Source organism: Pseudomonas sp. (assembly GCF_049301935.1).
Lineage (GTDB): Bacteria > Pseudomonadota > Gammaproteobacteria > Pseudomonadales > Pseudomonadaceae > Aquipseudomonas.
In genome coordinates, this window is sequence record NZ_JBAQLP010000142.1 from 1 (window position 1) to 84,466 (window position 84,466).

Below are 84,466 nucleotides of genomic sequence, written 5' to 3' on the forward strand. Positions count from 1 at the left end.
CGGCGGACCACCCCATCTCGCTCACGTCATCGATGAAGTCGCCGGCGGTGCGTTTGTGCTGGTTGTAGTAGTCCGACTGCTTCTTCAGCTTGGCCAGGACGCGGGAGGGATCCTCATCGGTCCAGTCGCTGAGCAGCACGACGTAGTCGCGGTCGTAGCTGAACGGCTCGGGCTCTTTCGCGTCGATCACCAGGGCGCCGTAGACCCCGACCTGCTCTTGCAGGCCAGAGTGGCTGTGGTACCAGTAGGTACCGTTCTGGTTGACCTTAAATCTGTACTCGTACATGCCGTCGGGGGCGATGCCGTGGAAGCTCAGGCCGGGCACGCCATCCATGTTGGCCGGCAGGATCATGCCGTGCCAATGGATGGAGGTATCCTCTCTGAGGCGATTGCGCACCCGCAGGGTAACCGTATCGCCTTCCCGCCAACGCAAAATCGGTCCGGGCAGCGAGCCGTTGATGGTCATGGCGGTACGCGCTGAGCCGGTAATGTTTACCGGGGTCTCACCGATAAACAGATCGAAATCGGTGCCACTCAGCACATTAGGTTGGCCAGGGCTGGTTACGGCCCAGACCGGCGTGCGCCACAGCCCCAACCCGCCCAGGATACCGGTGGCGGCCAGGCCTTTGACGAAGGTTCGCCTAGTGGTTTTGCTGTGCATGCCGTTGTGTCCAGTCAAATAAGCCGGAACTATCAGGACCGGCGTTGATGATATTGGCGACTTCAGTTTCAGTGGGCGCTGCCCTCTGCGGACAGCGCACCAGTCACTGCTGCCGCGAGCAGTATGAAACTGCCACATCTCCCCCCTCAGGGTGATTACATTTCTGTCAGCTTGGCTCAGCAGTTGGCGTGCTTGAGCTGCTTGCTCTGCTCGCCGGTGACCGGGGCCTCGCCTTTTTGTTGCTGAGCGAGCTGATTGGCTTCCATGGATGTCTGCCGGGCCTGCTCCATGCGAGCAAATGTACGCTCGGCGCCGCCTTCGGCCATGGCAAGGCTGGAAACACTGAGAGCGGCTACTACGAACAGCGCCTTGATCGATTTCATTTTGGATTCCTCGTGGGTTCGGGTAAGCCTCTGGATAACCGAGGCCGAGCATCAGGCTCGATGTCACCTTAGCCAGAGCGCCCTGTCAGAAGCCTGAACCGCACATTACAGTTCTGTCAGGTAGGCATTTCTTTCTTGTCGAGCCTCCCGCCTGCTCGGTAGTGTCTAACCAGTGTCCTTCCTCTGCCTTGCAAGCTTTGTGGAAAGGCATACCCGACCTGATCCGACACCACCAAGAGAGATAACCACCATGTCGACAAAATCCAACGCCGCCACCGGCGCCGCACTGGCCCTGGTTGCCGCCAGCCTCTTCACCACCCTGCCGGCACAGGCGGCGCAAGATGCCAAGGCGGCAGAAGTACAGTGCTTCGGCGTCAACGCCTGCAAGGGACAGAACGACTGCATGACCGCCAAGAACTCCTGCAAAGGCCAAGGCGAGTGCAAAGGCCAGGGCTTCAAGCTGATGACCCAGGCCAAATGTGATGAAGCCGGTGGCAAGACCAGCGAGTGATACCGCCCCGGGGAGTGCCTGCCACTCCCCTTACTGGAGCCGTGAATGAGCATGCGCAATACGCTGGGGTTTGGTCTTGGCCTACGCAGCGAGTATTACCAGCAGATCCTGGAGCAGCGACCCGCGGTCGACTGGTTCGAGATCATTTCCGAGAACTACATGGTAGAGGGCGGCAAGGCCCTCTACTTTCTCGACGCGATCAAAGAGCACTACCCCCTGGTGATGCATGGAGTTTCCCTGTCGATCGGCGGCTCTCACACCCTGGACATCGACTACTTGCGGCAGCTCAGGAAGCTGGCGGATCGGATCCAGCCCCATTGGATTTCCGATCACCTGTGCTGGAGCCGTGGCAATGCCCATCAGCTGCATGACCTGCTGCCCCTGCCGTTCACCGAGGAAAGCCTGCAGCATGTCGCCGCCAGGGTGCGCACGGTGCAGGACATCCTGGAGCGCCCCCTGGTGCTGGAAAACGTCTCCGCCTACCTGCAGTGGAAAACCTCCTGCATGAGCGAGTCACAGTTCCTTGCAGAGCTGTGCCAGCTGACCGGCTGCGAGCTGCTGCTCGATGTAAACAACGTCTATGTCAGCTCGCGCAATCAGGGATTCGATCCCTGGCAATTCATCATGGAGCTGCCGCATGAGCGGATCCGCCAGATTCACCTGGCCGGACACAGCGACTACGGACAGTACCTCATCGACACCCATGACGCGCCCATCGCTGATACGGTCTGGGCACTCTACGGCAAGACACTGGGCCAGCTCGGCGCGACCGCAACCCTAATCGAGCGGGACGACCACTTCCCGTCCCTCGACGAGCTTTTGGCCGAACTGAAGCAGGCGCGCGCGCTTGCCGATGACGCGCTGAACAGGGCTGAATCATGCAGCTGAACGCACTGCAGGATGCCCTGCAAGCCTACCTTGCAGGCGAATCCGATAGCCCTCCGGCCGAGCTGTTGGCGCAGCTTCAAGGCAGTACCGCGCTAGGCGCAGCCGACGGCCTGAGGATCTACCACAACGCCTACCGCGCGCGCCTGCTGGCGGTATTGCGCGAGGACTTCCCGGCGCTGCAGCAATGGCTGGGAGCGGAGTCGTTCGAGCAACTTGCGTTGGCCTATCTGGCCACCTGGCCGCCGCAGCACTACAGCCTTCGCTGGCTGGGCGAGAAGCTTCCCGAGTTCATCGCCGGCTACGTCGCGGAACCGCAGCTATCGCCACTGCGCGAGCTCGCCACGCTGGAATGGGCCTTTACCCTGGCATTCGATGCCGAGGACGCCGACGCGCTCTCGGCAGAAGGCATGAACCGCTTCTCGGCCGAAGACTGGGTCGCCCTTACGGCAACGCTGGTACCCTCTGCCAACTGGCTGGAGCTGCGCTACAACACGCTGGCGCTGTGGAAAGCAGCCAAGGACGGGGAGCCGCTCCCGGAGATCACCCGCCTGGCTATCGATTGCAGCTGCCTGATCTGGCGTCATGATCTGCTATCTAGGTACCGCAGTCTGGAACCTGATGAAGCGATGGCGCTGAGGCTGTTCGCAGGCGGTGAGCCCTTTGCCGGACTCTGTGAGTCGCTGCTCGCACGCCATGCCGAACAGGCACCAATGCAGGCTGCAATCTGGTTGCGACAGTGGGTGAGTGATGGGCTGTTGGTTCGATTTAAAGCCGAGGCATGAGGGCCACTGCAAAGCAGTGGCCCACTCCATTAAGCCAATTATGGGTACCGACAGCGCCCTAGGCGCCAATCGCAGCCCCAAAGCCGAGCTTCTGCACCAGATCGCGAATGACTGCCGCGCTTTCACCGGTGTCGACCGAAACTATACCACTGGCTCGGTCAATTTCGACTCGTGCATGCTGATCCAGGGACTGGATAGCTCTCGTGATCTTGCCCACACAGCTGCCACAGCCCATTCCCGTCACCTTCAAAACGACCATAGATCACCTCATCTCAGGAACGGCACCCGTTGCCGTACCCTCAGCATCAACCTTGCCACCTTGGCAAGGTCAAGCACCTGTGAACGAAGCATGAAAATCAGCGCCGGACAGGTCAGTGAAACGAACCCCATAAGGTTTCCAGCCAATAACAGGTGTGGCTAATCTATCCGTGTCTGCCGGAGGCGCAGCGCATTGAAGACTACCGACGCAGAGCTAACGCTCATCGCCAGGGCGGCAATCAACGGTGACAGCAAGTGCCCCGTCAGCGGGTACAGCAGCCCAGCCGCCAAAGGGATTCCCATCGCGTTGTAGAGGAACGCAAACGCCAGGTTCTGCCGCATGTTCTTCACCGTGGCCACCGACAGGGTGCGTGCTCGCAGGATGCCCATCAGGTCGCCCTTGACGAGGGTCACCTGAGCGCTGTTCATGGCCACGTCGGTGCCCGTCCCCATGGCAATACCCACGTCTGACCGGGCCAGGGCCGGCGCATCGTTGATCCCGTCACCGGCCATGGCAACACGTCGACCATAGCCCTGCAGATCGGCGACCAGCTTCTCCTTGTCCTGCGGTTTGACCTCCCCATGTACTTCTTCGATCCCCAGCTGCCTGGCGACGGCTTTTGCCGTCGTCAGGCCATCGCCGGTGGCCATGATGACTTTCACATCCTCGCTTTGCAGTCTGGAAACCGCCTGTTGGGAGGTTGGCTTGATTGGATCGGAAACGGCTAGAAGACCTGCCAGGCTGCTATCAATTGCCAGATAGATAATGCTGATGCCCTCTAGGCGCAGCTGCTCGGCACGATTGTGCAACGGGGTAATGTCGACGCCAGCATCAGCCATCAAGGCCGTGTTGCCTAGCTGCAATTGATGACCATCGACCAGCCCTCTCACACCAATACCAGAGCCAGACTCGAAGGTTTCCGGCTTCGCCAAGGCGAGCCCTACGCTGCGGGCATGATCGACGATGGCGTGAGCCAGCGGGTGCTCGCTGCCCTGGTCGAGGCTAGCGGCCAGGCGCAGCACCTCGCGGGGGTCATAGGCACCGGTGCCTTCCGCACTATGGAATACCGGGCGTCCTTCGGTCAGCGTTCCGGTTTTGTCGACAATGAGCGTGTCGATCTTGCAGAGGTTCTCGATAGCGCTGGCATCACGGAACAGCACACCGCTGCTGGCCGCCTTGCCCGTCGCGACCATGACCGACATCGGCGTCGCCAGCCCCAGGGCGCAGGGGCAGGCGATGATCAACACCGCCACGGCATTGATCAGGCCGAATACCCAGCCTGACTCCGGCCCGAATAGCCCCCAGCCGAAGAAGGTCAGGATCGCGATCAGGATCACCCCAATCACGAAATATCCCGCCACGGCATCGGCCATGCGCTGCATGGGCGCCTTGGAGCGCTGGGCTTTGGCCACCATCTGCACGATCTGCGACAGCATGGTTTCGGCGCCGACCTTCTGCGCCTCCATCACCAGGCTGCCATGGGTATTCAGGGTGGCGCCTATAAGGGAGTCGCCTGCCCGCTTGGTCACGGGTAGCGGCTCGCCGGTGAGCATCGACTCGTCGACCGCGCTCTCGCCCTCCAGCACCGTGCCATCCACAGGGACTTTCTCACCCGGACGTACACGCAGGTGGTCGCCCTGATGGACGTGGGTGAGAGGAATATCCTCCTCCTGGCCGTCGGGCAGGATGCGCCGCGCTGTCTTCGGGGCCAGCCCCAGCAGCGATTTGATAGCAGCAGAAGTCTGCGAGCGAGCCTTGAGTTCGAGCATCTGCCCCAAAAGCGTGAGCGAGATAATCACCGCAGCAGCCTCGAAATAGACGCCGATGCGGCCATCCTGGACGAAGGCTGCCGGAAACCATTGCGGTACCAAGGTAGCGAACACACTGTAGAGATAGGCAGCTGCCGTTCCCAAACCAATCAGGGTCCACATGTTGGGGCTACGGTGACGAATGGAGTCGATGCCGCGGGTAAAGAATACCCAGCCGCCCCATAGCGTCACCGGCGTCGCCAGAACCAGCTCAACCCAGTTCTGGGTCGTACCATGGAACAACTGCAAGGAGTGGCCAGCCATCGCCAGTACCGTGACGATGACGGTCAACGGCAGGGTCCACCAGAATCGCCGCGAGAAGTCTTTCAGCTCCGGATTTTCTTCCTCTTCCAGCTCTGGGATGACAGGTTCCAACGTCATCCCGCAGATCGGACAATTCCCTGGAGTCGGCTGGCGGATCTGCGGGTGCATCGGACAGGTGTATTCGGCGCCCTGACTCGCTGGAGCCGCTGGCTGCGGAGCAGCGGCAGGCTGGTTATGCCCTGCATGCGCCTGGTGGCTCATGTATTGATGGGGACTGGCCTGGAATTTCTCCAGGCACTTGTCACTGCAGAAACGATAGTTCTGCCCCTCAAAACTCAACCGATAAGGGCTGTCGGGCTTGACCTCCATCCCACATACCGGATCGTGATGACTGTCCGAGTGCCCGTGCGAGTGATTGGCATGATCCTGATCGTGCTGGCTGGAGGGGCTGTGCATACGGGCTATGTCCTATTGTCGTCCTTGGAAGCGGCAGAGCTGCCGGAATGGGAGTGGCCACCGTGATTGTGGCCAAACAGATGCATCAGCGGGCACAACAGCAGGATCAGGTATGGCAAGGCCTGCGAAAGATAGCCGTAATGCTCTCGCGCCACGTAGAAGACGCCGATGACAGCCAACATGATCAGCACGATACCGAACCGGCTCCTCCAGAAGGGTGGTTCAGTGGTACCAGGGTGATGAGAGTGGTCCATGACAATAGCCTCGATTCGACGGTATTGGGATCAGCATAGGTGGCTCAAGCCAGGCAGAGTTGACGCTCATCAATAGAGTCCGGCGCACGGTCACATTGACTGAGATAAAGCGCGACACCGACACGGCGCCGCCAGGCCAAAGGAGCAATCACGAAAGGCCTGAAAGTGGGGATAGTGCCTTGGCCACGAAATACCGCACACGCTAATACCTCAGCGGTTTCCATGGGAGCAGTCTCCTTCAGAAGGCAGTGGCGGGCAGCGCCAGTTCGGGGCGGAGCACGCAAGCCAGTATCCATGCCTGCACCCTAGACAAGTGAGCCTGTCGGCGACCTGAAGCCAGGATTACATTTTCGTAAGCTTCTGGTTGGTCACCCTGTTTGCCTGCACACTCGGGTCATGTCACATCAGGATCCGCGCGCATGAAACTACTGGTAGCCGAAGACGAGCCCAAAACTGGGGCCTACCTGCAGCAAGGGCTTACCGAGGCTGGGTTCACCGTCGACCGGGTCATGACCGGCACAGATGCACTCCAGCACGCATTGAGCGAGGCTTATGACCTGCTGATCCTGGACGTGATGATGCCGGGCCTGGACGGCTGGCAAGTACTGCGCATGGTGCGAGCAGCAGGCAAGGATGTTCCGGTGTTATTCCTGACCGCACGTGACGGTGTGGAGGATCGCGTCAAAGGCCTGGAGCTTGGCGCGGACGACTACCTGATCAAGCCCTTTGCTTTCTCGGAGCTACTGGCCCGGGTCAGAACGCTGCTGCGCAGAGGCAATGGCTCGCCCACCCCGACCACCATGAAAATCGCCGACCTGGAAGTCGACCTGATGAGGCGCCGCGCTATCCGTGGCGGGAAGCGCATCGATCTGACCGCGAAGGAGTTCTCATTGTTGGAGCTGCTGCTGCGGCGGCGTGGCGAGATCTTGCCCAAGTCGATGATTGCCTCTCAGGTATGGGACATGAACTTCGACAGCGACACCAATGTCATCGAGGTTGCCGTACGCCGGCTGCGCGCCAAGATTGACGACGACTTCGAGCTCAAGCTGATCCATACCGCTCGCGGCATGGGCTACATGATGGATGCGCCGGAGTGAGGATCACCCATCTTTCGCTGACCGCGCGCATGAGCCTGATGTTCATGTCCGTGGTGATTGCAGTCCTGGCCGCAGCGGGACTGGGTTTCAACATGCTCAGCCAACACCACTTCAAGATGCTCGATCAGCAGACGCTGGGCGAGAAACTCGAATCAACCCGGTACATCCTCAGCAATGCCGGCAATGGAGCAAGCCTTGCCGCCGAGTTGCCGCAACTGCGGGCCTTACTGGGAGCCCATCAGGATCTGACGGCAACCATTCTCGCCAGCGATGGTGCCGTGCTTTTTTCCGCTCCCGCGGCAGTCGAGATTCCCGACAGGTTCAGACGAGCCGCAAATGCCAGAATGTGGAACTGGCAAGACGGCGAGCACAAATACCAAGGTGTGACCGCCGAGATCCCGGTTCACGGGCAACCCCAACCACTCACCGCGATACTCGCTCTCGACGTCACCAGTCACGCACACTTTCTCGACACGCTGCAACGCTGGTTCTGGATTGGCCTGACGCTCAGCGCCCTGGTCAGTGCCGCGCTGGGCTGGGCAGTCGCGCGAAGCGGCCTCAGCCCGCTGCGCCAAGTCACGCAGGTCGCCACCTCGATCTCCGCCCGATCGCTACAGGAGCGCATCCCCCTGGGACAGGTGCCACAGGAGCTTCAGCAACTGGTTCTGTCCTTCAACGCGATGCTGGACCGGCTGGAAGACTCCTTCGTCCGGCTCTCCAATTTCTCGGCTGACATTGCCCACGAGCTACGAACCCCTCTCAGTAACCTGATGACTCACACCGAGGTCGTGCTGAGTCAGAAGCGAAATAATGAGGCCTACGAGGAAAACCTGTACGCCAATCTGGATGACTTGAAGCGCATGTCCCGAATGATCGACGACATGCTGTTTCTGGCCAAGGCCGATAACGGCCTGATCGTCCCGGAACAGAGCGACATCGAGCTGGCGGACGTTGCCGCCAAGCTGACCGAGTACTACCGCCTGCTGGCCGAAGAGCGTGACATCCGACTTTCTGTAACGGGTACAGGCCGAGTGCGTGGTGATCGGCTGATGCTTGATCGTGCGATCTCCAACCTGCTGTCCAATGCCCTGCGCTATACGCCTGAGGGGAAGACGATTTCGCTGCGGATCCGCCAGACAGCGGACACAACCAGTCTAAGCATCGAAAACCCAGGCGGCACAATCGCTCCAGAGCACTTGGAGAAGCTCTTCGACCGCTTTTACCGGGTCGATCCCGCCCGGCGCGAGGGAGGCCCGAGCAATGCAGGCCTCGGCCTTGCCATCACCCGCTCCATCATCGAGGCCCACAAAGGCCGCATCTGGTGCACTTCGGTAGAGGGCCTCACAGGCTTTCACATCGAACTTCCTCGGCTCTCTCCCTCCTAGCGGATGGCTGTGCAGCCAAGCGCACATGACCCCTAATGAAGTTAGCTCTGCACCGGTGTGTTGTGGCTTACGCCTATGTCTGGGCAGGAATGGCGTTTTCCGTAAGCACTCGCCGCACCGAAGACGACTGTCTCTATGGGGCCAAGCTGGCAGTCGCCGATTTCTTTTTCAGCCGCCTATTGCCACAAACTTAGGACTGGAAGCCTGCATTCGAGCGAGTAGCTCATCCCTCTATGGACTTTCCGCTGAACAGTTCTGACGATTAAGCGTGAGCGCGGTCTCGATACTGGAGACCGCGCTTTTTCAACCGTGGCACTGCAGAGGCGATCATAGGACTGAAAATCCTATAGTCCGCAGTTCCAACACACTCAGAGGTCCTTCACCTTCTTCAACGCATGCAACCCATGCAGCGCTTCATCCCAAAGGTAACCACCCAGCTTCGAGATACTCGTAAACCACTCACTGCGTGCGCCATCAATCAGCAGAATAACTCGACGATTACTGACGAAATCGCCATCAAAACTCATGGAGTAGTCGTCAATCTGAAGCCTGCCTCCTGGCTCGATCACCGAAGAAGCGGCAATACCATCGGCAAAGGCATTGCCAGCGGTTTGGTATTCATCAATACCTTCGTCCGTGCTGGCGTATGCATACAACTGCCTACGCAAGTAAGTGACAGACTGAGCGGTGCGATTCAGCAACCAAACCGGCTGCTTATCCGAGCACCGTGAAAAGAACGGAATAGCCAAGTAAAGCCCTTCAGGCGCTTCCTGCTCATAGGCATGTAAATTCGCCTGGGCGATAAGGTCCGCCACCTGCGAGCGGCGCCTGGCAAGCACATCAAAAACATCGTCATCCATTCTGGGGCGGCACCCGCTAAAAGACTCCAGGGCGGTGCAGGCCGACGTCAGCCGCGCATACCGAGCCAGCTCTTCTGCATGCTGCTGCGCCACTTGCGGATGGCATTGCTGCGCAAGGCGCGAGGCCAGGCCCATAACCTCATCGTGAATGGGTCTACGAAACACTTGATACTCCTTGATACCCAGCGCTCAAATCAGGCAACGTCTGAATAGGCATAAGCTAGATCTATGCAGAACGATACTGGTAGTCCCCAGCCTTTGTTACTGATTCTGGCTCAAGCGGTCGACACAATATCTATCAGACCAGCACTGCAGAAACGATCATAGGATCAAAAGTCCTATGGTCATTTCAGGTAAAAAAACGCCGGTCAATCGACCGGCCTCTTTACTATCTCGCTGCAGCGGCGCTGGCTATCCAGTCGTCGACTTCGTGCTTAAGCCAGCGGCTGGCTCGACCGATCTTCAACTGTTTCGGGAAGTCACCCTCTCGGATACGGCAGTAGATGGTCTTGCGGCTCAGGCCAACCTTGCGACTGACGGCATTGAAATCTAGGAGAACCATCTCAGACATAGGCCACCTCCAAAATCGAGGTACCAGTAGGAAGATGTAGGTGCAGCTGTGGTGATGCTTTCCTCATGTTGATCTACTCAGACGGATCGTGCCTTCGAGGCATTAGCTCTACTTTTCCATTTCCGCAGCGCATCAAGTAGACAACGACGCTGCGGCAAACAATGGGGCTCCGCACAACCCCAACGCCTGTATATTTTCACAGCGCCTTGGATTGATCAATAAAATACTTGACTTTACAGAAACTTATCCAATCTCGAACAAATCCAGCTGCTCAGCCTGATGCTCATCCTCATCAGAACCGTCGAGCAGACGACTCAGCGCCGCATCAAAAGCCTCCATGGTCGGGCGCATCTGAGGCAGTTTAGCTTCAGGGTTATTGCGATAGTGCGTAACGACAACACCCGTTTGCCCGTGTGACTGCAACGCGTCACTCTCGAAATCCTTGATGCCGTTACGCTGCATGAACTGCGTGCATGTGCGGCGAATATCACGTGGGCTAAATTTTGGGATGGGCTGGCCGTTCATTTTGGCGTGGTCAGTCGCAAACCACTCGCTCACCGCATGAGACAAACTGGACGCGTGAATCGGCTTTTGTCCACCAACACTCCAGGGGTATAAGGCCCCTGGAGACTGCAGGGCACGAACCTGTTCAAGTATCTGCAAGGCCCTGCGGCTTAAGGGAACGAAGTGAGCACGTTTTTTACTGCCACGTCCTTTGCTGTCGATGATCTTCAAGTACTTCTTTTGAAGGTTGTAGCTGGTCCAGGGCTCACGGATAAACTGGAGGGGACGCTGCCCTGCAGTAGCAAAAGCAAAGTGAAAGACGCGCGCCATAATCGCACCGACCGAATCGACCTTGGTGATGGTGTACCAAAATTGCTTAAGTTCCTTATCAGTCAGAGCGCGCTCGCCAGGTTTTGACGTGTTCGGGACAGTCACTGGATCCGCAGGATTCATCTGAAGTCCGTAGCTTTTAGTACTGCTTCGGTCGATATGATGCTCAGCTTTCAGACCGAAATTGAAAGCAGCCACGAGAAACGAACGAACCTTGCCCGCCTGACGCCTAGCGCCCCTGTCCCATATTGGTTTCAGCAGAAGATTCACATGCTCCGGCCTGACATCCTTGGCCTTCATATTCATGATGTTGAGCCGTTCCTCTCGGCCTTCCTCGCTCACGGCTACAACTTTCTCGCCTTCCAGATCCTTAGACAGCACACGCTCAAACTCCTTGATCTGCGCAGCTGAAACACCATCACGGCGACGGTCTTCGATGTAATCCCGGAACAATTCAGACAAAGTGCCTTTTGAAGCCTCTATTGCAGCAAGTCGCTGCTGCTCATGCAGCTGGCGCTGGCGCTCGGCCTGCCGGGTCTCTTCCTCGGCGGCGCACTTGGCCAGATAGGCTTTGATATCGCCGTGCTCTGCGGCAATCCTTGAGTAACCAGCTGCTTGCTCGCGCAGTTCAGCTAGAGAGAGCCCCGGGCTCTTCGGCGTCTTTTTATAGACCCCGAGCTTGATCAGCTGATCCAGCCCATTGTCTCGACGCCTGTAATAGGCTTCGACTGCGCCAGATGCTCGACACTTGAAAAGCAATGCGCCACTGCTTCTACCTGGCAGGGGATCAGTAGCTGTCTCCCCTGGCTTCAAGGCTTTAAGAGCGATATCCGTGAGATGCTTTCTCGCCGCTGTCTTGCTTGTGGTCCCCGCCATACGCCGCATCCTTGGTCACCACTTTGGTCACCGTTTCGAAGGTCATGCACGGCCATGACCAGAACCAAGGGGAAACACCTAACCCCTTGAATTTAGGATAACGCGCTAAATCGGCTTTTTTCGGGAGACGCTGGGAAACGACCAGAAACGTGCTTTTTACTCTCTCATAATCCTTTGGTCCACGGTTCGAGTCCGTGTGGGCCCACCAACTCCAAAGCCGCGCACTGCGCGGCTTTGGAGTTTCTAGCCGTCAGCCATTCTGCCTTTCCACAAACGCAGTAAACCCCTGCAGTGGCAATGGCTTGCTAAACAGATAGCCCTGAAACTGCATACAGCCGTTGTTCAGCAGAAACTCCTGCTGCGTCTGGGTTTCCACGCCTTCGGCAATCACGTTCATGCCCATGCTTTGTGCCAGGGCGATAACGGTGCGCACAATGGTTTGGCTGCTGCTGTCGGTGAGCAGGTCGCAGACAAAAGATCGGTCGATTTTCAGGGTGTTGAGGGGCAGGCGTTTGAGGTGGCTGAGGGAGGAGAAGCCGGTGCCGAAGTCGTCCAGGGAGAAGCGCACGCCGCGCTCGACCAGGGCATTCATCTTGCGCAGCAGATCGTCGATGTCTTGCACGATCAGGGTTTCGGTCAGTTCCAGGTCGAGGCGGCGGGCGTCGATGGCGTGTTCGTCGATCAACCGCAGCATGTCCGCCACAAAGCTGCTCTGGCGAAACTGCTTCTGGCTGATATTCACCGCTAGGCCGATGTCGGCATAGAGCGGGTCGTCCTTCCAGCAGCGCAGCTGGCGAATGGCTTGCTCCAGCACCCACTGGCCGATGGGGATGATCATGCCGGTGTTTTCTGCGTGGTCAATAAACTCGCCGGGGGCCATAAGCCCACGCTGCGGGTGTTGCCAACGGATCAGCACTTCGGCGCCGATTACCTTGCCGGCGCGGTTGAGTTGGGGCTGGTAGTGCAGCACAAACTGCTGCTCACGGAGCGCCACATCCAGGTCGCGGTCGAGCAGCGAGCGCTCGGCGGTATCGCTTTGCAGAATATGCAGCAGGGCAAACAGCATCAGCATGGCGGCAATGGCCTGCAGCCAGGAGCCGGTGACTCGCACTTCATCCGGCAGGTGGTAGGCGCTGGTCGGGCTCCAGGGGGATGAAGCCAGCACGGTAAACAAAACCAGGCAGAGCACTGCAACGCCGTAGCGCAGCCAGAGTTGCTCATCACGAAAAGCCATCAGCGCGGCGACGGCAATCGGCAGTAGGTACAGGTGAGTCGCGCGCGGCGCGGCGGCTGTGTGCGGGTCCATCAATAAGGTAGTGCCGATAATCACCAGGATGATCACGCCGAACAGCAGTAGATTGGCCAGGCGCACGCGGTTGCGCAGGGTCAGGCTAAACACGCCAAGGCCGCAGAGGATCATCAGCAGGTCCATCAGGACGATGCCCCACTCGCCGCGCTGGGTGAAAAAGACGCCCCAGAAACTGCCAACCAGCAGCAATACCAGGCTGGCCAGCATGCGCATGCGCCGCTCGCGGCGTTGACCGATGAGGACCAGATCGGGTGAATGCCAGAGCCTGATCACTTGCTTGAGAAAAGCCGACAGTACGGTCATTGAAAGTCCCTGTATGACCTGTTGCTTCGCCAAGGAGGTCGCCCGAAAGCAGGCCAACCCAGCGGTTGATCGGTAAGCCAGGTTGAGTGTAGTCGGCGCAGCAAGGGCCTTCTGCACGATTGTCGGTGACGCAGGCAATGCTTAATCGGCGCGGTGCTCGGCCTCGGCACTGTGCCGCCCGACCAGGCGGTTGCGGCCCAGCTCTTTGCCGCGATACAGGCGCCGATCGGCGCAGCGGTAAAGCTGCTCGGCGGTGCCGCCATCGACGGGCCATTCAGCCAGGCCGAAGGTGGCGGATAGGGCAATGTTTTCATCACCGTAACGCAGCGGCTGGCTGCACAGCTGCGTGCGCAGGCTTTCCACCAGCGGTTCGGCGCCTTGGCCATCGGTATTGCGCAACAGCAGGCCGAACTCTTCGCCGCCCAGGCGGCCCAGGGTGTCGGTGGCGCGCAGCCGCTGGCTAAGGCTGTTGCAGATATGCCGCAAGGCCTGGTCGCCGGCATCGTGGCCGTACTGGTCATTCACCGCCTTAAAATGGTCGACATCCAATACCACCAGCACCAATTTGGCGTGGCTGCGTTGCGCCTCACGAATGCTCTGCTCCAGGCTTTGCTGAAAGCTGCCACGGCTGGCAACGCCGGTCAGCGCATCGGTACGCGCCATATGCCGCAACTGCTGGTAGGCCGCGGCGCGGCGGGCTTCATAGAGGTGGACGAAGACTAGAATTATTACCCCGCAGAACACTGCATTGCCCAGATCAATCAGGCTTTTGGCATCGCGCTGGATCGGGTAGGTGTACAAGTACAACAGGCAGGCACCGATGACGAAGGGCAGCGACAGCAGGCTGCCGCGCTTGCGCCCAAGCAACAGGTAGGACAATACGGGAATGCTGTAGATCCAGACGAAGGCGGTTTTCGAGGCATTGGGGATGACGATGATGTACAGCAGAAAACTGAAGGTCGGCAGCAGGTAGAGGTAGATCCAGGGCAGCAGGTGGCGCACCCTGACGATGCGCCAGGCGCCCCACAGCAAGACTCCAGCTGCCACCAGCTCGAAGCTGGCAAGCGGGTAGTTGCCAGCCATAAATTGCAGCACGCAGAACACCCCGAGGGTCAGCCCGGTGGTGGCAAAGATCATGCGGATCAACGAACGCCGGCCGACATCCTGCAAGTCGTCAACGGCGGCGCTGTTATCACTGCCCGGTTTGGTTCGCGGTCGAAAAAACATGGCCCGGTGCTGCATGGATGGCGATTTGATAGCTCACTGTGCCTCAACTGCTAGGCCTTTGACCAGACTGCGAAAGGTGCTCCAGGTGCGCCTGCGCTCACGCTGTTGGCCGCAGCGGCAGCAGCTGCTGGGCAAACGGCCGCGCGCACGGTTTCATCGGGGTAGATATCGGTATCGCCGCTGATCGCCGGGTCGACCAGGGCGCTGGCCGCGCGATTGGCGTTGGCGAAGAACACTGTGTTGGTCAGCTCGGCGATGGCCTCGGGGCGCAGCATGTAGTCCGATAAAGGTGTGGGCGGCCTTGGGGTGCGGCACGTCGGCGGGAAGCGCCAGGGTGTCGAACCACAACAGGCTGCCTTCACGCGGGATGCGCTACTGCAGCTCGAACGGCTGTTTGGCCTCCAGGGAGCTTTCAGCGGCCATACAGGCGGCGCCGTTGTAGGTCAGCGCCAGGCAGACTTCGCCCTTGGCCAGGTCGTTGATATGCCGGCCGAGCTGGAGCGCCGCCTGCTGCAGGGCCAGCTGCACCTGGCCATCGGCTATTTTTCCGGCAACCAGGCGGCGCTGGATTATCAGCCGCTGTTTCGCGAGCGCCAGGTGCTGTTTTGCGCGGCGCGGCATGGGCTGTTCAGGCGCCCGCAGATCAGCCTGGAAGACCTGCAACAGGCCGACCGGGTGCAGCATCCCTACCGCTTTGTGCAGGCGCGCGAGCCGTTTCAAAGCGCGCCCAGCTCGGCGCAGACCGAACAGCTGGACGGCGCGCTGGCGTTTATCCTCTCCGGCCGGCATATCGGCTACCTGCCCGAACATATCGCCGCGCCCTGGCTGGCCTGCGGCCGCTTGCGCGCATTGCAGGCCGATGAGCTGGGTTTTGCCGTGCAGTTTCACCTGGCCAGCCATCGCGGCCAGTACCCCAGTGATGCGCAGCGGGCGTTTAACGAGGATGTGCTGCGGGCCTTTGCGACGGCTGATCGATAGCACGACAGGCGACCTACGTGTCGCCTGTCGCCGGAAGCGCGTAGCGCCGCGGTGGCTCAGGTGGGCGCTGCCAGTGCGCGGCCAGTTGGTCAATGGCGGCGATGGTGTGGATGATGTCCGCGTGGATGGTGGCGCCGCGCAGTTCTGCCTCAAGCGCATCAGGCTCAGCTTCAAGCTGTAGATGCGGATCAAACAGCCCGGCGGTGACGGGTTGCAACAGGTTCATGGCTCTCTCCTTGCCGCTGAAAAACGGCATGACGGGGTCAGGAGGCAGTGCAATGAAGGGGCGAACGCCCTAAAGGTGGTTGTTATTGGCCGCTTCAGCATTGCCCGATTTGATGACCAGGGCATGACAGTGCGACGCGGTTTTACAGTCTACCGCCTGCGGCGCAGGGTCAAGCCGCACCGCCGGACGGTCAGCCGCGAGCAGTGAGCAAGGGCGGCATCGGGCAGTCGAGGATATCCGCCACCGCGCGCATCAGCTCGGCCTCGGCGGGTTTGATCTGGCCGTCATGCTCGATGCAGCGCGCCATGGCTTTGAGCAGCTGCGGCTTTTGCAGCGGCCAGAGCAGGCTCAGGCGCCGCAATGCAGGTTCCAGCGCCGCTAAGCCACTGGCGCTGGCCGGCAGCAACTGTTCGAGCGGGAATGGCAGCTCGCTGCCGGCATGTTTGAACGCGAGCTGCGCGGCAGGCTCATCCATGCCGCCGGCGCGGGCCAGCAGCGACAGCACCACGCGGGCTTCGTCGGCCAGCTCCTGCAGTTGGTAGCGGCTGGTCTGCGCGCGTACGCCTTCGACATTGCGCTCGACAATGCGCAGCAGCGTCCATTCCAGCAGCGCGACCCGGCCATCGGCGCGAATCAGCAGGGCCAGGTTGGCTTTGAGCGTGGCGAACTGATCGGTCGCCAATTGTTTGAGGGCCGGCATGGCCAGGTCCAGCAGCGGCAAACGCATCCCCGGCGCCAGCAAGCGCAGTGGTTCGCGCAACTGCTCGAGCTGGGCGGCAACCTCGGCGGCAATGCGCGGCTGCAGCAGCTGTAATTGCTGCGCCGCTTGCGCCTCGGCAGGGTCGAGCAACAGGCCGTAGAGCAACGCCTGGGCGCCACTGCAGCTGTGCGCCGCCTCGCTCAAGGCAAGATCCAGCTGCGCCAGGGTGCTACGTGCGGCCAGCAGATGCGCTGCCTGTGGATCGCCAATGGCGCCAATCGCCGCACTCGCCGAGGCCGCGCTCAAGCCCGGAGCAAAGGCGCTCAGATCATGCAGATTGACGGCCGACTCACTGGCCACTGCCGCTGGCGATGCGGAGCTAAGCTGCGCCACATGCGGGTAACGACCATCCCAGCCGGGCGTGATGCGGCGGATGCGCTGATCCAGGGGCGGATGGGTGGCCAGCATGCCGTCCAGCGCCTGACGCACGCCGGCGGCGAAATACATATGGCTGAACTCGGCGGCATGCCCGGCCTGCAGCTGCGAGCCAGACAGATTGCCGCCAATCTTCTTCAACGCCCCGGCGATGCTCTCCGGGTTGCGGGTGTACTGCACCGCCGAAGCGTCGGCAAGAAACTCGCGCTGACGGCTGACGGCGGCCTTGATCAGGTTGCCGAAAAAAGTCCCGGCATAGCCCAGCAGCCACAGCGTGACGCCAATGGCGAGCACGATCGCCACCGAGTTGTTACGGCTGGAACGGCCACTGCGCCCGCTGCTGCGCAGCAGAAAACCGCCAATCAGACCCAGCAGCAGAATGCCGTGCAGCACTGACACCAGACGCGTATTGAGGCGCATATCGCCATGGAAGATATGGCTGAACTCATGGGCAATCACACCCTGCAATTCATCGCGACTGAGCTGACAGATCGCCCCACGGGTAATCCCGATTACTGCATCCTGCGGCGTCAGGCCGGCGGCAAAGGCATTGATCCCGGCATCATCGAACACATACACCGGCGGCACCGAGGTGCCCGAGGCCAGGGCCATTTCCTCCACCACATTGAGCAGCCGGCGCTCTTCGAGGTTCTGTGGCGACAGGTTGATCAAGCGCCCGCCCAACCGCTCGGCGATCGCCTGGCCGCCACGGCTCAGCTGCAGCTGCTTGTACAGACTGCCCAGCAGCACCACGCCGATTACCGCCAGTGCCACGCTGCCCACCAGTGGCCAACTGGGCAGCAGACTGCCTGGGCCATCCAGCAGGCCCAGGGAACTCTGCTCGTTGCCGAATAACTGCCAGATCGCCCCCAGCGCCAGGCTGGCCAGGGTGATCAGGCTAAGCACCGCCAGCACCATCAGAATCAGCAGGCGCCCGCTGTTACGCCGGGCGCGCTCCTGTTGCTCGAAGAAATTCATCGTGCCGAGCCCTTAACTTAGAACGACACCTGCGGCGCTGCCTGAATCGCCACGCTGTCGGCGAACTCCAGCAGGCTGGCGTCCTGGGCGTGGCCGAAGCTGGCGGCCAGCAATACCGGCGGGAACGCCTGTTTGTAGGTGTTGTAGGCCATCACCGCATCGTTGAAGGCCTGACGGGCGAAGGCCACCTTGTTCTCGGTGCTGCTCAACTCTTCACTGAGCTGCTGCATATTCGCCGAGGCCTTGAGGTCCGGGTAGGCCTCCAGCGTCACGTTCAGGCGCCCCAGGGCGCTGTTCAGCAGCCCTTCCGCGCCGCCCAGCTGCGCCATGCTCTGCGCATTGCCCGGCTGCGCCGCAGCGGCCTTGAGCCCGGTCACCGCGTTATTGCGCGCGGCAATCACCGCCTCCAGGGTTTCCCGTTCATGGGCCATATAGCCCTTGGCAGTTTCCACCAGATTAGGGATCAGGTCATAGCGACGCTTGAGCTGCACCTCGATCTGCGCAAAGGCGTTCTGGAAGCGGTTACGCAGGGCCACCAGCTGGTTGTAGATGCCAATCACGTAAAAGATCAGCGCGGCGACAACCGCCAGGAAAATCAGCGTGGAGATGGACATGGGGCAATCCTTATCGCATGCGGGAGAAAAACAGATGGTAGCGGAAAAGCGCTGCAGCGAATGCTCACCGGCGCACCCTGGCGGCATGCCCAGGTAACGCCAATCCCAAAGCCAACTTACACAGCGTCATACCGCCCGGCTATGGCGCAGAAAAACCTTGGCAAAATAGACCGACCGGTCTATATATTTAATCCATGAAAAAGACCACGACCCGCGACAAACTGATCCACGCCATGGCCGATGCCCTGCAACGCAAGGGACTGCATGGCGTTGGCCTGAATGAACTACTGGAAATTGCCGGCGCGCCCAAGGGCAGCCTTTACCACCACTTCCCGGGCGGTAAAAGCGAGCTGGCGGTGGCGGCTATCGAGCATATCAGCCGGCATATCGACGGCCTGTTCAGCCAGCTTTTTGCTCAGCAGCCGGACCCGCTCAAGGCGCTACACCACTGGTTGCAAGGCGCCCTGCAGCAGCTGGAGACCAGCCAGTTCGAGCGCGGTTGCCCGCTGGCCACCATCGCCCTGGAAAGCGGTCCGGAAGATCTAGAAATTCGCGCCGCTCTGCAGCGCAGTTTCACCGCCGTGCGCCAGGCCCTGAGCGCGCAACTGCATGCCTACGGCTACCCCAGCGAACAGGCGGATAACCTCGCCGCGCTGTTTGTCGCGTTGTATGAAGGCGGGCTGCTGCAAGCCCGCGTGGCCGGCAGCAGCGAGCCCCTCAAGCGCGCCGCCACTGCCCTGTTCAACCTGACCCGCGAACAGTTTCCCGGAGGAGTCCGCCCATGAACACACCAGCCATCCTTAGCGAAACCCTGCAACTGCCGGCCCTCGACGGTTATCCGCTCACCGCCACGCTGTACCACGCCCCGCAGCCGCTGGCGCAACTGGTCATCGCCGGGGCCACCGGCGTGCCCCAGGGTTTCTACCGCCGCTTTGCCGAGTATGCGGCGCAGCGCGGCTACAGCACCCTGACCCTGGATTATCGTGGCATCGGCCACTCCAAGCCGGCCAGCCTGCGCGGCTTTGCCATGGATTACCTGGACTGGGCGCACCTCGACCTGGCCGCTGCGGTCGATCAGCACCGTCACCCGCAGCGGCCGCTGTATATGGTCGGCCATTCCTTTGGCGGGCATGCCTTCGGCCTGCTGCCGAACCATGATCAGGTTCAGGGTTTCTACACCTTCGGCACCGGAGCCGGCTGGCACGGCTGGATGCCCAAAGCCGAGCAGCTACGCGTGCTGACCATGTGGCGACTGATCGGCCCACTGCTGACCCGCTACAAGGGCTACCTGGCCTGGAGCAAACTGGGCATGGGCGAGGATTTGCCGCTGGGCGTGTACCAGCAGTGGAAACGCTGGTGCAGCTACCCGCGCTATTTCTTCGAAGACCCGCAGATGCCGGATCTGGCCGAGCGCTTCGCCCAGGTCAGCACACCGATCATTGCCGCCAACGCCCTGGACGACCTGTGGGCCCCGCCCGCCTCACGCGACGCCTTTATGGCCGCCTACAGCGCCGCGCCCTATCAGGCACGGACCATCGACTCCGCCACCAGCATCGGCGCCATCGGCCATATGGGCTACTTCCGCCCGGCTGCGCAGACGCTGTGGGATGAAACGCTGAACTGGTTTGCCGAGCTGCAGGCACAGCGCCAAGTCGTCTGATCAGCGGACAGCCGTAGGTCAAGCCGAGCGGTAAGCGAGGTATGTCGCTTGGCGAGCGCGACGGCCCGAAGGGTGGCTGCCATGGATGGCAAGCCATAAAAAAGAAAACCCCGCATTGCGGGGTCTTTGCAGACTGTTTGCTGACATCCTTGATCTGCTTGCCATCCTGGCAGCTGTCCCACGTATCCTTGTTGCTAAAGTGCGCTTCCTGCGCGACGTCCACAGGCAGCAGATTAGCCATCGGCCGGTACCCGGCATAGTGGCGATCTGCAGCACGCCATGTAAGCCAAAACCTACACGGGGTGTTTTCCAGTAGAACCGAGCAAAAGCTCGGCTTTATTTTGTGACGCAGGTCTTGTTAGACTCGAGCTTGTCTTACAAAAACAACAGACCCCGTCAACGGCGGTCATTGGGGCCACATATGCGCTCATTGCTTCTTGCCATCGGCTGCCTGGCAGCCAGCATCAGCCTACCCGCCCTGGCCAAAGGGCAAGGTCAACTTGCCGATCCCAAAGCCGCCGTGCAACTGTTCTGGAGCCAACTCTACGGCCAGGGCGGTAGCACGCTGTATTGCGGCAAAGCCTTCAGTGAGGAAAGCGGCCAGCTTAAGGCCAGTGCCATCTACAGCAGCAAACAGCTGAAAAGCGCCCTGCGCTGCGTCACCAACCGTCAGTGCGGGATCATGAACCCGGAATACGGGTACATCGCATCCGATCTGCACAACCTCTACCCGGCCATGACCCGCGTCGAACTGGCGCGCCGCAACGCGCAATTTGGCGAGCTGGACGACAGTGTGCCGAGCAAGTTCGCCGATATCGACTGCGATATGAAAACCAGCTTTAAGTTGGTGGAGCCGCGCGACGCGGCCAAGGGCAACATCGCGCGGGCGATCTTCTATATGCATGTCGAATACGACCTGCCCATCGTCGGCCAGGTGCAGATGTACAAGAAGTGGCACCAGATGGACCCGCCGGATGCCGAAGAAAAGGCCCGCAACGACAAGATTGCCAGCCTGCAAGGCACGCGCAACCGCTTTATCGATAATCCCGAGCTGGTCGATCAGTTGATCGCCAACTAAGTCGCGCTTAGCGGCGGCGGTTAAGGGTCGAGCGCAGCTTGTAGCGGTCGCCTGGGTGGATCAGCCGGGCGTAGCTGATCAGGTGCTCATCCGACCAGGTACGGCGGATCACGCTCAGGCATGGCGCGGCCGGGTCGATCTCCAGCCAGGCGGCCACCTGCGCCTCCACCCGCACCGCCTCGACCACATGCTCGACATCACTGATCGGGCAGCTGGCCACCAGCACCTCGTTGGGCGTCTGCTTGGAAAAGTCGCTGTGCAGGTAATGCGGCACCCAGCGCGGATTGACGAAGCGATCTTCCAGCTGGATCGGCACGCCATCCTCGCGGTGCACCAGAATGCTGTGGAACACCTCGCCGCCCAGGCGCAGCCCCAGGCGCAGGGCCACCTCGTCGTCCGCCGCCAGCGCTTCGCAACGAATGATGTCATTGCTGTAGGCATGCCCACGGCCACGCACCTCGGTGGCGATATTCAGCACTTCATGCAGGGAAGATTCGGCCTTGCGGTCGCTGACAAAGGTGCCCAGACCGGCCTGGCGGCTCAGGTAGCCCTGCTGCACCAGGTTGTTGATCGCCTTGTTGGCGGTCATCCGGCTCACGGCGAAATCCCGCGCCAGCTGCTCTTCCGGCGGAATCTGATGATTGACCGGATAGGCGCCGCTGTGGATGCGCTCCAGGAGGAATGCTTCGATCGCCTTGTAGCGCGGGGTTGTACTGCTCACAGCGGCTCCTTGGAATTACCCGGTGCGCCGATGATAGCGAGCCCCCATGGGCGGCGCCATGTGCGCAACCCATAGGCAGGCGTGCGCTGCCATCAGAGCAGCATGGCGGCAATCCAGCCGGCGGCGAGCAGCGGCAGGTTGAAGTGCAGGAAGGTCGGCACCACGGTGTCCCAGATATGGTCGTGCTGGCCATCGGCATTCAGCCCGGCGGTTGGCCCGAGGGTCGAGTCCGAAGCCGGCGAGCCGGCATCACCGAGGGCCGCGGCGGTGCCCACCAGGGCGATAATGGCCAGTGGCGAGAAACCGAAGCTGATGCCCAGTGGCACATAGATGGCGGCGATAATCGGCACGGTGGAGAAGGACGAGCCGATGCCCATGGTGATCAGCAAGCCCACCAGCAACATGATCAGCGCCGCCAGGCCACGGTTGTCACCAATCAGCTCCACCGAGCCACTCACCAGAGCCGGCAGTTCGCCGGTGGCCTTCATCACCGCGGCAAAACCAGCGGCGGCGATCATGATAAAGCCGACCAGGGCCATCAAACGCATGCCCTGGGTGAACACATCGTCTTGCTCGGCCCAACGGATCACCCCGCTGACCGAGATCACGGCGAAGCCGACCAGGCCGCCGAACACCATGGAACCGCTCCACAACTGCACGCCCAAGGCCAGCAGCAGGGCCAGGGCGATCAGGCCGAGCTGACGCCCACTGAGCGGCGTGCTGCTGGCCGTGAGGTGTTCGCCGGCCACCGGCAGCTCCTCATAGACCCGCTTGCGCCGGTAACTGAAGGCCGCGATAACCAGCCCCAGCACCATACCCAACGCCGGAATCAGCATCGCCTGAGGCGCCATGTCGCGGCTGACCATCAGCCCCTGGGCGTTGCCGGACTGGTTGATATTGCCGATCAGGATGTCGTTGAGAAAGATGGTGCCGAAGCCGATCGGCAGCGACATATAGGTCACGGTGATGGCGAAGGTAATGGCGCACGCGGTCAGACGACGATCCAGCTGCAGGCGGTTCATCACATGCAGCAACGGCGGCACCAGAATCGGGATAAAGGCGATATGCACCGGAATGATGGTCTCGGCGGCAAAGCCGGCGAGGATCAGGCTGGCCAGCATGCCCCATTTGACCAGGGCCAGTTCGCCGCCTTGATGCTGGCTGCGCCCCAGGTGCTCGACCACCCGCGCCGACAGCCGTTGGGCGATACCGGTGCGCGACAGCGCCACGGCGAAGGCGCCCAGGGTGGCATAGGCCAGCGCGACCCCGGCCCCACCACCCAGGCCCTGGTTAAAGGCCTCGATAATCTCGCCAATCGGCATGCCCGCCGTCAGCCCACCCACCACGGCCGCCACTACCAGGGCGAAGACCACAGACACCCGCAGCATCGACAAGGTGACCATGACCAATACCGCCAATACGATTGAATTCATTGCGACTCCTCTTGTTATTGTTTTTTTGCGTCAAAAAGGCCCCATGACCCGCGTCAAAACGCGGGCCAGAGGGGTGTTGCAGGGGACGATCAGCCCAGCGAGGGCAGCAGCCCGGCCGGCAGCAGTGGGTTCAGCACACGGCTGGCCAGCAGCTGATTGGCCGCGGCGATATCCGGGGCGAAGAAGCGGTCTTCCACGTAGTACGCCACCTGCTCGCGCAGGGCCTGACGGGCCTGTTCCAGCAGCGGCGAGCTTTTCAGCCCTTCGCGGAAATCCAGGCCCTGGCAGGCCCCCAGCCATTCGATGGCCAGCACGCCACGGGTGTTGGCGGCCATTTCCCACAGGCGCTTACCGGCGGCCGGAGCCATGGACACGTGGTCTTCCTGGTTGGCCGAAGTCGGCAGGCTGTCGACGCTGTGCGGATGGGCCAGAGCCTTGTTCTCGCTGGCCAGGGCGGCGGCGGTGACCTGGGCGATCATAAAGCCGGAGTTGACCCCGCCATTGGCCACCAGAAATGGCGGCAGCTGGGACATATGCTTGTCCATCATCAGCGAGGTACGCCGCTCGCTCAGCGCGCCGATTTCGGCGAGGGCCAGGGCGATATTGTCGGCGGCCATGGCCACCGGTTCGGCGTGGAAGTTGCCACCGGAAATCACGTCGCCTTCGGCGGCGAACACCAGCGGGTTATCCGACACCGCGTTGGCTTCCACCGCCAACACTTCGGCGGCTTGGCGCAGCTGAGTCAGGCAGGCGCCCATGACCTGGGGCTGGCAGCGCAACGAATAGGGGTCCTGCACCTTGTCGCAAGCCTGGTGGGAGCGCCCCACTTCGCTGCTGGCACCGAGTAGGTGGCGATAGATCGCCGCGGCATCGATCTGCCCACGCTGGCCACGGGCCGCGTGGATGCGCGGATCGAACGGCGCGCGTGAGCCCAGGGCGGCCTCCACGGTCAGGCCGCCGCAGACGGTGGCGGCGGCGAACAGGTCCTCGGCCTCGAACAACCCGCGCAGCGCGTAGGCGGTGGACACCTGGGTGCCGTTAAGCAGCGCCAGGCCTTCCTTGGCGGCCAGGGTCATCGGCTCAAGACCGGCGATAGCCAGCGCCTCGCTGGCCGGCAGCCACTGGCCCTTGTGCCGCGCCTGGCTTTCGCCGAGCAACACCAGGGACATATGCGCCAATGGCGCGAGATCGCCAGAGGCGCCCACAGAGCCCTTGAGCGGAATATGCGGGTAGACCTCGGCATTGATCAGGGCGATCAGCGCCTCGATCACCTGCAGACGGATACCGGAGAAGCCGCGCGCCAGGCTGTTGACCTTGAGCAGCATGATCAGCCGCACCATGGCGTCGTCCAGCGGCTCGCCGATGCCGGCGGCGTGGGACAGCACCAGGGAGCGCTGGAGTTTTTCCAGGTCTTCGGTGGCGATGCGGGTCGAGGCCAGCAGGCCGAAACCGGTGTTGATGCCGTAGGCGGTGCGGCCCTCGGCGATGATGCCGTTGACGCAGGCCACACTGGCCTCGATGCCGGCGTGGGCGCTGTCATCCAGGCGCAGCGTGAGCGGCGCCTGGTAGGCGGCGCGCAGTTGGGCCAGGCTCAGTTGGCCGGGGGTCAGGGTAAACAGGCTCATGCTTGGGCTCCTTGGGTAGCAGCGATCATCGGCAGGTCGAGGCCCTGCTCTTTGGCGCAATCGGTGGCAATTTCATAACCGGCATCGGCGTGACGCATCACCCCGGTGCCCGGATCGTTGCGCAGCACGCGGCCGAGACGGGCGCGGGCTTCCGGGGTGCCATCGGCGACTATCACCACCCCGGAATGCTGCGAGTAGCCCATACCGACGCCGCCACCGTGGTGCAACGACACCCAGGTCGCGCCGCCGGCGGTATTCAGCAGGGCGTTGAGCAGCGGCCAGTCGGAGACGGCATCGGAGCCGTCCATCATGGCTTCGGTTTCACGGTTGGGGCTGGCCACCGAACCGGAGTCGAGGTGGTCGCGGCCGATCACGATCGGTGCCTTCAGCTCGCCGCTGGCGACCATGTCGTTGAACGCCTGGGCCAGACGCGCGCGGTCCTTCAGGCCAACCCAGCAGATGCGTGCCGGCAGGCCCTGGAAGCTGATGCGCTCGCGGGCCATGTCCAGCCAGTTGTGCAGGTGGGCGTCGTCGGGGATCAGTTCCTTGACCTTGGCGTCGGTCTTGTAGATGTCCTCGGGGTCGCCGGACAGCGCCACCCAGCGGAACGGGCCGATACCCTGGCAGAACAGCGGGCGGATATAGGCCGGCACGAAACCGGGGAAGTCGAAGGCGTTGTCGACGCCCTCCTGCAGGGCCATCTGGCGGATATTGTTGCCGTAGTCGAAGGTCGGCACGCCCATCTGCTGGAAGGCCAGCATGGCGCGCACATGCACGGCCATGGACTGCTTAGCGGCCTTGACCACCAGCGCCTCCTCGCTCTTGCCGCGAGCGACGTACTCGTCCCAACTCCAGCCGGCCGGCAGGTAGCCGTGACGCGGGTCGTGGGCGCTGGTCTGGTCGGTGACCATATCCGGGCGCACGCCACGGCGTACCAGTTCCGGGAGGATCTCGGCGGCGTTGCCACAGAGGGCGATGGACACCGCCTGGCCTGCGCTGCAGTACTTGTCGAGGCGCGCCAGGGCGTCGTCCAGATCAGTGGCCTGCTCGTCGACATAGCGGGTCTTCAGGCGGAAATCGATACGCGATTGCTGGCACTCGATATTCAGCGAGCAGGCGCCGGCCAGGGTCGCCGCCAGGGGCTGGGCGCCGCCCATACCACCCAACCCCGCCGTCAATACCCAACGGCCCTTGAGGTCGCCGCCGTAGTGCTGACGACCGGCCTCGACGAAGGTTTCATAGGTGCCCTGGACGATGCCCTGGCTGCCGATATAGATCCAGCTGCCGGCGGTCATCTGGCCGTACATGGCCAGGCCCTTGGCATCCAGCTCGTTGAAGTGCTCCCAGGTGGCCCAGTGCGGCACCAGGTTGGAGTTGGCCAGCAGCACCCGCGGCGCATCCTTGTGGGTCTCGAACACGCCCACCGGCTTGCCGGACTGGATCAGCAGGGTCTGGTTATCGTCCAGGCGGGTCAGCACCTCGACGATCTTGTCATAGCACTCCCAGTTGCGCGCGGCGCGGCCGATGCCGCCGTACACCACCAGCTCCTTGGGGTTCTCGGCCACTTCCGGGTCGAGGTTGTTCATCAGCATGCGCAGCGGCGCTTCGGTCAGCCAGCTCTTGGCGGTCAGCGTGGTGCCACGGGCGGCGCGGATTTCGGTGTCGCGGAAGAGGCTCATTGCGGGCTCCTGTTCTTGTTAGCTGTAAGGTTCGGGCTCAGTGAGCCAGGGTGAGTAGATGAATCAGGCGCGCCGCCAGCTTGGCGGTACGGCTGTCGATGTCGTGTTCGGGGTTGAGTTCGGCCAGGTCGGCCAGGCGCAGCTTGCCGCTGTCGCGCACGCTTTCCAGCAGCGGCTCGAGCAGCGCCAGGGGCACGCCGCGGGCAGCCGGGGCACTGACCCCGGGGGCCTCGCAGGCCGGCAGCACGTCGATATCGATGGTCAGGTAGATCGCATCGCAGCCGGCGATAAAGGCCTGCAGCTCGGCGTCGATGCTGGCCAGGCTGGCTTCGCGAATCTCGCGGTCTTCGCGCACCAGCACATTCAGATCAAAGGCGCGCTGGAATAACGCGCGGGTGTTGCTGGCACGGCTGACGCCGAGGCAGGCATAGGCGAACGGCCAGCCGCGGGCGGCGCACTGCTCGGCGATCTGCGCGAAGGGCGTGCCGGAGGAGCGGGCGTGGGCCGGGTCGCGCAGGTCGAAATGCGCGTCGAAATTGATAATGCCGATACGCGGCGCGGCCTTTTGTGATGAGCCGCCAGCCATATGCGCGGCAATGCCCTGCCAGCTGCCGAAGGCCACCTCATGGCCGCCACCCAACACGATCGGCAGATGCCCGGCATCCAGCAGGGCGCAGACGTTATGCCCAAGGCGCGCCTGGGCGCTTTCCAGATCGCCATCGGCGCACAGCACATCACCGGCATCATAGGCCGGACCCTGACGGTGCCAGGCCAGGTTGGCCAGGGCCTTACGCATCGCCAGCGGACCATTGACCGCACCCACACGGCCCTGGTTACGGCGTACCCCTTCGTCGCTGGCAAAACCGAGCAGGGCTACGCCCGGCTGGCTGTCCGCGCTCAGCGCCTGAATGCGCTGGTGCCAGCGCGGGCTGTCGGCTTCCGGGTCGATGCGGCCCTGCCAGAGCTGCATGGAATGGCGATCAGCGTGCATGGGTGTTGGCCTCTTTGCTGTGACTAATGACGCCGTTGAAGATGCGCTGACGCAGCCGCCCCGGCTGCACCGCATAGGCCAGCTCGGCGGGTTGCTGCACAGCCCACAGGCACAGGTCGGCGGGGGCCCCAACCTCGATCCGCCCCAGGTCAGGGCGGCCGAGGGCGCGGGCGGCATGGGCGGTCATACCGGCCAGGGCTTCGCGCGGGGTCAAACGGAACAGGGTGCAGGCCTGGTTAAGGCACAGGGTCGGAAAGCAGATCGGCGAGGTGCCGGGGTTGCCATCACTGGCCAGCGCCATCGGCACGTTGTACTGACGCAGCAGGGCGATGGGCGGCAACTGGGTTTCGCGCAGGGTATAAAAGGCCCCCGGCAACAGGGTGGCCACGGTGCCGGCGGCGGCCATGGCCTGCACCCCGGCCTCGTCGAGGAACTCGATATGGTCGGCCGAGAGCCCCTGATACCGTGCGGCCAGAGCGCTGGCGCCCTGATTGGACAATTGCTCGGCATGCACCTTGAGCGCCAGACCGTGGCGCTGCGCGGCCTGGAACACCAACTCGCACTGCGCCGGGCTAAAGGCGATGGTTTCGCAGAACACATCCACTGCATCGGCCAGGCCCTCGGCCACGGCCGCCGGGATCATCTCGTTGCACACCAGGGCGATATAGCCGTCGCTGTCGCCGGCATATTCCGGCGGCAGGGCGTGGGCACCGAGCAGCGTGGTGGTGATGCGCAGCGGCAGCATCTGACCAAGGCGGCGCGCCACGCGCAGCATCTTCAGCTCATCGTCGACAGTCAGGCCATAGCCGGATTTGATTTCCAGGGTGGTCACGCCGTCATCCAGCAGCGCCTGCACACGCGGCAGGCTCTGCGCCAGCAACTCGTCCTCGCTGGCGGCGCGGGTGGCGCGCACGGTGCTGAGGATGCCGCCGCCGGCCTTGGCGATCTCGGCGTAGCTGGCACCTTCAAGGCGCTGCTCGAATTCAGCGGCGCGGTTGCCGGCATAGACCAAATGGCTATGGCAATCCACCAGGCCCGGGGTCATCACCCCGCCGCGCCCGGCCTCGATGGCGCCCTCGGCCAACGCCTCGGGAAACGCGCCGGTCGGCCATAGACCCGCCACCTTGCCATCCGCCACCAGCAGATTGATCGGCTCGGCCAGCGTGGTCAGGCCATCGAAGAGGCAGAGCTCGCGCCAGAGCAGGCGCGGGGCGGACGGGGACATGGAACTCTCCTTGAGCGAACTTGTATATACAATAGAAGTTGGCCAGCCAGTCGTCAACCCCGTTCGTCAGCAAAGAATTGCCGCAACACAGCCCCTATGAAAGCGCCACAACCGGGTAAACCCACATAAATCATCGAGATAGATGGCGCATATAGCCCAGCAATGGCCACCTGCAGCAGACCCACGGCAGGCGTCGGCTCGCCTGCGGGCTGTCCAGCAGCCAGCCTTTAATGTATATACATATGCAAACAGCCGATATGAGTACCCGCCGTGAGCATCCGCATTATCGACAGCCATACCGCCCGCCAACTGCCGTGGAAGAACGGCAAGGGGGTCACCCTGGAGCTGGCCATCGCCCCGCCCGGCGCCGGCCTGGACGATTTCGACTGGCGCATCAGCAGTGCGCGGGTGGCGGGCGCAGGCCCCTTCTCCCACTTCCCCGGCATCGACCGCAGCCTGGGCCTGCTTAGCGGCGCGGGCATGCGCCTACATCTGCCCGAGCAACCAAGCTTGCGTCTGGATATACACAACCCAGTGCTGAGCTTTACCGGCGAGCTGGATGTGCAGGCCGAACTACTGGATGGCCCGGTGCAGGACTTCAATCTGATGAGCCGCCGTAGCCACTGGCAACATCGCCTGCAGTATCTGGAACTGCAGGGCCAGCAGTGGCTCGACAGCAGCGCTGTGCTGTTTATCTACTGCTGCAGCAGCGCAGGTCTGACGTGCACCAGGGTCGACAGCGCGCCCATCGGCCTGAACGCCGGCCAAGGCCTGTTACTGGAAGACGAAGTCGGCCCGTGGCGGCTAACTAGCCAGGGCCGCAGCGGCCTTTACCTGGCGCGGCTGGCGCCGGCTACTGCGGGCCAGGAGGTGGTCTGCTAAGCGACAGCTTGATTGAGCGGCAGAGAAATCCCGGCCCGTAAAACGCCAAAGCCCCGGCACATGGCCGGGGCTTTGGCATTACAAGTAAGGCGTAGACACTGTTTCGGGTCTCGCGAGCTAGAGCGAGACAAGGCGAAAACAGCCAAGGAAGCGGAGTTTACTGGCTGTAAATGAGCATTCCGCGGCTGTTTTCAACGCAGTATCGCCGACGCGCAGCAGATCCGAGACAGCGTCTTAGAACTGCGCGGCGTCGAGCAGATACAGCGACTCGCTACCGGCTTTGACCGAAGCCGTCAGCGAGTGGATGCGCGGCAGCAGGCGAGCGAAGAAGAAACGCGCGGTGCCCAGCTTGCTCACGTAGAACTCGTCCTGATCCTGCTTGGCCAGCGCGGTGCGCGCCATCAGCGCCCACATATAGGCGTAGGCGGTGTAGCCGAACACCTGCAGGTACTCGACCGAGGCGGCACCGACTTCGTTGGGGTTGGCCTTGGCGCGTTCCAGCAGGTCGCTGGTCATCAGTTCCAGGTTGGCGATGGCGTCTTTCAGCGGCTCGACAAACTCGCTCAAGCTGCTGTCTGCCGAGTCGGTAAAGGCCTTGATCTCTTCGGCGAAGTGCTTGTAAAAGGCGCCGCCGCTGCCGACCACTTTACGGCCGACCAGATCGAGCGCCTGGATACCGTTGGTGCCTTCGTAGATCTGGGTGATGCGGCAGTCGCGGATCAGCTGCTCCTGGCCCCACTCACGGATAAAGCCGTGGCCGCCGAAGATCTGCTGGCCGTGTACGGTGGTTTCCAGCGCCATATCGGTGAGGAAGGCCTTGGCTACCGGGGTCAACAGGGCCACCAGCTCTTCCGCGCGCTTGCGGGTAGCAGCGTCTTCGCTGTACTTGGCGGTGTCGAGTTGCATGGCCACGTAGCTGGAGAAGGCACGACCGCCCTCGTTCAGCGCTTTCATGGTCAGCAGCATGCGGCGCACGTCCGGATGGACGATGATCGGGTCGGCGGCTTTGTCCTTGGCTACAGGGCCGGTCGGCGCGCGACTCTGGATACGGTCGCGGGCGTATTCCACGGCGTTCTGGTAGCTGCGCTCGCCCAGGGACAGACCCTGGATGCCCACGCCCAGACGCTCGTAGTTCATCATGGTGAACATGGCAGCGAGGCCCTTGTTCGGCGCATCGACTATCCAGCCGGTGGCGCCGTCGAAGTTCATCACGCAGGTAGCCGAGGCCTTGATGCCCATCTTGTGCTCGATGGAGCCGCAGGACAGCGCGTTTTTCTCACCCAGGGAGCCGTCAGCATTGACCATGACCTTCGGCACCAGGAACAGCGAGATGCCTTTCGGGCCCGCCGGGGCGTCCGGCAGCTTGGCCAGTACCAGGTGGATGATGTTCTCGGTCAGGTCATGCTCACCACCGGTGATAAAGATCTTGGTACCGGAAATCTTGTAGCTGCCATCGGCCTGGGGTTCGGCCTTGGTGCGGATAATCCCTAAGTCGGTGCCGGCGTGCGGCTCGGTCAGGCACATGGAGCCCGCCCAGACGCCGGAATACATGTTCGGCAGGTATTTTTCTTTCAGCTCTTCGCTGGCGTGGGCGTTGATCGACAGGCAGGCGCCGGCGGTCAGCATTGGATACAGGCCGAACGACAGGTTGGCCGAGTTGACCATTTCCTCGACCTGGGCCGAGATCGCCTTGGGCATGCCCATGCCGCCGAATACCGGGTCACCACCGACACCGACCCAGCCGCCTTCGGCGTAGGTTTTGTAGGCCTGGGGGAAGCCGGCCGGGGTTTTCACCGCGCCGTCAGCCCAGGAGCAGCCTTCTTCGTCGCCGCTGCGGTTCAGCGGGGCGATCACGCCGCCGGTGACCTTGCCGGCTTCTTCGAGAATCGCGGCGGCGGTGTCTTCATCGACCACTTCAGCCAGGGCCGGTAACTGGGCCCACAGCTTGGAAACTTCAAACACTTCATTGAGCACGAAGCGCATATCGCGCAGGGGAGCTTTGTAGTCGGCCATGGGGCAATTCCTCAAGCGAAGCAACAGGTATACAAACGTGCGGAAAGTCTAACCGAACAACTTTTTAGACACATAGCGTCGCGTAACGACCAACTGGTCACCATTCGTTTGATCGGCCGCGCCCAGTAAAAACCCGCCAAGTGGCGGGCCCTTACGTGCGCGCACCGTCCGTCAGAGAGCGAAGTGTTCAGCCGGCAAACGCATCAAACACTCACTGCCCGCTTCGGCACCGGCCAGGTGGCTGGCGGTGCGCGGCAACAGGCGCTTGAAGTAGAACGCGCAGGTGGCCAGCTTGGCCTGATAGAACGCCGCCTCGCCTGCGCCCGCCGCCAGCTGCTGCTCGGCAACCAGGGCCATACGCAGCCAGAAGTAGGCCAGGATGACGTAGCCGGAGTACATCAGGTAATCCATCGAGGCAGCACCGACTTCGTCCGGATTGTGCATCGCCGCCATGCCGATCTTCTGGGTCAGCGCGCCCCACTGCTGATTCAGCGTCGCCAGTTGCGCCACATAGCCCTTGAGCTGCGGGTGCTCGGCCTCGGCCTCGCAGAACTTGTGGACGATCTTGGTAAAGCCGCGCAGCAGCTTACCCTGGCTGCCGAGCACCTTGCGCCCGAGCAGGTCGAGGGCCTGGATGCCGTTGGTGCCTTCATAGATAGGTGCGATGCGGCAGTCACGCACCAGCTGCTCCATGCCCCACTCGCGGATAAAACCGTGGCCGCCGAACACCTGCATGCCGTGGTTGGTCACCTCCAGGCCGGTCTCGGTCATAAAGGCTTTGCAGATCGGCGTGAGGAAGGCCAACAGGTTCTCCGCCTCCTCACGCTGCTCGGCGCTGTCACCGCGATGGGCCTGATCGATCAGCTGTGCGGTGAAATAGGCCAGCGCGCGGTTGCCTTCGTTGAAGGCCTTCATGGTCAGCAACATACGCCGCACATCGGGATGCACGATGATCGGGTCGGCGGCTTTTTCCGGAGCCTTCGGCCCAGTCAGCGCACGCATCTGCAGGCGCTCAGTGGCGTATTTGATCGCACCCTGGAAGCTGGTTTCACCCAGACACAGGCCCTGCATGCCGGTGCCCAGGCGCGCGTGGTTCATCATGGTGAACATGCAGTTGAGGCCCTTGTTGGCCTCGCCGATCAGGTAACCGGTGGCGCTGTCGAAGTTCATCACGCAGGTGGCCGAGGCCTTGATGCCCATCTTGTGCTCGATCGAGCCGCAGCTGACGCCATTGCGCGCCCCTGCTTCGCCATCAGCGTTGGGCAGGAACTTGGGCACGATAAACAGCGAGATGCCCTTAGTGCCAGCCGGCGCGTCGGGCAGCTTGGCCAGCACCAGATGGACGATGTTCTCGCTCATGTCGTGCTCGCCGGCGGAGATAAAAATCTTGCTGCCGCTGACCGCGTAGCTGCCATCGGCCTGGGGCACGGCGCGGGTCTTGATCAGGCCCAGGTCGGTGCCGCAGTGGGCTTCGGTCAGGCACATGGTGCCGGTCCAGCGGCCTTCGGTGAGTTTGCTCAGGTAGATCTGCTTCTGCGCTTGCGTGCCGTGGGCGTGGATCGCCGACATCGCGCCGTGGGTCAGGCCGGGGTACATGCCCCAGGAGGTGTTGCTGGCGCCGACCATCTCGCTAATGATCAAGCCCAGCGAATGCGGCAAACCCTGACCGCCGTAGGCCGGATCGGCCGCCAGGCCATTCCAGCCGCCTTCGACGTACTGGGCAAAGGCTTCCTTAAAGCCCTTGGGCGTGGTCACCACGCCATCGTTGATCTGACATTCCTCTTCATCGCCGGAGCGGTTTAGCGGGGCCAGCACCTGCTCGCAGAACTTCGCGCCCTCGGCGAGGATCGCGCTGACCATATCTGGCGTTGCATCGCTGGCCCCCATCGCGGCGTAGCCGGCATGAAAGTCGAAGACCTCGTCGATCAAAAACTGCATATCGCGCAGGGGGGCTTTGTACTCGGGCATGCTGGCTTCTCCGTCAGCTAGAGCGTGGGTTAGCTCTATACGCTACGACTCATGCGGCGCGCCAACAATCACCGTGCAGATGCTGAATACACTGCCATTAGCCGGCGGTCTTAACCCCGCGCGGTATCCAGCTTGACCGCCCCGCGCCGCTGGCCATAACTGCGCACGCAATTACGCCCGGCGCCCTTGGCGTTATACAGCGCCTGGTCGGCGGCCTTGAGTACCTCTTCCGGGCTGCGCTGCTCCAGCCCGCGCTCGGCCACGCCCATGCTGACGGTCACCGACACCTGATTGGCGGCACTGCCAGCCCGCCGCGTCCTGCCCTGTTTATCGTCCTGCGGGCGCTGCTGTTTATCGCGCAGCTGGATACGGTAGGTCTCGATGGCCTGACGGATCACTTCAAGGTGCGGCAGGCACTCGTCGAGGGTCTTGCCGGGGAACAGCAGGGTGAATTCCTCACCGCCATAGCGGTAGGCCTTGCCCCCGCCGCCGATCTTGCGCAGCTGAGCGGCGACCAGGCGCAGCACCTGATCGCCAACATCGTGGCCGTGAGAGTCGTTGAATTTCTTGAAATGATCGACGTCGGCCATGGCGATCACATAACTGCGGCCCAAACGCTGCAGGCGTTCATTCAAGGCGCGCCGCCCCGGCAGACCGGTAAGCTCATCGCGGAAAGCCATCTGATAGGCCTCGTGCGCCACCGCGGCAACCAGAATCAGCATGATCTGGCTGCTCATCACATTCAGCGCATTGGCCAGGACAAAGGTGTTCGGCAGCATCCACAGCAGGCCGCACAGCCCCAGCAGCTGCGCCGCATGCAGCGGCCGTGGCGCGCGCAGGTACTGCACTGTCAGCAGAATCAGGCCGAGGATAAACAGCGGATAGGCCAGCTGCACCAGCGCCAACCACTCGACCTGCAGCGCCGGCCAGCGCACCAAGGATAACCAGTGCAGCAACGCCTCGGGAAAACGCTGCGCCAGGCCCACCGCCACCGCACTGACCGCGAGCAGCACGGCCGCGCGGGCAATCAGGTCCTGCAGCAGATGGGTACGCTCCTGCCAGGCGGCGTAGAGGCTGTAGAGCAGCGGCAACAACAGGCTGCACAGATGGAAGATCAGCGCCGCATCACTACGTACCTGCCCCGTGGCGCGGAAATGATCGACCTGGCTATCGAGCAGGAAGTAGCCGAGGTACAGCGTCAGCAGCAGAAACACCTCGCGCTGGCGGCCATACACCAGGCAGAACGCGCCACCGAGCAACAGCAGCAGGGTGGGCAGCACATTGAACAGTGAGGTGAAAAACTCGCTCAGCTCCGCCAGCCGCGCCAACAGCAAGCCGCCGAACAGAAGCAGCAGTGAAGGCAGAAAATGACTGAAGCGCAGAGCAGCAAGACGCGACAAGACGGGTTCCACGCAGCGATAAAAAGTAGATAACACCGCGCAGTTTGCCTGTAACGAGAACATTTCGCACGGAACCTGGCAGGCAAATCGACAAGCTGAGAGGGACTTTTTATTCGCATAAAAAAACCGCTACCCCAAGGGGCAGCGGTTTTCTTGACCGAAAAGGACTAAGGCTTAGTAGCCCAGGGCGAAGTCTTCTTCGGCCATGTCCATCAGGTTGCCTGCGCCAGACAGCATCGCCTCTACGTGCGTACGGGTACGCGGCAGAATACGGGCGAAGTAGAAGTTGGCGGTCTGCAGCTTGGCTTTGTAGAAGGCCTCGTCTTCAGCACCGGCAGCAATCTTCTCGGCAGCCAGGCGCGCCATGTCGGCCCAGAAGTAAGCCAGGCAGGCATAACCGGAGTACATCAGGTAATCCACCGAAGCGGCACCGACTTCTTCACGATCCTTCATGGCGGCCATGCCCACTTTCATGGTGATGTCGCCCCACTCTTTGTTCAGCTTGGCCAGCGGCTCGACGAGGCCTTTGATGGCTTCGTTGGCTTCGTTGGTCTGGCAGAACTTGTGCACGATCTTGGTGAAGTTTTTCAGCGCGCCGCCCTGGGTCATCAGAATCTTACGACCCAGCAGGTCGAGGGCCTGAATACCGGTGGTGCCTTCGTACATCATGGAGATACGGCAGTCGCGAACGTTCTGCTCCATGCCCCACTCGGCGATAAAGCCATGGCCGCCGTAGATCTGCATGCCGTGGTTGGCAGCTTCGAAGCCGACTTCGGTCATAAAGGCTTTGGCGATCGGGGTGAGGAAGGCCAGCAGTTCGTCTGCGGCTTTCTTCTCGGCTTCGTCTTTGCTGTATTTGACGATATCAACCTGCTTGGCGGTGAAATACACCATCGCGCGATTGCCTTCGGCGAAGGCTTTCATGGTCAGCAGCATGCGACGTACGTCCGGGTGGACGATGATCGGGTCAGCGGCTTTGTCCGGCGCTTTCGGGCCAGTCAAAGAACGCATCTGCAGACGCTCGCGAGCGTACTTCAGGCCACCCTGGAAACCGATTTCAGCGTGAGCCAGACCTTGCAGAGCAGTACCCAGGCGAGCCGTGTTCATAAAGGTGAACATGCAGTTCAGGCCTTTGTTGGCTGGGCCGATCAGGAAACCAGTGGCGCCATCAAAGTTCATCACGCAGGTGGCGTTACCGTGGATGCCCATCTTGTGTTCGATCGAACCACAGGAAACGGCATTACGCGCGCCGACAGTGCCGTCAGCGTTAACCGAGAACTTCGGCACGATAAACAGCGAGATACCTTTGGTGCCTTGTGGCGCGTCGGGCAGGCGGGCCAGTACGATGTGGACGATGTTATCGGCCATGTCGTGTTCGCCAGCGGAGATAAATATCTTGGTGCCGGACACTTTATAGGTGCCGTCAGCTTGCGGCTCGGCCTTGGTGCGCAGCATGCCCAGGTCGGTACCGCAATGTGGCTCGGTCAGGCACATGGTGCCAGTCCACTCGCCGGATACCAGCTTGGTCAGGTAGGTATGCTTCTGCTCATCAGTGCCGTGTTCGGCAATGGTGTTCATCGCACCGTGCGACAGGCCTGGGTACATGCCCCACGACCAGTTGGACGAACCGACCATTTCGCTCAGCACCAGACCCAGCGACTCAGGCAGGCCTTGGCCGCCATGGTCAGCGTCGTGCGCCAGGCTCGGCCAGCCGCCTTCAACGTACTGCTGATAGGCTTCTTTAAAACCAGTCGGTGTCTTCACGCCTTCCGGGGACCAGGTGCAACCTTCGGTGTCACCTACACGGTTCAGCGGCGACAGCACTTGCTCACAGAACTTGGCGCCTTCTTCAAGGATGGCGTCGACCATGTCCGGAGTAGCGTCCTGGCAGCCAGGCAGGCTCTGATAATGCGCTTCGTAGCCGAGCAGTTCGTCGCGTACGAAACGGATATCACGCAAGGGGGCCTTGTAATCAGGCATAGCGGTTAACCTCTGCGGTGGATTCTTAGTGTGTAGGTGACCGGATATTCGGTCGTTTTCGGGAGCAATCCCGCTGCTCGCTTGCCTTGGCAATCGAGCTAATCAAACAAGCGTTTGAAACATACGTTTATGCCTATTTAATGTCAAGCACCCCAAGCGTCGTTCAGACCAGCAGATCGACAACCGGGGCCGGGGCCGGCAAACCACTGAGCTGCCTGTACAGAACAAGACTAGGTGGTGGCGGCTGATCCTGCTGGACGGGCGCGGAGGATTTTTCCTCCTCGGCGGGCTTCTCTTCCTCCGTTTCTTTGCGCTGCTCGGCACGCGCTTCACGGGCGGCCGCAACCTCACTGCGCTGCTGTTGTGCCAGTTCGACACGAGCCTCGGCCATCTGCGCCTGGGCTTGTGCCGCCACCTGACGGTCCTGCGCAGACGGTTCGGCGGGCGCCAGGGCCGCACGAATCACCACTTCCATCTTGCGCAGGGTGGCTTCGGGGTCGTTCGGGATCGGGCTGGTATCGATACCCACCTCACCGCCCACCGCATAGCGTTTGCCATCCGGGCCGCGCTCGTAGGTGTAACTCGGCGCACCGGCATAGCGGCCACCGACGGCAGCATGCGCCTGCTCATGGGTGCGCACCTCCTGGTCACGGCTGACCAGTTTGGCGATTTCCAGCTGCTCAAGGCGTTGCTGCTGCGGACTGGGTTGGCCTTCGCGGCTTTGGGCTTTAGCCGGATTGGCCGAGGCGTCGGCAGGTTTATCGGCCTCTTCACGCGCCGAAGCCGATTGCTCATCGGCCAGCGGCTGGGCAGCCGTGACCGGTGCCTGGGCGGCGCGGGTGATATCGGGGGACACATCAGGGGAAACATTGGACGCAAGAAGGCGCGCCGGCAGTGAGGTTGCTGCAGGCGCAGGGTAAGACGTTGCGCTGCCAATCTGCATGCAATGACTCCTCGCCCCTGACCGCTGAAACTGCGCAACAGAGCCGGATTACGCTCGGGGCAAGCGTATCAAGCCGTGGTATCGATCAGGGTACCGAGTACCTCATCGGCAGTTTTCACCACTTTGGCACCCGCTTGCGCCTCATTCTGCCCTTCACGCAGGGCGACCAGACTTTCCGCCAGATCGGGGCGAGTCTGTTCGGCCGAGCTGGGCGCAGGGTTGACCTGATTGGCCGGCGGCGCAGAGGTTGGCTGCGGTTGCGGACCCAGCGCATTGCTGGCGATATCCGCTGCAGCCTGATCGACCCGGCGCTGGCCGGATTGAATGGTGCTGATGCCCGAGTTGAAGGCGCTTCCAGAAATTTCCATGCACAAGCTCCCGCTATGGCAAACCACTAACGCTGCAATTGAAGCAGAAGTTGCTCGAAAAACGTACAAGCAAAAGGCTATGGCACTTGGCCTGTTTATAGCGCGCAGTGCAGCAAATCGAGATTGAGATAGCCAGAAACCGCAGCCGGCGTGGCTTCGGCCAGGCGCGGCACATAACCCAGACAGGGTGCCGGCAGGCGCTCGGCCAGGGTGGCCAGATTGTCCTCAAGGCGCGAGGTGTGCGGATCGACCAGATTGGCCACCCAGCCGGCCAGCGGCAGGCCGTCGCGCAAGATCGCCTCGGCGGTCAGCAGCGCCTGGTTGATGCAGCCCAGACGCACGCCGACCACCAGAATCACCGGCAACTGCAGAGCAATCGCCAGGTCCGACAAGGCTTCCTGGCCGGCCAGCGGCACGCGCCAGCCACCTGCGCCTTCGACCAGGGTGAAGTCCGCCTGCTGCCCCAGAATGGCCTGCACCGGCCCCTGCAGCGCGGCAACATCCAGCAATACACCAGCTTCGCGCGCCGCCAGATGCGGGGCAATCGCCGGTTCGAAGGCCAGCGGGTTGACCTCCTCGTAACGCAGCGCCAGGGTGCATTCGCCGAGCAGCGCCAGGGCGTCGTCGTTGCGCAGGCCATCCACTGTGCGCACACAGCCGGATGCCACCGGTTTGGCCGCTGCGGTCGACAACCCTGCCATACGTGCAGCGTGCAGCAGGCCGGCGGCGATGGTGGTTTTGCCGATTTCGGTATCGGTGCCGGTGACGAAAAATGCTTGGCTCATAACGATCTCTGGCGAGGGGTATTGGCAACTTTCCGGCATAGCTCAGGGCTGGCCGCGCTTATCTCAGTCCTTGCGCAGTACGCCGTACACCACCTGATAGGTCGCTGGCAGGCCAGCAGGCAGGCGGAACTGTTCATAGGCATTGAGCAGCGCCAGCATGCGCGCCCGCCCGGTCAAGCCGCCGGGCCGGCCGGGGTTGAGGTTGTGTGCGCCGAGGGCTTTCAGCTCATGGGTCAGGCTGCGCAGATCCGGGTAGTAAAGGGTTTCAGGCGTGGCGCGCAGGCTGAGCAGCGCCAGGCCGCTGTCGCCGCACAGGCGCTGGTAATCCTCAAAGCGGCGAAAGCGGTTGACGTGGACAAAGCCATCCACCGCCTGCCAGCTGTCGCGCAGCTCCTGCAGGGTGCCGACACACAGGCTGCTAAAGGCCAGTACAGCGCCGGGCCTGAGTACCCGCTCGGCTTCGCTAAGCACGGCGGAAAAGTCCGCACACCACTGCAGCGCCAGGCTGGAGAACAGCAGGTCGCTGGAGGCATCGCGCAACGGCAGGCGTTCGGCATCGCCGGCAATAAACTGCTGCGCGCCACCCAGTGGCCGGGCGTGCTGCAGCATGCCTTCGGCGATATCCACAGCCACGCCTTCACTAGCAGGAAAACGCTCACCCAGCACGCGACTGAAGTAGCCGGTGCCGCAACCCAGATCGAGCCAGCGCCGGGGGTTGATCGAAGCCGGAAGCTGCGCCAGCAGCTGATGGCCGACATTACGCTGCAAGGCCGCCACGCTGTCATAGCTTTCAGCGGCGCGAGAAAAGGACGCCGCCACCTGACGTTTATCCGGCAGGCCGCCGAGTGGGTCATGGGCCAGATCAGTCATCACCGGCCTCATGCAGAAAGGCCTGAATCGCCGCGGCAATCTCATGCGGGCGCTCCAGGGCAAAGGCGTGGCTGGCATGATCGATCAGGCCGATCTCGACATCCGGCAACAGTGCCAGCAAGGCCTGCGCGGCGCTTGCCGGCACCAAGGCATCGGCACCAGCAAATAGATGCAGCTGCGGGCCGACAAAAGCCTGCAGCGCTGCCCGCGTATCCAGGTTCGCGAGTAGATCCAACCCGGCCAACAGAGTGGCGGACTGCTGCTGCGGAGCCGCCGCCAGCAACTGCCGCGACAGGCCGCGGGCATCCAGCGCTCCCTGGGCGCAGAGCAGAGCAAAACGCTTGAGGGTGGCGGCGCTATCTGCGGCGCAGCCATGGCGAAAAACCTTAAACGTCTCGGCAGCCATGGCCGACGGCCAGCTTGGCTCGGCGACAAAGCGCAGATTGCTGGCCAGGGTTAGCAGGCCGCTGCAACGCTCGCCACGCCGCACCGCCAGTTCAGCGGCGAGCATGCCGCCGAGGGACCAGCCGCCGAGCCAGGCGTCCTGCGGCAGGTTGGCATCCAGTTCGTCCAACCAGTCGGCCGGGTCGCTGGAGTCCAATGCCGGCAGCGGCTCGATCTCTACGTGCAAACGTGGATCGAGGCCACGCAAGGCCCCGGCCAGCGGCTGCAACGGCGCAGTACCAAGGCCCCAGCCAGGCAGCAGAATCAGTCGATCACGCATGGACAGCCGCCTCGCCAGCCAGCAGCGGCCAGCATTCGGCCAGGGCTTCCAGCAGCAGCTCCAGCTGTTCCAGGCTGTGCGCGGCGGACAGGGTCACGCGCAGGCGCGCGCCGCCGGCGGGCACGGTCGGCGGGCGAATCGCGGTGACAAGCAGACCGCGCTCGCGCAGCATCTCTGACAACCGCATGGCGCGGCCGCTGTCGCCGACCAGGATCGGCTGAATCGGCGTGGCGCTGTCCATCAACTCCAGGCCAATCGCCTGGGCGCCTTCGCGAAAACGCTGAATCAGCGCCTGCAGATGCTCGCGTCGCCAGTGCTCGCTGCGCAGCAGTTCCAGGCTTTTCAGGGTGGCACAGGCCAGGGCCGGCGGCTGACTGGTGGTGTAGATATAGGGCCGGGCGAACTGCACCAGGGTCTCGATCAGCTCCTCGCTGCCGGCGACAAAGGCGCCCGCAGTGCCGAAGGCCTTGCCCAGGGTGCCGACCAGCACCTGCACATCCTCCAGGCCCAGGCCGAAGTGCTCGACTATGCCGCCGCCGGTGGCGCCCAACGGGCCGAAGCCATGGGCATCGTCGACCATCACCCAGGCCTTGGCGCGGCGCGCTTCGGCGCACAGCGAAGGCAGGTCGGCCAGGTCGCCGTCCATGCTGAATACGCCATCGGTGACGATCAGGGTATTGCCAGTGACCTTGCGCAAACGATTAGCCAGGCTCACCGCATCATTGTGTAAATAACGGGAAAAACGCGCACCGCTGAGCAGACCGGCATCCAGCAGGGAGGCATGGTTGAGCCGATCTTCCAGCACGCTATCGCCCTGCCCCAGCAGCGCGGTAACCGCACCCAGATTGGCCATATAGCCGGTGGAAAACAGCAACGCGCGCGGCCTGCCGGTGAACTCGGCGAGGGCCTCTTCCAGCTCATGGTGTGGCGTGCTGTGGCCGATCACCAGATGCGAGGCACCGCCGCCCACACCCCACTTTTGCGCACCGGCGCGCCAGGCTTCAATCACCTGCGGGTGACTAGCCAGGCCGAGGTAATCGTTGGAACAGAAGGCCAGCAGCTGCCGACCATCGACCTGCACCAACGGCCCCTGCGGTGATTCCAGCAGCGGGCGCTGACGATAGAGGTTGGCGGCGCGGCGCTCGGCGAGGCGGGCGGATAGATCGAAAGGCATATGCAGACCCTGTAGGAGCCAGCTGGCTGGCGATCAGCGACAAACCAGATCGCCAGCAAGCTGGCTCCTACATAAACAGCGGTTTATGCCGAGGCGGCGTTATAGAACAGCTTGGAATCGCGCTGCTCGACCAGGGCCTGCTCGATGGCAGCCTGGTGCACTTCATCGGCGTGTTCTTGGCGCTCTTCCGGCTTGATGCCGAGGCGGGCGAACAGCTGCATGTCCTGGTTGGCTTGCGGGTTGGCGGTGGTCAGCAGTTTTTCGCCGTAGAAGATCGAGTTGGCACCGGCGAAGAAGGCCAGGGCCTGCATCTGCTCGTTCATCGCCTCGCGGCCGGCGGACAGGCGCACATGCGACTGCGGCATCATGATCCGGGCGACGGCGAGCATGCGGATAAAGTCGAAGGGGTCGACGTCCTGCTCATCGGCCAGCGGCGTGCCTTTGACTTTCACCAGCATGTTGATCGGCACCGACTCCGGGTGCTCCGGCAGGTTGGCCAACTGAATCAGCAGGCCGGCGCGGTCGTCCAGCGACTCGCCCATGCCGAGAATGCCGCCGGAGCAGATCTTCATCCCCGAATCACGCACATAGGCCAGGGTTTCCAGGCGGTCGGCGTAGGTGCGGGTGGTGATGATATTGCCGTAGAACTCCGGCGAGGTATCCAGGTTGTGGTTGTAGTAGTCCAGCCCCGCAGCGGCCAGGGCCTGGGTCTGCTCCTGGTCCAGCTTGCCCAGGGTCATGCAGGTTTCCAGGCCTAGGGCCTTCACACCTTCAACCATCTTCAGCACGTAGGGCATGTCCTTGGCCGATGGATGCTTCCAGGCCGCGCCCATGCAGAAACGGGTGGAACCGATGGCCTTGGCCTCGGCGGCCGCCTCCAGCACCTTCTGCACTTCCAGCAATTTTTCCTTTTCCAGACCGGTGTTGTAGTGGCCGGACTGCGGGCAGTACTTGCAATCTTCCGGACAGGCACCGGTCTTGATCGACAGCAGGGTCGAGACCTGCACGCGGTTCTGATCGAAGTGCGCGCGGTGTACGGTCTGCGCCTGGAACAGCAGGTCGTTGAACGGTTGTTCGAAGAGCGCCTTGACCTCACTAAGGGTCCAGTCGTGACGCAGGTTGGCGGCGGTGGTGGCGCTCATCGGTAATTCCTTATTGTTGGCTGCGCCCTGCTAGATTCAGCGGACGCGACACGGATGTTCGGCATAGTTATGGAAGGCGTATGCGCTGTCAACCCAACTCTCAACACCAGGTTTACAACTGGTTAAAAAGCAAACAAACCTGCTTGCTCTGCGATGAAGCCGCAGACGCCGCTCTGGCCATCTGCACCGGCTGCGAAGCCGAGCTGCCCTGGCTCGGCGGGCATTGCCAGGTCTGCGCCCTGCCGCTGTCCAGTCACGGCCTGGTATGCGGGGCCTGCCTGAAAAAACCGCCGAGCTTCAACAAGGTCGAAGTGCCCTGGCGCTACGCCTTCCCCATCGACAGCCTGATTACTCGGTTCAAGCATCAGGCCAAGTGGCCATTGGGACGTCTGCTCGGTGAGCTTTTGTCACAGCATCTGCAACATGCCTTCGATGAAGGGCTGAGCAGACCCGACCTGCTGCTGCCCGTACCGCTGGCGAACAAGCGCCAACGCCAGCGCGGTTTCAATCAGGCCGCCCTGCTGAGCGAATGGCTAAGCCCCTTGCTGCAAGTACCGCTACAAACGCACTGGCTGCAGCGGGTTATCGACACGCCGGCACAGCAGCAACTGGATGCCGCCACACGCAAACGCAACCTGCGCAAGGCTTTTGCCCTGGCGCCAGACAGCCAGGTGACGGGCCTGCATGTGGCCCTGGTTGATGATGTGCTGACCACCGGCGCCACCGCCGAAAGCCTGGCGCGCTTATTAAAGAAAGCCGGCGCGACGCGGGTTGATGTGTACTGCCTGGCACGCACGCCAAAGCCGGGGGACTGACACCCCGAATCAATTCATGGTGATGGCTATCGCTGCGCGCAACACCATCCTACGCAGCGCTCAAACACCGCCCGAGCCTGCATAAGCGCTACACTCTGCGGCCAATTGTTTCGGAGTCGCCCATGTCCCATCCATTTGCCGCACTCACACCCGACTTGGTGCTGGATGCCGTGGAGAGCATCGGCTACCTCAGCGACGCCCGCGTACTGGCGCTGAACAGCTATGAAAACCGCGTCTACCAGGTGGGCATCGAAGACGAAACGCCGCTGATCGCCAAGTTCTATCGCCCGGACCGCTGGACCGATGAGGCGATTCGCGAGGAGCACAGTTTCACCTTCGAGCTGGCCGAGTGTGAGGTGCCGGTGGTGGCGCCACTGGTGCGCGATGGCGAAACCCTGTTCAGCTATTCCGGCTTTCGTTTCGCCCTGTTCCCCCGTCGCGGCGGCCGCGCGCCGGAGCCGGGCAACCTCGACCAACTGTACCGCCTCGGCCAACTGCTCGGCCGCCTGCACGCGGTCGGCTCACTCAAGCCGTTTGCCCACCGCGAAGCCCTAGAGGTGAGCAACTTCGGCCATGCCTCCCTGGCCACCCTGCTGGATGGCAATTTTATCCCGCGCAGTCTGCTGCCAGCTTACGAGTCGGTGGCCCGCGACCTACTCAAGCGCCTGGATGTGCTGTTCGCCGCCCACCCGGTACAGACGATCCGCCTGCACGGTGATTGCCACCCCGGCAATCTGCTGTGCCGCGACGACACCTTCCATATGGTCGACCTCGACGACTGCCGCATGGGCCCGGCGGTGCAGGATTTGTGGATGATGCTGGCCGGCGAGCGCCACGAACGCCTCGGCCAACTGTCGGAACTGATGGACGGTTACCAGGAGTTTCACGACTTCAACCCGCGCGAACTGCCACTGATCGAAGGCCTGCGCTCCCTGCGCCTGATGCATTACAGCGCCTGGCTGGCGCGCCGCTGGGACGACCCGGCTTTCCCCATGAGCTTCCCCTGGTTCGGCAGCGAACGTTACTGGGGCGATCAGATTCTGATCCTGCGTGAGCAGCTGTCGGCGCTGGATGAAGAGCCGCTAAAGCTGTTTTAAAGGCCAATTCCATAGGCCATCTGTTTCACATGTAGGCGCCAGCTTGCTGGCGATCAGCGGATTGAAAGCATCGCCAGCAAGCTGGCGCCTACCGGGTGACCATTACAGTTAGCCCTTGTGCCGTAACGTCTTTGTTACAGCCCAGTGGCGTTCACCGCCGAAGAAAAACCTGCCCAGCCAGACAAGCCCCTGCCGCGCCGACTAGAATCTCGAATCTTTAGTTAGCCGCCTAAGCAAGGACCCTGCATGGCCACCGCCAACCCGCGTCGCGGGTATATTCTCGGCCTGACCGCCTACATCATCTGGGGCCTGTTCCCGCTCTATTTCAAAGTCATCCAGAGCGTGCCCGCGCTGGAGATCATCGTCCATCGCGCGCTCTGGTCCGCATTGTTCGGCGCTCTATTGTTGCTGGTGTGGAAGCACCCCGGCTGGCTGCGCGAACTGCTGAATAACCGCAAACGCTTTGCCGTACTGACCTTAAGTGGCGTGCTGATCGCCAGCAACTGGCTGGTGTATGTGTGGGCGGTGAATAACGAGCGCATGCTCGAAGCCGCACTGGGCTACTACATCAATCCGCTGGTCAATGTGCTGCTGGGCATGCTGCTGCTCGGCGAGCGCCTGCGCCGCCTGCAATGGCTGGCGGTCGGCCTGGCCGCCGTAGGCGTGGCGCAGCAGGTTTGGCAGGTTGGCAGCATTCCCTGGGTATCGCTGGTACTGGCGCTGACCTTTGGTTTCTACGGGCTGATCCGCAAGCAGGCACCGGTGGCCGCCTTGCCCGGCCTGGTGGTGGAAACCTGGCTATTACTGCCACTGGCACTGGGCTGGTTAATCCTGCACCCGTCCGCGATAAGCACTCAGACTGAGTTCTGGAGCACGCCCGAAGCACTCTGGCTGATCGCGGCTGGGCCTATCACCCTGATCCCCTTGGTGTGCTTCAACGCAGCCGCGCGCCACCTGCCGTATACCACCCTGGGCTTTCTGCAATATATCGCCCCGACCCTGGTGCTGGTCCTGGCGGTAGCCGTGTTCGGTGAGCGCTTCGACCCGAGCAAGCTGCTGGCCTTTATCTGCATCTGGGCTGGCCTGGCGATCTACAGCGTGGATGCCTGGCTAAGCCTGCGCAAACGCCAAGCTGATTAAAAAACAGCCAGCCCGCTGTAACGCCCGAGGCAGCAGGCCTGCAGCCAGTTGCCCCCGGCTTATCCACAGAAGCATCCCCGGCCTTTGTGCACAAACAAAAGCTAAGTGTCTAATTTATAAGCAGTTAGCAAAAAGCCCCGAGGCACTAGGCAGTGCTCCGGGGCTCCCCAGGCTATGCACAGCGTTATCCACCTGGATCGTGGGTAACGCCTCTACTCTTCGACCTGCAGCTTCAGCTCAACCATCAAATCATCGGCCAGGCTTTCCAGCAGCGCCTGCAACTGCTCAAGCGGCAGGCTCTGCGGCACGCCCAACACAGCCTGGGCCTGGAACAGCAGCTCGCCACTCATCGGCGCTGGCACCACCTCGGTGTTCAGGCTTTCCAGATTGACCCCCTGGCTGCTGAGCAGGCGGGTGATATCGCGCACGATGCCCGGACGGTCATTACCCACCAGTTCCAGGCGAATGGCCTGCCAAACACTGGTCGGCTCAATGCCGCCAGCGGCGATCTGCACGCGGATGCCATGGGCCTGCAACGCTTCCAGGCCATCGACCAACGCGGAGTGCGCATTCAGCGGCACATCCACCCGCAGGATTCCGGCGAACTGCCCAGCCATGCGCGACATGCGGCTCTCCATCCAGTTACCGCCGTGCTCGCTGATGCACTGGGCGATGCGCTCGACCAGCCCCGGCTGATCCTGAGCGATTACCGTCAATACCAGATGATCCATAAATAACTCCTTATACGAGGCCTATTTGAGCGCCAGCCAATAGGTAAAGAACACCTCATCACGCACATAACCCAGGCGTTCGTAGAGGGCTTGTCCTGGCAGATTGCTCTTTGCCGTCTCCAACTGCAAACCGCAAGCACCGCTGGCTTCGGCATGGGTGCGGGCGGCGTTCATCAGCGCCTCGCCAACACCCTGACGGCGCGCCTGTGCGCTGACATACAGATCACTCAGCAGCCAGGCCGGCTGCAGCGCCAGCGAGGAGAAAAAGGCATAGAGCTGCACAAAGCCCTGCGCCGCACCCTGCGCATCACGGGCCAGCAGAATGGTCGAATCGTCGTTGCGCAGACGCGCAGCGAGAAAATCCCGCACCTGCGGTTGCGGTTTGGCCACCTCGTAGAAACGCAGATACGCGCCAAACAGCTCGGTCAGCGCGTCCAGATCCGCGGCAGTGGCTGCCTGTATAGGCATGGTGATCACACTCTATAACCTGTGCAGCAGTAGTATAGGCAGATGCGCCCATGGCCAGCAGACCGCGCAACACATGCAATAAACTGTGTACTGTTTTTTAACTTTTATGAAACAATATTCAACGTTAACCGCGACAATACGCCACACACAGTGACTGCAAAGCACTTCTTGGTCGCAGCGCGACGCGCACCCACTGATTTTCCCCGGATCTTGATGTAGTATGCCGCGCCTCGGACTACATGACGTATTTCCCATGTCCGACGCGGCTATTGAGTAGAGCTGAGCAGAGTGAGGCAAGTGATGACTGAACGCGTTCAAGTAGGCAGCCTACAGGTTGCCAAAGTGCTGTTCGACTTCGTGAATAACGAAGCCATCCCCGGGACCGGCATTGCTGCCGAGGCGTTCTGGGCGGGTGCCGAAGCGGTCATCAATGACCTGGCGCCGAAAAACCGTGCGCTGCTGGCCAAACGCGATGCGCTTCAGGCGCAGATCGACGGCTGGCACCAGGCTCGCGCAGGCCAGGCCCATGACGCCGCTGCCTACAAAGCCTTTCTTGAGGAAATCGGTTACCTGCTGCCAGAGCCGGCTGACTTCCAGGCCACCACGCAGAACGTCGACGAAGAAATTGCCCGTCTGGCCGGCCCGCAGCTGGTAGTACCGGTGATGAACGCGCGCTTCGCCCTCAACGCCTCCAACGCCCGCTGGGGTTCGCTGTACGATGCCCTCTACGGCACCGACGTGATCAGCGAAGCAGGCGGCGCCGAGAAAGGTCGTGGCTACAACAAGGTGCGTGGCGACAAGGTGATTGCCTTCGCCCGCGCCTTCCTCGACGAAGCCGCGCCGCTGGCTGCTGGCTCTCACGTCGACTCCACCGGCTACCGCATCGAAGCCGGCAAGCTGGTTGTCAGCCTCAAGGGCGGCACTAACAGCGGCCTGCGTGACGACGCGCAACTGGTTGGTTTCCAGGGCGCGGCCGACGCGCCTATCGCCGTACTGCTCAAGCACAACGGCCTGCACTTCGAAATCCAGATCGATGCCAGCACCCCGGTCGGCCAGACCGATGCGGCCGGCGTTAAAGACGTGCTGATGGAAGCTGCGCTGACCACCATCATGGACTGCGAAGACTCCGTGGCCGCCGTCGATGCCGACGACAAAGTGGTGGTGTACAAGAACTGGCTGGGCCTGATGAAGGGCGACCTGGCCGAAGAAGTCGCCAAGGGTGGCCAAACCTTCACCCGCACCATGAACCCGGACCGCGTCTATACCCAGGTCGACGGTAGCGAGCTGACCTTGCACGGGCGCAGCCTGCTGTTCATTCGCAACGTTGGTCACCTGATGAGCAACCCGGCGATCCTCGATGCCCAGGGCAACGAGATTCCGGAAGGCATCCAGGACGCGCTGTTCACCAGCCTGATCGCGGTGCACAACCTGAATGGCAACACCAGCCGCAAGAACACCCGCACCGGCTCGGTGTACATCGTTAAACCGAAGATGCACGGCCCGGAAGAAGTCGCCTTCACCAGCGAAATTTTCGGCCGCGTTGAAGACGTCTTGGGCCTGGCGCGTAACACCCTGAAAGTCGGCATCATGGACGAAGAGCGCCGCACCACTGTCAACCTCAAGGCCTGCATCAAAGCCGCCAGCGAGCGCGTGGTGTTTATCAACACCGGCTTCCTCGACCGCACCGGTGACGAGATCCACACCTCCATGGAAGCCGGCGCCGTGGTGCGCAAGGCCGCCATGAAGGCCGAGAAGTGGATCGCCGCCTACGAAGACAACAACGTCGATATCGGTCTGGCCACTGGCCTGCAGGGTCGCGCACAGATCGGTAAAGGCATGTGGGCCATGCCCGATCTGATGGCCGGCATGCTTGAGCAGAAAATCGCTCACCCGCTGGCCGGGGCCAACACTGCCTGGGTACCGTCGCCGACCGCCGCCGCGCTGCACGCGCTGCACTACCACAAGGTCGACGTGTTCGCCCGCCAGGCCGAACTGGCCAAGCGTGAGCGCGCCTCCATCGACGATATCCTCAGCATTCCGTTGGCGCAGAACACCAACTGGACGCCCGAGGAAATCCAGAACGAACTGGACAACAACGCCCAGGGCATTCTCGGTTACGTGGTGCGCTGGATCGACCAGGGCGTCGGCTGCTCCAAGGTGCCGGATATCAACGACGTCGGCCTGATGGAAGACCGCGCCACCCTGCGTATCTCCAGCCAGCTGCTGGCCAACTGGCTGCGCCATGGTATCGCCACGCAAGAGCAGATCGTCGCCAGCCTCAAGCGCATGGCACCGGTAGTGGACCGGCAGAACGCCAGCGACCCGCTGTACCGTCCGCTGGCACCCAACTTCGACAGCAACATCGCCTTCCAGGCTGCCCTGGAACTGGTGATCGAAGGCGCCAAGCAGCCCAACGGCTACACCGAGCCAGTGCTGCACCGCCGCCGCCGCGAGTTCAAGGCCGCCAACGGCCTGTAATCCGCAGTTGCCGCAAAGAGAACCGCCCTTCGGGGCGGTTTTTATTCCTGGGTCAACCCATGGCGGGCATAAAGGGCAGCGACCCAACCCTCGCCATACAACTGCTGCAGGGTTATCTGCAGACGCTGCCGCAACTGCGGGTCGAATTGCGGGTGGCAGGCAATTTCCTCCATCAACGTCAGGAAAGGTAGGACTTCCTGCGGCGGTGCACTTGTGTTCAGAGCCCCCACCACCGTGGCACTGGTGGCCCATAGCCGCGCCCTACCGCGCTGCAGCATGCTTAGGTTGAGCGACTCTTTGTTCGAGTTGATCACCTGCAGATCCACGCTGCTGAGGTACTCCCCGGCACCGGAGCCCTGATGGCTGAGGATGGTTAGGCCGCGGGCCTGCTCCAGGCTGGTCAATTGCAGGTCGTCTCCGGCGCGGGCATACAGGCCCAGGCGTGAAATTAGCAAGGGGCCGATCCAGCTGAAGTAGGGGTCACGCTCCTGGCGACGTTCAACCAGCAGTACACAACTGGCCGGCTCGCGTTGCACCTGCTGCATCGCGCGTTGCAGGGGCAAGAAACTCACCCGGTAGGGCGTCTGCGTACGCTGGAATAGCTCCGCCACCAGCTCAGGTACTAACCCTTGCGCCTTACCGTCCGCCGTTAGCCGCACCAGCGGCGGGCGCTCCCAGGCATACAACTGCACCTTGACCTGAACCTCGGCGGCCTGCACCGACAGGCTGCACAGCAGCAGGGCAATGACCCAAACGCTAATCCCAGGCACGCAGAGCCTCCTCATAGGGCAGCGTGCGCCCATGCGGGCGCTCGTTCTGTAGCGCCGGCCAGGGTGAGCCCGGCTGAGCCAGCCAGTGGGCGTTGCTCTGCTCAGGATTCAGCTGTGGCGCGCAGGCATGTTGCTGACGCTGGGCAACCTGCAAGAGATGCTGATCGAAACGGCGGGCCAGGTTCTGCAAAGCCTGCGTGGCACTCAGCTGACCGCTGAGCGCCGGATGCAGGTGGCGCCACCAGAGGCTGGCCATGCCGCTGTAATCCGGCACATTGGCCCCGGTCGGCGTCCAGCGACGTGCCGCCTGGCTCCGGTAGAACTCCACCAGACCGCCCAGCCTGGGCGCGGCGGCCTGCATTGGCGCAGAGTTCAGATCCGAGCGGCGGATCGGCGTCAAGCCCACCAGGGTTTTGCGCAACGAGACTGATTTGGAGACCACAAACTGGGCGTAGAGCCAAGCCGCCTGCTGCTGCTTGAGCGGGGTGGCCTTGAGCAGGGTCCAGGCACCGACATCCTGGTAACCGGACTTCATGCCCTCGCGCCAGTAGGCCCCCCGTGGCGAGGGCGCAACCCGCCACTTGGGCAAGCCCTGCGCGTCCACCATGGCACTGCCAGGCTGGGTGTAGTCGGAGGTAAAGGCGGTGTACCAGAAGATCTGCTGGGCAATATGGCCTTGTGCCGCGACGTTGCCCGCCTGATTGAAGCTCATCTGCTGCGCCTCAGGTGGCGCATAGCGTTTCAACCAATCGATATATTGCTGCAAGGCATAAATTGCCGCCGGGCTGTCCAGTGCTCCGCCACGCGCCATGCTGGCTCCCGCCGGGCGACAGCCCTCGACACGAATGCCCCAGTCGTCCACCGGCAGGCCATTGGGCAGCCCGAGATCGGCCACGCCGGCCATGCCCAGCCAGGCATCGGATAGGCGCCAGCCCAGGGAGGGGTCGAAGGCGCCGTAATCCATATGGCCATAGACCCGCTGACCGTCGATTTCCTGCACCTGTTCGCTGAAGAAGGCGGCAATGTCCTCGTAGGCCGACCAGTTCTGCGGCACATCCAACTCATAGCCGTAGCGCTCACGAAAGGCTTGGCGCAACTGCGGGCGCTCGAACCAGTCCTGGCGATACCAGTAGAGGTTGGCGAACTGTTGATCCGGCAGCTGGTAGAGCCTGCCATCCGGCGCGGTGACAAAGGGCAGGCCGATAAAGTCCTGCAGGTCCAGGCTCGGCAGGGTCACACTGGCGCCATCACGCTCGATAAAATCGGACAGCACCAACACCTGAGCATCGCGAAAATGCTGACCGAGCAGGTCACTGTCGCTGATATAGGCGTCGTACAACGGCAGGCCCGTCTGCTGCTGGGTACGCAGCTTATTGACCACGTCGTCCTCACCGCTGATCTCATGGATCACGCGAATGCCGGTGAGCTGGCTGAACAAGGGGGCCAGTACATTGGCCTCGTACCAATGGGTCGGGATATGCTCGGCGATCACCCTTACCTGGGTACCGCGTAAAGGCTTGGCTGCCGCAATAAACCATTGCAGCTCGGCCTGCTGCTCGGCCCGACTGAGGGTGCTCGGTTGCAACTCGGCCAGGGCCGCATCCATGGGCTCGGCAGCCAGCGCCACAGCACTGCAATACAAAATCAGGCTGATCACAACACGCATGCAGCACTCCCCTACCATGTGCTTTTCACTCTAGCAGAGACCGCTGACGGCGCCGCCCTGTTTGCCATTTTGCCGTGCGCCAGTACCCGCTAGACTTATGTCCAATGGCCGCCGCCCGCTCGACGGCCGACTATAAGCTAAGTGCTAACTCCCGAGGCGGCCCATGAGCAGCGCAGACGCAATCGCCCAGGCAGGCAAGACGGCGGTGCTGCAGAACATCCATGGCACCATGGCCTTTCTGCAGAAATTCCCACCGTTCAACCAGATGGATACCGCCCACCTGGCGTATCTGGTGGAGAACTGTCAGCTGCGGTTCTACAGCCAGGGTGAAACCATCATCAAGCCAAGCGACGGCCCGGTTGAGCACTTCTTTATCGTCAAACAGGGTCGCGTGCATGGCGAGCGCCCACACTCGGCACGGCGCGGCACGGAAACCACCTTCGAGATCACCAGCGGCGAATGCTTCCCGCTGGCTGCACTGATCGGCGAGCGCGCCACCCGCACCGAACACCTGGCCGCCGAAGACAGCTTCTGCCTGCTGCTGAACAAGCCGGCCTTTATCAAACTGTTTTCGCTGTCCAACCCGCTGCGCGACTTTGCCCTGCGCGGGGTCAGCAGCCTACTCGACCAGGTCAACCAGCAAGTGCAGATGCGCGCGGTGGAAACCCTCGGCGCGCAGTATTCCCTCGACACCCGCCTCGGCCAGCTGGCCATGCGCAACCCGATCAGCTGCGCTCCGGACATGCCGCTGCGTGACGCGGTGCAGCTGATGCACGAGCAGCAGGTCGGCAGCATCGTGATCGTCAACCCGCAGCACAAACCGCTGGGCATCTTTACCCTGCGTGACCTGCGCCGCGTGGTGGCCGACGGTGTCGATCTGGCCCAGCCCATCGAGCGCCTGATGACCCAGTCACCCTTCCACCTGCCGCCGGATGCCAGCGCCTTCGATGCGGCGATGGCCATGACCGAGCGGCATATCGCCCACGTCTGCCTGGTCGAGCACGGCCGGCTCTGTGGGGTGATTTCCGAGCGGGACCTATTCAGCCTGCAGCGGGTCGACCTGGTGCACCTGGCGCGCACCATTCGCCACGCCGGCCGGGTGGAAACCCTGGCGGCGCTGCGCAGCGATGTGCGCCAGCTGGTCGACAGCATGCTCGCCCACGGCGCCAGCTCGACGCAAATCACCCAACTGATCACCCTGCTCAACGACCACACCGTGTGCCGAGTGATCGAGCTGACCCTGGAAGATTTGGGCGATCCCGGCGTGCCGTTTACCTGGCTGGTGTTCGGCAGCGAGGGCCGCAGCGAGCAGACCCTGTACACCGATCAGGACAACGGCATTCTCTTCGAAGCCGCCGACGCAGCCGAGGCCGCCGCCATACGCGGGCGCCTGCTGCCGCTGGCGCATGAGATCAACCTGCGCCTGGCGCAGTGCGACTTTACCCTGTGCAAGGGCAATATCATGGCCGGCAACCCCGAGCTGTGCCTGTCGCGCCAGGAATGGTCGCGGCGTTTCAGCAGCTTTGTGCAGGAAGCCACCCCGGAAAACCTGCTGGCCTCGAGCATCTATTTCGACCTGCGCGCCGTGTGGGGCGAGACCGAGGGTTGTGAGCAACTGCACCAGGGCCTGCTGCTGCAGGTGGCCGGCAATAGCCTGTTCCAGCGCCTGCTGGCCGAGAACGCCCTGCGCCAGCGCCCACCGGTTGGCATGTTTCGCGACTTCGTAGTGGCCCGTAAAGGTGCCGAAAAGGACACCCTGGACCTCAAGGTGCAAGGCCTCACACCCTTTGTCGACGGCGCCCGCCTGCTCGCCCTGGCCCATGGCGTGGCGGCCTGTAACACCCTGGAGCGCCTGCGCGCACTGACCCAGCAGGGCGTGATCGAAGCCCAGGATGGCGCGGCCTATGAAGAGGCCTACCACTACATCCAGCAGGCGCGTATGCAGCAACACCAGCTGCAGGCGCGCAATGGCCTGCCCTACTCCAACCGCGTCGATCCCGATAACCTCAACCACCTCGACCGGCGCATTTTGCGTGAATCTTTCCGTCAGGCGCAGCGGCTACAGAGCAGCCTGGCTGTGAGGTACCAACTATAAGCAAGTTCACCTGGTTTAGCGGGCGCGGCCCGGCACTGACCCAACTGCAACTGCAGCGACGGGACAACCTAGCCGAGCCCCGCGCCTTCGACGAACGTCCGCTGCAACAGCAGCGCTTTGTGATCCTCGACCTGGAAACCAGCGGCCTGAATATGCGCCGCGACCAGGTGCTGTCGATCGGCGCAGTGGTGATCGACAACGGCGCCATCGACCTGAGCCAGCAGTTCGAATGCACCCTGCAGCGCCTGGATCATCAGGCCAGCGCCAGCACGCTGATCCACGGCATCGCGCCCAGCGAAATCGCCAATGGCGAGGAGCCGGCCGAAGCGCTGCTGAGTTTTATGGAGTTTGTCGGCGACAGCCCGCTGCTGGCCTTCCATGCCGAGTTCGACCAGCGCATGCTCGCCCGCGCGCTCAAGCAGAGCCTGGGCTACCGCTTGCAGCATGCCTTCTTCGATGTCGCCGAAATCGCCCCACTGCTCTGCCCCAAAGCCAAGCTGCCCCACGCCGGACTAGACGCCTGGACGCAGCACTTCGGCCTGCAAGTACAGCAGCGTCACCACGCCAGCGCCGACGCCCTGGTGACCGCCGAGCTGGCGCTGATCCTGTTCAGCAAGGCGCGCCGGCAGCAACTCGACAACCTGCCGGCGCTGCTGCAGCAGCTCAACAGCCGCCGTCGTCAGCGCGCGCATTCGATGTAAGCGTCGGTCGCGGCGGATCATCCAACTGACAAGGGTTTCCCGCGCACGCCGAAACGGGCGCGGGCCTGCTGGATCAGGTCGCTTACAGCCATGCGTGCACGCACTGGGCTCAATGCCATGTAGCGACAACAGGCAAGCAAGTAGGAACCCGGCGGCACAACACTGGACTTGTAACGGCTTCCCCATAGGGTAGCGGAGCGCCCCTCCAACCGATTTCGATAGCGTGTTGCGCGCCCCGCCAGAGCCTTCATCAACTGCGCCAGCGCCTAATGTGCTGCTGAAAACAGCGCAACAGGGGCGCGGCATCATGAAGACAGCGGCGCGGAATAAGACGCGCAAGATAATTGGTCTATACCACCAAACCTTAGTTGGGTTGAGGCAACCCACTGCATAGGCTTTAAGTTGGCGTGCGGCATTGCAACAGCAATGCCATCAATGCCCGCTAATACTGCGCAACTCCAACAACAAAAGAGCGCCTTCCCTATGAAAACCCTCACCTCCCTGGTCGCTGGTCTAGGCCTGGTTTTTAGTGCCGGCCATGCCGGCGCCTGGTCGCAACCCACGCACAAGAATATCGTCAAGGACGCCCTGGCCTTCCTCAACTCGGCGCACGCCACGCCGCACATGAAACGCGCCTACCAGTTCTACGTCGGCGCAGCCGGCAGCGAGGCCCGCGCTGGGGAAATCCTCGGCCAGGCTGCCTATGACGTCGATGACTTCCAGGACACCCGCCTGGGTGGCTGGTGGGTCGGCTATGAACATGCGCCGGTGGCGGGCGCAGCGGCCTCGCTGGTCAATTACACCTCCTATTGGCATTTTATCAACATGGCCCGCCAGGGCGACGCCCACGGCAACGATCATGGCGGCTATGACTACCGCTACCGCAAGGTGGATGGCAGCTGGAGCGGCGATGTCGACTGGTACGCCATGGTCTACCTGTACAACCGCGAACTGAAGAAGAGCGACTTCGACAGCACCGAAGCGCACTACCGCCAGGGCAGCACCTCCAACTGGCAGGCGCACTACGGCGACTTCCAGACGGCGGCCTTCCAGCCCATCGATAACCTGGCCAAATACTGGTTCGAGCAGTTCAACAACGCGCCCTCGCTGCAGACCATCGGCTACTCGCTGCACGCCACCGGCGACGTGGCGCAGCCGCACCATGCCTGGGTCACCTCGGGCAATGGCCACTCCGGCTGGGAAGGCTGGGTGGACGACCATTATTTCAGCGAGGGTCTGAACAATATCGCCGCGGTGGCCAACCGCGTCGGCAGCTATGACCCGCAGAAGCCGATCCGCGATCTACTGACCCAAACCGCTCAGATCGCCTATCAGCGCCCCGAGCCGCTGTATGACACCAGCTACGCCACCCGCCTGCGGGTGGCCAAGGAGCTGATTCCGGAGTCCATCGCCCTCACCGTCAGCGTGCTAACCAAGGGTGCCAACAGCTTCTACGGCCAGGGCGGCCTGTAAGGTGCGCGGGCTTATCCAGCGCAGTTGGCTGGTACTGGGGCTGGCCGGCATCTGCCTGTCAGCCCTGGGCAGCCAGGACCTGCGTATCAACGGTGAGCGCCTGCCCGGCAAGAGCATCGGCCTGCTGGAGCAGGCCGTGACCCGGGTCAAATTCAATACCGACCTGCGTCTGCTGCGCACCGGCCTGGCGGAAAACCATCTGCTGGCCCGTGAAGTGGAGACTGAGCTAAACAGCAAATACAGCAGCGATCTGGATGCCCTGGTCGAGCGCGAGGCGAGCAACCTGATCGAGCAGGTCTACGGCCGCCAGTTCGACCATGACGTGCGGCCCTTCCTACGCCAGCCACAAGCGCTGAGCAGTGCGCGCCTACGGCAAGTGCTGACCGCGCAGACGCAAGGCGTAGTACTCGACAGCCTGCAACTGAGCCCCCAACAGCAGGCCGATGCCGCGCAGGTGCAACTGATCAGTTGGCAATTCCCCGGTCGGGCCGAACAGCGCCTGAACCTGCTGCAGCTGTATCAGGGCGATAACGTACAAGGTCGAGTGGAACTGCAGCAGGGCAACCTGCAGTACCTGGCCGAACAGGTGCGTCAGCAGGCGCTGCGCGACTACCTCTGGTATCAGCTTGAGCAAACAGGTTTTAGCGCGGAGGAACAGGCCGGCATCCGCCAACTGGTGCGCGACAAGCTGATCCGCCACAAGTACCTGCATCAGCTCGGCCTGCACAACGACTTCCACCATGAAACCGCCAGCCTGCGTGAGCTCGCCAGCCGGGTCAGCGATGCCGATGCCCAGGCTTACTACCAACGCAATCGGCAGCTTTACCTCAACGTTGCTCAGGTGCAGGCCAGTCATATTCGCTTGGCCGATCAGGCCAGCGCCGACCGGGTGTATGCCGAGCTGCAACAGGGCCTGAGCTTCGATGAAGCCGTACGCCGCCACTCACTGGCCGACACCAAGAACCACACACCGCCCGGCGACCTCGGCCCGATCCGCCCACAGGATGCGCAGCTGGATTTTCTGCGCAAGACCGCCTTGCTGCAGAAGGCGGACAGCATCTCCCAGCCGATGCGGATCGACGGCGCGTTCGAAATCCTGCAGGTGCGCAACCGTGAGGACCGCCAACTGCCACTCAGCGACCCCAGCGTGCGCTATGAGGTCAACCAGGCCGTGGCCAAGGAGCAGTTGACTCAAGCCTTCCAGGCCCGCGTCGACGCTCTGCTGGCCAATGCCAAGGTCGAAGGGCTATGAAGGCCTGGCTCGGCATCGGCCTGCTCGGGGTGATCACCGCGGTGACCATCGCCGTTGTGCGCACACCCCAAGCCGGCACTGCGCCAGCCGTTGCGCCCCAGACGGCAACGCCACCCAGCACACCCATTCGCTTGCCAGAGATGCCCGCCGCACGCCCGGCACAGCAGCCTGCAGCAATCCCAGCGCCTGCAGAAAAACCTGTGCAAGAGCCGCCCAGCGAACCACAACTGAATGCCCAGGAAGCACAGATGCTGATCCAGTTGATGGCCGACCAAGGCGATCCCCGCAGCCCCGCCCTGGGCTCACTCAAACCCCGCCAACCCGCCTCCGCCGCACAGCTGGCCGACCCGGCGCAGTACAACGCCTTCGAAGACCAACAAACCCGTGACCAGATCATGGCCTACGCCAGCGGCGTACAGCAGATACCTGCCATCCGCGAACGCATCGAACAAGCAGCACAGTCTGGCGAACGCAGCCAAAGCGAACTCGACGAAGCCCGCGCCGCACTGGAGCAACTGGAAATGTTGCAAAGCAAACTGCAGAGGGAAAGGCCGGAGTTGTTGCAGGAGGGGAAAATAGCGACAGGAAAAGCAAACGCGACGTCAGATCGCAGGCAATGAGGCTACGACACAAGGCATTAGGCACTGGAGGACGATAGCTGTATGCCTCGCAGGGCTAGACCACTCTATTTTCTTCATCAACTAACCAGTGACTTGCAAGCCTCACACGCAGAGGTCGAATCAGCGGCAACAATCAGGCCTTGCTTGGTGCCTTCGTGGGACAGATACGCGGGTGTTGGCATGAGTGCTTTCCTTGCCTTGGGTCATGGATCTGCAGTGATCCGGGAACCCTACCTAACAGGCCGTTGATAAACTACCTGCGTTGGCAATACTGCGTTGAAAACGGCCTCAAAATGCTCATTTACAGCACGTAAACTGCGCTTTTTCGGCCGTTTTCGCCTTGTCTTGCCTGCCTCGCCTAGATTTTTCAACGGCCTGCTAAGGCGACAACCGTGCCGGTTAAATATAATCCTTATAAATCAGTAATTTATGCAATTCGAACACACACAAAACAAGCTGCTGCGCGCTGGATCACAAGAACTGCGCCACCGCACCTGTGGATAGATTTCGCTGGCAGCCCGTCTCCGGCCTTATGCGTGGTTAAACCCCGCTGGCCAGGCGTGTACAGCGTTGCTCCGAGGCTCGAACCGCGCCTTAGGAACAGGCATACCGATAAAGCGCTTCTTCGCGCGCGATACGCTTCATCTGATCCAGTTGCGGCTTTTGCTGTGCATCCAGGGGCAGCAGTTCTGCAGTGCTGCAGTTGAGCAGGTAGGGTTGATGGCTGACGCGGTCGATATGCTGCTTTTCAAAGCGGTACAGGTTGAAGGCTACGATTACACCTGCGTCCGCCTCCTGGCGCTGCAGGCTTTTGCTATCGAGCACGGTAAAGGCGGTGGTCATCGGCCAGAAGAACGTCCAGGGCCGCCAGAACACCTCGCCGGTTTCACTGGCCACCAGCACCGACTCCGCCGGCTGACGCTGCAACTGGTGCTCGAACCAGGAGTACTCGTAATAAATCTGGTAGCTCAGCATGCCCAAACCACCAAACGCCGGAATGATCCACTTGGGCAAGCGGTTGCGCGTCAGTTTGCGCAGCAGCATGGCAATACCAGCCGCCCCCAGCCCCGAAACCACGATGGCAAGTATTGTCCACAACATTGACTGACTCCCGAAAATAAAAAACTGCCTGGAGCAGTTTTTAACGTTGCGCAGCGACGGCCCGAAGGGTGACCGCCATGGATGGCAGGAAATAAAACGGGCCTCCCAAGGAGGCCCGCTGGCACGACCCTGATCAAAGATGATCGGGGTTGATTATGCTCAGTGGCTCAACGCGCCACCAGCACCTTTGGGAGTACGTACGCTTTCCACCAATTCCTGAATCTCCTTCGGCGGCGCAACGGTCGCAAGCGACACGGCGTAAGCGACCGCGAAGTTGATAACCGCACCCACGGTACCGATGGACAGCGGCGAGATGCCGAGCATCCAGTTATCCGGGGTGTTGGCGAAAGTCGCAGTGCCAGGGATGAAGAACCAACCCAGGTACAGGAAGATGTAGACGACGGTGAACACCAGGCCGACCAGCATGCCGGCAATCGCGCCCTTGTCGTTTACCCGCTTGGAGAAGATCCCCATCATCAGCGCCGGGAACAGCGTGGCCGCGGCTATACCGAAGGCCAACGCCACCACCTGCGCGGCAAAGCCTGGCGGATTGAGCCCCAGCCAGGTGGCCAGCAGGATCGCGACCGCCATGGAGATCCGCGCAGCGCGCATTTCCCCCTTCTCGCTGATTTTCGGATTTATCAGCGTCTTGATCAGGTCATGACTCACGGCTGAGGAAATCGCCAGCAACAGACCGGCAGCCGTCGACAACGCTGCAGCAATTGCACCCGCTGCAATCAGGCCAATAACCCAGCCCGGCAGGTTGGCGATTTCCGGGTTAGCCAGTACCAGAATGTCGTTATTCACGGTCAGCTCATTGCCCTTCCAACCACGCGTTTCAGCAGTTGGGGTGAAGGCTGGAGCCGCATCGTTGTACAGCTGAATGCGACCGTCAGTATTCTTGTCTTCCCAGGTGATCAGACCGGTTTTTTCCCAGTTCTTCACCCACTCCGGACGCTCTTCATAGGCCAGCGCTGGAGCCTCGACACCCTGTGGATAGACGGTGTTCAGCAGGTTCAAACGTGCCATAGACGCCACAGCCGGAGCCGTGAGGTACAGCAGAGCGATAAAGATCAGGGTCCAGCCAGCCGACCAACGTGCGTCAGCGACTTTCGGCACAGTGAAGAAGCGAATGATTACGTGTGGCAGACCGGCCGTACCAATCATCAGCGACATGGTAAACAGCAGCATGTTCAGCTTGTTGCTGACATCCGCGGTGTAGTCGGTAAAGCCCAAACCCGCGACGACCTCATTGAGCTTCTGCAGCAGCGGCATGCCTGACTCGGTGTGCTCACTGAACATACCGAACATCGGAATCGGGTTGCCCGTCAGTTGCAGGGAGATAAACACCGCTGGAATGGTGTAGGCGATGATCAGCACCACGTACTGAGCAACCTGGGTGTAGGTAATGCCCTTCATCCCACCGAACACCGCGTAGCAGAACACCACGCCGGCAGCGATCCAGATACCGGTGGAGTTGCTCACTTCGAGGAAACGCGAGAACGCCACGCCAGCACCGGCCATCTGACCGATCACGTACGTAACGCAGATGATGATCAGGCAGACCACGGCAGCCAGACGTGCGCCTCTGCTGTAGAAGCGATCACCGATAAAGTCCGGCACAGTGAACTTGCCGAACTTGCGCAGGTACGGCGCCAGCAGCATGGCCAGCAGCACATAGCCACCGGTCCAGCCCATCAGGAAGGTTGAGTTGGCATAACCACCGGCGGCGATCAGACCCGCCATGGAGATAAAAGAAGCCGCAGACATCCAGTCGGCTGCAGTCGCCATGCCGTTGGTCACGGGGTGCACACCACCGCCGGCGACATAGAACTCTTTGGTCGAGCCGGCACGTGCCCATATAGCGATGCCGAAGTAGAGCGCGAAGGACGCGCCCACAAACAGCATATTGATTACAAACTGGCTCATGGATTATTCCTCGACACCGAATTGTTTATCGAGCCTGTTCATTTTCCAGGCGTAGAAGAAAATGATCACGATAAAGGTGATGATCGAACCTTGCTGGGCGAACCAGAAGCCAAGGTCGGTACCGCCGACAGAGATACCTGCCAGCATGGGTCGAAGAAGTATGGCAAAGCCGAAAGACACCAGGGCCCAGACAATCAGGCTCCAGGTAATCAGCCGAACATTCGCCTTCCAGTACGCTGCAGCGTTAGCTTGATCAGAAGTCATAAACTCCTCCGGTTATTGTTATTCTCATGCACCTTAAAGCTAGCAGCAGGTTGCCCTAGCCGACAGATAGACATTGGTATTAGCCGCCTAAAGCCACCTTAAAAACGCCATTTATCTATAAATAACCAAGACTTAACTCACCGTCGAAAAAGTCGAGGCGCAGCGCTAGGACGTTAGTCGAATGGCAGAACAACCGCGCTCCGTTAAACGCCTTCGCACCACACCTGTACGGCAGCCCTCAGCGCGCCTTACCGAGACTGCGCAAGCACATCGCCAACCGCTCCAGGCTTGCCAGTTGCAGGCTTCGCCTGCCGGCACGTCGCAGCGGCAAACAATCGGGCAATCCGCCGCGCCAGCAAGTGCCCGGCGCGCGACTCTTCGCGCAAACCGAGATGCCCGCTCATCGCCCATACCACAGACGGAAGAAGCCAAACGCCAGCAGCAGGCCGACCTGGCCCAGCGCCGTGCACAGGCTGAGAAAGGACTGCACCTCAGGGTTCTGCGCGGCGTCTGCCAGACCGGTCAGCCCCTCCCAGAACGCATCCGGCAACAGCACCAAGCCCAGCTGCGCCAGGGGTTGGCCGGTCAGCTGCAGGCCTTTGATCAGGTCAAACTGGCCGCAGAACATCAGGCCCAGCAGCACCATAAAGGCCACTGCCAGCCCCAGGGCGAAACAGGCTGCCCCTCGTATAAACAACCGCATCAATAAACGCATCATGTGCGACTCCCACACCGGTAAAGCAGCGGCGCAGGCCGGGCCTGCGCCGCTGTCCGTCAAAGGTTGCTGGCGGAGCTGGCCAGGGGCTGGCGGCCGACGCCGTACCAGTCGAGTTTGCGGGTCAATATCATCACCCCGGCGAGCACGCCGAACACCAGTACCGAGCCCATCAGCAGGGCGTAGTCCTCGGCTCCGAGCAGGCCGAACAACATGGCGTAGAGCAGCGCCAGCAAGGTGCCGAAGCCCGCACCGCGCAGTGCGCTGTGCAATACGTAACTGACGTAGAAGCCGATCAGCAGTACGCAGGCGGTGGCGGCAATACCGTAGGCCAGGGCAAAACTCAGGTGTTCTGACAGCGACAGCAGCAACAGGTAGAACAGCGCCAACGACAAGCCCACCAGGGCGTATTGCACCGGGTGCACGGCCATGCGTTTGAGCACCTCAAAGAGGAAGAACATGGCGAAGGTCAGGCCGATAAACAGCAGGGCATATTTGATCGCCCGCTCGGTCTTCAGGTACTGGTCCACCGGGTCAACAAAGCTCACGCCAAAGTTGCGCGCGGTCAGTGCATTGCAGCTGTCTTCACGTACGCAGTCGGCCAGCGCCTCTTCCAGGTTGGTGGCGAAGAAGCTGGTCTGCCACTGCGCTTTAAACCCCTTGCCTGACACTTCACGGCTGCTCGGCAGGTATTCGCCGACAAAGCTCGGATGCGGCCAGCCGGACGTCAGCTCGACTCGGCTGTCGCGACCCACCGGGGTGATGCTCAACTGTTCGGTGCCCTGCAATTTGAGGTCGAAGGCGAACTCCAGGGTTTGCCCACCCTGGCTATCCAGCGCTGGCAGCGGTGCATGCACACCGGCGCCGAAGCGCTCCTCGGCGCTGCCGGGTTCAAAACTCAGGTTGGTGCCGTTGAAGCGCAGCTGCAGGTCATTGCTGATGCCACGGCTATCGCTGATACCGACCGAGAGAAAGGGCCGGTCGAACTGATACAGCCCCAGCTCATCGCCCAGCCCCAGGCGCGCCGGCAGCTTGAATGCGCCGCTGATCTGGTTATCGCTGCGGTACAGCAGTGCCTTGTAGATTCCCCGCGCACGCTCCTCGGTACTGACCTGGCCATTGAGCACAAAGCGCTCTGGCAGGAAGTACAAACGGCCACGGCTGCGTTGCTCCTCCATATAACGCTCACCGGTCTTGGCGTGGGTTTTCCACTGGTGCCAGACCTTGGTGTAAGGCAGCACCAGAATCGGCCCGGTGAGCTGCTGGCGATAGCTGGAGCTGCGCGCGATGTCCTGCAGCACCTCGGCGCGCTGGTACTGCCGCTCGCTGACCAACCCGCCGATCATCGACAGCGGCACCAACAACAATAAAATCAGCAAGGCAATGGCGCCCAGCTTGAATCCCAGAATACGGCTCATGGTGCAACTCTCCGCTACGGTTTAGGTAGGCAGAGTCTGGGCGGCGTAAGTGGTGGCTTTATGGAGGGTTGATGGAGACTGTGTGGAGATGTGGCATGGACAGGCTAGGGTGAAGTGAGTAGCGTCAAGGATTGCTGAGCGCTTGTAGAAAAGTAAAAGCCTAAGCATTCCATACCACCAAGGACGGACCATGAAAAAGCTCGCACTGCCCCTGCTCACCCTACTGGCCTTCAGCGCCTACACCCTGTACGTGATGCTGTATGCGGAGCAGTCGCTGCTGCAATTTGGCATACAGCTGATGTCCAGTCCCGATACCGCCCAGGTGGTGATCGACCTGTATATCCTCGCTACCCTGGCCTGCATCTGGATGTACCGCGACGGCCGTGCACGGGGCAAGTCGTTGCTCTACCTACTGCCATTCTTTGCCCTGACTGCGCTGTTTGTCTCGGTCGGACCGCTGCTGTACCTGGTGCTCAAGGCCATGGCTATAGACAGCCGTGAGCCACGGGAGAGTGCCTCAACTGCAGCTTGATGGAACGAAGCAGCCGCGGAAACCGGGGCTGCTCAACGCTTAAAAGCTCAGATTGAAATTGCCGGTGCCGAAGATGCCGACCAGACCAATCACGATCAGATAAATCGCCACGATGTAGTTCAGCAAACGCGGCATCACCAGAATCAAAATGCCGGCAATCAGCGAAATCAGCGGGGTAAGGGCAAGGGTCATCATCGTCACCTGAGGGTTATTGAAGCGCCAGTATGCGCGCCACGCGCAAAGTGCACAGCACTATCCACCCGCAGAGCCGCCACCCAGCCATCCGCCGATTAAACAACCCTTGTAGTAAAGGCCACTTATGAGCAGCGCCAGCTTGTTAACCTCATTACTGCAGTACCAGGCCTGGGCCAACCAGGAGCTCCTCGCTGAGTTGCAGCGCCTTGATCCGCTCAGCCAGCACAGCGAATTGCACGCCGCCCTGCGCATCCTCAACCATATCCATGTGGTCGAGCGGATCTTTGTCGCCAATCTGCAAGGCATCCGCCACGACTACAGCGCCACCAATACCCCGCAGACGCCCACGCTGGCAGCGCTGCAGCAGGCGGTGCAAGAGACTGATCGCTGGTACCTGGACTATGTCGCCGGGCTAGACGCCGAACAGCTGGCCGAGCGCCTGAGCTTCACCTTCGTCGATGGCGACGCCGGCTGCATGAGCCGCGCGGAGATGCTCGCGCATGTCGTCACCCACGGCGGCTATCACCGTGGCGCCGTTGGCCGGATCATGGCGCAAGTAGGGCTCGCACCGCCCAGGGATATCTACACGCGTTTTCTGCATCAGGATCAGCCGTAGCGCCGCGAGCGGCGCTGCCTTTCATAACTCGCCGCGAATGTACTGTTCCAGCTGCTGGATCAGACTGGCCTGTTCAGCGATGGTGTGTTTGACCAGGTCACCAATCGACAGCAGACCGATCAGTTCGCCCTCGGCCAATACCGGTAGATGGCGCAGGTGGCGGTCGGTCATCAGCTGCATGCAGTGTTGCGAGGTGTCGCGCAGGCCGACGGTTATGACATCTGCTGTCATAATTTCGCTGACCATCGCACTGAAGGCGGAGCGCTCCAGCAGTGCCACTTTGCGCGCGTAGTCACGTTCGCTGACGATGCCGGCCAGGCGGCCTTTGTCATCCAACACCACCAGGGCACCAATGCCTTTCTCGGCCATCAGCTTGATGGCATCCAGCACCGAGGTACTGGGCGTGACGCTGTACACGGCGGCTTGGGGCTTGGCGCGAAGGATCTCGGCAACTGTTTTCATGCAGCGGCTCCTGCTCTGTTTCTTATTGGCATTGAGGATAGTGCGCAGGCAGACCATTGCCGGCCAACCTGATGATTTGATCAGAGCACCTGTGCGGGCTCAGCGCAACCATTGCAAACCAGCAAGCTCGGTGCCAAGCCGCGCTTCAATTGTCAGGACACAGCGGCAGACGCAGCTGCGCCTCGACCCCGCCCGCGACATTGCCGATATGCAATTCGCCGCCATGCAGCTGCATCACCTCTTCGACAAAATTCAGCCCCAAACCGGTGCTCTTGCGCCCACTGGCGGGGCGTGGCAGTGAGTAGAAACGCTCGCTCAGACGCGCCAGGGCGTAATCGGGAATCGCCTCGCCCTGGTTAAACAGCCGCAGCTCGATCTGCCCAGCACGCGCCTCGGCGCTAAAGCGGAGCAACCCGCCGGGCGGGGTGAAATCCAGGGCGTTGTCCAGCAGATTGGCCAGCGCCTGACGCAGCAGAAAGGCCTCGCCGCGCGCGCTTAACTCTGCGCCAATGTGGTTTTCAATCTGCAGGCCGGCGGCCTCGATACGCGCCATTTGCGCCTGCAACAGCGACTCGAGCAATGCGCGCAGCGGCACCCTCACCTGCTCTTCCAGGCCCTGGCGTTGCTCGACCTGGGCCAGGTGCAACAGGCGTTCGATCAACTGCTGCATACGCGCGCTTTCCTGCTCGATATTGGCGACGAAACGCTGCCGTTGTGGTGCCGGCATCTCACCATCGAGCAACTCTGCCGCGCCGCGAATCGCCGCCAGCGGGCTTTTCAACTCGTGGGTCAGGGTATGCACATAGCGTTCGACATAGGCTTTGCCTTCCAGCTCGGTGCGCATGCGTTCGATGGCCTCGGCCAGTTGCGCCAATTCGCCGCCGCGCACGCTGGGCAGTTCGGCACGTTGACCGGCGCTGACCGTCTGGGCATAGCGAGTCAGCTTGCGCAGCGCAGTGCTGAGCCACCAGGACAGCAGTGCACCGATCAACAGGCCGAGCACGATCAGCCCGCCGCCAAGCCAGGCCAGGCGCTGTTCGGAGCGTTCGATATAGGGCTGCAAGGTGCGATTGGGCTTGGCCACCGAGACCACGCCGATAATCTGCGTGCCGTCCATGATCGGCGCGGCCACGTACATCACCGAGGAATCGGGGTCGTTCGGGTCTTCCTTGGTCGAGCGCGCGCCGTACTCGCCGCGCAGGGTGCGCAGCACATCGTTCCAGCGCGAATAATCCTGGCCCACCGCCGCACCCGTGGAGTCGAGCAACACCATGCCTTTGGCGTCGGTGACGTAGATGCGGTGGTTGACCTGGGTTTTCTCCACGCCCCAGATCTGCGCCTGCGGCTGGCGCTGTCCATAGGCTTGTAGCAAGGCGGGCAAGCGGCTCTGTTGCAGGCGGCCGGCCTTGACCTCGTCACGCAAAATCTCCGCCAGCAGGTTGGCGGTGTCCACCAGGGTTTCCTCGGTGCTCTGGCGCACGCCGGGGCGGATTTCGTCCATCACCGTGCTCAGCACAAACCAACCGGCCAGCCCGACAAACAGGAAGTACACCAGAAAGATACGTATCCCCAGGGGCATCAGGCGTGCCTCGGCGAATAGCTGTAACCCAGGCCTCGATGGGTCTGAATCGGTTCCGCCGCAGCAGCCACCTGCCGCAGCTTGGCGCGCAGGCTTTTGATATGGCTGTCGATGGTCCGCTCGTAACCGGCATCCAAGGCCACGCCGAGGCCATCGAGCAACTGCTCGCGGGAGAACACCCGTTCCGGCTGCGCCAGTAGGTGTTGCAGCAGGCGGAATTCGTGGCGGGTCAGGCTCAGCAGCTGGCCGTGGTAGTGGATCTGCACCCGCTCGCGGTCCACCTGGAACGGGCCTAGTGGCACGGTTACAGCGACTTCACGCGGCGCCATACGTTTGAGGATGGCCTTGACCCGCGCCGCCACTTCCCGTGGGCTAAAGGGTTTGACCACGTAATCATCGGCACCGATTTCCAGGCCGACCACCCGATCGATCTCCTCGCTGCGCGCGGTGAGGAAAATCACCGGCACCTCGGAGAAGCGCCGCAGGCGCTTGCAGGCCTCGAAGCCGCTGATATCCGGCAGGCCGACATCGAGAATCAACAGATCCGCCGGATTGCCCTGCTGCTCCACCAAAGCCTGCTCGGCCAGGCTTAACCAGGTGGTGGTAAAGCCTTCGCTCTGCAGGGCGAAGATCAGGGTGTCGGCGATCGCGGCTTCATCCTCGACAATCAGAATATGCGGCATGGGCGTCCTGCTCGTGGCAACTCGGCGAGGAGCCTGCGGTAGGCCGTGGCCAGCGTCAAGGGCGAGGCTAGAGCAACACGTCTGTAGGAGCGGCCTTGGCCGCGAGCGATGCCGTGTGGACAACCGCATCGCGGACAAGTCCGCTCCTACGGACCTCAGTCGAGCTTGAAGCGTGCGGTATTCTGCGCCAACGCCTGGCTGCCCTGGCGCAGTTGCTCGGCGGCATTGCTCACCGCCTGGGCGCCTTCCAGCAGGGCACTGGCGGCCTGGTCGACCTGCTGGATATTGCCGCTGACTTCATCGGCGGTGGCCGCCTGTTGCTCGGCGGCGGTGGCGATCTGCGCCAGGCGATCAGTCACCAGCTGCACCGATTCGACAATCGCGGCCAGGTCCTCGCCCATGGCCAGCACGCTGCCGACGTCGCCTTCGGCCTGGCGCACGGCGTCTTCCATCTGGGTCACCGACTGACCCACCACACGGTGCAGGTTGGCCACGGTTTCCGCGATTTCCGCCGTGGAGTTCTGCGTGCGCTGCGACAAACTCCGCACTTCATCGGCCACCACAGCAAAGCCGCGGCCCTGCTCGCCGGCGCGCGCGGCTTCGATGGCGGCGTTGAGCGCGAGCAGATTGGTCTGCTCGGCGATGCCCTTGATCACGTCCACCACGCGGGTGATCTGCTCGGTCTGCGCGCGCAGTTGTTGCAGGGTACTGGCACTGTCGCCCAGGCGGCTGCTGAGCTGGCGCATGCTCTGGCTGGTGCGCGCGCTGCGCTGGTTGCTCTGCTCGGCAATCTCGCGGGTCTGCCCGGCCTCCACAGCGGCCTGCTCGCAGCTCTGCGCCACGCTTTGCGCGGTGGCGGCCATTTCAGTGGCGGCGGCGGCAATCTGGCTCATCTGCGCCTGTTGCTGCTCCACCGACCCCAGGGCATTGCGCGCCTCGCCGTTGAGCATCTGCACGGTGCCACCCAGTTGCTGGCTCTGCTGATTGACCCCCTGCATGGAGTCACGCAACTGGCTGACGGCGGTATTCAGTGCCATGGCGATACTCGCCAGGTCATCCGCACCATGCACCTGCATACGCACGCGCAGGTCACCATCGCGCAAGTCTTCGGCGGCCTGGATAATCCCGGCGGTGCTGCGGCGGATCGAGGCATTCAGACAGAACAGCACATACAGCGCCAGCAGGGTCAGCAGACTGAACACGCCGATCACTTCGATCATCGCAATCAGGGTCTTCTGCCGATACTCAGCGAGGCTGGCGACAAACTGCTGATACAGCGCCGCCTGCAGGCCAAACAACTGGCCCTGCAGGGCATCGGTGCGCTGCACGAACTGCTCCGGGGTCAGGGCCATCGGGCTGGCCTCGAACATGTCGCGGTCGATGCCGGCGAGGAAGGCTTCATAGCCCTGCAACGCCTCCTCATAGGGCCCTTGCAGCTGGCGCATGGCACGCGGCGATTGGAGGCCGAGGGTCGATTGCGCCTTGAGCAGCTGGCTGCGCGACTCATCCAGGCTACGTCTTAGATCGCGAATCAGCACCCGGCTCTGCAAGGTGAAATGCTGCGACACCACCGCGCCATAGCCCTGACTGGCAAAACTGCCCAACTGCTCCAGCAAACGCGGCAGGGTGTAGGTCAGCTGCTCCATCATCAGGTAGGTGTCGATCTGCGGATCGAGGATCAAGCCACTGTCGGTGGCCACCTGTTCGCGCAGGGCCAGCAGGCTCAACAGGTTCTTTTGGTAACGTTCGAGGGCGTCGGGCAGGGCCAGCTTACCCAGCACATCGATACTCAGCTCGGCCTGGCCGGCGCTGAGATTCTGCAAATGCTGGCGCGCCTGGTCACTCAGCAATGCGGATTTAAGCGGCTGCTCCAGCGCTTGTATGGCGGGGCCAAGACCGGCGGCACGTTCGCGCAGCAGCGCTTCGGCGGTTTTATCGGTGCCCTTCCAGCGCGACAGCAGGCTACGTTGTTCCAGCAGTGCCTGCTGCACGCCAGCCATGCCCTGCAGGGCACTGATGCCTTGCAATTCATTGTCGATGGAATTGAGTCGATCCTGATAATTGCTGCTGATCACCCACAGCGAAAAGCCCAGCGGCAACGCGAACAGCACAAACACCAACTGAAACTTGCGCGCGAAGCTGAACCGCTCCAGCAACCGCACGCCCGGTTTGAGTACTCCAGTCATACACACCTCAACCTGTTGAGCGCGCCCACTACGGGGCGCACCAAAGCAAAACTTCAAGCAAGAAGCACGCCCAAGCAGCGCACCTGTAAACGACAAGCTGTGCTGAGCATAGATGAGTGCGCAGGCCACCTATTAAGGTGTCGCGGAAAACTCTAGCTAGAGAGGCCGCTCCAAAGCTCGTCGACCTGCCGAAAACCCCAGGTTTCGGCGGACTCGCGACTGACAATCTTGTCGTGCCCGACCAGCTGCCGCAGATCGATAACCTCCTGAGCAATCGGGCTTTGCGAGTGGGTCGAGAAGAACACTTTGACCTTGGGCGTGAGCAAGGAGCCGGCCTGCTGCTCCATGATCACGCCAATGCGTCCGCTTTCCAGGCGCACCAGTGAGCCTACCGGGTAGATGCCCACGGTTTTGACAAAGGCCTGGAACACCATGGGGTCAAAATGGCCCTTCCACTCGGCCATCTTGCGGACCGCCTCGGCCGGGTCCCAACCCGGCTTGTACGGCCTATTGGAGGTGATCGCGTCATACACATCACACACCGCGCCCATGCGTGCATACAGGCTGATCTGCTCACCGGCCAGGCGGTGCGGGTAGCCGCTGCCATCGAGCTTTTCGTGGTGATGCAGGCACACGTCCAGCACCAGCCCACCGACCTGTTTGCTGTCGAGCAGCATGCGCGTGCCGGCCTGGGGATGACCACGCACCATGGCGAACTCATTGTCGGTCAGCTTGCCGGGTTTGTTCAGCACGACCTCGGGAATCGCCATCTTGCCGATATCGTGCAGCAACCCGGCCAACCCGGCTTCGCGCACCTGCCCCTGGTTAAGACCCAGCTGGCGAGCCAGGGCGATCATCAGGGCGCAGACCGCCACCGAGTGCATATAGGTGTATTCATCGGCATTTTTCAGTCGCGCCAGACTGACCAGCGCATTGGGATGACGCAGCACCGAATCGGAGATTTCCTCGACCAGCTCACCGGCCTGTTCGAACTGCAACGCCTGCCCCATGCGCGCATCGGCGAACATGTTGATCACCGCCGTTTTGGCACTGGCGCACAACTTGACCGCGCGCTGTACCTCATCCTCCATCGACACCGCCAGGCTGATCGGCTGACTCTGCACGGCGGCCAGCAGGCTGGCCTCGGCGGCCGCGGCGACCACTTCGGGGCTGGCACTGGCCGTACCGACTGCGATATCCAGACCTTTACTGACATCGATCCACAGCTCGCTAATACTGCTGGCCTTGATCCGCTGCAGGTCTTTTTCTGATTTGAGCAGAAACTTGGACCTCCAGAACGGGTGGTCCATCCATGCACCACAAAACTCATGGATATACATACCGACACGCAGATCGGCCACAGCAATACATTTCAACATGCACCGCTCTCAAATAAGGACGACAACCAACGGCTCTCCGTTAGCGTAGATGATCAATCGTGCCTGCATGACCCCGCTCAGCAGTGGCTTGGAAGCCCTGCCACGACTGCTTATGCTTGCGCCACCCGCGCACCTTAAGGAGTTGCCATGCGCCGCCTGCTCACCGGTCTTAGCGTCATTACTCTGCTGCTGCTCAACACGCTGATACTGATCGGCCCGTTGCTGTTGATCGCCCTCGGCAAGTTTGTATTGCCTGGCAAGGCGCTGAAAACCGCCAGCTCGCGCGGGGTGATGTGGGTGGCGGAAACCTGGGCCGAGCTCAACAAGCTGATCTTCGCCACCCTGTTGCCGGTGCACTGGGACATTCGCGGCAGTGCCGACCTGCGCCAGAGCACCTCCTACCTGGTGATCAGCAACCACCAGTCGTGGGTCGACATCCCCGCCCTGGTGCAGGCGTTCAACCGCAAGACGCCCTACTTCAAGTTCTTCCTCAAGCAGCAGCTGATCTGGGTGCCCTTGCTCGGCCTGGCGTTCTGGGCGCTGGATTACCCCTTTATGCGCCGCTACTCCAAGGCGTTTCTGGCCAAGCACCCGCAGCTCAAGGGCCAGGATCTGGCAATCACCAAGCGCGCCTGCGAGAAGTTCAAGGACCTGCCGGTGACCGTGGTCAACTACCTCGAAGGCACCCGCTTTACCCCGGCCAAACAGGCGCAGCAAGGCTCGCCTTATCAGTACCTGCTCAAGCCCAAGGCTGGCGGCGTGGCCTTTGTTCTGGCGGCACTCGGCGAACAGCTGGACACAGTGCTGGACGTGACGCTGGTGTATCCGGGCAAACGCATTCCCGGTTTCTGGGACCTGATCAGCGGCCAGCTGGACCGGGTGATCGTCGATATCCAGACCCGCGAACTCGACCCGGCGCTGTGGCAGGGCGATTACGAAAACGACGGGGAGTTTCGCCAGTTTGTGCAGAACTGGGTGACGAAACTCTGGCAAGACAAGGATGCGCGGATCGCGCAGATTCGCGCCGAAGGCTGAAACAACTCACGGCCAAAGCCCGTGAAAGGGACTTTAGCCGTGATGGTTTACCAACCCTGATCAGGCTGCGCTAAACAGCTTGTGCGGGTCGATGACAAATTTCTTCGGCACGCCGGCATCGAACTCGCCGTAACCGCGCGGCGCGTCGTCCAGGCTGATCACCTGCACGCCGACCACTTCGGCGATATTGATGCGATCCCACATGATCGCCTGCATCAGCGCGCGGTTGTACTTCATCACCGGGGTCTGGCCGGTGTGGAAGCTGTGCGACTTGGCCCAGCCGAGGCCGAAGCGGATGCTCAGTGCACCCTTCTTCGCAGCGGCATCGACCGCACCTGGGTCATCGGTAACGTACAGGCCGGGAATACCGATCTTGCCGGCAACCCGCACCACGCCCATCAGCGAGTTGAGCACGGTGGCCGGGGCTTCGTGTTGCACGCCTGCATGACCATGACCGCGGGCCTCGAAGCCCACCGCGTCGATGGCACAGTCGACTTCTGGCTCGCCCAGCAATGCGGCAATCTGCTCGTGCAGCGGAATGTCCAGGGACAGGTCGGCGATTTCGAAGCCCTGGGCCTTGGCATGCACCAGGCGCACCGGGTTGACGTCGCCGACTATCACCACCGCCGCGCCAAGCAGGCGCGCCGAGGCAGCAGCGGCCAGGCCGACCGGACCGGCACCGGCGATATACACGGTACTGCCCGGGCCGACGCCGGCGGTCACCGCGCCGTGGTAGCCGGTGGGCAGGATGTCGGACAGGCAGGTCAGGTCGCGGATCTTCTCCATGGCCCGGTCGCGATCCGGCAGTTTCAGCAAGTTGAAGTCGGCGTAAGGCACCATGGCGTATTCGGCCTGGCCGCCGGTCCAGTCGCCCATGTCGACGTAGCCGTAGGCACCGCCAGGACGCGCCGGGTTGACCGACAGGCAGACGCCGGTGTGCTGTTCCTTGCACGAACGGCAGCGGCCGCAGGCGACGTTGAACGGCACCGAAACCAGATCGCCGATTTTCAGGTTCTCCACGTCGCGGCCCTTCTCGATCACCTCACCGGTGATCTCGTGGCCCAGCACCAGGCCGGTTTGCGCCGTGGTCCGACCGCGCACCATGTGCTGGTCGGAGCCGCAGATATTGGTGGATACCACGCGCAGGATAACGCCGTGCTCGATCTTCTTGCCACGCGGGTCCTGCATTTTCGGATAGTCGATCTTCTGCACTTCGACCTTGCCAGCGCCGAGGTAGACGACGCCACGATTACCAGACATAGGTGTTCTCCTTCTTGTTGTGGGGCTCAGTTGTAGAGCCATGGCGCGACCAACGGCCACGCGGTCTTGCAGCGGAGTTTTTGCGTCTATTGCCAGCTGTGTAGGATGGGTTGAGCGAAGCGATACCCATGGGTCGGTGTTGATGGGTATCGCAGGCTCAACCCATCCTACGGGTTATGCATGCAGCACCACGGTGCGGTTGGCGTTAAGAAACACGCGCCGTTCGAGGTGGTAGCCGATGGCCTTGGCCAGGGTCTGGCATTCGATATCGCGGCCCTTGGCGATCAGGTCCTCGGGGTAATGGGCGTGATCGACCGCCTCCACGCCCTGGGCGATGATCGGCCCCTCGTCGAGGTCGTTATTGATGTAATGCGCCGTTGCCCCGACCAGCTTGACGCCCTTCTGATAGGCCTGGTGGTAGGGCTTGGCGCCCTTGAAGCCGGGCAATAGCGAGTGGTGGATATTGATCGCCCAGCCGTCCAGCTTGCGGCACAGCTCGGGCGACAACACCTGCATATAGCGGGCGAGCACCACCAGTTCGGCGCCGGTTTCTTCGATCACCTTGAGCACCTGGCGCTCCTGCGCCGGCTTGTCGTGGGGGTCGAGGGGGAAGTGGTAATAGGGAATCGCGTGCCAGCGCGCCAGCGGCTCCAGATCCGGGTGGTTGGACACCACCGCCACCACGTCCATGGCCAGGTGGCCGATGCGCTGGCGATAGAGCAAATCGTTGAGGCAGTGATCGGCCTTGCTGACCATCAGCACCACCTTGGCCCGGTAGCCCGGCGGGCACAGCTCGACCTGCATCTGGAAGGGCGCCAGGCGTTCCTGCACGCCGGCGCGGAACGCCGCCTCGTCGAAACCGTCCGGCTGGCGGAACTCCACGCGGATAAAGAAGCGCGCGGACAGGCGGTCATCGAAGCTGTGGTGCTCGGTGACATAGCAGCGCTGCTCGAAGAGAAAGCGCGTCACCGCATCCACCGTACCGAGCACGCTCGGGCAATGGGCAGTAAGAATCCAGGTATCCGGGGTGCGGCTCATATTGATCTCCAATACCGAGTGACCGTAGGTTGGCGTTGAGCGAAGCGATACCCAACGAGTGCGCCGGGAAATGTTGGGTATCGACGCTGCGCGCCTCCACCCAACCTACGTACTTGCCGGTTTACGCCTTGATCGCCAACCCATACTCGGCGCTGGCATCCTGCAGCCACAGCCAGATGTAGTCGGCGAAGCTGCGGCGCACCAGCAGTTCCCAGGTTTCCTCGGCGGTATGGCGGATCACCAGTTGCGACTTGGCGAACACCGTGCCGACCGCCTTGCCCACCGGGAAGTTGCTCGGGTGCACGTCGTAGCTGCTGGACTTCATCAGCAGCTCGCGCACCTTGGACCCGGAGAGTTCCACCAGGGTCTGCCCGCCGCTGACGTTGACGATCGAGATATGCTGGCCGTCCAGGGCCGCGCGCAGCTTCTGCTCGACCTCGTACTCGGTGCCGCCCGGCACGATCAGCAGCCACTCATCGGGGGCCAGCCACTGCAGCGAGCTGTGTTCGTTGGCCACCAGGGTCAGGGCCACCGGCAGTTCCAGGCCGGTGGCATGCTGTACGCCGCCGGCAAAGGCTGAGTCCCGTGCATCGCCGCGCAGCACCAGATGGCCGAGCAGCTTCTTCTCGCGCAGGGTGATGCCTGCCGTGCTCTTGCCCTTGCGCACCAGCTCATCGAGGCCGGCGTGATGCAGCGGCGATTGCCCGGCGATATCGCTGGGGCGTTGTTGGTAGACATTGACGTTAGACATTCTGGCGGTCCCCCTTAGGGTCATAGAACACCGGCGAGACGATTTCCGCTTCCACCAGGCTACCGTCCACCAGCGGCGCGAACACCCGCTCGCCGATGCGACTGAGGCCGCCCTTGACCAGGGCCATGGCGATGGAATGCTTCAGCGCCGCGCTGGCGTAGCTGGAAGTGACATGGCCGACCATGCTCATGGGGATGGCCTGCTTGGGATCGAATACCAGTTGCGCGCCTTCCGGCAGCACCTGGTTCGGGTCCAGCGGCTTGAGCCCGACCAGCTGCTTGCGGTTCTCGCGCACACAGTCCTCGCGGTTCATGCCGCGCCAGCCGATCCAGGAGAAAGGTTTAGTGCGCCCGACGCACCAGCCCATGCCCAGGTCGTCCGGAGTGACCGAGCCGTCGGTGTCCTGGCCAACGATGATGAAACCCTTCTCGGCGCGCAGCACGTGCATGGTCTCGGTGCCGTAGGGGGTCAGGCCGTATTGCTGGCCCGCCTCGACGATCTTTTCCCACACACCCAGGGCGTAGTCGGCCTGCACGTTAACCTCGTAACTCAGCTCACCGGTAAAGGAGATGCGGAACACCCGCGCCGGCACGCCGCCGACCTTGCCTTCCTGCCAGGTCATAAAGGGGAAGGCGTCCTTGTCCAGGTCGATATCGGTGACTTGCGCCAGCAGCTTGCGGCTGTTGGGGCCGGACAGGGTCATGGTGGCCCAGTGGTCGGTGACCGAGGTGAAGTACACCTTGAGCTCCGGCCATTCGGTCTGATGGTAGATCTCCAGCCACTCCAGCACCCGCGCGGCGCCGCCGGTGGTGGTGGTCATCAGGAAGTGGTTGTCGGCCAGACAGGCGGTGACGCCATCGTCGAAGACCATGCCGTCTTCCTTGCACATCAGGCCGTAGCGGGCCTTGCCCACGTCCAGCTTGGTCCAGGCGTTGGTGTACACGCGGTTGAGGAACTCGCGGGCATCCGGGCCCTGGATGTCGATCTTGCCCAGGGTCGAGGCATCGAGGATGCCGACGCTGTTACGCACCGCCAGGCACTCACGGGCCACGGCGGCATGCAGGTCTTCACCCTTCTTGGGGAAATACCAGGGGCGTTTCCACTGGCCGACGTCCTCGAACTCGGCGCCGTTCTGCAGGTGCCAGCTGTGCATGGCGGTGTAACGTTTGGCTTCGAACAGCGCGCCACAGTGACGGCCGGCGACGGCGCCGAAGGTCACCGGGGTGTAGTTGGGGCGGAACATGGTGGTGCCCATCTCCGCGATGCTGATGCCCAGGGAGCGGGCGGCAATCGCCAGGCCATTGATATTGCCCAGCTTGCCCTGATCGGTGCCGAAGCCCAGCGCGGTGTAGCGCTTGACGTGCTCCACCGACTCGAAGCCCTCGCGGGTGGCCTGCTCGATACCGGCGGCGGTCACGTCGTTCTGCAGATCGACGAACTGCTTGGGCGCACGCGCCGTGGACTTGTCGTGGGGCACCTGGAACAGCGCCACGGCAGGCTCTTCGACGCGCGTCTCGGTCTGTGGCAGGCTGCCGCTAACGGCCTTGAAACCGGCCTCGGCCGCCGCACTGGCGCCCGCCTCGAAACCATCGGCGAGCACATTGCCCAAGGCGAATACACCGTTGACTGCACCGGCGCACAGGCGCTTCTGCAGGCCTTCACCGGGCACGAAGGCGAGGATATCCGCCTGCCAGGTCGGCCTACCGCCCAGGTGCGACGCCAGGTGCACCACCGGGCTGTAGCCGCCGGAGCTGACGATCAGGTCGCAGTCGAGCAGCTCGCCCGGGCTGCTGACCTTGTGGCTTTTCAGGTCGATGGCGCAGATCCGCGCGCCGCTGACGCGCTTGCTGCCACGGGCTTCCACCACGGCGCTGCCGGTGAGGATGCGCACGCCACGCTTGCGTGCTTCTTCCACCCAGCTGCCGCGCGGGTTGCTGCGCGCATCGGCGACGGCCACCACCTGCAGGCCGGCGTCCAGCCAGTCGAGTACCACGCGGTAGGCGTAATCGTTGTTGGTCGACAGCACCAGCTGCTTACCCGGCGCCACGCCATAACGGCGCACATAGGTGGACACTGCATCGGCGAGCATATTGCCCGGCACATCGTTGTTGGCGTACACCAGCGGCCGCTCGTGGGCGCCGGTGGCCAGCACCACGCGCTTGGCGCGCACGCGGTGCATACGCTGACGGAGCATGCCGAGCGGCGCGATCTCGCCGAGGTGATCGGTCAGGCGCTGGTGGATGGTGAGGAAGTTGTGATCGTGGTAGCCGTTGACCGTGGCGCGCGGCAGCAGGGTCACTTCCGGCATCTTACTCAGCTCGGCCAGCGCCTGGGCGGCCCAGTCGGCGGCGGGTTTGCCGTCGAGGGTTTCGCGGGTGCTGAGCAGGCTGCCGCCGAACTCTTCCTGTTCATCAGCCACTATCACCCGTGCACCGCTGCGCGCGGCGGCCAGGGCGGCGGCCAGACCGGCGGCGCCGCCACCGACCACCAGCACGTCGCAGTGCTGGTTCATATAGTCGTAACTGTCCGGGTCATTGGCCTTCGGCGCACGGCCTAAACCTGCGGCCTTACGAATGTACTTCTCGTAGGTCAGCCAGAGGTTCTGCGGGTACATAAAGGTCTTGTAGTAGAAGCCCGGCGGCATCGCCTTGCCGCCGACCTTGCCGAGAATGCCCATGACATCGTTATTCACGCTCGGCCAGCCGTTGGTGCTGCTGGCCACCAGGCCGGCATACAGGGCCTGCTGGGTGGCGCGCACGTTGGGGATCTGCGCCGCTTCGGTGCTGCCGATCTGCAACACGGCATTGGGCTCCTCGGCGCCGGCGGCGACTATGCCGCGCGGCCGCGAGTACTTGAAGCTACGCCCGACTATGTCGACCCCGTTGGCCAGCAAGGCGGCGGCCAATGTGTCGCCGGCAAAGCCCTGGTAGCTCTGGCCGTTGAAGCTGAAACTGAGGGGCTGGCTGCGATCGACGCGACCACCCTGGGCAAGACGATTGACCTGGCTCATGCGGTTACTCCTTGGCCGGCAGTCTTCTTCGCGGCGAGGCTGGCTTCAGTCACGCTGGGCTTCTCACCGATCTTGTAGGTTTCGAGAATTTCGTAGGTCACCGTGTGACGGGTGGCGTTGAAGTATTTGCGGCAGCCGCTGGCATGGATCCACAGCTCGTGGTGCAGGCCGCGCGGGTTGTCGCGGAAGAACAGGTACTCGCCCCATTCCTCGTCGGTGCAGGCGTTCGGGTCCAGGGGGCGCGGGATATGCGCCTGGCCCTTGGCGTGGAACTCCTCTTCGGAACGCAGCTCGCCACAATGCGGGCAGAAAATATGCAGCATGATCGGTACCTCCAGAGTTCTTTACCCCCCTCTCCCACTTGTGGCAGAGGGGCTGGGGGAGAGGGCGCGCTGTGCCAGCCGTACTGCCCTCTCCCGCCCTACGGGCACCCTCTCCCTAAAGGGCGAGGGTCATCAGATGTCATCCCTGCGGGATGAATGTTTAATGCGCCACCCCGGCCGCGCCGTGTTCGTCGATCAGTGCGCCGTTGTGGAAGCGCTCGATGGAGAACGCCTTGGCCAGCGGGTGCATCTCGCCCTTGGCCAGGCTGGCGGCGAATACATGCCCCGAACCCGGGGTGGCCTTGAAGCCGCCGGTGCCCCAGCCGCAGTTGAAAAACAGGTTCTTCACCGGGGTCTTGGCGATGATCGGGCAGGCGTCCGGGGTGGTGTCGACGATGCCGCCCCACTGGCGATTCATGCGCACCCGCGAGAGCACCGGGAACATCTCGACGATGGCCTGCAGGGTATGTTCGATGGTCGGGTAGGAGCCGCGCTGGCCGTAGCCGTTGTAGCCGTCGATACCGGCGCCGATCACCAGGTCGCCCTTGTCCGACTGGCTGATATAACCGTGCACCTGGTTGGACATAATTACGCTGTCGATAATCGGCTTGATCGGCTCGGACACCAGCGCCTGCAACGGGTGCGATTCCAGCGGCAGGCGGAAACCGGCGAGCTTGGCCATATGCCCGGAATTACCCGCGGTGACCACGCCGACGCGCTTGCCGCCGATAAAGCCCTTGTTGGTCTCCACGCCGATGCATACGCCGTTTTCCTTGCGAAAGCCGATCACCTCGGTCTGCTGCAGCAGGTCGACGCCCAGGGCGTCGGCAGCGCGGGCATAGCCCCAGGCCACCGCATCGTGGCGGGCCACGCCGCCGCGACGTTGCAGCGAGGCACCGAGTACCGGGTAGCGGGTGTTCTTGCTGCAATCGAGGTAAGGAATCAGCTCCTCGACCTGCTTGGCGTTGAGCACTTCGCCGTCGATGCCGTTGAGGCGGTTGGCGCTCACCCGGCGCTCGATATCGCGCATGTCCTGCAAGGTGTGGCCGAGGTTGAACACACCGCGCTGGGAGAACATGACGTTGTAGTTGAGGTCCTGGGACAGGCCCTCCCACAGCTTCATGGCGTGCTCATACAACTGCGCCGACTCATCCCACAGGTAGTTGGAACGCACGATGGTGGTGTTGCGCGCGGTGTTACCGCCGCCCAGCCAGCCCTTCTCGATCACTGCGACGTTCTTCACGCCGAATTCCTTGGCCAGGTAATAGGCGGTGGCCAGGCCATGGCCGCCACCACCGACGATGATTACGTCGTACACCGGCTTGGGCGTGGGGTTGCGCCACATGCGCTGCCAGTTCTCGTGGTGACTGAACGCGTGCTTGATTAGGCCGAAGCCGGAATAACGTTGCATGGCAATGCTCCTGAAATCTGGGTACTGCTTGGCCCACCGGTCGAAACGAGGTAGAGCGTAGGGTGGGTTAGCCGCGAAGCGGCGTAACCCACCACGGGGCTGGCTCACACCCCTCGCCGCAAAGCTGGTGGGTTACGCCTTCGGCTAACCCACCCTACGGGTGCTGCAAAACTTAGCGGTAGACCGGGTAATCAGCGCACAGCCCGGCCGCCAGGGTGGCCACCTGCGCCTCGACATCGGCATCGCCGAGGTGGTCGAGGATGTTGCAGATCCAGCCGGCCAGCTCGATGCTCTGCTGCTCCTTGAAGCCGCGGGTGGTGATCGCCGGGGTGCCGATGCGCAGGCCCGAGGTGACGAACGGCGACTGCGGGTCATTCGGCACGGCGTTCTTGTTCACTGTGATGCCGGCACGCCCGAGGGCGGCGTCGGCGTCCTTGCCGGTGAGGCCCTGGCGGATCAGGCTGACCAGGAACAGGTGGTTGTCGGTGCCGCCGGAGACCACGTCATAGCCGCGCTCGATAAACACCTTGGCCATCGCCTGGGCGTTGTTGATCACCTGCTGCTGATAGGCCTTGAAACCCGGCTCCATGGCCTCCTTGAAGCACACCGCCTTGGCCGCGATCACGTGCATCAGCGGGCCGCCCTGGGCGCCGGGGAATACCGCAGCATTCAGCTTTTTCTCGATCTCGGCATTGGCGCGAGCCAGGATCAGGCCGCCACGCGGGCCGCGCAGGGTCTTGTGGGTGGTGGTGGTGACCACATCGGCAAAGGGAATCGGGTTGGGGTACAGGCCGGCGGCGACCAGACCGGCGACGTGGGCCATGTCGACGAACAGCAGCGCGCCGACCTTGTCGGCGATGGCGCGGAAACGCGGGAAATCCAGGGTCTTGGAGTAGGCGGAGAAGCCAGCCACGATCATCTTCGGCTGACACTCGACGGCCAGGCGCTCGACCTCGTCGTAATCGATCAAACCAGTGGCGGTGTCGATGCCGTACTGCACCGCGTTGTACAGCTTGCCCGAGGACGACACCTTGGCGCCGTGGGTCAGGTGGCCGCCATGGGCCAGGCTCATGCCGAGAATGGTATCACCGGCATTGATCAGCGCCAGGTACACCGCGCTGTTGGCCGACGAGCCCGAGTGCGGCTGGACGTTGGCGTAGTCCGCGCCGAACAGCGCCTTGGCGCGGTCGATGGCCAGCTGCTCGACCACGTCGACATGCTCGCAGCCGCCGTAATAACGCTTGCCCGGATAGCCTTCGGCGTACTTGTTGGTCAGGCCGCTGCCCTGGGCCTGCATCACCCGCTTGCTGGTGTAGTTCTCCGAGGCGATCAGCTCGATATGATGCTCCTGACGGCTTTCCTCGGCGTTGATGGCGCTGAGCAATTCGTCGTCGTAGCCTTGAATCTGGTCGTGCTTGCTGAACATCGCTGATCTCCTGCGGCACCGCAGTGCGGGCATCTGTGTCGGAAGCGGGCTAAGCCCTTGTGAGGCGATGGTATGACTGCCCCCGATCGGTCAGATGCCTAGGCACGCCACGGGGGATTGCGTTTGCGACATGGGCGCGTCGCAATTACGCACGCAGGTCGGCGACAGCGCGCAGCGGCTTCGCCTGCATGGCAGAGGATGTCGCGATTGCGCCTGCATGCGGATGTGACCGCAGATACAGTTAAGGCATCGTCTAGAACGACGCCCGTAGACAAGGAACGCGCCCATGCCCGATCTCTCGCAACAATTCGCCAGCGACAACTACTCCGGTATCTGCCCGGAAGCCTGGGCGGCCATGGCCGAAGCCAATCAGGGTCACCAACGCGCCTACGGCGACGACGAATGGACGGCGCGCGCCGCCGACCACTTCCGCCGCCTGTTTGAAACCGACTGCGAGGTGTTTTTCGCCTTCAACGGCACCGCCGCCAACTCCCTGGCCCTGGCCTCGCTGTGCCAGAGCTACCACAGCGTGATCTGCTCGGAGACCGCCCACGTCGAAACCGACGAATGCGGCGCGCCGGAGTTCTTCTCCAACGGCTCCAAACTGCTGCTGGCCAAGACCGAGAATGGCAAGCTGACCCCGGCGGCGATTCGCGACATCGCCCTCAAGCGCCAGGACATCCACTACCCCAAGCCACGGGTGGTGACCCTGACCCAGGCCACCGAGGTCGGCACCGTCTACAGCCCCGAAGAGGTGCGAGCGATCAGCGCGGTGTGCCGCGAACTGGGCCTGCACCTGCATATGGACGGCGCACGCTTCTCCAACGCCTGCGCCTTTCTCGGCTGCAGCCCGGCCGAGCTGACCTGGAAGGCCGGCGTGGATGTGCTGTGTTTTGGTGGCACCAAGAACGGCATGGCGGTGGGTGAGGCCATCCTGTTCTTTAACAAGGCCCTGGCGGAAGACTTCGACTACCGCTGCAAGCAGGCCGGCCAGCTGGCCTCGAAGATGCGCTACCTGTCCGCGCCCTGGGTCGGCATCCTGCAAAACGACGCCTGGCTGAAATACGCCCGGCACGCCAACCACTGCGCGCAGTTGCTGGCCGAGTTGGTGGCGGATATCCCGGGAGTCAGCCTGATGTTCCCGGTGCAGGCCAACGGCGTGTTTTTGCAGATGTCGGAAGCGGCGCTGGAGCGCCTGCGCGGCCAGGGCTGGCGCTTCTACACCTTTATCGGGGCCGGCGGCGCACGCTTTATGTGCTCCTGGGACACTGACGAGGCCCGGGTGCGCCAGCTGGCGGCGGATATTCAGGCGGCGATGAAGGCCTGAGGTGCAGCTCGTCTGCTTGCGCGCAGTACACCGGTAACTGCGGCTAAGCTGGAGTGAAGGCCTAACAGCGTGACCCCAGCCTGGGGTTAGCGAGAACAGGAGCGCGCCGATGGAGAGCAAAGACCGCCTGGAGTTCCGCCTGGAGGATCTCAGTCTTGAGGCACTCAGCCTGGAATCCATGGAGCAGCCCGCCGACACCCCGGCTCAACCGGCCAAAACGACGGCCCAGTTCAAGATCGACACCCGCGGCAAGAGCGAGCGCCGCCTCAATAGCGACAGGCGCAACGCCATCCGTTTCGAAGAGGATCGCCGCGCCAGCGAAGACCGCCGCGCCGGCCCCAAACCCTGGGCTCTGGGGACAGATATATAACCATCCGCAGCCATCGCGTCGCTGATTAGCGCGGTACCAGTGCCGGCAGCAAGGTGCGCGAAATCGCCTCGCGCACATTCGGCAACAGGGTGGCGCTGCCACCGAGCAACTCCTCCACCAGCCGTCGCAGCGCCACTGCACGCTCCGGGCTAAGGCCGCTAACGGCATGCTCGCAAGCCTGTTCGGCCGTCACCCCCGGCGGAATCGACAACCCCAACGCCACCAGGCGCTCACGTAAGTCCTCCTGATCGATCAGGTCGGCATGCATCATGGTGAAACCCTCCAGTGGCACTATTGCTATATGGGCTGCGTAGGATGGGTTGAGCGCAGCGATACCCATGCTGAACCCAGGCACCGCGATGGCTATCGCAGGCTCACCCCATCCTACCTGTCTGTTTAATCGGCGCCTGCGTTCAACGCAGCACGCCTTCTTCGAGCAGTAACGTGAAGATAGCCTCGGCACCCGCTTGCGGCGAGACATCCTTGAGCACCTGCCCGCCACCGCCAGACGCCTTGGCCGTGGCAGCCTTCATCCGTTCCGCGCCGGTCTTGGCCTTGATCACCTTAAGGCGCTTGGGCCGTGGCCGTGCCGGTTGCAATTGGGCCTCGGCCAGCAGCGCATCGGCGACCGGCTCGATGGCCTCGGCCGTCAACAGCCCCCTGCGGGCCGGGCCGAAGGCGCTCTGCCGCGCGGTGGGCGCGGCGTTATCGACACTGGCGACAAACGGCAAGCGCACCTTTAGGCGGCGACGCTGACCGCGCGGCAGGGCTTGCAGCACCTGGGCCACGCCATTGCTGACCTGCTCCACCGCCGCCAGCCCGACCACCAG

At 62.4% G+C, this 84,466-nt stretch carries 79 protein-coding genes and 3 pseudogenes; 24 read left to right on the top strand and 58 right to left on the bottom strand.

The window, feature by feature from the left end; translation table 11 throughout:
- Both WA145_RS18420 and WA145_RS18425 read right to left on the bottom strand, forming a co-directional pair.
- Nucleotides 1–661 (bottom strand): multicopper oxidase domain-containing protein (locus tag WA145_RS18420; protein WP_422582958.1); only part of this gene is annotated, 661 nt, incomplete at its 3' end.
- Nucleotides 662–837: 176 nt separating this feature from the next.
- Nucleotides 838–1,044: a co-regulatory protein PtrA N-terminal domain-containing protein gene (locus WA145_RS18425; RefSeq protein ID WP_233685280.1), complete on the bottom strand. Its 207-nt coding sequence runs from the start codon at nucleotides 1,042–1,044 to the stop codon at nucleotides 838–840.
- Between the two features lie 250 nt (nucleotides 1,045–1,294).
- On the opposite strand from WA145_RS18425, the gene WA145_RS18430 reads away from it, so the two are divergent.
- From WA145_RS18430 to WA145_RS18440, 3 genes are read left to right on the top strand one after another with little or no spacing between them, the layout of a single operon-like run.
- Nucleotides 1,295–1,555, top strand: a complete 261-nt coding sequence (locus tag WA145_RS18430) for a hypothetical protein (RefSeq protein WP_233685281.1) — start codon at nucleotides 1,295–1,297, stop codon at nucleotides 1,553–1,555.
- Nucleotides 1,556–1,600: 45 nt separating this feature from the next.
- Nucleotides 1,601–2,443: a DUF692 domain-containing protein gene (locus WA145_RS18435; protein WP_233685282.1), complete on the top strand. Its 843-nt coding sequence runs from the start codon at nucleotides 1,601–1,603 to the stop codon at nucleotides 2,441–2,443.
- Nucleotides 2,434–3,225 (top strand): DNA-binding domain-containing protein, encoded by a 792-nt coding sequence (locus WA145_RS18440; RefSeq protein ID WP_233685283.1) that lies wholly within the window; start codon nucleotides 2,434–2,436, stop codon nucleotides 3,223–3,225. Before WA145_RS18435 ends, WA145_RS18440 begins: the two co-directional genes overlap by 10 nt.
- A gap of 58 nt (nucleotides 3,226–3,283) precedes the next feature.
- Here the strand turns inward: WA145_RS18440 and WA145_RS18445 are convergent, their stop codons facing one another.
- From WA145_RS18445 to WA145_RS18455, 3 genes are all read right to left on the bottom strand, one after another.
- Nucleotides 3,284–3,484 carry a heavy-metal-associated domain-containing protein gene (locus WA145_RS18445; protein ID WP_233685284.1) on the bottom strand — a complete coding sequence of 67 codons (201 nt, stop codon included), beginning with the start codon at nucleotides 3,482–3,484 and terminating at the stop codon, nucleotides 3,284–3,286.
- Between the two features lie 158 nt (nucleotides 3,485–3,642).
- On the bottom strand, nucleotides 3,643–6,012 hold the full coding sequence (locus tag WA145_RS18450; protein WP_233685285.1) for a heavy metal translocating P-type ATPase: 2,370 nt from the start codon (nucleotides 6,010–6,012) through the stop codon (nucleotides 3,643–3,645).
- 5 nt (nucleotides 6,013–6,017) lie between these two features.
- Entirely contained in the window at nucleotides 6,018–6,266 is a 249-nt protein-coding gene (locus WA145_RS18455; RefSeq protein ID WP_233685286.1) for a DUF2933 domain-containing protein, read from the bottom strand.
- A gap of 419 nt (nucleotides 6,267–6,685) precedes the next feature.
- Between WA145_RS18455 and WA145_RS18460 the strand changes: the two genes are divergently transcribed.
- Entirely contained in the window at nucleotides 6,686–7,363 is a 678-nt protein-coding gene (locus tag WA145_RS18460; protein ID WP_233685287.1) for a heavy metal response regulator transcription factor, read from the top strand.
- A 2-nt stretch (nucleotides 7,364–7,365) separates the two neighbouring features.
- A complete protein-coding gene (locus WA145_RS18465) occupies nucleotides 7,366–8,748 on the top strand; it encodes a heavy metal sensor histidine kinase (protein WP_233685791.1) in 1,383 nt (460 codons plus the stop codon).
- 368 nt (nucleotides 8,749–9,116) lie between these two features.
- Here the strand turns inward: WA145_RS18465 and WA145_RS18470 are convergent, their stop codons facing one another.
- The 7 genes from WA145_RS18470 to WA145_RS18500 form a co-directional block, all read right to left on the bottom strand.
- On the bottom strand, nucleotides 9,117–9,773 hold the full coding sequence (locus tag WA145_RS18470; RefSeq protein ID WP_392541734.1) for a hypothetical protein: 657 nt from the start codon (nucleotides 9,771–9,773) through the stop codon (nucleotides 9,117–9,119).
- 223 nt (nucleotides 9,774–9,996) lie between these two features.
- Nucleotides 9,997–10,179: a helix-turn-helix transcriptional regulator gene (locus WA145_RS18475; RefSeq protein WP_033981666.1), complete on the bottom strand. Its 183-nt coding sequence runs from the start codon at nucleotides 10,177–10,179 to the stop codon at nucleotides 9,997–9,999.
- 243 nt (nucleotides 10,180–10,422) lie between these two features.
- The gene (locus WA145_RS18480; protein ID WP_422582959.1) at nucleotides 10,423–11,889 is read right to left on the bottom strand and encodes a tyrosine-type recombinase/integrase; all 1,467 of its coding nucleotides are present in this window, start codon (nucleotides 11,887–11,889) and stop codon (nucleotides 10,423–10,425) included.
- Nucleotides 11,890–12,139: 250 nt separating this feature from the next.
- Entirely contained in the window at nucleotides 12,140–13,501 is a 1,362-nt protein-coding gene (locus WA145_RS18485) for a putative bifunctional diguanylate cyclase/phosphodiesterase (RefSeq protein ID WP_422582960.1), read from the bottom strand.
- Between the two features lie 141 nt (nucleotides 13,502–13,642).
- Nucleotides 13,643–14,728 carry a GGDEF domain-containing protein gene (locus tag WA145_RS18490; RefSeq protein WP_422582961.1) on the bottom strand — a complete coding sequence of 362 codons (1,086 nt, stop codon included), beginning with the start codon at nucleotides 14,726–14,728 and terminating at the stop codon, nucleotides 13,643–13,645.
- A gap of 50 nt (nucleotides 14,729–14,778) precedes the next feature.
- The gene (locus tag WA145_RS18495; protein ID WP_422582962.1) at nucleotides 14,779–15,003 is read right to left on the bottom strand and encodes a hypothetical protein; all 225 of its coding nucleotides are present in this window, start codon (nucleotides 15,001–15,003) and stop codon (nucleotides 14,779–14,781) included.
- Nucleotides 15,004–15,100: 97 nt separating this feature from the next.
- A complete protein-coding gene (locus WA145_RS18500; RefSeq protein ID WP_422582963.1) occupies nucleotides 15,101–15,256 on the bottom strand; it encodes a hypothetical protein in 156 nt (51 codons plus the stop codon).
- On the opposite strand from WA145_RS18500, the gene WA145_RS18505 reads away from it, so the two are divergent.
- Nucleotides 15,212–15,706, top strand: a complete 495-nt coding sequence (locus tag WA145_RS18505) for a substrate-binding domain-containing protein (protein ID WP_422582964.1) — start codon at nucleotides 15,212–15,214, stop codon at nucleotides 15,704–15,706. The two genes, WA145_RS18500 and WA145_RS18505, sit on opposite strands and share 45 nt — an antisense overlap.
- A gap of 13 nt (nucleotides 15,707–15,719) precedes the next feature.
- Here WA145_RS18505 and WA145_RS18510 read toward each other — a convergent pair whose 3' ends face one another.
- From WA145_RS18510 to WA145_RS18520, 3 genes are all read right to left on the bottom strand, one after another.
- Nucleotides 15,720–15,932 carry a hypothetical protein gene (locus WA145_RS18510; RefSeq protein WP_422582965.1) on the bottom strand — a complete coding sequence of 71 codons (213 nt, stop codon included), beginning with the start codon at nucleotides 15,930–15,932 and terminating at the stop codon, nucleotides 15,720–15,722.
- A gap of 190 nt (nucleotides 15,933–16,122) precedes the next feature.
- Nucleotides 16,123–18,045: a M48 family metallopeptidase gene (locus WA145_RS18515; protein ID WP_422582966.1), complete on the bottom strand. Its 1,923-nt coding sequence runs from the start codon at nucleotides 18,043–18,045 to the stop codon at nucleotides 16,123–16,125.
- Nucleotides 18,046–18,062: 17 nt separating this feature from the next.
- A complete protein-coding gene (locus tag WA145_RS18520) occupies nucleotides 18,063–18,659 on the bottom strand; it encodes a LemA family protein (RefSeq protein ID WP_422582967.1) in 597 nt (198 codons plus the stop codon).
- 194 nt (nucleotides 18,660–18,853) lie between these two features.
- Here WA145_RS18520 and WA145_RS18525 point away from each other — a divergent pair, with 194 nt between their 5' ends.
- The 3 genes from WA145_RS18525 (at nucleotide 18,854) to WA145_RS18535 (ending at nucleotide 21,397) form a co-directional block, all read left to right on the top strand.
- Nucleotides 18,854–19,444 carry a TetR/AcrR family transcriptional regulator gene (locus tag WA145_RS18525; RefSeq protein WP_422582968.1) on the top strand — a complete coding sequence of 197 codons (591 nt, stop codon included), beginning with the start codon at nucleotides 18,854–18,856 and terminating at the stop codon, nucleotides 19,442–19,444.
- Entirely contained in the window at nucleotides 19,441–20,319 is an 879-nt protein-coding gene (locus tag WA145_RS18530; RefSeq protein ID WP_422582969.1) for an alpha/beta fold hydrolase, read from the top strand. The genes WA145_RS18525 and WA145_RS18530 overlap by 4 nt, the downstream gene beginning before the upstream one ends.
- A gap of 421 nt (nucleotides 20,320–20,740) precedes the next feature.
- The gene (locus WA145_RS18535; protein ID WP_422582970.1) at nucleotides 20,741–21,397 is read left to right on the top strand and encodes an endonuclease I family protein; all 657 of its coding nucleotides are present in this window, start codon (nucleotides 20,741–20,743) and stop codon (nucleotides 21,395–21,397) included.
- A 7-nt stretch (nucleotides 21,398–21,404) separates the two neighbouring features.
- Here the strand turns inward: WA145_RS18535 and hutC are convergent, their stop codons facing one another.
- From hutC to hutI, 6 genes are all read right to left on the bottom strand, one after another.
- On the bottom strand, nucleotides 21,405–22,118 hold the full coding sequence (gene hutC, locus WA145_RS18540; protein ID WP_422582971.1) for a histidine utilization repressor: 714 nt from the start codon (nucleotides 22,116–22,118) through the stop codon (nucleotides 21,405–21,407).
- Nucleotides 22,119–22,210: 92 nt separating this feature from the next.
- Nucleotides 22,211–23,551, bottom strand: a complete 1,341-nt coding sequence (locus WA145_RS18545) for a Na+/H+ antiporter family protein (protein ID WP_422582972.1) — start codon at nucleotides 23,549–23,551, stop codon at nucleotides 22,211–22,213.
- Nucleotides 23,552–23,640: 89 nt separating this feature from the next.
- Complete coding sequence (gene hutH, locus WA145_RS18550) at nucleotides 23,641–25,176, bottom strand: histidine ammonia-lyase (protein ID WP_422582973.1); 1,536 nt, start codon at nucleotides 25,174–25,176, stop codon at nucleotides 23,641–23,643.
- A complete protein-coding gene (gene hutU, locus WA145_RS18555) occupies nucleotides 25,173–26,855 on the bottom strand; it encodes a urocanate hydratase (RefSeq protein WP_422582974.1) in 1,683 nt (560 codons plus the stop codon). The genes hutH and hutU overlap by 4 nt, the downstream gene beginning before the upstream one ends.
- A 37-nt stretch (nucleotides 26,856–26,892) precedes the next feature.
- Complete coding sequence (gene hutG / locus WA145_RS18560; RefSeq protein ID WP_422582975.1) at nucleotides 26,893–27,846, bottom strand: formimidoylglutamase; 954 nt, start codon at nucleotides 27,844–27,846, stop codon at nucleotides 26,893–26,895.
- Nucleotides 27,836–29,071, bottom strand: a complete 1,236-nt coding sequence (gene hutI / locus WA145_RS18565) for an imidazolonepropionase (protein ID WP_422582976.1) — start codon at nucleotides 29,069–29,071, stop codon at nucleotides 27,836–27,838. The genes hutG and hutI overlap by 11 nt, the downstream gene beginning before the upstream one ends.
- A gap of 270 nt (nucleotides 29,072–29,341) precedes the next feature.
- Between hutI and WA145_RS18570 the strand changes: the two genes are divergently transcribed.
- Nucleotides 29,342–29,953, top strand: coding sequence for a HutD family protein (locus WA145_RS18570; RefSeq protein WP_422582977.1), 612 nt, complete (start codon nucleotides 29,342–29,344; stop codon nucleotides 29,951–29,953).
- Between the two features lie 234 nt (nucleotides 29,954–30,187).
- On the opposite strand, the gene WA145_RS18575 is transcribed toward WA145_RS18570, so the two are convergent.
- The 11 genes from WA145_RS18575 to bioB form a co-directional block, all read right to left on the bottom strand.
- Nucleotides 30,188–31,966: an acyl-CoA dehydrogenase C-terminal domain-containing protein gene (locus tag WA145_RS18575; RefSeq protein WP_422582978.1), complete on the bottom strand. Its 1,779-nt coding sequence runs from the start codon at nucleotides 31,964–31,966 to the stop codon at nucleotides 30,188–30,190.
- 171 nt (nucleotides 31,967–32,137) lie between these two features.
- Nucleotides 32,138–33,934 carry an acyl-CoA dehydrogenase C-terminal domain-containing protein gene (locus WA145_RS18580; protein WP_422582979.1) on the bottom strand — a complete coding sequence of 599 codons (1,797 nt, stop codon included), beginning with the start codon at nucleotides 33,932–33,934 and terminating at the stop codon, nucleotides 32,138–32,140.
- 110 nt (nucleotides 33,935–34,044) lie between these two features.
- The gene (locus WA145_RS18585) at nucleotides 34,045–35,334 is read right to left on the bottom strand and encodes a GGDEF domain-containing protein (RefSeq protein ID WP_422582980.1); all 1,290 of its coding nucleotides are present in this window, start codon (nucleotides 35,332–35,334) and stop codon (nucleotides 34,045–34,047) included.
- A gap of 174 nt (nucleotides 35,335–35,508) precedes the next feature.
- Nucleotides 35,509–37,314 carry a phenylacyl-CoA dehydrogenase gene (locus WA145_RS18590; RefSeq protein WP_422582981.1) on the bottom strand — a complete coding sequence of 602 codons (1,806 nt, stop codon included), beginning with the start codon at nucleotides 37,312–37,314 and terminating at the stop codon, nucleotides 35,509–35,511.
- 163 nt (nucleotides 37,315–37,477) lie between these two features.
- Nucleotides 37,478–38,257 carry a putative metalloprotease CJM1_0395 family protein gene (locus WA145_RS18595; protein ID WP_422582982.1) on the bottom strand — a complete coding sequence of 260 codons (780 nt, stop codon included), beginning with the start codon at nucleotides 38,255–38,257 and terminating at the stop codon, nucleotides 37,478–37,480.
- A 68-nt stretch (nucleotides 38,258–38,325) separates the two neighbouring features.
- Nucleotides 38,326–38,625, bottom strand: a complete 300-nt coding sequence (locus tag WA145_RS18600) for a hypothetical protein (RefSeq protein ID WP_422582983.1) — start codon at nucleotides 38,623–38,625, stop codon at nucleotides 38,326–38,328.
- 95 nt (nucleotides 38,626–38,720) lie between these two features.
- The gene (gene bioD, locus WA145_RS18605) at nucleotides 38,721–39,410 is read right to left on the bottom strand and encodes a dethiobiotin synthase (RefSeq protein WP_422582984.1); all 690 of its coding nucleotides are present in this window, start codon (nucleotides 39,408–39,410) and stop codon (nucleotides 38,721–38,723) included.
- A gap of 63 nt (nucleotides 39,411–39,473) precedes the next feature.
- Nucleotides 39,474–40,280 carry a malonyl-ACP O-methyltransferase BioC gene (gene bioC / locus WA145_RS18610; protein WP_422582985.1) on the bottom strand — a complete coding sequence of 269 codons (807 nt, stop codon included), beginning with the start codon at nucleotides 40,278–40,280 and terminating at the stop codon, nucleotides 39,474–39,476.
- Nucleotides 40,273–41,004, bottom strand: a complete 732-nt coding sequence (locus tag WA145_RS18615) for an alpha/beta fold hydrolase (protein WP_422582986.1) — start codon at nucleotides 41,002–41,004, stop codon at nucleotides 40,273–40,275. Before WA145_RS18615 ends, bioC begins: the two co-directional genes overlap by 8 nt.
- The gene (gene bioF / locus WA145_RS18620) at nucleotides 40,997–42,178 is read right to left on the bottom strand and encodes an 8-amino-7-oxononanoate synthase (protein ID WP_422582987.1); all 1,182 of its coding nucleotides are present in this window, start codon (nucleotides 42,176–42,178) and stop codon (nucleotides 40,997–40,999) included. The genes WA145_RS18615 and bioF overlap by 8 nt, the downstream gene beginning before the upstream one ends.
- 83 nt (nucleotides 42,179–42,261) lie before the next feature.
- On the bottom strand, nucleotides 42,262–43,320 hold the full coding sequence (bioB, locus tag WA145_RS18625) for a biotin synthase BioB (RefSeq protein ID WP_422582988.1): 1,059 nt from the start codon (nucleotides 43,318–43,320) through the stop codon (nucleotides 42,262–42,264).
- An 80-nt stretch (nucleotides 43,321–43,400) separates the two neighbouring features.
- Between bioB and WA145_RS18630 the strand changes: the two genes are divergently transcribed.
- The 3 genes from WA145_RS18630 to rarD all read left to right on the top strand — a co-directional run bounded on the left by WA145_RS18630 (nucleotide 43,401) and on the right by rarD (nucleotide 46,372).
- Nucleotides 43,401–44,135: a ComF family protein gene (locus WA145_RS18630; protein WP_422582989.1), complete on the top strand. Its 735-nt coding sequence runs from the start codon at nucleotides 43,401–43,403 to the stop codon at nucleotides 44,133–44,135.
- 122 nt (nucleotides 44,136–44,257) lie between these two features.
- On the top strand, nucleotides 44,258–45,232 hold the full coding sequence (locus tag WA145_RS18635; RefSeq protein WP_422582990.1) for a serine/threonine protein kinase: 975 nt from the start codon (nucleotides 44,258–44,260) through the stop codon (nucleotides 45,230–45,232).
- Between the two features lie 246 nt (nucleotides 45,233–45,478).
- Nucleotides 45,479–46,372, top strand: a complete 894-nt coding sequence (gene rarD / locus WA145_RS18640; RefSeq protein ID WP_422582991.1) for an EamA family transporter RarD — start codon at nucleotides 45,479–45,481, stop codon at nucleotides 46,370–46,372.
- A gap of 212 nt (nucleotides 46,373–46,584) precedes the next feature.
- Here rarD and WA145_RS18645 read toward each other — a convergent pair whose 3' ends face one another.
- Together WA145_RS18645 and WA145_RS18650 are read right to left on the bottom strand one after the other, a co-directional pair.
- Nucleotides 46,585–47,103 (bottom strand): glycine cleavage system protein R, encoded by a 519-nt coding sequence (locus tag WA145_RS18645; protein ID WP_422582992.1) that lies wholly within the window; start codon nucleotides 47,101–47,103, stop codon nucleotides 46,585–46,587.
- Between the two features lie 21 nt (nucleotides 47,104–47,124).
- The gene (locus WA145_RS18650; RefSeq protein ID WP_422582993.1) at nucleotides 47,125–47,571 is read right to left on the bottom strand and encodes a GNAT family N-acetyltransferase; all 447 of its coding nucleotides are present in this window, start codon (nucleotides 47,569–47,571) and stop codon (nucleotides 47,125–47,127) included.
- A gap of 300 nt (nucleotides 47,572–47,871) precedes the next feature.
- Between WA145_RS18650 and WA145_RS18655 the strand changes: the two genes are divergently transcribed.
- On the top strand, nucleotides 47,872–50,049 hold the full coding sequence (locus WA145_RS18655; RefSeq protein ID WP_422582994.1) for a malate synthase G: 2,178 nt from the start codon (nucleotides 47,872–47,874) through the stop codon (nucleotides 50,047–50,049).
- 41 nt (nucleotides 50,050–50,090) lie between these two features.
- On the opposite strand, the gene WA145_RS18660 is transcribed toward WA145_RS18655, so the two are convergent.
- A complete protein-coding gene (locus tag WA145_RS18660; protein ID WP_422582995.1) occupies nucleotides 50,091–50,819 on the bottom strand; it encodes a substrate-binding periplasmic protein in 729 nt (242 codons plus the stop codon).
- On the bottom strand, nucleotides 50,806–52,425 hold the full coding sequence (locus WA145_RS18665; RefSeq protein ID WP_422583021.1) for an ABC transporter substrate-binding protein: 1,620 nt from the start codon (nucleotides 52,423–52,425) through the stop codon (nucleotides 50,806–50,808). Before WA145_RS18665 ends, WA145_RS18660 begins: the two co-directional genes overlap by 14 nt.
- 223 nt (nucleotides 52,426–52,648) lie before the next feature.
- On the opposite strand from WA145_RS18665, the gene WA145_RS18670 reads away from it, so the two are divergent.
- Together WA145_RS18670 and WA145_RS18675 are read left to right on the top strand one after the other, a co-directional pair.
- Nucleotides 52,649–54,580: a putative nucleotidyltransferase substrate binding domain-containing protein gene (locus WA145_RS18670; RefSeq protein WP_422582996.1), complete on the top strand. Its 1,932-nt coding sequence runs from the start codon at nucleotides 52,649–52,651 to the stop codon at nucleotides 54,578–54,580.
- Nucleotides 54,577–55,281, top strand: coding sequence for a PolC-type DNA polymerase III (locus WA145_RS18675; protein ID WP_422583022.1), 705 nt, complete (start codon nucleotides 54,577–54,579; stop codon nucleotides 55,279–55,281). Before WA145_RS18670 ends, WA145_RS18675 begins: the two co-directional genes overlap by 4 nt.
- Nucleotides 55,282–55,322: 41 nt before the next feature.
- Here WA145_RS18675 and WA145_RS18680 read toward each other — a convergent pair.
- Nucleotides 55,323–55,544: pseudogene (locus WA145_RS18680) on the bottom strand (transposase); the annotation flags it as partial.
- A gap of 220 nt (nucleotides 55,545–55,764) precedes the next feature.
- Here WA145_RS18680 and WA145_RS18685 point away from each other — a divergent pair.
- From WA145_RS18685 to WA145_RS18695, 3 genes are all read left to right on the top strand, one after another.
- The gene (locus WA145_RS18685) at nucleotides 55,765–56,754 is read left to right on the top strand and encodes a hypothetical protein (RefSeq protein WP_422582997.1); all 990 of its coding nucleotides are present in this window, start codon (nucleotides 55,765–55,767) and stop codon (nucleotides 56,752–56,754) included.
- A gap of 1 nt (nucleotide 56,755) precedes the next feature.
- The gene (locus WA145_RS18690) at nucleotides 56,756–58,006 is read left to right on the top strand and encodes a peptidyl-prolyl cis-trans isomerase (protein WP_422582998.1); all 1,251 of its coding nucleotides are present in this window, start codon (nucleotides 56,756–56,758) and stop codon (nucleotides 58,004–58,006) included.
- A gap of 248 nt (nucleotides 58,007–58,254) precedes the next feature.
- Entirely contained in the window at nucleotides 58,255–58,626 is a 372-nt protein-coding gene (locus WA145_RS18695) for a hypothetical protein (protein ID WP_422582999.1), read from the top strand.
- Nucleotides 58,627–59,220: 594 nt separating this feature from the next.
- Here WA145_RS18695 and WA145_RS18700 read toward each other — a convergent pair.
- From WA145_RS18700 to creD, 5 genes are all read right to left on the bottom strand, one after another.
- Nucleotides 59,221–59,727: a hypothetical protein gene (locus WA145_RS18700; RefSeq protein ID WP_422583000.1), complete on the bottom strand. Its 507-nt coding sequence runs from the start codon at nucleotides 59,725–59,727 to the stop codon at nucleotides 59,221–59,223.
- A gap of 159 nt (nucleotides 59,728–59,886) precedes the next feature.
- Nucleotides 59,887–61,656, bottom strand: coding sequence for a sodium:solute symporter family protein (locus WA145_RS18705; protein ID WP_422583001.1), 1,770 nt, complete (start codon nucleotides 61,654–61,656; stop codon nucleotides 59,887–59,889).
- A 3-nt stretch (nucleotides 61,657–61,659) separates the two neighbouring features.
- Complete coding sequence (locus tag WA145_RS18710; protein ID WP_422583002.1) at nucleotides 61,660–61,920, bottom strand: DUF4212 domain-containing protein; 261 nt, start codon at nucleotides 61,918–61,920, stop codon at nucleotides 61,660–61,662.
- Nucleotides 61,921–62,320: 400 nt separating this feature from the next.
- Nucleotides 62,321–62,638: a hypothetical protein gene (locus WA145_RS18715; RefSeq protein WP_422583003.1), complete on the bottom strand. Its 318-nt coding sequence runs from the start codon at nucleotides 62,636–62,638 to the stop codon at nucleotides 62,321–62,323.
- Nucleotides 62,639–62,694: 56 nt separating this feature from the next.
- Nucleotides 62,695–64,053, bottom strand: a complete 1,359-nt coding sequence (gene creD / locus WA145_RS18720; protein WP_422583004.1) for a cell envelope integrity protein CreD — start codon at nucleotides 64,051–64,053, stop codon at nucleotides 62,695–62,697.
- Nucleotides 64,054–64,243: 190 nt separating this feature from the next.
- Here creD and WA145_RS18725 point away from each other — a divergent pair, with 190 nt between their 5' ends.
- Nucleotides 64,244–64,585, top strand: a complete 342-nt coding sequence (locus WA145_RS18725) for a DUF2834 domain-containing protein (RefSeq protein WP_422583005.1) — start codon at nucleotides 64,244–64,246, stop codon at nucleotides 64,583–64,585.
- 39 nt (nucleotides 64,586–64,624) lie between these two features.
- Here WA145_RS18725 and WA145_RS18730 read toward each other — a convergent pair whose 3' ends face one another.
- A complete protein-coding gene (locus tag WA145_RS18730; protein ID WP_275962302.1) occupies nucleotides 64,625–64,777 on the bottom strand; it encodes a DUF3096 domain-containing protein in 153 nt (50 codons plus the stop codon).
- A gap of 142 nt (nucleotides 64,778–64,919) precedes the next feature.
- On the opposite strand from WA145_RS18730, the gene WA145_RS18735 reads away from it, so the two are divergent.
- Entirely contained in the window at nucleotides 64,920–65,396 is a 477-nt protein-coding gene (locus WA145_RS18735) for a DinB family protein (RefSeq protein WP_422583006.1), read from the top strand.
- Between the two features lie 21 nt (nucleotides 65,397–65,417).
- Here the strand turns inward: WA145_RS18735 and WA145_RS18740 are convergent, their stop codons facing one another.
- The 6 genes and pseudogenes from WA145_RS18740 to WA145_RS18765 all read right to left on the bottom strand — a co-directional run bounded on the left by WA145_RS18740 (nucleotide 65,418) and on the right by WA145_RS18765 (nucleotide 71,685).
- Complete coding sequence (locus WA145_RS18740; RefSeq protein ID WP_422583007.1) at nucleotides 65,418–65,858, bottom strand: CBS domain-containing protein; 441 nt, start codon at nucleotides 65,856–65,858, stop codon at nucleotides 65,418–65,420.
- A 145-nt stretch (nucleotides 65,859–66,003) separates the two neighbouring features.
- Nucleotides 66,004–67,437: a two-component system sensor histidine kinase CreC gene (gene creC / locus WA145_RS18745; protein ID WP_422583008.1), complete on the bottom strand. Its 1,434-nt coding sequence runs from the start codon at nucleotides 67,435–67,437 to the stop codon at nucleotides 66,004–66,006.
- On the bottom strand, nucleotides 67,437–68,120 hold the full coding sequence (creB, locus tag WA145_RS18750) for a two-component system response regulator CreB (protein ID WP_422583009.1): 684 nt from the start codon (nucleotides 68,118–68,120) through the stop codon (nucleotides 67,437–67,439). Before creB ends, creC begins: the two co-directional genes overlap by 1 nt.
- A gap of 155 nt (nucleotides 68,121–68,275) precedes the next feature.
- Entirely contained in the window at nucleotides 68,276–69,157 is an 882-nt protein-coding gene (locus tag WA145_RS18755; RefSeq protein ID WP_422583023.1) for a methyl-accepting chemotaxis protein, read from the bottom strand.
- Nucleotides 69,134–70,306, bottom strand: a pseudogene (locus WA145_RS18760) (methyl-accepting chemotaxis protein); the annotation flags it as partial. The pseudogene WA145_RS18760 and the gene WA145_RS18755, both read right to left, overlap by 24 nt.
- A 152-nt stretch (nucleotides 70,307–70,458) precedes the next feature.
- Nucleotides 70,459–71,685, bottom strand: a complete 1,227-nt coding sequence (locus WA145_RS18765) for an HD-GYP domain-containing protein (RefSeq protein ID WP_422583010.1) — start codon at nucleotides 71,683–71,685, stop codon at nucleotides 70,459–70,461.
- A 147-nt stretch (nucleotides 71,686–71,832) separates the two neighbouring features.
- On the opposite strand from WA145_RS18765, the gene WA145_RS18770 reads away from it, so the two are divergent.
- Entirely contained in the window at nucleotides 71,833–72,720 is an 888-nt protein-coding gene (locus WA145_RS18770) for an acyltransferase (protein ID WP_422583011.1), read from the top strand.
- Nucleotides 72,721–72,780: 60 nt separating this feature from the next.
- On the opposite strand, the gene fdhA is transcribed toward WA145_RS18770, so the two are convergent.
- The 7 genes from fdhA to glyA all read right to left on the bottom strand — a co-directional run bounded on the left by fdhA (nucleotide 72,781) and on the right by glyA (nucleotide 81,939).
- Complete coding sequence (gene fdhA, locus WA145_RS18775) at nucleotides 72,781–73,980, bottom strand: formaldehyde dehydrogenase, glutathione-independent (RefSeq protein WP_422583012.1); 1,200 nt, start codon at nucleotides 73,978–73,980, stop codon at nucleotides 72,781–72,783.
- A gap of 174 nt (nucleotides 73,981–74,154) precedes the next feature.
- The gene (purU, locus tag WA145_RS18780) at nucleotides 74,155–75,018 is read right to left on the bottom strand and encodes a formyltetrahydrofolate deformylase (RefSeq protein ID WP_422583013.1); all 864 of its coding nucleotides are present in this window, start codon (nucleotides 75,016–75,018) and stop codon (nucleotides 74,155–74,157) included.
- A gap of 121 nt (nucleotides 75,019–75,139) precedes the next feature.
- A complete protein-coding gene (locus WA145_RS18785; RefSeq protein WP_422583014.1) occupies nucleotides 75,140–75,769 on the bottom strand; it encodes a sarcosine oxidase subunit gamma in 630 nt (209 codons plus the stop codon).
- The gene (locus WA145_RS18790; RefSeq protein WP_422583015.1) at nucleotides 75,762–78,779 is read right to left on the bottom strand and encodes a sarcosine oxidase subunit alpha; all 3,018 of its coding nucleotides are present in this window, start codon (nucleotides 78,777–78,779) and stop codon (nucleotides 75,762–75,764) included. The genes WA145_RS18785 and WA145_RS18790 overlap by 8 nt, the downstream gene beginning before the upstream one ends.
- Nucleotides 78,776–79,102: a sarcosine oxidase subunit delta gene (locus tag WA145_RS18795; RefSeq protein ID WP_422583016.1), complete on the bottom strand. Its 327-nt coding sequence runs from the start codon at nucleotides 79,100–79,102 to the stop codon at nucleotides 78,776–78,778. Before WA145_RS18795 ends, WA145_RS18790 begins: the two co-directional genes overlap by 4 nt.
- Nucleotides 79,103–79,262: 160 nt before the next feature.
- Entirely contained in the window at nucleotides 79,263–80,513 is a 1,251-nt protein-coding gene (locus tag WA145_RS18800) for a sarcosine oxidase subunit beta family protein (RefSeq protein WP_422583017.1), read from the bottom strand.
- Between the two features lie 172 nt (nucleotides 80,514–80,685).
- On the bottom strand, nucleotides 80,686–81,939 hold the full coding sequence (gene glyA, locus WA145_RS18805; protein WP_422583018.1) for a serine hydroxymethyltransferase: 1,254 nt from the start codon (nucleotides 81,937–81,939) through the stop codon (nucleotides 80,686–80,688).
- Between the two features lie 286 nt (nucleotides 81,940–82,225).
- On the opposite strand from glyA, the gene WA145_RS18810 reads away from it, so the two are divergent.
- Both WA145_RS18810 and WA145_RS18815 read left to right on the top strand, forming a co-directional pair.
- Nucleotides 82,226–83,266 (top strand): low specificity L-threonine aldolase, encoded by a 1,041-nt coding sequence (locus WA145_RS18810; protein ID WP_422583019.1) that lies wholly within the window; start codon nucleotides 82,226–82,228, stop codon nucleotides 83,264–83,266.
- Between the two features lie 109 nt (nucleotides 83,267–83,375).
- A complete protein-coding gene (locus WA145_RS18815) occupies nucleotides 83,376–83,636 on the top strand; it encodes a hypothetical protein (RefSeq protein ID WP_422583020.1) in 261 nt (86 codons plus the stop codon).
- 25 nt (nucleotides 83,637–83,661) lie between these two features.
- Here the strand turns inward: WA145_RS18815 and WA145_RS18820 are convergent, their stop codons facing one another.
- Both WA145_RS18820 and WA145_RS18825 read right to left on the bottom strand, forming a co-directional pair.
- Complete coding sequence (locus tag WA145_RS18820) at nucleotides 83,662–83,907, bottom strand: hypothetical protein (protein ID WP_090379281.1); 246 nt, start codon at nucleotides 83,905–83,907, stop codon at nucleotides 83,662–83,664.
- Nucleotides 83,908–84,049: 142 nt separating this feature from the next.
- A pseudogene (locus tag WA145_RS18825) lies at nucleotides 84,050–84,466 on the bottom strand (electron transfer flavoprotein subunit beta); the annotation flags it as partial.

What these genes read in the sequence shown, in the direction of transcription:
- WA145_RS18425 (WP_233685280.1), bottom strand. Translation starts at nt 1,044, where the DNA reads ATGAAATCGATCAAGGCGCTGTTCGTAGTAGCCGCTCTCAGTGTTTCC.
- WA145_RS18430 (WP_233685281.1), top strand. Translation starts at nt 1,295, where the DNA reads ATGTCGACAAAATCCAACGCCGCCACCGGCGCCGCACTGGCCCTGGTT.
- WA145_RS18435 (WP_233685282.1), top strand. Translation starts at nt 1,601, where the DNA reads ATGAGCATGCGCAATACGCTGGGGTTTGGTCTTGGCCTACGCAGCGAG.
- WA145_RS18440 (WP_233685283.1), top strand. Translation starts at nt 2,434, where the DNA reads ATGCAGCTGAACGCACTGCAGGATGCCCTGCAAGCCTACCTTGCAGGC.
- WA145_RS18445 (WP_233685284.1), bottom strand. Translation starts at nt 3,484, where the DNA reads ATGGTCGTTTTGAAGGTGACGGGAATGGGCTGTGGCAGCTGTGTGGGC.
- WA145_RS18450 (WP_233685285.1), bottom strand. Translation starts at nt 6,012, where the DNA reads ATGCACAGCCCCTCCAGCCAGCACGATCAGGATCATGCCAATCACTCG.
- WA145_RS18455 (WP_233685286.1), bottom strand. Translation starts at nt 6,266, where the DNA reads ATGGACCACTCTCATCACCCTGGTACCACTGAACCACCCTTCTGGAGG.
- WA145_RS18460 (WP_233685287.1), top strand. Translation starts at nt 6,686, where the DNA reads ATGAAACTACTGGTAGCCGAAGACGAGCCCAAAACTGGGGCCTACCTG.
- WA145_RS18475 (WP_033981666.1), bottom strand. Translation starts at nt 10,179, where the DNA reads ATGTCTGAGATGGTTCTCCTAGATTTCAATGCCGTCAGTCGCAAGGTT.
- WA145_RS18480 (WP_422582959.1), bottom strand. Translation starts at nt 11,889, where the DNA reads ATGGCGGGGACCACAAGCAAGACAGCGGCGAGAAAGCATCTCACGGAT.
- WA145_RS18485 (WP_422582960.1), bottom strand. Translation starts at nt 13,501, where the DNA reads ATGACCGTACTGTCGGCTTTTCTCAAGCAAGTGATCAGGCTCTGGCAT.
- WA145_RS18490 (WP_422582961.1), bottom strand. Translation starts at nt 14,728, where the DNA reads ATGTTTTTTCGACCGCGAACCAAACCGGGCAGTGATAACAGCGCCGCC.
- WA145_RS18495 (WP_422582962.1), bottom strand. Translation starts at nt 15,003, where the DNA reads ATGCTGCGCCCCGAGGCCATCGCCGAGCTGACCAACACAGTGTTCTTC.
- WA145_RS18505 (WP_422582964.1), top strand. Translation starts at nt 15,212, where the DNA reads ATGCCGGCCGAGCTGGAGCGCCGCCTGCTGCAGGGCCAGCTGCACCTG.
- WA145_RS18510 (WP_422582965.1), bottom strand. Translation starts at nt 15,932, where the DNA reads ATGAACCTGTTGCAACCCGTCACCGCCGGGCTGTTTGATCCGCATCTA.
- WA145_RS18515 (WP_422582966.1), bottom strand. Translation starts at nt 18,045, where the DNA reads ATGAATTTCTTCGAGCAACAGGAGCGCGCCCGGCGTAACAGCGGGCGC.
- WA145_RS18520 (WP_422582967.1), bottom strand. Translation starts at nt 18,659, where the DNA reads ATGTCCATCTCCACGCTGATTTTCCTGGCGGTTGTCGCCGCGCTGATC.
- WA145_RS18525 (WP_422582968.1), top strand. Translation starts at nt 18,854, where the DNA reads ATGAAAAAGACCACGACCCGCGACAAACTGATCCACGCCATGGCCGAT.
- WA145_RS18530 (WP_422582969.1), top strand. Translation starts at nt 19,441, where the DNA reads ATGAACACACCAGCCATCCTTAGCGAAACCCTGCAACTGCCGGCCCTC.
- WA145_RS18535 (WP_422582970.1), top strand. Translation starts at nt 20,741, where the DNA reads ATGCGCTCATTGCTTCTTGCCATCGGCTGCCTGGCAGCCAGCATCAGC.
- WA145_RS18545 (WP_422582972.1), bottom strand. Translation starts at nt 23,551, where the DNA reads ATGAATTCAATCGTATTGGCGGTATTGGTCATGGTCACCTTGTCGATG.
- hutH (WP_422582973.1), bottom strand. Translation starts at nt 25,176, where the DNA reads ATGAGCCTGTTTACCCTGACCCCCGGCCAACTGAGCCTGGCCCAACTG.
- hutU (WP_422582974.1), bottom strand. Translation starts at nt 26,855, where the DNA reads ATGAGCCTCTTCCGCGACACCGAAATCCGCGCCGCCCGTGGCACCACG.
- hutG (WP_422582975.1), bottom strand. Translation starts at nt 27,846, where the DNA reads ATGCACGCTGATCGCCATTCCATGCAGCTCTGGCAGGGCCGCATCGAC.
- hutI (WP_422582976.1), bottom strand. Translation starts at nt 29,071, where the DNA reads ATGTCCCCGTCCGCCCCGCGCCTGCTCTGGCGCGAGCTCTGCCTCTTC.
- WA145_RS18575 (WP_422582978.1), bottom strand. Translation starts at nt 31,966, where the DNA reads ATGGCCGACTACAAAGCTCCCCTGCGCGATATGCGCTTCGTGCTCAAT.
- WA145_RS18580 (WP_422582979.1), bottom strand. Translation starts at nt 33,934, where the DNA reads ATGCCCGAGTACAAAGCCCCCCTGCGCGATATGCAGTTTTTGATCGAC.
- WA145_RS18590 (WP_422582981.1), bottom strand. Translation starts at nt 37,314, where the DNA reads ATGCCTGATTACAAGGCCCCCTTGCGTGATATCCGTTTCGTACGCGAC.
- WA145_RS18595 (WP_422582982.1), bottom strand. Translation starts at nt 38,257, where the DNA reads ATGCAGATTGGCAGCGCAACGTCTTACCCTGCGCCTGCAGCAACCTCA.
- WA145_RS18600 (WP_422582983.1), bottom strand. Translation starts at nt 38,625, where the DNA reads ATGGAAATTTCTGGAAGCGCCTTCAACTCGGGCATCAGCACCATTCAA.
- bioD (WP_422582984.1), bottom strand. Translation starts at nt 39,410, where the DNA reads ATGAGCCAAGCATTTTTCGTCACCGGCACCGATACCGAAATCGGCAAA.
- bioC (WP_422582985.1), bottom strand. Translation starts at nt 40,280, where the DNA reads ATGACTGATCTGGCCCATGACCCACTCGGCGGCCTGCCGGATAAACGT.
- WA145_RS18615 (WP_422582986.1), bottom strand. Translation starts at nt 41,004, where the DNA reads ATGCGTGATCGACTGATTCTGCTGCCTGGCTGGGGCCTTGGTACTGCG.
- bioF (WP_422582987.1), bottom strand. Translation starts at nt 42,178, where the DNA reads ATGCCTTTCGATCTATCCGCCCGCCTCGCCGAGCGCCGCGCCGCCAAC.
- bioB (WP_422582988.1), bottom strand. Translation starts at nt 43,320, where the DNA reads ATGAGCGCCACCACCGCCGCCAACCTGCGTCACGACTGGACCCTTAGT.
- WA145_RS18630 (WP_422582989.1), top strand. Translation starts at nt 43,401, where the DNA reads ATGCGCTGTCAACCCAACTCTCAACACCAGGTTTACAACTGGTTAAAA.
- WA145_RS18635 (WP_422582990.1), top strand. Translation starts at nt 44,258, where the DNA reads ATGTCCCATCCATTTGCCGCACTCACACCCGACTTGGTGCTGGATGCC.
- rarD (WP_422582991.1), top strand. Translation starts at nt 45,479, where the DNA reads ATGGCCACCGCCAACCCGCGTCGCGGGTATATTCTCGGCCTGACCGCC.
- WA145_RS18645 (WP_422582992.1), bottom strand. Translation starts at nt 47,103, where the DNA reads ATGGATCATCTGGTATTGACGGTAATCGCTCAGGATCAGCCGGGGCTG.
- WA145_RS18650 (WP_422582993.1), bottom strand. Translation starts at nt 47,571, where the DNA reads ATGCCTATACAGGCAGCCACTGCCGCGGATCTGGACGCGCTGACCGAG.
- WA145_RS18655 (WP_422582994.1), top strand. Translation starts at nt 47,872, where the DNA reads ATGACTGAACGCGTTCAAGTAGGCAGCCTACAGGTTGCCAAAGTGCTG.
- WA145_RS18665 (WP_422583021.1), bottom strand. Translation starts at nt 52,425, where the DNA reads ATGGATGCGGCCCTGGCCGAGTTGCAACCGAGCACCCTCAGTCGGGCC.
- WA145_RS18670 (WP_422582996.1), top strand. Translation starts at nt 52,649, where the DNA reads ATGAGCAGCGCAGACGCAATCGCCCAGGCAGGCAAGACGGCGGTGCTG.
- WA145_RS18685 (WP_422582997.1), top strand. Translation starts at nt 55,765, where the DNA reads ATGAAAACCCTCACCTCCCTGGTCGCTGGTCTAGGCCTGGTTTTTAGT.
- WA145_RS18695 (WP_422582999.1), top strand. Translation starts at nt 58,255, where the DNA reads ATGCTGATCCAGTTGATGGCCGACCAAGGCGATCCCCGCAGCCCCGCC.
- WA145_RS18700 (WP_422583000.1), bottom strand. Translation starts at nt 59,727, where the DNA reads ATGTTGTGGACAATACTTGCCATCGTGGTTTCGGGGCTGGGGGCGGCT.
- WA145_RS18705 (WP_422583001.1), bottom strand. Translation starts at nt 61,656, where the DNA reads ATGAGCCAGTTTGTAATCAATATGCTGTTTGTGGGCGCGTCCTTCGCG.
- WA145_RS18710 (WP_422583002.1), bottom strand. Translation starts at nt 61,920, where the DNA reads ATGACTTCTGATCAAGCTAACGCTGCAGCGTACTGGAAGGCGAATGTT.
- WA145_RS18715 (WP_422583003.1), bottom strand. Translation starts at nt 62,638, where the DNA reads ATGATGCGTTTATTGATGCGGTTGTTTATACGAGGGGCAGCCTGTTTC.
- creD (WP_422583004.1), bottom strand. Translation starts at nt 64,053, where the DNA reads ATGAGCCGTATTCTGGGATTCAAGCTGGGCGCCATTGCCTTGCTGATT.
- WA145_RS18725 (WP_422583005.1), top strand. Translation starts at nt 64,244, where the DNA reads ATGAAAAAGCTCGCACTGCCCCTGCTCACCCTACTGGCCTTCAGCGCC.
- WA145_RS18730 (WP_275962302.1), bottom strand. Translation starts at nt 64,777, where the DNA reads ATGACCCTTGCCCTTACCCCGCTGATTTCGCTGATTGCCGGCATTTTG.
- WA145_RS18740 (WP_422583007.1), bottom strand. Translation starts at nt 65,858, where the DNA reads ATGAAAACAGTTGCCGAGATCCTTCGCGCCAAGCCCCAAGCCGCCGTG.
- creC (WP_422583008.1), bottom strand. Translation starts at nt 67,437, where the DNA reads ATGCCCCTGGGGATACGTATCTTTCTGGTGTACTTCCTGTTTGTCGGG.
- creB (WP_422583009.1), bottom strand. Translation starts at nt 68,120, where the DNA reads ATGCCGCATATTCTGATTGTCGAGGATGAAGCCGCGATCGCCGACACC.
- WA145_RS18755 (WP_422583023.1), bottom strand. Translation starts at nt 69,157, where the DNA reads ATGGCACTGAATACCGCCGTCAGCCAGTTGCGTGACTCCATGCAGGGG.
- WA145_RS18765 (WP_422583010.1), bottom strand. Translation starts at nt 71,685, where the DNA reads ATGTTGAAATGTATTGCTGTGGCCGATCTGCGTGTCGGTATGTATATC.
- WA145_RS18770 (WP_422583011.1), top strand. Translation starts at nt 71,833, where the DNA reads ATGCGCCGCCTGCTCACCGGTCTTAGCGTCATTACTCTGCTGCTGCTC.
- fdhA (WP_422583012.1), bottom strand. Translation starts at nt 73,980, where the DNA reads ATGTCTGGTAATCGTGGCGTCGTCTACCTCGGCGCTGGCAAGGTCGAA.
- purU (WP_422583013.1), bottom strand. Translation starts at nt 75,018, where the DNA reads ATGAGCCGCACCCCGGATACCTGGATTCTTACTGCCCATTGCCCGAGC.
- WA145_RS18785 (WP_422583014.1), bottom strand. Translation starts at nt 75,769, where the DNA reads ATGTCTAACGTCAATGTCTACCAACAACGCCCCAGCGATATCGCCGGG.
- WA145_RS18790 (WP_422583015.1), bottom strand. Translation starts at nt 78,779, where the DNA reads ATGAGCCAGGTCAATCGTCTTGCCCAGGGTGGTCGCGTCGATCGCAGC.
- WA145_RS18795 (WP_422583016.1), bottom strand. Translation starts at nt 79,102, where the DNA reads ATGCTGCATATTTTCTGCCCGCATTGTGGCGAGCTGCGTTCCGAAGAG.
- WA145_RS18800 (WP_422583017.1), bottom strand. Translation starts at nt 80,513, where the DNA reads ATGCAACGTTATTCCGGCTTCGGCCTAATCAAGCACGCGTTCAGTCAC.
- glyA (WP_422583018.1), bottom strand. Translation starts at nt 81,939, where the DNA reads ATGTTCAGCAAGCACGACCAGATTCAAGGCTACGACGACGAATTGCTC.
- WA145_RS18810 (WP_422583019.1), top strand. Translation starts at nt 82,226, where the DNA reads ATGCCCGATCTCTCGCAACAATTCGCCAGCGACAACTACTCCGGTATC.
- WA145_RS18815 (WP_422583020.1), top strand. Translation starts at nt 83,376, where the DNA reads ATGGAGAGCAAAGACCGCCTGGAGTTCCGCCTGGAGGATCTCAGTCTT.
- WA145_RS18820 (WP_090379281.1), bottom strand. Translation starts at nt 83,907, where the DNA reads ATGATGCATGCCGACCTGATCGATCAGGAGGACTTACGTGAGCGCCTG.